101 protein-coding genes and 3 tRNA genes (1 of these 104 running past the window's edge) are annotated in these 115,343 nt (G+C 56.2%); 40 read left to right on the top strand and 64 right to left on the bottom strand.

Annotation, left to right across the window (positions count from 1 at the left end; all coding sequences use genetic code 11):
* From WFM49_RS14000 to WFM49_RS13930, 15 genes are all read right to left on the bottom strand, one after another.
* Positions 1-17, bottom strand: the 5' end (the start) of a protein-coding gene (locus tag WFM49_RS14000; RefSeq protein ID WP_009463812.1) for a Zn-ribbon domain-containing OB-fold protein. It extends 385 nt beyond the left edge of the window; only the first 17 of its 402 coding nucleotides appear in the window; the start codon lies at positions 15-17; the stop codon falls past the left edge of the window.
* Positions 17-1,198, bottom strand: a complete 1,182-nt coding sequence (locus WFM49_RS13995; protein WP_021447145.1) for a thiolase family protein — start codon at positions 1,196-1,198, stop codon at positions 17-19. The genes WFM49_RS14000 and WFM49_RS13995 overlap by 1 nt, the downstream gene beginning before the upstream one ends.
* Positions 1,199-1,202: 4 nt before the next feature.
* Positions 1,203-2,834 (bottom strand): AMP-binding protein, encoded by a 1,632-nt coding sequence (locus tag WFM49_RS13990; protein WP_336973837.1) that lies wholly within the window; start codon positions 2,832-2,834, stop codon positions 1,203-1,205.
* Between the two features lie 19 nt (positions 2,835-2,853).
* The gene (locus WFM49_RS13985) at positions 2,854-3,336 is read right to left on the bottom strand and encodes an aromatic-ring-hydroxylating dioxygenase subunit beta (protein WP_009463815.1); all 483 of its coding nucleotides are present in this window, start codon (positions 3,334-3,336) and stop codon (positions 2,854-2,856) included.
* A gap of 2 nt (positions 3,337-3,338) precedes the next feature.
* A complete protein-coding gene (locus WFM49_RS13980; protein WP_009463816.1) occupies positions 3,339-4,673 on the bottom strand; it encodes an aromatic ring-hydroxylating dioxygenase subunit alpha in 1,335 nt (444 codons plus the stop codon).
* Positions 4,674-4,696: 23 nt separating this feature from the next.
* Positions 4,697-5,665 carry a PDR/VanB family oxidoreductase gene (locus WFM49_RS13975; protein WP_115634869.1) on the bottom strand — a complete coding sequence of 323 codons (969 nt, stop codon included), beginning with the start codon at positions 5,663-5,665 and terminating at the stop codon, positions 4,697-4,699.
* A 330-nt stretch (positions 5,666-5,995) separates the two neighbouring features.
* A complete protein-coding gene (locus WFM49_RS13970) occupies positions 5,996-6,784 on the bottom strand; it encodes a cyclase family protein (protein ID WP_009463818.1) in 789 nt (262 codons plus the stop codon).
* 246 nt (positions 6,785-7,030) lie between these two features.
* On the bottom strand, positions 7,031-8,059 hold the full coding sequence (locus WFM49_RS13965) for a carbon-nitrogen hydrolase family protein (protein WP_009463819.1): 1,029 nt from the start codon (positions 8,057-8,059) through the stop codon (positions 7,031-7,033).
* A 15-nt stretch (positions 8,060-8,074) separates the two neighbouring features.
* Positions 8,075-8,998 (bottom strand): fumarylacetoacetate hydrolase family protein, encoded by a 924-nt coding sequence (locus tag WFM49_RS13960; protein ID WP_009463820.1) that lies wholly within the window; start codon positions 8,996-8,998, stop codon positions 8,075-8,077.
* A gap of 95 nt (positions 8,999-9,093) precedes the next feature.
* Positions 9,094-10,218 carry a cupin domain-containing protein gene (locus WFM49_RS13955; protein WP_009463821.1) on the bottom strand — a complete coding sequence of 375 codons (1,125 nt, stop codon included), beginning with the start codon at positions 10,216-10,218 and terminating at the stop codon, positions 9,094-9,096.
* Positions 10,219-10,239: 21 nt separating this feature from the next.
* Entirely contained in the window at positions 10,240-12,576 is a 2,337-nt protein-coding gene (locus WFM49_RS13950; RefSeq protein ID WP_250756398.1) for a bifunctional salicylyl-CoA 5-hydroxylase/oxidoreductase, read from the bottom strand.
* Between the two features lie 130 nt (positions 12,577-12,706).
* A complete protein-coding gene (locus tag WFM49_RS13945) occupies positions 12,707-13,150 on the bottom strand; it encodes an acyl-CoA thioesterase (protein WP_009463823.1) in 444 nt (147 codons plus the stop codon).
* A gap of 95 nt (positions 13,151-13,245) precedes the next feature.
* On the bottom strand, positions 13,246-13,761 hold the full coding sequence (locus tag WFM49_RS13940; protein WP_009463824.1) for a MarR family winged helix-turn-helix transcriptional regulator: 516 nt from the start codon (positions 13,759-13,761) through the stop codon (positions 13,246-13,248).
* 231 nt (positions 13,762-13,992) lie between these two features.
* Positions 13,993-15,498 carry an indolepyruvate oxidoreductase subunit beta family protein gene (locus tag WFM49_RS13935; protein WP_035269365.1) on the bottom strand — a complete coding sequence of 502 codons (1,506 nt, stop codon included), beginning with the start codon at positions 15,496-15,498 and terminating at the stop codon, positions 13,993-13,995.
* 23 nt (positions 15,499-15,521) lie between these two features.
* Entirely contained in the window at positions 15,522-17,732 is a 2,211-nt protein-coding gene (locus WFM49_RS13930) for a thiamine pyrophosphate-dependent enzyme (protein ID WP_009463826.1), read from the bottom strand.
* A 200-nt stretch (positions 17,733-17,932) separates the two neighbouring features.
* Here WFM49_RS13930 and WFM49_RS13925 point away from each other — a divergent pair, with 200 nt between their 5' ends.
* Positions 17,933-18,391, top strand: a complete 459-nt coding sequence (locus WFM49_RS13925; RefSeq protein WP_009463827.1) for a MarR family winged helix-turn-helix transcriptional regulator — start codon at positions 17,933-17,935, stop codon at positions 18,389-18,391.
* Positions 18,392-18,619: 228 nt separating this feature from the next.
* Here WFM49_RS13925 and WFM49_RS13920 read toward each other — a convergent pair whose 3' ends face one another.
* Both WFM49_RS13920 and WFM49_RS13915 read right to left on the bottom strand, forming a co-directional pair.
* A complete protein-coding gene (locus WFM49_RS13920) occupies positions 18,620-19,603 on the bottom strand; it encodes a Bug family tripartite tricarboxylate transporter substrate binding protein (RefSeq protein ID WP_336973823.1) in 984 nt (327 codons plus the stop codon).
* A gap of 62 nt (positions 19,604-19,665) precedes the next feature.
* Positions 19,666-21,261: a sulfatase-like hydrolase/transferase gene (locus WFM49_RS13915; RefSeq protein ID WP_009463829.1), complete on the bottom strand. Its 1,596-nt coding sequence runs from the start codon at positions 21,259-21,261 to the stop codon at positions 19,666-19,668.
* A 253-nt stretch (positions 21,262-21,514) separates the two neighbouring features.
* Between WFM49_RS13915 and WFM49_RS13910 the strand changes: the two genes are divergently transcribed.
* Positions 21,515-22,255, top strand: a complete 741-nt coding sequence (locus WFM49_RS13910) for an IclR family transcriptional regulator (RefSeq protein ID WP_035269374.1) — start codon at positions 21,515-21,517, stop codon at positions 22,253-22,255.
* A gap of 35 nt (positions 22,256-22,290) precedes the next feature.
* Here WFM49_RS13910 and WFM49_RS13905 read toward each other — a convergent pair whose 3' ends face one another.
* The gene (locus tag WFM49_RS13905) at positions 22,291-23,292 is read right to left on the bottom strand and encodes a 5'-nucleotidase (RefSeq protein ID WP_336973820.1); all 1,002 of its coding nucleotides are present in this window, start codon (positions 23,290-23,292) and stop codon (positions 22,291-22,293) included.
* Between the two features lie 127 nt (positions 23,293-23,419).
* Here WFM49_RS13905 and WFM49_RS13900 point away from each other — a divergent pair, with 127 nt between their 5' ends.
* From WFM49_RS13900 to WFM49_RS13890, 3 genes are all read left to right on the top strand, one after another.
* On the top strand, positions 23,420-24,121 hold the full coding sequence (locus WFM49_RS13900; protein ID WP_031232823.1) for a glutathione S-transferase: 702 nt from the start codon (positions 23,420-23,422) through the stop codon (positions 24,119-24,121).
* Positions 24,122-24,205: 84 nt separating this feature from the next.
* Positions 24,206-25,726, top strand: a complete 1,521-nt coding sequence (locus WFM49_RS13895) for an MFS transporter (protein ID WP_336973817.1) — start codon at positions 24,206-24,208, stop codon at positions 25,724-25,726.
* Positions 25,727-25,948: 222 nt separating this feature from the next.
* Positions 25,949-26,926, top strand: coding sequence for a tripartite tricarboxylate transporter substrate binding protein BugD (locus tag WFM49_RS13890; RefSeq protein WP_009463834.1), 978 nt, complete (start codon positions 25,949-25,951; stop codon positions 26,924-26,926).
* A 214-nt stretch (positions 26,927-27,140) separates the two neighbouring features.
* Here WFM49_RS13890 and WFM49_RS13885 read toward each other — a convergent pair whose 3' ends face one another.
* From WFM49_RS13885 to WFM49_RS13860, 6 genes are all read right to left on the bottom strand, one after another.
* Positions 27,141-28,391, bottom strand: a complete 1,251-nt coding sequence (locus WFM49_RS13885) for a CobW family GTP-binding protein (RefSeq protein ID WP_336973815.1) — start codon at positions 28,389-28,391, stop codon at positions 27,141-27,143.
* A 68-nt stretch (positions 28,392-28,459) separates the two neighbouring features.
* Positions 28,460-29,338: a phosphonopyruvate hydrolase gene (locus WFM49_RS13880; RefSeq protein ID WP_336973811.1), complete on the bottom strand. Its 879-nt coding sequence runs from the start codon at positions 29,336-29,338 to the stop codon at positions 28,460-28,462.
* A 20-nt stretch (positions 29,339-29,358) separates the two neighbouring features.
* Positions 29,359-30,585, bottom strand: coding sequence for a pyridoxal phosphate-dependent aminotransferase (locus tag WFM49_RS13875; RefSeq protein ID WP_239054942.1), 1,227 nt, complete (start codon positions 30,583-30,585; stop codon positions 29,359-29,361).
* Positions 30,582-32,240: an ABC transporter permease gene (locus tag WFM49_RS13870; RefSeq protein ID WP_336973808.1), complete on the bottom strand. Its 1,659-nt coding sequence runs from the start codon at positions 32,238-32,240 to the stop codon at positions 30,582-30,584. The genes WFM49_RS13875 and WFM49_RS13870 overlap by 4 nt, the downstream gene beginning before the upstream one ends.
* Positions 32,237-33,301: an ABC transporter ATP-binding protein gene (locus tag WFM49_RS13865; protein WP_021447151.1), complete on the bottom strand. Its 1,065-nt coding sequence runs from the start codon at positions 33,299-33,301 to the stop codon at positions 32,237-32,239. The genes WFM49_RS13870 and WFM49_RS13865 overlap by 4 nt, the downstream gene beginning before the upstream one ends.
* An 11-nt stretch (positions 33,302-33,312) precedes the next feature.
* Positions 33,313-34,296, bottom strand: a complete 984-nt coding sequence (locus WFM49_RS13860; protein ID WP_021447152.1) for an ABC transporter substrate-binding protein — start codon at positions 34,294-34,296, stop codon at positions 33,313-33,315.
* Positions 34,297-34,416: 120 nt separating this feature from the next.
* On the opposite strand from WFM49_RS13860, the gene WFM49_RS13855 reads away from it, so the two are divergent.
* Positions 34,417-35,298: a LysR family transcriptional regulator gene (locus WFM49_RS13855; RefSeq protein WP_009461478.1), complete on the top strand. Its 882-nt coding sequence runs from the start codon at positions 34,417-34,419 to the stop codon at positions 35,296-35,298.
* Positions 35,299-35,326: 28 nt separating this feature from the next.
* Here the strand turns inward: WFM49_RS13855 and WFM49_RS13850 are convergent, their stop codons facing one another.
* Positions 35,327-36,253, bottom strand: coding sequence for a DMT family transporter (locus tag WFM49_RS13850; protein WP_250756388.1), 927 nt, complete (start codon positions 36,251-36,253; stop codon positions 35,327-35,329).
* Between the two features lie 208 nt (positions 36,254-36,461).
* On the opposite strand from WFM49_RS13850, the gene WFM49_RS13845 reads away from it, so the two are divergent.
* From WFM49_RS13845 to WFM49_RS13835, 3 genes are read left to right on the top strand one after another with little or no spacing between them, the layout of a single operon-like run.
* Positions 36,462-37,190 (top strand): GntR family transcriptional regulator, encoded by a 729-nt coding sequence (locus tag WFM49_RS13845; RefSeq protein WP_009461474.1) that lies wholly within the window; start codon positions 36,462-36,464, stop codon positions 37,188-37,190.
* 49 nt (positions 37,191-37,239) lie between these two features.
* On the top strand, positions 37,240-38,208 hold the full coding sequence (locus WFM49_RS13840) for a Bug family tripartite tricarboxylate transporter substrate binding protein (RefSeq protein ID WP_009461472.1): 969 nt from the start codon (positions 37,240-37,242) through the stop codon (positions 38,206-38,208).
* A gap of 17 nt (positions 38,209-38,225) precedes the next feature.
* Entirely contained in the window at positions 38,226-38,981 is a 756-nt protein-coding gene (locus tag WFM49_RS13835; RefSeq protein ID WP_336973803.1) for an arylmalonate decarboxylase, read from the top strand.
* A gap of 389 nt (positions 38,982-39,370) precedes the next feature.
* Here WFM49_RS13835 and WFM49_RS13830 read toward each other — a convergent pair whose 3' ends face one another.
* The 11 genes from WFM49_RS13830 to WFM49_RS13780 form a co-directional block, all read right to left on the bottom strand.
* The gene (locus tag WFM49_RS13830) at positions 39,371-40,159 is read right to left on the bottom strand and encodes an enoyl-CoA hydratase/isomerase family protein (RefSeq protein WP_021447154.1); all 789 of its coding nucleotides are present in this window, start codon (positions 40,157-40,159) and stop codon (positions 39,371-39,373) included.
* A 27-nt stretch (positions 40,160-40,186) separates the two neighbouring features.
* Complete coding sequence (locus tag WFM49_RS13825) at positions 40,187-40,954, bottom strand: GntR family transcriptional regulator (protein ID WP_009461466.1); 768 nt, start codon at positions 40,952-40,954, stop codon at positions 40,187-40,189.
* Positions 40,955-40,966: 12 nt separating this feature from the next.
* Complete coding sequence (locus WFM49_RS13820) at positions 40,967-41,767, bottom strand: alpha/beta fold hydrolase (RefSeq protein WP_009461464.1); 801 nt, start codon at positions 41,765-41,767, stop codon at positions 40,967-40,969.
* 2 nt (positions 41,768-41,769) lie between these two features.
* Positions 41,770-42,141 carry a hypothetical protein gene (locus WFM49_RS13815; RefSeq protein ID WP_336973798.1) on the bottom strand — a complete coding sequence of 124 codons (372 nt, stop codon included), beginning with the start codon at positions 42,139-42,141 and terminating at the stop codon, positions 41,770-41,772.
* The gene (locus WFM49_RS13810) at positions 42,141-43,658 is read right to left on the bottom strand and encodes a class I adenylate-forming enzyme family protein (RefSeq protein ID WP_035269397.1); all 1,518 of its coding nucleotides are present in this window, start codon (positions 43,656-43,658) and stop codon (positions 42,141-42,143) included. The genes WFM49_RS13815 and WFM49_RS13810 overlap by 1 nt, the downstream gene beginning before the upstream one ends.
* Positions 43,651-45,258 carry an ATP-binding cassette domain-containing protein gene (locus WFM49_RS13805; RefSeq protein ID WP_336973795.1) on the bottom strand — a complete coding sequence of 536 codons (1,608 nt, stop codon included), beginning with the start codon at positions 45,256-45,258 and terminating at the stop codon, positions 43,651-43,653. Before WFM49_RS13805 ends, WFM49_RS13810 begins: the two co-directional genes overlap by 8 nt.
* Positions 45,255-46,235: a branched-chain amino acid ABC transporter permease gene (locus WFM49_RS13800; protein WP_021447157.1), complete on the bottom strand. Its 981-nt coding sequence runs from the start codon at positions 46,233-46,235 to the stop codon at positions 45,255-45,257. The genes WFM49_RS13805 and WFM49_RS13800 overlap by 4 nt, the downstream gene beginning before the upstream one ends.
* Positions 46,232-47,077 carry a branched-chain amino acid ABC transporter permease gene (locus WFM49_RS13795; protein ID WP_021447158.1) on the bottom strand — a complete coding sequence of 282 codons (846 nt, stop codon included), beginning with the start codon at positions 47,075-47,077 and terminating at the stop codon, positions 46,232-46,234. The genes WFM49_RS13800 and WFM49_RS13795 overlap by 4 nt, the downstream gene beginning before the upstream one ends.
* 79 nt (positions 47,078-47,156) lie before the next feature.
* On the bottom strand, positions 47,157-48,314 hold the full coding sequence (locus WFM49_RS13790; protein WP_009461449.1) for an ABC transporter substrate-binding protein: 1,158 nt from the start codon (positions 48,312-48,314) through the stop codon (positions 47,157-47,159).
* Between the two features lie 330 nt (positions 48,315-48,644).
* On the bottom strand, positions 48,645-49,727 hold the full coding sequence (locus tag WFM49_RS13785; protein ID WP_336973792.1) for a TRAP transporter substrate-binding protein: 1,083 nt from the start codon (positions 49,725-49,727) through the stop codon (positions 48,645-48,647).
* 74 nt (positions 49,728-49,801) lie between these two features.
* Positions 49,802-50,641, bottom strand: coding sequence for a class II aldolase/adducin family protein (locus WFM49_RS13780; protein ID WP_060186776.1), 840 nt, complete (start codon positions 50,639-50,641; stop codon positions 49,802-49,804).
* Between the two features lie 169 nt (positions 50,642-50,810).
* Here WFM49_RS13780 and WFM49_RS13775 point away from each other — a divergent pair, with 169 nt between their 5' ends.
* The 7 genes from WFM49_RS13775 to WFM49_RS13745 all read left to right on the top strand — a co-directional run bounded on the left by WFM49_RS13775 (position 50,811) and on the right by WFM49_RS13745 (position 58,728).
* Entirely contained in the window at positions 50,811-51,716 is a 906-nt protein-coding gene (locus WFM49_RS13775) for a LysR substrate-binding domain-containing protein (RefSeq protein ID WP_083055143.1), read from the top strand.
* 74 nt (positions 51,717-51,790) lie between these two features.
* Positions 51,791-52,852 carry a ketol-acid reductoisomerase gene (gene ilvC / locus WFM49_RS13770; RefSeq protein WP_336974045.1) on the top strand — a complete coding sequence of 354 codons (1,062 nt, stop codon included), beginning with the start codon at positions 51,791-51,793 and terminating at the stop codon, positions 52,850-52,852.
* Between the two features lie 34 nt (positions 52,853-52,886).
* Positions 52,887-54,392 (top strand): Rieske 2Fe-2S domain-containing protein, encoded by a 1,506-nt coding sequence (locus WFM49_RS13765; protein ID WP_250756382.1) that lies wholly within the window; start codon positions 52,887-52,889, stop codon positions 54,390-54,392.
* Between the two features lie 51 nt (positions 54,393-54,443).
* A complete protein-coding gene (locus WFM49_RS13760) occupies positions 54,444-55,454 on the top strand; it encodes a PDR/VanB family oxidoreductase (RefSeq protein ID WP_336973788.1) in 1,011 nt (336 codons plus the stop codon).
* 169 nt (positions 55,455-55,623) lie between these two features.
* The gene (locus WFM49_RS13755; RefSeq protein WP_060186779.1) at positions 55,624-56,217 is read left to right on the top strand and encodes a TRAP transporter small permease subunit; all 594 of its coding nucleotides are present in this window, start codon (positions 55,624-55,626) and stop codon (positions 56,215-56,217) included.
* On the top strand, positions 56,214-57,983 hold the full coding sequence (locus tag WFM49_RS13750) for a TRAP transporter large permease (RefSeq protein ID WP_336973786.1): 1,770 nt from the start codon (positions 56,214-56,216) through the stop codon (positions 57,981-57,983). Before WFM49_RS13755 ends, WFM49_RS13750 begins: the two co-directional genes overlap by 4 nt.
* A 70-nt stretch (positions 57,984-58,053) precedes the next feature.
* Positions 58,054-58,728: a GntR family transcriptional regulator gene (locus WFM49_RS13745; RefSeq protein WP_026483969.1), complete on the top strand. Its 675-nt coding sequence runs from the start codon at positions 58,054-58,056 to the stop codon at positions 58,726-58,728.
* A gap of 85 nt (positions 58,729-58,813) precedes the next feature.
* On the opposite strand, the gene WFM49_RS13740 is transcribed toward WFM49_RS13745, so the two are convergent.
* Genes WFM49_RS13740 through WFM49_RS13725 form a run of 4 tightly spaced genes read right to left on the bottom strand, consistent with a single transcriptional unit; the run spans position 58,814 to position 62,335 of the window.
* Positions 58,814-60,250, bottom strand: a complete 1,437-nt coding sequence (locus WFM49_RS13740; RefSeq protein ID WP_336973784.1) for an NAD(P)/FAD-dependent oxidoreductase — start codon at positions 60,248-60,250, stop codon at positions 58,814-58,816.
* On the bottom strand, positions 60,243-60,533 hold the full coding sequence (locus tag WFM49_RS13735; protein ID WP_080655528.1) for a (2Fe-2S)-binding protein: 291 nt from the start codon (positions 60,531-60,533) through the stop codon (positions 60,243-60,245). Before WFM49_RS13735 ends, WFM49_RS13740 begins: the two co-directional genes overlap by 8 nt.
* Entirely contained in the window at positions 60,526-61,755 is a 1,230-nt protein-coding gene (locus WFM49_RS13730) for an NAD(P)/FAD-dependent oxidoreductase (RefSeq protein ID WP_254002488.1), read from the bottom strand. Before WFM49_RS13730 ends, WFM49_RS13735 begins: the two co-directional genes overlap by 8 nt.
* Positions 61,756-61,798: 43 nt before the next feature.
* A complete protein-coding gene (locus tag WFM49_RS13725) occupies positions 61,799-62,335 on the bottom strand; it encodes a helix-turn-helix domain-containing protein (RefSeq protein WP_026483973.1) in 537 nt (178 codons plus the stop codon).
* Positions 62,336-62,695: 360 nt separating this feature from the next.
* On the opposite strand from WFM49_RS13725, the gene WFM49_RS13720 reads away from it, so the two are divergent.
* The 3 genes from WFM49_RS13720 to WFM49_RS13710 all read left to right on the top strand — a co-directional run bounded on the left by WFM49_RS13720 (position 62,696) and on the right by WFM49_RS13710 (position 65,927).
* Positions 62,696-63,610 carry a Rid family hydrolase gene (locus tag WFM49_RS13720; protein ID WP_336973777.1) on the top strand — a complete coding sequence of 305 codons (915 nt, stop codon included), beginning with the start codon at positions 62,696-62,698 and terminating at the stop codon, positions 63,608-63,610.
* A 43-nt stretch (positions 63,611-63,653) separates the two neighbouring features.
* Entirely contained in the window at positions 63,654-64,577 is a 924-nt protein-coding gene (locus WFM49_RS13715) for a dihydrodipicolinate synthase family protein (RefSeq protein WP_035269456.1), read from the top strand.
* A gap of 165 nt (positions 64,578-64,742) precedes the next feature.
* Positions 64,743-65,927, top strand: a complete 1,185-nt coding sequence (locus WFM49_RS13710; RefSeq protein WP_336973775.1) for a porin — start codon at positions 64,743-64,745, stop codon at positions 65,925-65,927.
* 246 nt (positions 65,928-66,173) lie between these two features.
* Here WFM49_RS13710 and WFM49_RS13705 read toward each other — a convergent pair whose 3' ends face one another.
* The 5 genes from WFM49_RS13705 to WFM49_RS13685 form a co-directional block, all read right to left on the bottom strand.
* A complete protein-coding gene (locus WFM49_RS13705) occupies positions 66,174-66,629 on the bottom strand; it encodes a GFA family protein (protein WP_336973773.1) in 456 nt (151 codons plus the stop codon).
* Positions 66,630-66,747: 118 nt separating this feature from the next.
* Entirely contained in the window at positions 66,748-67,578 is an 831-nt protein-coding gene (locus tag WFM49_RS13700; RefSeq protein ID WP_336973771.1) for an alpha/beta hydrolase, read from the bottom strand.
* A gap of 7 nt (positions 67,579-67,585) precedes the next feature.
* The gene (locus WFM49_RS13695) at positions 67,586-68,620 is read right to left on the bottom strand and encodes a TRAP transporter substrate-binding protein (protein WP_336973769.1); all 1,035 of its coding nucleotides are present in this window, start codon (positions 68,618-68,620) and stop codon (positions 67,586-67,588) included.
* Between the two features lie 39 nt (positions 68,621-68,659).
* The gene (locus WFM49_RS13690) at positions 68,660-69,949 is read right to left on the bottom strand and encodes a TRAP transporter large permease (protein ID WP_250756370.1); all 1,290 of its coding nucleotides are present in this window, start codon (positions 69,947-69,949) and stop codon (positions 68,660-68,662) included.
* The gene (locus WFM49_RS13685; RefSeq protein ID WP_045930463.1) at positions 69,949-70,431 is read right to left on the bottom strand and encodes a TRAP transporter small permease; all 483 of its coding nucleotides are present in this window, start codon (positions 70,429-70,431) and stop codon (positions 69,949-69,951) included. The genes WFM49_RS13690 and WFM49_RS13685 overlap by 1 nt, the downstream gene beginning before the upstream one ends.
* A gap of 478 nt (positions 70,432-70,909) precedes the next feature.
* Between WFM49_RS13685 and WFM49_RS13680 the strand changes: the two genes are divergently transcribed.
* Positions 70,910-71,377: a GNAT family N-acetyltransferase gene (locus tag WFM49_RS13680; protein ID WP_060186788.1), complete on the top strand. Its 468-nt coding sequence runs from the start codon at positions 70,910-70,912 to the stop codon at positions 71,375-71,377.
* 169 nt (positions 71,378-71,546) lie between these two features.
* Here WFM49_RS13680 and WFM49_RS13675 read toward each other — a convergent pair whose 3' ends face one another.
* The 4 genes from WFM49_RS13675 to dnaA form a co-directional block, all read right to left on the bottom strand.
* Positions 71,547-72,248: a pseudouridine synthase gene (locus WFM49_RS13675; RefSeq protein WP_250756368.1), complete on the bottom strand. Its 702-nt coding sequence runs from the start codon at positions 72,246-72,248 to the stop codon at positions 71,547-71,549.
* A gap of 439 nt (positions 72,249-72,687) precedes the next feature.
* Positions 72,688-75,141 carry a DNA topoisomerase (ATP-hydrolyzing) subunit B gene (gene gyrB, locus WFM49_RS13670; RefSeq protein ID WP_035269481.1) on the bottom strand — a complete coding sequence of 818 codons (2,454 nt, stop codon included), beginning with the start codon at positions 75,139-75,141 and terminating at the stop codon, positions 72,688-72,690.
* Positions 75,142-75,217: 76 nt separating this feature from the next.
* A complete protein-coding gene (dnaN, locus tag WFM49_RS13665) occupies positions 75,218-76,327 on the bottom strand; it encodes a DNA polymerase III subunit beta (RefSeq protein WP_009461439.1) in 1,110 nt (369 codons plus the stop codon).
* 2 nt (positions 76,328-76,329) lie between these two features.
* Positions 76,330-77,727 carry a chromosomal replication initiator protein DnaA gene (gene dnaA / locus WFM49_RS13660; RefSeq protein WP_336973762.1) on the bottom strand — a complete coding sequence of 466 codons (1,398 nt, stop codon included), beginning with the start codon at positions 77,725-77,727 and terminating at the stop codon, positions 76,330-76,332.
* A 224-nt stretch (positions 77,728-77,951) separates the two neighbouring features.
* On the opposite strand from dnaA, the gene rpmH reads away from it, so the two are divergent.
* The 6 genes from rpmH (at position 77,952) to WFM49_RS13630 (ending at position 82,804) form a co-directional block, all read left to right on the top strand.
* Entirely contained in the window at positions 77,952-78,086 is a 135-nt protein-coding gene (gene rpmH / locus WFM49_RS13655) for a 50S ribosomal protein L34 (protein ID WP_003800771.1), read from the top strand.
* A 69-nt stretch (positions 78,087-78,155) separates the two neighbouring features.
* On the top strand, positions 78,156-78,521 hold the full coding sequence (gene rnpA / locus WFM49_RS13650) for a ribonuclease P protein component (RefSeq protein ID WP_009461433.1): 366 nt from the start codon (positions 78,156-78,158) through the stop codon (positions 78,519-78,521).
* Positions 78,518-78,760, top strand: coding sequence for a membrane protein insertion efficiency factor YidD (yidD, locus tag WFM49_RS13645; RefSeq protein ID WP_035269485.1), 243 nt, complete (start codon positions 78,518-78,520; stop codon positions 78,758-78,760). The genes rnpA and yidD overlap by 4 nt, the downstream gene beginning before the upstream one ends.
* A 107-nt stretch (positions 78,761-78,867) precedes the next feature.
* Positions 78,868-80,535: a membrane protein insertase YidC gene (gene yidC, locus WFM49_RS13640; RefSeq protein ID WP_336973760.1), complete on the top strand. Its 1,668-nt coding sequence runs from the start codon at positions 78,868-78,870 to the stop codon at positions 80,533-80,535.
* Positions 80,536-80,867: 332 nt separating this feature from the next.
* Positions 80,868-82,310: a catalase gene (locus WFM49_RS13635; RefSeq protein ID WP_009461427.1), complete on the top strand. Its 1,443-nt coding sequence runs from the start codon at positions 80,868-80,870 to the stop codon at positions 82,308-82,310.
* A 104-nt stretch (positions 82,311-82,414) separates the two neighbouring features.
* Positions 82,415-82,804 (top strand): VOC family protein, encoded by a 390-nt coding sequence (locus WFM49_RS13630; RefSeq protein WP_009461425.1) that lies wholly within the window; start codon positions 82,415-82,417, stop codon positions 82,802-82,804.
* Between the two features lie 169 nt (positions 82,805-82,973).
* Here WFM49_RS13630 and WFM49_RS13625 read toward each other — a convergent pair whose 3' ends face one another.
* From WFM49_RS13625 to argE, 4 genes are read right to left on the bottom strand one after another with little or no spacing between them, the layout of a single operon-like run.
* On the bottom strand, positions 82,974-83,945 hold the full coding sequence (locus WFM49_RS13625; protein WP_254500147.1) for a tripartite tricarboxylate transporter substrate-binding protein: 972 nt from the start codon (positions 83,943-83,945) through the stop codon (positions 82,974-82,976).
* 30 nt (positions 83,946-83,975) lie between these two features.
* Positions 83,976-84,980 carry an ornithine cyclodeaminase family protein gene (locus tag WFM49_RS13620; protein WP_009461421.1) on the bottom strand — a complete coding sequence of 335 codons (1,005 nt, stop codon included), beginning with the start codon at positions 84,978-84,980 and terminating at the stop codon, positions 83,976-83,978.
* 2 nt (positions 84,981-84,982) lie between these two features.
* Positions 84,983-85,957, bottom strand: coding sequence for a threonine ammonia-lyase (locus tag WFM49_RS13615; protein ID WP_336973756.1), 975 nt, complete (start codon positions 85,955-85,957; stop codon positions 84,983-84,985).
* Positions 85,958-85,987: 30 nt separating this feature from the next.
* Entirely contained in the window at positions 85,988-87,184 is a 1,197-nt protein-coding gene (gene argE, locus WFM49_RS13610; protein ID WP_009461417.1) for an acetylornithine deacetylase, read from the bottom strand.
* Between the two features lie 109 nt (positions 87,185-87,293).
* Here argE and WFM49_RS13605 point away from each other — a divergent pair, with 109 nt between their 5' ends.
* The 4 genes from WFM49_RS13605 (at position 87,294) to WFM49_RS13590 (ending at position 91,078) form a co-directional block, all read left to right on the top strand.
* Positions 87,294-87,896 carry a helix-turn-helix domain-containing protein gene (locus WFM49_RS13605; RefSeq protein ID WP_022983402.1) on the top strand — a complete coding sequence of 201 codons (603 nt, stop codon included), beginning with the start codon at positions 87,294-87,296 and terminating at the stop codon, positions 87,894-87,896.
* Between the two features lie 252 nt (positions 87,897-88,148).
* On the top strand, positions 88,149-89,522 hold the full coding sequence (mnmE, locus tag WFM49_RS13600) for a tRNA uridine-5-carboxymethylaminomethyl(34) synthesis GTPase MnmE (protein ID WP_336973753.1): 1,374 nt from the start codon (positions 88,149-88,151) through the stop codon (positions 89,520-89,522).
* 101 nt (positions 89,523-89,623) lie between these two features.
* Positions 89,624-90,499 carry a DNA damage-inducible protein D gene (gene dinD / locus WFM49_RS13595; protein WP_009461412.1) on the top strand — a complete coding sequence of 292 codons (876 nt, stop codon included), beginning with the start codon at positions 89,624-89,626 and terminating at the stop codon, positions 90,497-90,499.
* A 189-nt stretch (positions 90,500-90,688) separates the two neighbouring features.
* On the top strand, positions 90,689-91,078 hold the full coding sequence (locus WFM49_RS13590; RefSeq protein WP_137431124.1) for a DUF6180 family protein: 390 nt from the start codon (positions 90,689-90,691) through the stop codon (positions 91,076-91,078).
* A 126-nt stretch (positions 91,079-91,204) separates the two neighbouring features.
* On the opposite strand, the gene WFM49_RS13585 is transcribed toward WFM49_RS13590, so the two are convergent.
* Positions 91,205-91,660 (bottom strand): hypothetical protein, encoded by a 456-nt coding sequence (locus tag WFM49_RS13585; RefSeq protein ID WP_035269536.1) that lies wholly within the window; start codon positions 91,658-91,660, stop codon positions 91,205-91,207.
* A gap of 247 nt (positions 91,661-91,907) precedes the next feature.
* Between WFM49_RS13585 and WFM49_RS13580 the strand changes: the two genes are divergently transcribed.
* Positions 91,908-95,210 (top strand): autotransporter outer membrane beta-barrel domain-containing protein, encoded by a 3,303-nt coding sequence (locus WFM49_RS13580; RefSeq protein WP_336973747.1) that lies wholly within the window; start codon positions 91,908-91,910, stop codon positions 95,208-95,210.
* A gap of 27 nt (positions 95,211-95,237) precedes the next feature.
* Here the strand turns inward: WFM49_RS13580 and WFM49_RS13575 are convergent, their stop codons facing one another.
* From WFM49_RS13575 to WFM49_RS13560, 4 genes are all read right to left on the bottom strand, one after another.
* The gene (locus tag WFM49_RS13575; protein WP_250756353.1) at positions 95,238-95,990 is read right to left on the bottom strand and encodes a DUF4880 domain-containing protein; all 753 of its coding nucleotides are present in this window, start codon (positions 95,988-95,990) and stop codon (positions 95,238-95,240) included.
* Positions 95,991-96,270: 280 nt separating this feature from the next.
* The gene (locus tag WFM49_RS13570) at positions 96,271-97,296 is read right to left on the bottom strand and encodes a hypothetical protein (RefSeq protein ID WP_250756352.1); all 1,026 of its coding nucleotides are present in this window, start codon (positions 97,294-97,296) and stop codon (positions 96,271-96,273) included.
* Between the two features lie 157 nt (positions 97,297-97,453).
* Positions 97,454-98,242 (bottom strand): PhzF family phenazine biosynthesis protein, encoded by a 789-nt coding sequence (locus WFM49_RS13565; RefSeq protein ID WP_250756351.1) that lies wholly within the window; start codon positions 98,240-98,242, stop codon positions 97,454-97,456.
* Positions 98,243-98,512: 270 nt separating this feature from the next.
* Positions 98,513-98,866: a MarR family transcriptional regulator gene (locus WFM49_RS13560; protein WP_021447165.1), complete on the bottom strand. Its 354-nt coding sequence runs from the start codon at positions 98,864-98,866 to the stop codon at positions 98,513-98,515.
* A gap of 562 nt (positions 98,867-99,428) precedes the next feature.
* Between WFM49_RS13560 and WFM49_RS13555 the strand changes: the two genes are divergently transcribed.
* The gene (locus WFM49_RS13555; RefSeq protein WP_009458318.1) at positions 99,429-100,346 is read left to right on the top strand and encodes a pyridoxal-phosphate dependent enzyme; all 918 of its coding nucleotides are present in this window, start codon (positions 99,429-99,431) and stop codon (positions 100,344-100,346) included.
* 217 nt (positions 100,347-100,563) lie between these two features.
* On the opposite strand, the gene WFM49_RS13550 is transcribed toward WFM49_RS13555, so the two are convergent.
* From WFM49_RS13550 to WFM49_RS13540, 3 genes are all read right to left on the bottom strand, one after another.
* Entirely contained in the window at positions 100,564-101,565 is a 1,002-nt protein-coding gene (locus tag WFM49_RS13550) for an Lnb N-terminal periplasmic domain-containing protein (RefSeq protein WP_336973743.1), read from the bottom strand.
* Between the two features lie 200 nt (positions 101,566-101,765).
* A complete protein-coding gene (gene asd, locus WFM49_RS13545; protein WP_250756347.1) occupies positions 101,766-102,614 on the bottom strand; it encodes an archaetidylserine decarboxylase in 849 nt (282 codons plus the stop codon).
* A 220-nt stretch (positions 102,615-102,834) separates the two neighbouring features.
* Positions 102,835-104,202, bottom strand: coding sequence for a diguanylate cyclase (locus WFM49_RS13540; protein ID WP_009458322.1), 1,368 nt, complete (start codon positions 104,200-104,202; stop codon positions 102,835-102,837).
* Between the two features lie 1,496 nt (positions 104,203-105,698).
* On the opposite strand from WFM49_RS13540, the gene WFM49_RS13535 reads away from it, so the two are divergent.
* On the top strand, positions 105,699-106,757 hold the full coding sequence (locus tag WFM49_RS13535) for a metallophosphoesterase (protein ID WP_336973739.1): 1,059 nt from the start codon (positions 105,699-105,701) through the stop codon (positions 106,755-106,757).
* A gap of 601 nt (positions 106,758-107,358) precedes the next feature.
* On the opposite strand, the gene WFM49_RS13530 is transcribed toward WFM49_RS13535, so the two are convergent.
* Both WFM49_RS13530 and WFM49_RS13525 read right to left on the bottom strand, forming a co-directional pair.
* On the bottom strand, positions 107,359-107,787 hold the full coding sequence (locus WFM49_RS13530; protein ID WP_128831706.1) for a hypothetical protein: 429 nt from the start codon (positions 107,785-107,787) through the stop codon (positions 107,359-107,361).
* Between the two features lie 138 nt (positions 107,788-107,925).
* Complete coding sequence (locus WFM49_RS13525; RefSeq protein ID WP_336973737.1) at positions 107,926-109,098, bottom strand: methionine aminotransferase; 1,173 nt, start codon at positions 109,096-109,098, stop codon at positions 107,926-107,928.
* An 888-nt stretch (positions 109,099-109,986) separates the two neighbouring features.
* Here WFM49_RS13525 and mnmG point away from each other — a divergent pair.
* From mnmG to WFM49_RS13505, 4 genes are read left to right on the top strand one after another with little or no spacing between them, the layout of a single operon-like run.
* Positions 109,987-111,903, top strand: a complete 1,917-nt coding sequence (gene mnmG, locus WFM49_RS13520; protein ID WP_336973735.1) for a tRNA uridine-5-carboxymethylaminomethyl(34) synthesis enzyme MnmG — start codon at positions 109,987-109,989, stop codon at positions 111,901-111,903.
* Positions 111,900-112,571 carry a 16S rRNA (guanine(527)-N(7))-methyltransferase RsmG gene (rsmG, locus tag WFM49_RS13515; RefSeq protein ID WP_137431130.1) on the top strand — a complete coding sequence of 224 codons (672 nt, stop codon included), beginning with the start codon at positions 111,900-111,902 and terminating at the stop codon, positions 112,569-112,571. The genes mnmG and rsmG overlap by 4 nt, the downstream gene beginning before the upstream one ends.
* A 2-nt stretch (positions 112,572-112,573) precedes the next feature.
* On the top strand, positions 112,574-113,389 hold the full coding sequence (locus tag WFM49_RS13510; RefSeq protein WP_021447168.1) for a ParA family protein: 816 nt from the start codon (positions 112,574-112,576) through the stop codon (positions 113,387-113,389).
* Positions 113,390-113,418: 29 nt separating this feature from the next.
* Positions 113,419-114,357: a ParB/RepB/Spo0J family partition protein gene (locus WFM49_RS13505; RefSeq protein ID WP_336973733.1), complete on the top strand. Its 939-nt coding sequence runs from the start codon at positions 113,419-113,421 to the stop codon at positions 114,355-114,357.
* On the opposite strand, the gene WFM49_RS13500 is transcribed toward WFM49_RS13505, so the two are convergent.
* A complete protein-coding gene (locus WFM49_RS13500; protein ID WP_336973731.1) occupies positions 114,354-114,632 on the bottom strand; it encodes a hypothetical protein in 279 nt (92 codons plus the stop codon). The two genes, WFM49_RS13505 and WFM49_RS13500, sit on opposite strands and share 4 nt — an antisense overlap.
* 327 nt (positions 114,633-114,959) lie before the next feature.
* Here WFM49_RS13500 and WFM49_RS13495 point away from each other — a divergent pair.
* The 3 genes from WFM49_RS13495 (at position 114,960) to WFM49_RS13485 (ending at position 115,288) form a co-directional block, all read left to right on the top strand.
* Positions 114,960-115,046: transfer RNA gene (locus tag WFM49_RS13495), tRNA-Tyr, on the top strand.
* Positions 115,047-115,102: 56 nt separating this feature from the next.
* Positions 115,103-115,176: transfer RNA gene (locus WFM49_RS13490), tRNA-Gly, on the top strand.
* A gap of 37 nt (positions 115,177-115,213) precedes the next feature.
* Positions 115,214-115,288: transfer RNA gene (locus tag WFM49_RS13485), tRNA-Thr, on the top strand.
* Positions 115,289-115,343 lie beyond the last annotated feature (55 nt).

The raw sequence follows: 115,343 nt of genomic DNA, 5'->3' as shown, positions 1-115,343 counted from the left end.
ATTTGGGTATCGCTCATCACTGCCCCCGTTCCAGCAAGGCCGCAGCAGTACAAATGCCGCGGTCGTAATTGATCATGCCAAAGCCGGACACCAGGCCGATGCGGGCATTGGCCACTTGCGTGTCGCCTGCGGTATCCGTCAATTGGCGCAAGGCCTGAACCAGACCCAGGTAGCCGCCTGCTGCACCGGCCTGGCCTACCGATAGCTGTCCGCCACTGGTATTGAAGGGAAAGCTGCCGTCCACCGTAAAAGTGTTCTTGCGGATGAACTCCGGGCCTTCGCCCTTGGCGCAGAATCCCAGGTCTTCAAACTGCAGGACGTTGATGACGGGGTAGTCATCGTAGGTTTCCATGAAATCCACGTCTGCCGGGGTGAGGCCCGCATGTTCGTAGAACGCATCCTTGTCCATGGCCCAGCCACCGCGATGCTGCACAGGGTCTTCAGGGAAAGCGTTGTGACGCTCGATGGTAGAACGGATACGGACATAAGGCAGGCCCAGTGCTTCGGCCTGTTCACGGCGCATGACCAGATAGCCTTCGGCTCCGGCACACGGCATCACGCAGTCAAACAAGTGGATGGGATCGGCAATGACGCGCGCCTCCATGTACTGTTCCAGCGTCAGCGGTTTTTTCATCAGGGCATGCGGGTTGCGCAGCGCATTATCGCGCTGGGCGACGCACAGCTTGCCGAAATCTTCACGCGTGGCACCGTAGTGACGCATGTAGTAGTCCGTCAGCAGCGCAAAGCTGGCGTTGGGGCCACCGGCACCGTATGGGTAGACGGCATCCTGCGAGAAACGCGAGAAGCCCGACACCGTGTTCTTGAAGGACTCACGGTGATTGGTATCGCCCGCAATACACGCCACGATGGACGCATCGCCACACTGCACGGCGCGGGCCGCACGACGCATGGCCACCACACCGCTGGCCCCACCCATGGGGATATGGTCCAGCCAGCGTGGGCTCATCTGAAAATGCTGCATCACGCCTACGGCAGTGTCCGAACCCAGCGTGAAGCTGGATACACACACACCATCGACGTCGGCTTTTTTCAGGCCGGACTGGGCCAGCAACTGGCCCAATGCCGCACCCAGCCACCAATGCGCGGTCTGCTCGGAATGGCGCTCGTAGGGGATGGTCACCGGGGCGACCAGCACCACATCGTCATAGCCCTGGCGGGCTGCTTGCGGCAAGGCCATGGGCTTAGGCCTCCTGACGTTTTTTCAGGTGATTCGTGTTCACGCAGGCCGGGTTTTCCAGCGCAGCCAGAGCAACCGTTTTCAGTTCACCGCGCTGGATCTTGTTGGTCGAAGTCAGCGGCAGGGCATCCACAAACAGAACGTAGCCGGGCACCTTGAAGTAGGCCAGCTGGGTCAGGCCCCACTGCACCATTTCCTGGGCAGCCTGTTCGCGCTGTTCCTGGGTTTCAATTGGGTTGTGCGGCACCACCAGCGCCATCACTTCGTCGCCACGGATGGCGTCGGGCACGGCGGCCACGGCAATGGAGCGCACCAGCGGGTGCTGCTGCATGATGTTTTCCACTTCCACGGCAGCGATGTTTTCGCCACTGCGACGGATCACGTTCTTTTTGCGGTCCACAAAGTGCAGATAGCCTTGTTCGTCGCGGCAAACAATATCGCCCGTGTGGAACCAGCCGCCTTCCCAGGCTTCGTCGGTTGCTGCCGGGTCTTTCCAGTAGCCGGAGAAAAAGCCGTAGCGAGGGTTGTCACCGGCCGAGCGCACCAGCAATTCGCCGTTTTCACCGGCTTGAGCGGGTTCGCCATCGTCCTTGCGCAACAGCACTTCCACCACGGGCATTTCCTTGCCAAAGCAGGAGGTGCCGATAAAGCGGGGCTCGTGATTGGCGATGATGCTGGCACCCGCGCCGGTTTCCGTCATGGCCCAGGCTTCCAGCAGGGGGAAACCAAAGCGTTCTTCAAAGATAGGATGCAGACCACGGTCCACACCAGCGCCAAAACCAAAGCGCACATTGTGTTGACGGTCTTTTTCGCTGGCCTCGGCCTTCATCAGAATGGCGGGCATCACACCCAGGTAATGCACCACGGTTGCGCCGGATTCGCGCACCGAATCCCACCAGCTGCGTGGGTGGAAACGGTCCAGGGAGATCAGACAACCACCGGTCTTGACCATGGCCATGGTCGAGCAGGCCATGGCATTCATGTGGAACAAGGGCAGCGGAGTCAGCATGCGCTCTTTGCCATGCTCCAGCGAAGCCAGACCACCAATGTCGCGGTACCACTCACCAGCGTAATGGAAGTACTGGTTGGACAGCATGCAGCCCTTGGGGCGGCCTGTGGTGCCGGAGGTGTACAACAGAGCACATTCACTGTGTTCGTCAGGAATGTCACAGGAGCGGGCGGCGGCGCGCTCTACCATAGGAGGCACATCGCCGTCGGCCATGATGGCAAAGGGCTGGCCTGCACGCTGAGCCGCTTCCACCAGATCCTGGTGACGGCTGGGCAGGGCAATGGCCATGATCATTTCCGAATGGCCGATCAGGTATTCCAGCTCGGCAGCGCGCAAATCAGGATTGATTGGCACAATCGACACGCCCAGGCTGTTCAGTGCGAACCAGTGCAGGAAGAACACGGGGCGGTTCTCCAGCAGGATGCCGACGCGGTGGCCGTGGCCGTAGCCAGCAGCGGCGTAGCCGGCGCGCAAGGCGTCGATACGCTCCAGCGCCTGACCATAAGTCAGCTCGCCCGCTTCAATACCGTAGATCTCGGCGGTCTCAGGCAGGGTACATACAAAGGGCTTGTCGCCCCATTTCTGGGCGGTGTCTCGAAAAGCCTGGTAGACCGTGGTGTTGGCCATCAAAAATTCTCCTGTCCTGTCACATAAACAACTGGATATTGCCGAAAGGCGCGTCGCAATTGAGCAGATCCACCCGTTTCAGACGGATCTTCAAGGCGTCGTCCTGGCGCACCAGGGTGTAGGTATTCCAACCCACATAGATATCTTGGTTGTCGCCACGCGTTTCCGTGTAATGGAAGGCGCAACGCACGGTGTACTCGCCTTTTTCCTCGTCCATGCTTTCCACAGTGGGTTGCTGGAGCAGGTGATGGCTGCGGCTCTTGGGCTGCTGGGAAAAGGTACGGCGGCCTGCCAGACGTTCCACACGGATACGCAGCAAAAGCTTGTCCTCGTGCATCAGGGACGCGTGCAAACGGGCGTCCTGCTGATCGTGCACCAACGGCATCCAGTAGTAGCCATCCTCGGTGAACAGGTCGAGCCATTGCTCGTAGCGCTGCTCATCCAGCAGGCGGGCTTCCGCATACACAAAATCGATAAGGGCCTGACGGCTGATTTCGCTCATGGTTATTCCTCTTCTTTCTTGGCCTGCTGCTCGGGCAGCATGAACTTCAACCAGGCGCGGAACTGGGCGCGCATCTGCATTTCGCTGGTGCCGTTGATCACCACGTTCTTTTGCTGATCTTCATCTTTTTCCACCAGACGGGCCAGGTTCATCCAGTCGCGACCACGCGACTGCAAACCGTGCTGGGCACGCTCGTACATTTCCAGGTCATCGTGACCGACCATGGAGGTCGGTGCGTTGATCAGGCGGTTGTACATCAGGGTGCGTTCCAGGAAGGTGTCGGGTGCACCCACCAGGCGGAAGGTCCAGGATTCCACCAGGGTTTTGTCAGCGGCCAGCGGCTTGAACAAACGCAAGGTCTGGATCGGGCCCTTGACCATGATGTTGGGGAAGTAGCAAGTGTTGTGACGCGTATCGCCCAAAATGGCTTTGGCGCGCTCCTCACCGTAGGCTTCGACCATCTGGTCCCAGTAACCCGGAATTTCGGAGTAATCAGCGTGAATGGAATTGCTCACGCCGGTATGGCCGTGACCGTTTTCCCACACGCGAATGCCCATGCCTTCGTAGAACTCGTAAGGCGACATGAAGGGGGCAAATAATTCAACGGCCATGGGCTTGGGCGTACCCGGAGGGGCCGCTTCCCAGGCTTTCACAGCGGTACCCGCCGAGGACTCGTGCGCCACCATAGGGTGACAGGTATCGGTCTGGTTATCGACCAGCATTTTCCAGTTGCACTGGTGCATGTAACGCATCACGCCACCGGCCACTTCCAGACGGCCTTCGGGGGAGCGATCCACCATATTGTCGATGGTGCTCAGAGACTCGCCAAAGAATTCCTCAAAGCCAATGCCTTCATCGGCCAGGCGACAGAACACGAAATCGCGGTACACCTTGACGTTCTGTACCGCGGCCATGCCCTTGCTGCCTTCGGTGCATTCAAAGCCGGTGTTCTCGTAGCCCTTCTTCAAAGGGATGGACAGCAGGGAGCCGTCCGTCTTGAACGTCCAGGCGTGGTAGGGGCAACGGAAGAATTTGCCCGTGTTGCCACAGGTCTCGCCCGCCACTTGCACACCTTTGTGCGGGCAACGGTTGTAGAGCACGCGGATGCTGTCATCGGTATGGCGCACCATGATGACCGATTCAGTACCGACCGTCGTGGTGTAGAAGTCGCCTTTATTGGGCACCTGGCTGGCATGGCCAACGTAGACCCAGGTATTGACGAACAACTGCTCCATCTCCAGTTCAAACAGCTCCTGGTTGATGTACAAATCCTTGTGGACCTCGGCCTCGCGTACCAATTCGCGGATGGCCTGGGGATTATCACGATACTTTTCCATCATGTTCTCCGTCGCCCTTGGGCTTATAGATCCAGCACCAGACGCGGGGTCTTGGCGCGGGAAATACAGATCTGGATGACCTTGTTGCTGGCTTTTTCCGAGTCGCTCAGGAAGTAGTCGCGGTGGTCAACCTCGCCTTCGATCACATCACAGGTACAGACGCCGCACTCGCCGCGCTTGCAGTCGATCATGGGGTCCAGGCCCTGCTCTTCCATCACGTCCACAATGGTCTTGTCCGCGGGAATTTGCAGGGTCACGCCGCTTTGGCGCAGTTCCACTTCAAACGGCTGGTCGCCTTCCTGGGGAGCAGCCGTCACAAACAGCTCGAAGTGCACATGGTCAGTAGGCCAGCCACGTTGCTTGCAGGCTTCGATCACGGCATCAATCATGCCTTTGGGGCCGCAGACGTAAATGTGCTGGTCTTTGGACAGACCGTCGAGCAGGGTATTCAGGCAGAAACGGCCTTCGCTGTCGTCCGCGTAGTGACGCAGAGCCGGGCCGGACAGGGCGCTCAGCTCATCCAGAAAGGCCAGTTGTTCCACGCTGCGACCGGCATAGTGCAGCTGATAAGGGCGGCCCTGGTGATGCAAGGCAGCGGCCATGCTGGCAATGGGGGTGATACCGATACCACCGGCAATCAGCACGGTTTCGGTTTCGCCTTCAGCGGCAGCATGCAAGGGGAAATCATTCTTGGGGCCAGCCACGCGCAGCGTATCGCCTACTTTCAGGCTGTGCATGAAGCGCGAACCACCCGAGCTGTTGTCTTCCAGGCGCACGCCCAGACGATAACAGGTCGGACCCTGTGCCGTGTCGGCGTCCAGCGAAATCAGGGAATAGCAGCGGTGATCGTTCAGATCAGGAATCTGTACCTGCAGGTGCGAACCCGGCGCAAACGCGGGCAGGGAACCGGCCTGGGCAGGCTCTAGCGTAAAACTGCGAATCAGCGGGGATGCGTTCTGGATGTCCCGGATAACGAGTTCAAAAGTATCCATCATGTGCCTACCATTGAGCATGACTACATCAATTACCCAGCCAAAAAGGCCAAGCCGTGGCATGATGTAGCGCCGCAGGGGGCAATGGGACGGTATCGCGTAACCTGAAAAAGGCTGCGTAAGGCTCGTCTACTGTCTCCGCTAAAACCGGCTGCCTGACACCAAGACTGGCTGTATGGCTGGATCTCTATTCATTCTTTTGTGAATTTATTTTATTGGTGAATAGTTTACGGATAAATATATACTGCCGAATATAATGGAAAACCACTAGGTGAGAAAACAGCAGAACCGCATGGTACACAGTTCTGCCACTTCCCCACCGTTTTCTACTTACTGAGCAACCAGTGCGACCACGCGCAATGGGCTGCCGGAACCGCCTTCAATCTTCAACGGGGCCGACATGATCAGTGCACCTTGAGGGGGCAGCTGATCCAGGTTGCACAGGCACTGCAGACCGTAACGGTTGGCACCGTGCATCAGGGTGTGGCAAGGGTAGCCAATAGGCCAGGAGTAGGATTGGCCAGCGTCGGTGTTGATGGTTTCAACGCCAAAACCGTGAACCTTGCGCTCGTGAATCATCCACTCTACCGCTTCCTGAGCTGGGCCAGGCGTGTGAGCACCGTCTTCACGCATGTTCAGGAAGGCTTCGGCGTCGTTCACGCGTTTGGACCAGTCGGTGCGAAACAGCACCCAGGCGCCTTCAGGGATACGGCCATGCTTGGCTTCCCAGTTCAACAGGAACTCGGAGGTCAAAATGAAGTCTTCGTTCTGGGCCACTTCAGCAGAAGCATCAACCACCACGGCAGGGCGCAGGAAGTTGTCGACTGGAATAGTGTCGACCGTGTTGTCTGGATGGTCCTTGCCGGAAATCCAGTGCGCAGGAGCGTCAAAGTGGGTACCAGTGTGTTCGCCACAGGTGAAGTTGTTCCAGTACCAGCCTGGGCCGTTTTCGTCGTATTGGCTGATGCGCTCAATCGAGAAACCGGCAGTCTGGCCAAATTGGGGGGGCAGTTGCAAGGCGGGGAAGCTGGGAGACAGAGTCTGGGTCAGATCCACAAAACGGACCTGCTTGCTGTCGATCGCCTGGATAAAGGCTGCCAATGGGTTCTTGTCGCTCATTTCATCTCCTACTTGGGTCTTATGTCGTCGTTATCGTTGCCTGCCCTGCATGGCGCAGGATAGGGACCAGCCGTTAAAACAGCCCGCTCCTTCAGGCCCGGCACCGCCTTCCTTACAAAGGCAGCTTGCATCTTGGACCGCTGCGGCAAAGCCACGGCGGTTTTTTTTGAGCAGGTCGCTTGAGCAAAGAGACCTGTCAAAAAACGGTCCCGATCCACACAGGGAAAGGGACCGTCTTGAACCTTCTTACGCTTCCTTGTCGTCCAGAACGGAGAACTCGGCAGGATTCAGGTCTGGCTGGGACGCTGCGTCGCCTTCGTAAAAGCGGGCAGGAGTCAAAGCCTTGCGGTTCACACGCAGGTCAAACACGTCAAAACGGTTGTAGTGACCAGTGATGTCGTGCATTTGACGCGGCTGGATGCAGCGCGACAGATCGATGTCGGCGTAGGCAATGCCTTCCTTGTCGATCAGTGCTTCGCCCTGAACGCGGCCATCGGGGCCAATAATGCCCGAGAACGCGCTGTTGGGACGAGCCAGCAGATCACGTGCTTCAGGATGGCTGGCCGACATGGCTTCGATGATTTCCTCGGAAACCGTCGAGCAAGCCACCACCGTAAACACCTTGCCTTCAAAGCAGTGAGCAGCAGCACGCAGGCGAATCGCTTCCGCCATGTCGTAGTCTTTCGGTGCCACGGGCAAGGCGATGTAGCTGGCAACGTGTACCAGTTCACCTTGCGACAACAGGCTGAAACGAGCCAGCGTGTTGGTGTTTTCACCGCAAGCCAAGGCACCCAGAGGGCCAATAGTGGTGTCATGCACGCGCATCGAGGACGCATCGCCGTTGGCCCAGGTCAGCTTTTCAGCCCAGGTGGGAACCAGTTTGCGGTGACGGCCCAGAATGCGACCGTCAGCGCCGATGGTGACCAGCGTGTTGTAAATGGTGCCGATGCCAACGGGACTGCGCTCGTTCACACCCAACACCACGTTGACCTTGCGCTGGCGACAAACCTGCGCAACCTTCTGGATCTCGGGACCGGGCACTTCGATGGCCGATTTGCACAGGCGCTCGAACCACGGGCTACCGTCGATCGGGTTCATCACCCAGCTCCAGTAGGGGTAACCGGAGACGAACACCTCGGGAAAGGCGATCAGCTCGGCACCGTTATCGGCCGCTTCGTTGATCAGGCGACATACTTTTTCAATAGTCGCATTCGTATCCAGGAACACGGGCGCTGCCTGAACGGCGGCGGCCTTGAACTGACGCAATTCCAGCATCATGCTCTCCTTTACTTAGTTTTGGGGGGTGACGTCCACGATGGGGTGGCGCAGTTCGCCAATGCCTTCAACCACAGCGTGCACTACGTCACCAGGCCACATCCACTCTTGAGGATCACGGCCAGCGCCCACGCCTTCTGGGGTACCGGTAGCGATGATGTCACCGGGTTCCAGCGTGATACCGGCACTGATGTCAGCGATCAGGTCGTTCACGTTGAACAGCATGTGCTTGGTGTTGGAGCTTTGCTTGGTCACACCGTTCAGAGTCAGGCTCAGGTTCAGGTTGTGCGGGTCGGTCAGCTCGTCAGCGGTCACGATCACGGGGCCGAAAGGAGCGTAGGTGTCCTGGCCTTTGGAGTAGATCCACTGACCGGCACGACGGCAGTCGCGGGCGCTCACGTCGATCATGACGGAGTAACCGAACACGTACTTCAGGGCGTCTTCTTTGGCCACGCGCTGAGCACGGGTGCCCATGATCACGGCCAGTTCCACTTCCCAGTCCATTTGCTGAGTGATGTTCTTGTTGTGCTCGATGGCATCGCCAGGGCCAACCACAGTGGTTGGTGGCTTGGAGAAAATCACGGGCTGCTTGGGCAGCTCTTTGGAGGTGTCCAGAGTACGGCTGGATTCGGCTACGTGTTCCACGTAGTTCAGGCCGATACCAAAGATGTTCTTGCGTGGGCGTGGGATAGGAGCCAACAGCTTGACGTTGGCCAGGGGCAGCGCCACACCGAAAGGCATATCGTCGGCGTAGGTTTCCAGCAAGCGAGCCGTGGAAGTCACAGCGGCTGGGCCCAGGTCGATGAAATCGAGCATATTGTCAGGCAGCATGTGGCCTGTGGCGTCGCCCAGGTAACCCAGGTCAACCACCAAATCACCCACAATGGCACCCAAGCGGCCAGCGGCAGCAACTTCACTACGGTACGTTACAAGACGCATTTCTATCTCCAGATTGGGCCATCTTGTGCAGATGGCTTGAATAAATCGGGTCGGCCCGCCTTGGCAGGCCGTCCAAATAAGTTAAACAAGTAGTCTTACAGCAGGACCTGATGGCCGCCGTTCTCTGCCAGCGCTTCTTCGCGGTACAGATTCAGGGCACGCATCACGGGCAGGTCATGGAACGAGAACAGGCAAGCGTCATCAGACGAGGAGCCGTTCACGTGCTCATGGAACATCCAGGATGGTACGCAGAAAATGTCGCGTTCGCGCCAGTCAAAGCGTTTGCCATTGATGATCGAATAACCTTCACCCTTGGCGCATTGGTAAATAATGCTGCCGGTGTGACGGTGGGCCTTGGTGTGTTCACCGGGGCGCAGCATCTGCATGCTGGCACCAATGGTGGCCATGACAGGGCCGCCGGTCAGCGGGTTGATGTAGTCCATGATGACGCCATCAAAGGGGCTGCCGTCCGTTACCTTGGCGTAGGCCGACAAGGCTTCGTAGGTGGGCTCCCACTCGTACTTGAGCAGGGGCGAGTACGGTTTTTGCCAGTCGTGCAAGGTGGGCTTCAGACCACGACCACCCCAGATACCCACCGCGTCGTTGACGGGGTGCGTAATGGCCTGGGTCAGATCCGGGTGAACCGCGTAGAAACCGGCTTCCAGGGCGTTGACCAGCGGAATGTCCAGACCGTCTTGCCAGATGCAAGGCAGGCCGTCAGCTTCCACACCGTGCTCGTGCCAGCAACCGTTAGGCGTCAGCACGAAGTCGTTGGCGCCCAAGGTCATCTTGTGGCCGTCCACGATGGTGTAGGCACCGCGGCCTTCCATGATGAAACGCAGGGCCGAGGAGGAGTGCGCATGTGCGGAAGCCGCTTCACCCGGTTTCATGACCTGCAAACCGGAGTACAGCCAGCCCACCGCCGCCGAGACTTCCTGGCGACCGGGGTTGTTCAGGTAAATCACACGACGACCGGCCTTTTCAGGGCTGACCAGATCCACCGAACGCAACACGTAATCGCGCAGGTCGCGGTAGCGCCACACCACAGGCACGGATTCGGACTTGGGCTCCCAGGGCTCGATCTTGTTGGCCACGGTCCACAGGGCACCGGCCTCAAACTGAGTCAAATCCTGGTAGTACTTCACCAGTTCGGGCGTGTCCTCAACATCTGCACGACCGAGCACGCTTTCGCGGTGGGTGTCAAAACGTTCTTCCGACATGATGCTGTCTCCTTTCGTGTTTTATGACTTGGCAGGGCCGTCCTGGGCCACTGGCGCACGTTTGATTTGGCGCTGCAACCAGTCCTTGCCCCATTCGTACTGAACGGGCCAGGCCAGGTCGGTGTAACCCAGCTCCGCAGCCTGACGTTGTGGCCAGTTCGCATCGGCCAGAAAGCCTCGCGACAGGGCGCACAGGTCAGCACGGCCTGCAGCAATAATGCTGTTGGCGTGATCCGCTTCCATGATCGAACCCACCGCCATGGTGGCGATACCGGCTTCGTTACGGATACGGTCGGAGAATGGCGTCTGGTACATGCGGCCGTAAATTGGCTGCTGCTCCAGCACCACTTCACCCGAGGACACGTCGATAAGATCGGCACCGGCTTGCTTGAACAGGCGGGCGATTTCCACCCCGTCGTCCGCCGTGTTGCCACCTTCGGCCCAGTCTGTTGCCGAGATACGCACCAGGATGGGCTTGTTCTCTGGCCAGACGGCACGGATAGCGGCAAACACTTCCAGCGGGTAAGCCATGCGATTTTCCAGACTACCACCAAATTCGTCACTACGCTGATTAGTCAGCGGCGAGATGAAGCTGGACAAGAGGTAACCGTGGGCGGCTTGCAATTCGATGCAGTCAAAGCCAGCCTGGTCAGCGCGCTTGGCGGCGGCCACAAAGGCGTCACGAATTTCGTCCATCTGGGCACGGGTGATCTCGGCAGGCACGGCAGTGACGCCAGCCTGGTAAGGCAGGGCGGAGGCCGACACCAAAGGCCAGTTGCCTTCAGCCAGCGGCTGATTGGCTTTTTCCCAACCCAGCTGCGTCGAACCGCGACGGCCAGCGTGGCCCAGTTGCACACCGATCTTGGCACCCTGTTCGTGGGCGAAAGCCACCACAGGTTTCCAGGCATTGGCCTGCTCATCGTTCCACAGACCGGTACAACCGGGAGTGACACGACCTTCAGGCGTCACGGCCGTCATTTCAGCCATGATCAGGCCAGCGCCACCCATGGCGCGGCTGCCGTAATGCACCTGGTGTGTAGCACCGGGCATACCGTCCTTGGCGCTGTACATCAGCGTGGGCGAGAGCACGACACGGTTCTTCAACTGCATATCGCGCAGCTTGAAGGGCGTGAACATGGGCGAGGGAGCCTTTTCACCGTCGGCCAGCTTCATGCCAGCTTCGGTCGCCATCCAGCGCTCGTATTTTTCCAGCCAGGCCGCGTCACGCATACGCATGTTCTCGTGCGAGATGCGCTGCGAACGGGTCAGCATGGAGTAGGTGAACTGCTCGGGCTTCATATTGGCGTAACGGGCCACGTTCTCGAACCATTCGGTCGAGTTGCGGGCGGCGTTCTGAATGCGCAATACGTCCACGCTACGAGCGGCTTCGTAATCTTTCAGGGCCTCTTCCATGGACTCATGGTCCATGTGCTGAGCCAGCGTAATGGCATCTTCCAGAGCCAGCTTGGTGCCGGAACCGATGGAGAAGTGAGCGGTGTGAGCGGCATCGCCCATCAGCACCACAGGAACCTTCTTGCCGGTGCCGTAATCTTGCCAGTGCACCCACTTGTTGCAGATAACGCGTGGGAAGCGGATCCAGATGGCCGAACCGCGCAGGTGAGTCGCGTTACTGATCAGCTTGTTGCCATCCAGATGGTCGGCAAACAGCTTCTCGCAGTAGGCAATGGCCTCTTCCTGCGACATTTCGCCAATACCGGCTTTCTGCCAGGTCTCTTCAGGCGTTTCCACGATGAACGTGGACAGGCCATCCTGGAAGCGGTAGGCGTGAGCCTGGAACCAGCCGTGTTCGGTTTCAACAAAAATGAAGTTGAAGGCGTCGAACACTTTTTCCGTACCCAGCCACACAAAGCGGCAGTTACGGGTGTCGATATCGGGCTGGTACACGTCTTCGTAGCGGGTACGAATGGCGCTGTTGATGCCGTCAGAAGCAATCAGGATATCGGCGTTGTACTTGCGGGCCAGTTCAGCTTCGTCCGTGACCACGGTCTCGAACACCAGCTTGACGCCCACTTCTTCACAGCGAGCCTGCAGGATGTTCAGCAATTTCTTGCGACCAATCCCGATAAAGCCATGACCGCTGGAGCGCACTGCGCTACCCTTGAAATGGCACTCAATGTCGTCCCAGTGGTTGAACGCGTCACCGATGGTCTGCGCGGACACAGGGTCAGCTTCACGCAGGTTTTCCATGGTCGCGTCCGAGAACACCACACCCCAGCCAAAGGTGTCGTACGGTCGGTTGCGCTCGACGACAAAAACCTCGTTCTGAGGGTTTTGCAACTTCATCAGCAAACCGAAATACAAGCCGGCTGGGCCTCCGCCAATACATACGATATTCATGATATGTCCGTATGGTCTGAATACATGCTTCTGAGCATAGTATATTTATTAATAAATATTATACAAGTCAACTATTTAAATCAAAAAAAATACCTGACCTGCACACTGCCTGCTACTACTTCAAACTAGATCAAGCCTTGCTGCTTTCTGGCTGGGCAATCACATACTCTTGCATGGGGTTGCGCAGGAAATCAGGGATAGGAATACCCAGGTGCGTCTCCAGCGAGGTGGTCACCACGGTCTGGCGCACTTGCATACGCAACACACCGTCTTTACCGATGCAGCGCAACAGCAGCGTCAAGGAGCTATTGCCAATGCGTTCCACACCCAGGCTCATCACCACATCATCACCCATACGGCTGATGGACTTGAACTCGGCTTCGATATGCACCGAGGGCATGCCCACCCGTTTGCTGGCGATCATGTTGTGAAAACCCTCGGGGGTCATGGAGTCGATCCATGCTTCCATCAGGTCGTTAAACATCACAAAGTACTGCGGATAAAAAACGATACCCGCTGGATCGCATTCCGAAAAACGGATGCGATGTTCTTGTTCGTACAGCTTGGAAACCATGTTGTAGACACCTTTTTAGCAAGTGTTTTGTGCGCCTGTTCGTGACGCTATCCGCATCCTGCCTGGCTTACAGGCCTGGCAGGATGCACCTTATGCTAGCCAGCAGCGCTTTGCAGATGGACCCGCAACAGGCCCAGATGCTGATGGATGTGCACGACCTCTTCCGTGCCCAGACCTTCAAACATTTCCGCAATCCAGTCGCTGTGGGCCTGGGCCATCGCCTCGAAACTGCTCTTGCCCTTGGGGGTGAGACGCAACACCCAAGCACGTCGGTCGGTGGGGCTGCTCTGGCGAGACACCATGCCCTCGCGGGCCAGCTCATCAGTCAGTCCGGTAATATTGCCGCCGGTTACCATCAGATAGCGCGACAATTCGCCCATCTTCAGGCCCTGCGGGTAACGATACAGCTGGGCCATATAGTCGAAACGGGCCAGCGAAATATCAAAATTCTGGCGCAAGCGGCGACGAATTTCGTCTTCGATCTGCTTGGTGCAGGTCAGCATGCGCAACCACAATTTCAGGCTGGCGGGGTCCTTGGGACCGACGCGGCCTTCAAAGCCGGCATCGGCCGGTTCTACCAAAAATTCGAGTGCTGCTTCGCTTTGATTCATATTTTTTTCCCCCAAGCTTTGGCTAATTCAGTTTGACCAACAGGCGGGATATTCTTGCTTGAACAAGTGGCCAAGTAGACACGGGATGTCTGGCTTTCAGGGCCTTGGTCGCAGTGCCAATCCGAATTTATATTCTACTATGAATATTTTAGAAATAAAGTATTTGGCGGGATAAAAACGCTTCCTCAAGGGTTTTCACCAAGGCCGCCCGAAAGCGGCCCGGTGTCGCCCTTACACCAGTGCGTACTGGCGCAGTGCAGCCTCCAGCTTGACGCCATGCTCGTCGGCCAAAGCCGCATCGCGCAAGGCTCCCAAAATGGCAGGTGACAGGGTGCTGGGGTTGCGCTCCAGAGCCGACATCACGGTCTGGTAGTTACGCAAGCCACGGGCATGGGTATCACCATACCCTTTGACCAAACGCTGGCACTGAGCAATTTCCAGAGCCAGGGCCGGATGAGCATCGGCAGCCTGTTCGATCTGCTTCAACCAGCCTTCAATACGCTGCTGCTCAGCCTGGTAGCGCAGCGTACGACGACGCCAGCGCTTGAAGCCCGAGAGCAGGTACAAAGGAATGAAGCCGCGCACCGAGCTGGTTTGAATCACGCGACCGGATTTGGTCTGCGATTTCACCAGCTTGTTGCCCCAGGTAGGACGCATCAACCAACGGCCAACGCTGGCAAACGGCAGGATTTCGCTGATTTCTTCCACACGGGGGTGCATGTATTCATTGATTGCCACGATCTGGCCGTCGGCAGCGCGCACTTCTTTATGCACACGGTCAAAACGGCTCGAGCGGGTTTTCAGTTCAGCCACGCGAATGGCGTCCTCGTAGGACATCCACAGCGCCAGGTAGCGGCCGGTTTCGCGGATCAGGGCCACATCGTCAGGGCGGGCAAACTGGCTGATCTTTTTCAGGCGGTCCAGGTACAGATTGGCGTAGGCCACGTCCTGGAAGTCCAGAACACGACGCACACCTTCCACCACGATAGGCTGGGCCTGCGCGGGTACTTCGGCACGGACGCGGTCAATCAGCTTGGCCACCGCAGGATCGCGAGGAGCCAGCGTCGCCATATCAACCGGCTTGTTTTCCGAATCGGCTTTACCTGCATCACCTTCCGCAACACGGGCGTAAGCGGCACCAAAAGCCTTCAAGCTGGGCTTGACGCCCACACCACCGCGCTCGATGGTCTGTTCAAACTGCGAACGGCTAAAGGGCAGCACGCCGGTGCTGGCCAATGCGCCAAACAGCACGGCGGAAATCACGCTGCCCGAATCCTCGGCCGCTTTTTCCATATTGAAGTACACAAAGCGCTTGGCAGCCTGGGTTGCGTGCGCAATCAGGGCGTTGTCGTCCACACGGCCATCGCCCATGGCCGATTTTTCGGCAATGGAATAGACACGGTGAGTCGAAGCGATCAGCGTGGTGCGGTCCTCTGTCACCAGGCCACGTTGTACGGCGCGACCGGCTTCCATCAGTTCGGAAGCCAGCACCACGTCCACGTCACCGGGCATGGGCATCAAGGCCAGCACAGGCTTTTTGCCATCCACGGCGGCCGAGTGCGGGAACAGTTCCACGTAGTAAATCGTGGCGCCGGTACGCTGGGCCACGCCCGGCACCGAGGTGGTCTGTGCAAAGTAGCCGTTTTGTTCGCCCAGGTTGACGATCCAGTCGGCCAACACGCCGCCGCCTTCGCCACCCATGGCCAAAATAGCAATCTTGATTGGTTTGATCTGCATGATAAAAATCTCTACGGGTGTGCTTAGAAGGCCAGACGTTCACGACGGGCAGCGTCACGACGCTGCAACCAGCCGATAAAGCTACGGCGGGTTTTTTCGCGGAACTTGTCCCAGCCAGTCGGGTTGCTGACTACTTGTGCACGGTAGAAAGACGGGCACAGAATCGCGGCGTGGGAAACCTCACCACACAGACCGCAACCCACACAACTGTTCATCACGTTCGCCACTGGGTCCTGACGCAGGGCGTCCGGATTGGGGCGGATCGACAACGACGGGCAACCGGACAAGCGGATGCAGGAGTGATCGCCGGTACACGTATCCGGATCCACACCAAAACGCTCGCGCACTACGCGTTCGCCCGCCGCCACGGCTTTACGCACCTGGCCTTTCTCGCGGCGCTGACGGTTCAACATACATTCGCTTTGCGCCACCAGCACCTTGGGACCTTTTTCCTTGGTCGTCAGGGCTTCACGCAGGGTTGCCGTCATGGTCTTCAAGTCGTAGGTACGACGTATCATACGCAGCCATTCCACACCCACGCCACGCGCGGCTTTCTCGATCAGGTGACCGGTACTGCGCGTTTCGTTCTTGGCCTTGGAGGACAGAATGTCCTGACCACCGGTAGCCGCGGTGTAGCTGTTGTCGATCACAATGGTCAGGTTGTCGCTGCGGTTGAACACGGCGTTGGCAATACCACTGGTCAAACCGTTGTGCCAGAAACCACCGTCACCCATGACCGAGATCGCACGCTTGTCCGAATCCACGTTCAAGGCAGCCGAGCCGGCGCCACCCAGGCCGTAACCCATGGTGGTGTTACCCAGGTTGAAGGGCGGCAGAATGGAAAACAGGTGACAGCCAATGTCAGCCGACACGTGGTGCTCGCCCAGCTCGCGCTCCACCAGCTTCAAAGCGGTAAAGATAGGACGCTCGGGACAGCCGGTACAAAACCCTGGCGGACGGGCGTGAACGTTCTCGTCCAGGCTGCCCAAGGGTTTGACTTCAGCCGCTTCCACTTCCACCAGGCTGGCTTGCTCAGCTTTGGGACGCTCCACGGTCTCGACTTTCATCGGGATCACGCGTGGTTTGCGGGCTGGCAGGGGCTCGATGCGCTCGTATTTTTCCATGAAGGCACGCAGGCCTTTCAACATGGTGGCGGTGTTATATTCACCGGCCAGAGGCAACAGATCCTTGCCGTGCAAGGTCACATCCACATTGTGACGGCGCACGATGTCGGAGATGTTCTGTTCAACAAAGTTGGGCTGACCTTCTTCCAGCACCAGCACCGCACGCTTGCCTTCACAGAAGCGGACGATTTCAGATTCGATCAGCGGGTAGGCCACGTTCATCACGTACATCGGCACTTTGGATTCGCCGAACACGTCGGCCATATCCAGGTGTTCCAGAGCACGGATCACGGTGTTGTAGCCACCGCCCTGAACGATCAGACCGACGTCATCGGCGCCATCAGCAAAGAATTCATTCAACTGACGCTCTTCGATGAACTTGACGGCATTAGGCCAGCGCTGTTCGATCTTTTCTTTTTCATGCAGGAAGCTGGCAGGCGGCAACACAATGCGATTGATGTCGCGTGTGGGCTGCTCCATGGCTTCTTTGATAGTGAACTTGGCGCGGCGGTTATCCGAGGCCACAAACTGACCATGCACGTGACAGGCGCGAATACGCAGCTGCAACATCACGGGGGTATTGGACGCTTCGGACAGATCAAAGCCGTCTTTAACTGCCTGCACGATACAGGGCAGGTTGGGACGGGGGTCCAGCATCCACATTTGCGATTTCATGGCAAAAGCGTGGCTGCGCTCCTGCATGATGGACGAGCCTTCACCGTAGTCTTCCCCCACAATGATCAGCGCACCGCCCTTGACCCCGCCGGAGGCCAGGTTGGCCAGCGCGTCCGAGGCCACGTTGGTACCCACGGTTGCTTTAAAAGTGATGGCGCCACGCAGCGGGTAGTTAACCGACGCAGCCAGCGTTGCCGCCGCCGTTGCCTCGCTGGCACTGTTTTCAAAACGGATTCCGTTCTCTTGCAGGATGTCCTGGGCATCGGCCAGCACGTCCATCAAGTGCGAGATAGGCGCACCCTGGTAACCGGCCACGTAGGACACGCCCGATTCCAGCAGGGCCTTGGTCACCGCCAGGATGCCTTCGCCACTGAATACGTCTCCATCACCCAGGCGCAGCTTTTTGACTTCTTCGACAAACGATCGCTCAGCCATTTTTCTTTCCTTACTTACCGCTCATTGTGAACATGGTATTTATTTTCATCGGAATATGTTTATATCTCAACATATCCATTCTCATGGTTTTCCCTAGTAAAGTAGCTAAATTATTTGCGACACGCGAGCGGACAGCTTGGTTATAGTGAGCCCTGTTGCTGCCTTGCGGCACCCATTAGCCTGTAATGACAATAAGCACCATGAGCCCCACCGAACACGACACCGTCTTTGTCGAAAACTACCTGCCCGCCTTGTTGGCCCAGGCAAGCCAGCTGATCTCTGCCGAATTCCATGAAGTGGTGCTAAGCAACGGTTTGTCCATTTCCGAATGGCGTGTGCTGTCCACCCTGTCCGGCGCGGGTGAAGTGAGCATCGGCCATCTGGCTCGTATTGCCACCACCAAGCAACCCACCGTCACACGCTTGCTCGATCGCCTGGAAAAGCAAGGTTTGCTGCGCCGCGTGGCCCACGATGTGGACCGTCGCATCACCTTGGTACGCATCACCGAAGAAGGCCAAACGCTGATCTCCGGCCTGATTGCCAAGGCTCGCCTGCACGAGCAGGAAGTGGTGCAGCGCCTGCAACCGCTGGATGTCGGCGCCCTCAAAACCACCTTGCGGCGTCTGATCTCCGAGCAGCACGACTACAACGATCAGTAAAACGCAGCCCGCCCGGCCACACTATCGGTTCTAACCCTGCATGGCGCGGGCTTGGCGTTCTGAACCTGGTCTGTAGCGACTCCCAGATTCAAGAGACACCACACAGGTCCCATCTGAACGGGGCGTGTGTGGTGTTTTTTTTATCCTTTCCAACCTTGAGGCTTCACAGAGCCATCACCGTCAGCAGCCAGGCTACTGATCAGATGTATGGCTCTGCCAGATAGCCCATTACTCAGGCTGGATACCCAGGGTCGGAATCAGCTCGGAATAGACCTTGGAGTCATTCTGCACGCGCTCCAGCGTCTGGGCCGGGGTGGTGAAGAACTGGGCCAGACCACGGCTCTTGAAGGCAGCCTGCATTTCGGGGGTCTTCAGGGCAGCATCCACCTTTTCCTGAATTTCTTTCACGGTGTCATCCGGCGTGGTGCCGGGGGCAAACAGCGCAAAAGTCGTCGTCGGAATGCTGTTGGCATGGCCACCTGCTTCCTGCACCGTCGGCACATTTGGCAGCAGTTCAGTACGCTTGTCAGCGCCTACCGCCAAGACTCGCACCTTGCCGCCATCTACGTGCTGGGATGCCAGAATGCCACCGACCAGCATGGCATCTGTCTCACCGCCCAGAATGGCGTTTGTCGCCGGGGCCATGCCCTTGTAGGGAATGTAGGTGAAGTTCACCCCTTCTTCTCGGGCTAGCAAGCCCATACCCAGGTGCGTGACGTGCCCACGGCCACCGGTGCCCACATTGGTATCACCATTGGCTTTCTTGGCCTGGGCGATGAATTCCTTGTAGTCCTTGGCCGGGAAATCATTACGCACCAGCAGGTACAGGTTCACGCCAGCGACTGTGGTGACCGGCTTCAGGTCCTTTTCCCATTTGTAGGGCAGGTTGCTGTAAAGCAGCGGGTTGGTCGATACCGCCAGGCTATCGACCATCAGCAGGGCCGAGCCGTCCCCCTTGGCTTTGGCGATATTGTCAGTACCGATAATGGCGTTGGCGCCCGGACGGTTTTCAATCACAAAGACCTTGCCGGTGGCCTTGTTCAGATGCACACCCAGATCGCGGGCCAGAATGTCAGGCTCGGTGCCGGGTGGGTAGGGGACCACAATACGCACCTGGTCCGTAGTCGGCCAGGCGGCTTGAGCCATCATCGGGGCCAAAGCACCCACACCTGCCAACCACAGGGCCAGCGTCGTATTTTTAAGCTGCTTCATTGTCCACTCCTTATCGTTATTGATTGCGGCCCGCCACCGACTGGTAGCCCCCCGCAGCGCATTTACCATCGTCCAATCAAGATATTCATCATGCGCTCATGCGCATTGGTACGATCCTCTACCGCAGCCCAGCTCTCGCTGGCACGCCCTTTCAGGGTGTCATGCCAGTCCAGCAGGCCTTCTTTCATCCGCCGACAAACCGCTGCATACGCCGGGTCTGCGCCCAGGTCGTGCAGCTCGTCAGGGTCTTGCTTCAAGTCGAATAATTGTGGCCGATAGCCTTGCCAATGTATGTATTTATAGTCGCTATCGCGCAGCATCAGGCCACGACATTCATCCACGCCACGGCCCAGAATCTGGCGGGCTTCCCGATAGGCGTAATCCAGGCTGGCCACGGTGTACTCACGTGCCCAGTCGGACTGGCCGTGCAACAAGGGAATCAGCGAACGGCCTTCCACCCGGTGCTCCTGGGCGGGCAGGTGCAAGGCATCCAGAATCGTAGGGGTGACATCCACGCACTCGACAAAAGCATCACTGCTTTGACCACGTGTGACATTCGCTGAAGTCCGTGGATCAACCACGATCAGCGGAACGCGTATGGCGTTTTCAAAGAAATACTCTTTCTCGCCCAGCCAATGGTCGCCCAGCAAATCGCCGTGATCGGAACTGAAAATAATCAGGGTGTCTTTCAGGCGGTCTTGCTGTTCCAGCATGTCCAGCAAACGGCCGACTTCATCATCGATCTGTTGAACCAGGCCCATATAGACAGGCTTGATCGTGCGCCAGACCTCGTCCTGGGCAAAGGACAGGGACTCTTCATGCTGCTGATAGGCCGCATGCACGGGGTGTGCATTCTGGCGCTCGTGCCCTGCACGCAGGGGCGTACAGGCGTCTTCCGCGCCAAAGCGATCGTGGTAGGGCGCTGGCGCTTTATAAGGCCAGTGCGGTTTGATGAAAGACAGATGCAAGGCCCAGGGCTCTTCGCCTTTGGCCGTGATGAAATCCATGGCCCGCTGGGTGAAGTAGGCGGTTTCAGAGTCCTGCGCCTGTACCCGTGCTGGCAGGCTGGCATTACGCATGTACCAACCGGAGGCAAACTGACCCTGGGCATCCTGGCTGCCAATCACATAGTCTTCCCAGGGACGCTCGCTGTCGTAACCCTGAGCCTGCAAATACTGGCGGTATTCGCTATCCGGGCCCATTTCAAAGTGACCGTCGTAGCGTTCAATCGCGGTAAAGCCGCCTTGCCAGAAGCGCTCGGCCGCCTCGGGCTGAACCTGGAAGCGTCGGGCATTGGCCCCGGCCGGGTCCGGCACGTGATGGGTCTTGCCCAGCAGATGGCAGTCTCGCCCGGACTGGGCCAGATAATCGCCCAGATACAGCTCGTCGATGGGGTGGGGAACGCGATTCCAGGTGACCCGGTGCGACAAGGGATAGCGGCCGGTGTAATACGAGGCCCGCGACGGGCCACAGACGGCAGAGTTCACATAGGCACGATCAAAGCGCACACCCATGGCGGCCAGACGATCCAGATTGGGGGTCTTTAATGCGCCCCCAGGGGCATAACAGGACAGGTGGTCTGCACGTAACTGGTCACACATGATGAACAGCACATTCTTGATCTCTAAAGACACCTGACTGGGCTGAGCCTGATCCATGTCCGCCTCAAAAAAACCGGGTCCGGGCCCGCGTAGAACCCGACGTCACAAAAGGAGTAGGCCATGTGTAAGCAAATGCTTAACAGACCCGCTTATGCCTCAGATTATTACCGCAGTCTGAGAATAATTTTCGAATAATCTGATGGTTTAGGTATAAACCAGTAGACTCGGCCAATGCCCGATGTTGCGCTCCACTGACACGCCGCAGCATGGTTAGAATAGAGAACCAACAACTCCGCTTCTACGAGGGCACATGAATAGTCTAAGACGCATGCTGCAAATTCTGGACTTGTACGGTGCAGACACTCCGGTTCTGGATGTGGAAACCATCTGCGCTCGCTTGAATTACCCTCCCGCGACAACCTATCGCTACCTGAAAGAGTTATGCACTAGCGGCCTGCTGATACGCAGTCCCGAAGGTTACGCGCCGGGGCCCCGGTTTATAGAAATGGATCTGCTGATCCGCGAATTTGATCCGCTGGTCAGCCGTTGCCGCCCCTTGCTACGTTCGCTGGTCGAGCAGACCGGACTGGACGTCCTGATCGGCCAGCAATATGGCGAACGCATATTGACCACCCATCAGGAAACCGGGCCGGAGCGTTTCGAGCTGCTGTTTGGCAGAGGGCGCACCATGGATATGTTCCGCAGCTCCACAGCCCGTATCGTCACGGCTTATCTGCCCACCCGCCATCTGCGCCGCTTGTACGAGAAAAACCAGGAAATTGATTATGTACAGCGCCTGGGCAAGGAATGGCCGGTGTTTTCCGCCCATATGCAGGAACTGCGCCGTGCGGGCTATTGCATCACCAAAGAGCAGATCAATCCGGGCATAGGCGGTATTTCCGCGCCTATTTTTGATGATGCCAAACGTATCTTCGGCAGCCTGACCTTGTTGGGTACGCTGGAACGCTTTGAGGCGATCAGCCCCGAAGCGCTAGCCAGCCTGATCCAGCCCGCTGCACGCGCCGTTAGCCGCGCCCTGGCCCAAGTCTGAGGACTGGGTGCCCCCAGGAACCAAGCCGCGCCTGATCAAGCATCAGTTCGCGGCTTTGTCCTGGCCTGTTTCCGCCCTTTCTTTTTCTCCGGCACCACCGCTTTGACCGGTGGGTGGTTAACCACCCCAAACGGAATATGCACGGACGGCAAAGTCTGCGCGGTGGGAATCAGGTGGGTGGTCTGGTCATCAAAGAAAATATGGGGCTGCAAGACCTCCAGCACCCGACGTTTTTCAATGCCACCCAGAAAGAAGGCCTCGTTCACTTCAATACCCCAGCTGCGGATGGTATTGATGACACGCTCGTGAGCCGGTGCATTGCGTGCCGTCACAATCGCAATCCGCAGACGCGGCACATAGCTGGCATCCTGCTCCTGACGCAATTGCTCCACTTCCTGAATGTGCGCCAATTTCAGCAAAAACGCCTGTAACAGGCCGGGATTATGCGGTTTTTGCACCAAACGCACTTCATGCTCGAAAAAGGCCGGCAAACCACCTTCCTGCTGATACACGCGCTCGGACTCATCGTCCGCGATCACCCCGTCAAAGTCGAAAGCTACGCGAATGGGCTGGTCGTCATAAGCATCCTCGTAAGAGGAATTCAGAACCTGACCTGCGGGATAGCCTTGCTGCACCGCCCGATGCACGTCTTCCTGATTAGCCGACAGGAACAGGCTGATGGACAGCGGCTGGATGTAAGGGCTGGGGTCGCCCCCTTGCAGAAACACCGCCCGCGTAATGTCCAGATCATGATGGCGAATGGAATTCATCACCCGCAAACCTGTATTGGGATCATTACGGGACAGCAGCACGACCTCGACCAAGGGATCGTCAGGCGATAAATCATTCAGGGCCAGCAAGCGCCGAATGAAGGAAAAAGCCACGCCCGGCTTCAGGGGCTCATGCTCGCGCGCCAGCTGGTAATCACGATACGCTGCCTCACCTTGCTCCAGAAAGACCTGATGGGACTGGCTCAGATCAAACAAAGCGCTGGAAGCCAGCCCAATCACCAGCCGTTTCTCCAGGTCATACGCCATGCACACCGCTCCCCAAATCCGCAAAAAAAACCAGCATACCAAAACGCTCAGCCGGCACTGGTACTACCCAAGCAGAACAAAGCCTACTAAAGTGCAAACACCATCACCTTCGTGAAAGCTTGCCGCCATGCAACCCTCAAAAAGCTATACCCTTGTTCTGGGCAATCCCCATTATTCGTCCTGGTCCTTGCGCCCCTGGTTATTAATGAGCCACTTGGGCATAGACTTTGACGCACGCTGGTTCAATTTTGGCCCCTCCTTCAGCACCCTGGCTTTCCATGAAATGGCACCGGCGGGCCAAGTACCTGTGCTACACACCAATGGGCAAATCATTTGGGACAGTCTGGCTATTGCCGAATACCTGGCCGAACAGCATCCCGGCGTCTGGCCCATAGACCCCATTGCCCGCGCCTGGGCGCGCAGCGCCAGTGCAGAAATGCACGCCAACTTTTCTTCCTTGCGAAATCTCTGCCCCTTTGCCGTCGCCCTGCGCGCCCACCACCATCAGCAGGACATGCGTCTGCAAGGCGAGCTGGAACGCCTGCAAACCATCTGGCAAGAAGGCTTGAGCCGTTTTGGCGGCCCTTTCCTGGCCGGAGAGCGCTTTAGCGCCGTCGATGCCTTTTACGCTCCCGTGGTATTTCGCCTGCAAACCTATGGTCTGAAACTGGACGAAACCTGTCAGGACTACATGAATCGCATACTGGAATTGCCTGCCATGCAGCGCTGGCACCAGATGGCCTGTCAGGACACCTGGCGCGACCCGGACCACGAAGCCGAAATTGTGCGTGTAGCTGATATACATCTGGATTTACGCCAGCCAGCCTAGTGTCAGCGAATTGCCATGTCAGTGCAGACACGAAAGAGTATCCTTGATGGTCCCGAATGATTTCGCTGTCAAGGATTGCGCCGTATGGGCGATACGTACTTTCGCACTACAAACTACCATTTCACCGATCTGGACCCTCAGGCACAGGCCGCTTATGTAGACTCGCTGGCTGGACAAGCCCGGGCCAACAGCGCCTGTTTACGCTTCGATGTATTGCGCAAAGACCAGGCCCCAGGACAATGGGTGCTGCATGAAAGCTGGCGAGACTCCCAAAGCTGCAAGGACTTTCACGCCAGCGCCCCCGCTCGGACCCTGCAAAAAGCACGGGTCGAACAGAACCTGAACCATCCAGCCCAGCAAAAGGCTGCTGACAAGCCTGCGGCTGCGCGCCCGGCGTGCAAGAAGAGCAAGTGGGACCCCTACGTGTGGATCAGTATCGCCATGTGTATCGGGGTGATGGGCACGGCCCTGGCCAGCCCGCTATACCCGCTGTATCAGGACCGCTGGGACCTGAACGCCAGTCACATTACCCAACTGTACGTGGCCTATATGGCCGCTGGTTTGACGGGCCTGCTGTTTCTGGGCCGCTTGAGCGACATGAAAGGCTTTATGCCCGTGCTGCGTACCGGCCTGATTCTGGTGACCAGCGGCGTAACCCTGTCCGCCTTTGCCTGGAATGTAGGCAGCTTTGTGTTCAGCCGCATCATGATCGGGATGGCCTCCAGCATGATTGTGACTTCAGCCTCCATCGGTCTGGGGCAATTTAACCGGGGCGGAGACGTGCAACGTGCTGCCGCTACCACCTCACTGATGCTGGCCTTTGGTTTTGGCCTGGGCCCGGTCGTAGGCGGCCTGATTGCACAGTGGGTGCCAAATCCACTGTTCTCCAGCTATATCCCCTCCATGGCCCTGGGTGTGCTGGCCATCTATGCCCTGTTTCAGATCAAACCCATTGCCAGCAAACAGCCGGTACCGCAAAAGACCAACTGGCGCACCTGGATGCCGCGCCTGACACTGCCCGCCACCCATCTGCGCCGCCCTTATCTGATTGGCTGTTTGTCCGCCTGTTGCGCCTTTGCCATGTTCAGCCTGTTCGCCTCTCTGGCCCCCAGCTTCATGGCACAAATGGTGCCTTGGCACGGCCCGGCCACCAGCGGCTTTTCCATCGGGATTATTCTGTTCCTGTCCTCGGGCTTCCAGCTGCTGATCCGCCGCTGGCCCGCCAAGCGCAGCGTCATTGTGGGTCTGCTGTCCTTTACCCTGGCCTGTATCGCCTTGCTGATCAATCTGTGGGCCAGTTCCTCGTTGTTATTCATCCTGTGCGTGCTGCTGACCGCCTTTGGCCACGGCCTGTGCATGTACGGCGGCATGTCCATCGTGCAGCGTGTCTCGCCCCCGCATCAGCGTGCCGGCCTGACGTCTACCTACCTGATCACCGGCTATCTGGGTGCCATCCTGCCTATTCTGGGTCTGGGCTGGCTGGCCGACCATTTGGGTCTGGACCAGGGCCTGATGATCTTCTGCAGTCTGATCGCCACCGCCGCACTGACTGTTTCCATCATCGCCTATCTGACGCCGGTACTGCATAAACCAGCCTCTGCCTGAGCAGGCACCTTGGCAAGCCACAACCTCTGGCTGTGGCTTGCTCGCCATGCGAGCCCCCGTATATTCCCCTAGTCCATTCACGCCCCTTACTAGGGTTAGACCTGAAAAAGAAACACGTCCACCCTCAGTAGAATAAAGCCACTCCTGCAACGCTTCGCAACACAGAGCGACCGGACCCAAGTATCTCCCAAAAGAATAAGTAATCCTTATCAAGGAGGCATTATGGCTGTTGCATTAAACAAGCTGTTTGTCAGTCTGGGCGCGGCCTTGGCCTGCTCGGTTACCGCACAGGCAGCCGGTTATCCGGACCACCCCATCAATATGGTGGTACCTTTTGCGGCGGGCGGTCCCACGGACAACGTGGCACGCGCTCTGGCCGAAGCCATGCGCCCAGTTCTGGGTGAAACCATTGTGGTGGAAAACAAAGGCGGGGCAGGTGGCTCCATTGGCACTTCCCAGGTCGCCCGCGCCAAGCCGGATGGCTACAACATACTGCTGATGCACATCGGCTTTTCCACCGCCCCTTCGCTATACAAAAAGCCCGGCTATGACGCCATCAACGGCATGTCTCCCATCGGCCTGGTCGTTGACGTTCCCATGACCATCATTGCCCGTGAGGACTTCCCACCCAACAACATTCAGGAGCTGGTGCAGTACCTGAAGGACAACCAGGACAAGGTTTCCCTGGCCAACGCCGGGATTGGCGCGGCCAGCCACCTGTGCGGCACCATGTTCACTGAGGCACTGGGTATTGAACTGCTGACCGTGCCCTACAAAGGCACCGCCCCGGCCATCGCGGATTTGATGGGCAAGCAGGTGGACATCATGTGTGACCAAACCACCAACACCACCCAGCAAATCAAATCCGGCAAGGTGAAGGTCTATGCTGTCACCAGCCGCGAGCGCGTCCCGACCTTCCCGGACGTGCCCACCATGCAGGAGTCTGGTTTCAAGGACTTTGAAGTAGGCATCTGGCACGGCATGTGGGCACCAAAAGATACACCCCAGCCTGTCGTGGATACCCTGGTAAAAGCGCTTCAAGCCGGCATGGCCGACAAGGACTTCCAAAGCCGCATGGCCACCCTGGGCGCAACGGTCATGGACAAAGAAGCCAACCCGGCTGCCTTGCAAGCCAAGGTGGAGCAACAAGTGCCCCAGTGGGCCGCATTGTTCAAGAAAGTGGGCGTAGAGCCCCAATAAACTCTGTTAGCCCAAAGGCTTTTGAAAAGGACGCTTAGGCGTCCTTTTTTTCGGCTTTGGGGTGCTGTCTGCCGCAGCGGTGGAAAGCCGGTTCGGATAACCAGGAGACAATGCTCCAGCAAGCTCCCGGCGACTCAGGAAAATCCGATCAAAAAAGGCTCGAAGTCAACGACTAGAGAAAATCCGGCCAAGAGAGGCTCGGACTCTGCGAGTATCAATCCGTCTTTCGAACCGCCGTATCCAAAGCCTGCAACCGCGCCCAAAGCTCCTGGAAATCCAGATCCTGTGTGATCACTACCATGCGCCCTTGTTGATCCGGCCAGGGCCACTGCGGCACGGCCTGCCAAGGATAGGACTGATGTTGCACGGCATGAATCACCTGCGGCTGGTCCATGCCCTGGACGGGCAGAACAGCTTTAAGGCGCAATAGGCGAGGGCCTGCCCACTGGCACAGATCCGACAACCAGGATTGCAGTTTGTCGGCGGGCAGAGCTTGGGGGAACAGGGCGCTTAACGAGTAGATGGAATCTCCATGGCGGGAAACATCAGGCAGGCCGACCGCGGACTCGTTGGAGCTTGCTCCATGCAAGTGAGCAGACTCAAGACTGCTGGGCTGACTGTTGCCGTTGCCGTTGCCGTTGCCGTTGCCGTTGCCGTTGCCGTTGCCGTTGCCGTTGCCGTTGCCGTTGCCGTTGCCGTTGCCAGCCAGGGTACACGTGCCGTGGCTATGGCTATGGCTATGGCTATGGCTATGGCTATGCACATGATCGTGATCGCCAGTATCTTGCCCCAATGCCTCGAACGCTTCCAAGCTCCAGGCCCGACCTTGTCCGGCTTGCTCGCCCAAGCCCAACAAACTGGGCGCAACGGGCTGCGCGGCCGACAAAATCTGCTGCTGCGCCAAAGGATTCAAACCGCACACGTATTCACGCAGCGCCGTTTCCGCCCCTGCATCCACCCGGTCGCGCTTGCTGAACAGCAGCAGGTCTGCCACGGCCACCTGCCGTCGCGCTTCGGCATGGCGCGCCAGCGTTTCCAGCCCATGCTCCAGATCCACCACCGTCACCACACCCGCCAGGCTGTACTTCCCGGTCAGTTGCGGATCGCTTAACAAGGTATGCAAGATAGGGGCAGGATTGGCCAGCCCGGTCGTTTCAATCAGAACCCGTCGGAACTGTCTCTGGCCTGCCCGCGAAAAACGCCAGGTAATGTCGCGCAAGGTCTGTACCAGATCGCGCCGTATGGTGCAGCACAAGCAACCACTACCCATAGCCTCGATCACATTTTCCTGGCTATGCGCCACCAGATGATGGTCCAGCGCCGTCTGCCCAAACTCATTGATGATGACCAGGGTGTCGGCCATCTGCGCTTCTCGCAAAGCGCGATTGATCAAAGTCGTTTTCCCGCTGCCCAGAAAACCGGTCAACAATGTGACCGGGATAGGGCCTTGTGCAGATTTGGGCATCGTATTCATCCGGCTAATGGCCCGCCGTCGGGCCATTAGCCATTATACGAAGCCCAATACTGTCCCTTCTAGCGCAGAAACCGAGCCTCGATCTGCCGCATATGGGCATCGCCTTGCAAGCCAATAATGGTTTTGACGGAAGGCAGGCCGGAATCCACATTCTGAATGCCGCCATCCTGACGAATTTGGGCAAACACCGCTTGCATGGCCCCTACAGCCGCACGAATCGCATGATTGCCGTAAATCACCACGCCCACTTTGCCCAGTTGTGCAATGTCCGCCTCGGTCAGTTGAGGGTAGGCTGTTGGCACCAGCACCAACGGCACCTTGCCGGTCCAGGCCTGAACAAAAGACAGAATCTGATCTGGCGTAGCTTGTTTGGAGTGAATCAGAATGGCATCTGCACCCGCCTGCTCGTAAGCCAGCCCCCGCGTCAGGGCCTCCTCCTGCCCCAGGCCAGCGATCAGGGCCTCGACCCGCGCAATAATCAAGAAATCAGGGTCACGGCGCGCAGCACAAGCCGCCTCAATCTTGCCCTGGAACTCTTCAATCCGTACCAGCTCCTGACGCCCGTCCGCTCGCAAGCTGGTGTCTTTAGGGAAGGTTTTATCCTCCATCACAATGGCACTGGCACCCGCCGCTTCATACAGCGGGATGATATAGCTAACATTGACCGCGTTGCCAAAGCCGGTATCAATGTCGGCAATCAAAGGAATATCCACGCTTGAGGCAATCGCCCGCATCATCTCCAGGTGAGTTCCCATCGACAGGATATTGGCATCGGGCACGGCATAACTGGCTGACAACTCAAAACCGCTACCCCAAATCGCTCCGAAACCGGCATCCTGCGCCAGCCGAGCAGACAGGGGGTTATGTGCGGCCATCGCCGTCATCAAACGCCCTTGGGAGAAGGCTTCTTTCAACACCTGATTCTTTTTGCTATTCACACTATTTCTCCGTAAGGGGATCAGCTCAGTCGAGCAATGGCTTGGGCAATGCGGCTCATCGCCTCCTCCAGCTCCTGATCGCTGGAGGCATAAGACACCCGGAAGTGACCGGGTAGTTCAAATGCCGACCCTGGTACCACAGCCACCCCTGCACTGCGCAGGAAGTACATGCACAGATCCTTGTCGGTACTGATCAACTGACCGGAAGGGTCTCGCAAACCCAATACGCCCTGACAGCTGGGAAACACGTAAAACGCGCCCATGGGAAGATCACACTCAATCCCCGGCATGGCATTGAGCGCCGCCACCACCTTGTCACGGCGTCGGCGAAACGCTTCCACAAACTCAGGCAGAAAATCCATGGGGCCATCCAGTGCAGCCACGGCCGCTGCCTGACTAATGGAGCTGGTATGAGAGGTCGCTTGCGACTGCACCAGATTCATGGCCTTGATCAAAGGCAGCGGACCAGCGGCGAACCCCACCCGCCAGCCGGTCATCGCGTAGGCCTTGGAGACACCATTGATGGTCAATGTGCGCGCTGCCATGTACGGGGACAAGGCGGCAGGCGTGGCAAAGGGTTCGTCGCTATAGCGGATTTTTTCGTATACATCATCAGCCATCACCCAGACATGCGGATGGCGCAACAGCACTTGCTCCAACGCTTCCAGTTCCTGACGTGAATACACGGCACCACTGGGATTGGATGGAGAATTGAGCATCAGCCATTTGGTACGGGGGGTGATGGCGCGTTCAAGCTGATCGGCTTGCAGCTTGAAACCGGCTTGTGCACTGCAACGCACAATGACCGGCTGGCCACCTGCCAACAAGACCATTTCAGGATAGGAAACCCAGGCAGGGGTAGGGATAATGACCTCATCCCCGTCCTGCACCGTGGCCTGCAAGGCGTTATACAAGGCTTGCTTGGCCCCGCAGCCCACCTGGATCTGATCGGGGCTGAAGTGCAGGCCATTGTCACGCTCGAACTTGCGCACCACGGCCTCACGCAGGGCCAGGGTGCCAGCGACCTCGGTATAGCGGGACTCATTACGATCAATTGCTTCTTTAGCCGCCTGACGCACATGCTCGGGGGTCGCAAAGTCCGGCTCGCCTTGACTGAGGGTAATCACAGACTGCCCCTGTTGCCGCATTTGATTGGCCAGACGCGTCATCTCTTTGGTGGCCGATGCCTTGGCTCCCAACACGCGCTGGGCTAGCGCGATCTCTTCCTGACATTGCACAGAGCTCATTGTGTCCATCCTACTTTTACTTTGAAAATGAAACGGGTCAGCAGCAACGGCAAAAATATCGCCATCAACAGCACCAGGCTATATGCACTGGCCTGTGCCAAACGCCCACTGTCCACCAATTGAAAAACCTCGATAGGCAGGGTGCTCATCCCGCCAAAATACAGAACCACCGTGGCGGATAATTCCGACAGAGTCGTGATCCACATCAACACCGTGGCGGCAATTACGGCAGGCCATACCACCGGCAAAACGACCTTCGCAAAGGTTGGCATCGGCGCTACGCCCAGGCTGATGGAAGCCTCTTCGATGGAGCTACGCAAGTTATGTAAAGGTCCCATGGCTGCACGCACACTGGTGGGCACCCGGCGTAAAAAGTAAGCCAGCGCCATAATGACCCAACTGCCGGTCAGCACCAGCCAGCCACTGTTAAACACATTAATCAAGGCAATGCCCAATACGGTGCCCGCAATCGTCAAGGGCAACATGACCAGCACATCCAGACCTGTACTTAGACCGGAAGGACGCTTTACGATCAGATAGGCGGCCACGATGGAAAATACGGCACCGGCACTGGTCGCTGCGGCGCCCAGCAACAAGGAGTTGTACAAAGGCCCGGGTGCCTGCACCAAAGCTTGCTGCATATGGCTCAAGGTAAAGCCGCCATACTTCAGCACCGGTCCAATAGAGGGCGTAAATGCGGTAACAATCACCACCATCACGGGTAGCACTGACAGCAAAATCAGGATCGATACCAAAGAGGCGCACACAGCGGCCTGCCAGGCACGCAAGGGCACGCGCTCCGGAGCTCGTCCAGACTCCATCTGGTAGGTGCGTCGGGCTACAACCCACTTTTGAATCAGCAGCAAGGCCAAACCCAGAAACACCAGCAAAGAAGCCATGGTGGTCTGCATTTGCGGGTTACCGCCCATTTCGCTGACAAATTCGTTATAAGTCTTGACCGCCAGCACGGGGGTACGGGCTCCCAAAATGGCCGGAACGCCAAAATCCCCAATAACGTGCATGAAGACCAGCACCGCTGCACCGCATAAAGCCGGCATCATCAAAGGAAAGGTCACCGTGCGCAAGGTGCGAGCCGGGGAGCTACCCAGACTAAGCCCCGCCTCTTCCAGGTTGCGGTCCATGGACTTCAACCCTACCAGCACAGCGACATAGGCGTACACGTAGTTGTTCAAGGTCATCACAAACACCAGACCCCACCACGAATACAAAGAAGGCAGCTCCAGGCCCAAAGGAGCCAGCACGCTATTGAGCACGCCTTGTTTACCCAGCACCACAATCCAGGCTGCTGCAACCACCACGTCCGGAATGACCAAGGTCAGCAAAGGCAAGACGCCCAGGCAAGTAGCCAAGGGGAAGGAAAAACGAGCCGCAGCCAGAGCCAAACCAGCGCCCAGCACCAGGCTAAACACGGTTACGGCCCCACCCAGCCACAAGGTGTTGAACAAACTCTCCCGATAAGCAGGCTCGGAGAAAAACTGCACGTAGCCGTGCAAACCAAACTGACCATCCTTGTTGAACAGGGAGCTGGTCAGCATGGACAGGACCGGCCATAGCAAAAAGTAGCCCAGCAAAGCCACTGCACCCAGGGCCAGCATCAGCCAGGTTGGATCGCGTCGCAAAGAACCCAGCATCATGTGCGCTCCACCAAGAGAGCCGATTCGGGAACGCGCAATACCACCGCATCGCCCCGGGCCCAACTCTGACTGACACCGGTATTCCAGACCACTGCCCTCAGGAAACCGAACTCCGTGCGCAATTGATAAGCCGTGCTGGGACCCCGGTAATCCACGCTCTCAATCCGCGCCGCAATGTCACCCTCGCCCAGCGGGCGCACAGCATCCACACTCAGAGTTTCAGGCCGCAAGGCCAACATCGTCCGCTCGGTAAAACGTCCGACAGACTGAATACGCACAATGCCCCCCGCCGTACGGAACCGGCGGCAGCCATCTGCAGCCTGGCCGAGCTCCTCCTGCAGCTCGATCAGATTGGCCCCTCCCACAAAATCAGCCACAAAACTGTTGTCAGGGCAGCGGTAGATCTGCTCGGGCGTCCCGACCTGGCGGACGCAGCCTCTATCCATGACGGCAATGTAATCAGACACGCTCAGCGCTTCTTCCTGATCATGCGTCACAAACACGGTAGTAATGCCGGCTTCCTGCTGCAGGTCCCGCAGCATCTCGCGCAGATCGGTGCGCAGCTTTGCATCCAGGGCAGACAAGGGCTCATCCAGCAAGAGCAGATCGGGCTTGATCACCAAAGCGCGTGCCATGGCCACTCGCTGTCGCTGCCCACCGGACAAGGCCGACGGCAAAGCATCTGCCTTGTCCTTCAAGCCCACGCGCGCCAGCATTTCCAACGCGGGGACACGAGCCTGGGAGCGAGACTGGCCACGCGCCAGCAAACCGTAGCTGACGTTATCCAGCACGCTGCGATCCGGAAACAGCGCGTAATCCTGAAACACCATGCCCACATTGCGTTTATGCACAGGCACTCGCGTCATGTCTGTTTGGCCGAACAGCACCTTGCCATGATCAGGGCGCACAAACCCGGCCAGCATGCGCAGCAAGGTCGTCTTGCCACAACCCGATGGCCCCAGCAGGGTAAACAAGGAGCCACTGGGGATGTCCAGATCCAAGCCGTGAAACAAAGTTTGCGAGCCGTAGCTTTGCTCAATACCTGATAGATGTATCTGCATACCAGTCCCGCCTAGCGTTGGGAAACCAGTGCACGCCAACGTGCCAGGAAGTCTTCACGATCCGCACCCATACGATCATCATCCAGCGCATGCACACGGATCTGATCCATGGCAGGCAAGCTTGTCAGCGTATTGACGGCAATATCGCTGCGCAAAGGGCGACGGAACGCGCTTTTGAACACCTCTTCCTGCGCAGGGCGGGAGGCAAGGAAGTCATACAGCTTGCGAGCGGATTCGGGATTACGCCCGCCCTTGATCAAGGCCATGCCTTCCGGCGACAGGAAAGTGCCCTCTTTGGGGTAGACCAGGTCAATCGTATCCAGACCACCGGCCACATATTGATAGGCGGCATATTCCATCGTTACCGCAACCGCGAACTCGCCATTGGCAACGCCCTCGTAGGCACCGGAGGTGGTTCCGACCACCACTGCATTGCGCACAACCTTCTCAAACACCTCCTGGCCCATCAAATCCTGCAGGCCATACAAGGCAACATAAGAAGAGCTGCTGCGCTCCGGATCTGGAATCACGATCTTGCCCTTCCAGGCCGGATCAGCCAGATCCGCCCAGCTGTCAGGCGCCTTGAGTTTGCCCAACTGCCGCTCGTTAAGCATCAACACCGTGACATGGGTATTGGTACCCAACCAACGTTGCTCAGCTCCCTGATACTGGGCACCTACAGCACTGGCCTCGGGCGACGAATAGGGCGCCAGGTACTCGGCATACTGCGACAAGGTGGAAAACCCACCGGACCAGAACAAATCGCCCAAGGGTTGCTCTGCTTCGGCCTTGATACGCTGCATCAAGGCACCGGAACCAGCCCGCACCACGGACACCGATATCTCGGGGTGAACCTGACGGAACTGCTCGATCACCGTGTTCACCACATCGATGTTATTGGAGGAGTACAACACCACTTCATCCGCCTTGGCAGCCCCCGTACCCAAGCAGGAAAGCATGAGCAAAGCGGATAGATAAGGGAAACGGTTTTGCATGATTATTTCCTGTAATTTCAATAAAATTGCATGAAAATCATGGTATTTATCTTAGATGACCGTTCTGTTACACCCTACTTCCACCCCCTGCTAACCGTGACCCTATCATGAGTTTTAATCATGCTTGAGAATGTTCCTCTGGTTCCCTTGCGCGTATTTGTCGCGGTGGGCCGACAAGGCAATTTCACCCGAGCGGCCCAAAGCCTGGGGATCACCCAAAGCGCAGTTAGCCGACATATCGCCACCTTGGAAAAAGTCAGCAAACAGGCTCTGTTCATTCGGCGCGGCCCCTATATTGAGCTGACGGCAGCCGGCCTGCAGCTGTATGACACGGTCAAAGATGCCATGGCTACCCTGGAGATGGCCATTCAGCAAATCACCCATCAACAGGATCAGCATGAAAGGCTGCGAGTCCGCACCTCCATGCCCAGCTTTTCAATGACGGTGCTGGTGCCCATGCTTGGCCAGTTCACCGCCCAGCACCATATGCAAATTGATCTGATCACCAATCTGTCGCCACCCCGTCCTAATGAAGAGTTTGATGTGTTGATCAGCCGTGACTTGAGCCTGCCCGACAGCGAAAGCTGGGAGCTCATACGCGAAGAGCTGGTATGCGTGGCAGCACCTGCCTTGATCCAGCAGCACAGCGGGCAGGCCTGGGAACACTGGCCTATGGTGACCGCGCGCTCACGACCGGACATGTTGGGTTTATGGGCTTTGGATCAGGGTATTGAGCCTTCGCGGCTACTGATGAGCGCCACCTACGATCACCTGTTTTTCGCGATTGCCGGGGCCATTGCCGGTTCCGGATTTCTGGTTGTGCCGCGTTTACTGGTGATGGATCATCTACGCGATGGCGTCCTGCGAGAATTCGGCCCTGGCCAGGTGGCCACGGGCGCAAGCTACATGGCCTATGTCAACGCACAATCACCACAGCAAAGTGAGGCCCGCCAGTTTTGCCGATGGTTAAAGAGCAGCTTGCGACAACGCATTGCGCCTTGAGACCGTTCGCATCATTTCGCTGCTTCAATCAGGCTCTGCGACGTCGCAGTTGACTGATCCAGCTATAGGCACTGACCAGGGTAATGCCCATCAACACCAGTAAAGCGCCCATCACAAAACGGGGTTCTATGGCCTCGCCCAGCAGGAAAGCGCCGAATAAAACACCGAACAAAGGGGTTGCGAAGGAAAACACCCCCAGGCGCGACGCCTGATAATTACGCAGCAACCAGAACCAGACCAGAAAACTCAAGAACGCCACCACCACAGACTGGAACACCAGGCTGGCGCCCAGCAAGCCGGACCAATTAATATCGGTTTGCCCGGTCACGACAGCGGCCACCATCAAAATCACAAAAGCGCTGAATAGCTGATACAGCAAGGCTTCCGAAGGCGGCACAGCAGACAGGCGCGTGCTGCGGATCAGTACGGTGGTAAAGCCCCACAAGGCTCCGGCAGCCAAGGCCATCAAGTCCCCGATCAACATGCGTCCCAGATCAGCCCCGTCCATGCTGGCCGGGCCCAAAAAGGTAATGGCGATACCCGCCACCGCCAGCCCGATCCCTACCCATTGCAAGCGGGCCAGACGCTCGGACGGCAAGAGAATATGCAGGCCCAAAGCCGCAAACACGGGCGCGGTATATAAAAACACCACCACGTGCGCTGCGGAGGTAAAACGCAGGCTCTCACCCAGCAGCAAATACTCCAGCGCAAACAGCAAACCGGCCATCAGCCCCGGCTTCCAGGCCCCTTCGGTGAAGGCAAGCTTGTGCGTGCGCACCAGAACCAGCAAAGCCACCAGCACACAGGCCACACCCGAGCGCAAACCGATCTGAAAAATAGGCGCCATGTCATTGGCCGTGGCCTTGAGCAAAATCTGCTGAAAGCTCCAGATCAGGCACAGGACCAGCATGGCGCCGCTGGCCAACGCATCCAGCGGTTTACGTTCTTCGCTCATGGTTTTTTTATCCGAAAAATAGCGTGCTTTCCCCTATGACCGAACAGGGGCAGAGGGGGGGGGCAAAAAATGATTATCCGTGAAATTTTCCCGAATCAAAACGGGGCAAAACTTTCTTTACCCTCGGATAAGCCTTAATTGATATATCAAAAACCCCTCCCTAGAATCATTTAAGCCTAAAAAACAGGAAAAGGCTTGGGAGACAGACATGACGCTTAGCAATACCGACCGGGTACGAATCGAACTGGAGCACCGCATTGCCAGCGGTGATCTGCCGCCGGGCAGCGCCATTGATGAATCCTTGCTGTGCACGTTTTTCCGGGTATCACGCACCCCGGTGCGCGAAGCCTTGCTGCAACTGGCGGCCACCGGGCAAGTGCGCATCGCCCCACGCGCCGGGATTTTTGTCACCCAGCACACCATTGAAGAACTGGAAGAAATGCTGGAAACCCTGGCCTTGCTGGAAGGTGCCTGTACGCAACTGGCGGCCTACCGCATCAGCAATGCCCAGATTCGCGAACTGGAGCGTTTGCAAAAGCGCGGTGCCAAGGCCCTGCAGGACAAAAGCCTGGCTGACTACGCCACGTACAACGCCGAATTGCACGCCCTGATTCACAGCATTGCCGGCAATACCTTCATGGTGCAGCAAATTGAACATCTGCGCCGTCTGACCAACCCTTACCGCCACCGCCATCTGGATCAGGAAAACCGCATGGAGCAGTCCTGGCATGAACATCAGGCACTGACCCAGGCCCTGGCCCAACGTGACGGCCCCAGCGCCATGCAGGCAGCGGCCAGCCATGTGCTGTCCGGGGCCGAATCCCTGCGTCGTGTCGCCCAAGCCCATCCCGAGAAATGGGAGTTCGACAAGCGCGAGCGCTATAGCTGGCTAAACGCCCAGCTCAACCCTTTAGCCGGGTTTTATATGCGGCACTGAATTAATAATTAGCTAAAAAAACTACCACTCATACCGAGGAGACTTTCTCATGTTTGCAAGCCGTTTCACACGGCGTGCGCTGGCTGCGCTCGCCCTGACATTAAGCCCTGTGGCCGCTTTACACGCTGCCGAACCCATTCGCCTGGTCGTGGGTTTTGCCCCCGGCGGCGGGGTCGACACCCTGGCCCGCGTCACCGCTCAGGCGCTAAGCAAGGAGCTGGACCGCACCGTGATTGTGGAAAACAAATCCGGCGCAGGCGGCACCATTTCTGCCGACTACGTATCCAAATCCCAGGCCGATGGCAACACGCTGCTGTTTGCCGATACCTCCTTGCTGGTCGCCCCATATATTTACCCGGCGCTGCGCTACGACTTGCAGCGTGACTTCGCCCCTATCGGTATGGTGGGCCAGTCTGATCTGGCGCTGGCCGTTCCGGGCGACAGCCCTGTCAAAACCGTGGCCGAATTGATCGAGGCCATCCGCAAGGCGCCCCCTCAAACAGAAACCTTCGCCTCGGTGGGCGTAGGCTCGGTGCACCATCTGGGTGGTGAACTGTTCGCCTTGCAGACCAAAACCGAACTGGTGCACGTTCCTTACCGCGGTGGCGCTCCCGCCAGTCAGGCTCTGGCCTCCGGTGAAGTGTCCATGTCCTTTGCCAGCCTGGCTTCCTCGATTGGCCTGGCCAACTCCGGCCGCATTCGTCTGCTGGCCACCTTGTCCGAGCGCCGCTTCCCCGGCATGCCCGATCTGCCCAGCGTCTCGGAAACCATTCCTGGCTATAGCGTGACACCGTCACTGTTCATGCTGGCCCCACAAAACGTGGACCCGGCCTTGATCGCCACCGTCAGCAAGGCCTTGGAAAACAGCATGCAGCAAAAGCAAGTACAGGATGCCTTTCTGGCCCAAGGTTCGGTAGCCGGTTATCAAGATGCCCAGGCCACCGAAAAATGGCTGGGTGAAGAAACAGAACGCTGGGCCAATGTCATCAAGACCGCCCAACTCGACTTTAAACAATGAAACAAGCAGCTACTGTTATGACGACTGACAACTCTGGCGCCCAGCGCCCCGTACTTGGCCTGATCGTGCCGCCAGCCGCCGGTCTGGTGCCTCCGGAAGGTCCGGAAATGTACCCGGAAATCGATTTCATCGCCCAAGGTCTGGCGCTCAGTTCGGTGGACAAGGAAGGCTATGACCAGGTTATTGACCAGGTGGTGGAAGCAGCCCAGAAACTGGCTGCCCGTGGCGCCCAGGCCGTGTCCTTGATGGGAACATCGCTGAGCTTTTACCGTGGCTCGGACTTTAACGAAGAGCTGGTGACACGTCTGCGCGAATCCACCGGCTTGCCATGCTCCACCATGAGCCATGCCATCTTGCGCGGTCTGCGTGTCAGCGGCATCGAACGGGTAGCGGTGGCCTCGTCCTATATTGATGACGTAAACCAGCGCCTGGTCCGATTTCTGGGCCAGAACCAGATCCAGGCCGTCTGCGCTTATGGACTAGGCGTTAACGACGTCACGGCCATGTCGAAAATCAGCACGCAGGAGCTGGTAGACCTGTGTCTGAAGACGTGGGACATCGCCCAAGAGCAGGCCCCCGGTCAGGCACAAGGTTTGCTGCTGTCTTGCGGAGGCCTGGTATCGCTGGAAGCCGTACGTCAGGTCGAGGACAAACTGGGCGTCACTGTCGTGTCCAGCTCGCCTGCTGGCTTCTGGGATCTGGTGGCGACAGCTGGCCTGGATTTATTTCCGCAAGGGATGGGACGACTGGCACAAGAGCGTCAAACCGCCTGATACCTCGATGTAGATAGCCCCTTGTCCGCAAACGCGGATAGGGGCACGTAACACGCTATTTGCGGACACTAACGCCAGGCAGATTGTGCCGCCCCACAGGCCGTCGTGACCTGTTTGGCATCAAAACAAGGCAAAGGGCTGTCTCACCAAGGCTCGGGCTGGGCCACGTCCAGCTTATGTTGCTCATCATACGTAGTCATGCCCCCCCAAAGGTTGGAGCAGTCTCCAACTTCTGGGTTGCAAGCCAAGCTGGGTGTGGGACTTATTGTTCAGACCTCTGCAACATCAAAAGCGATGCGCCCGCAGCGCACTCAAGCGCGGTCCGACAAAATACCTTCTCCCGCCCTGGTCGCCGGTCCGCTGACCGCCCCCAAGCAGAGCCGTTTTATCTAGGCTCGACCAGCGGACAAAAAACCCGCACGCGCCTGGGCTCCTTCTACACTGTCGCGACACACCAGCGCCTGATCGGCATCCATATAAATGCCCAGACGGTTCATGGCATTGGCGACCTGATTCACCGACTCCTTGGTCATGCGGATAATCGCCGCAGGCGACTCCGAAGCCCGCTTGGCCAAAGACTGTGCCACCGCCACGGCCTGACCAGGCTCGCAGACCTCATCCAGCAGGCCCCAGTCCAGCGCCTGTTCAGCACCGAAGCGTTCGGCCAGCAAGATGGCACGTTTGGTGCGAGCGGCACCCAGCATGTTCACCATGCGTGGAATGGCGCCCCAGCCCATGTTCAGGCCCACCTTGGCTTCAGGTAGATACAAAAAGGATGACTGCGATGCCACACGCCAATCACACGCCAGCGCCAGAGCAACCGAACCACCGACGGCGGCGCCTTCAATGGCGGCAATCGTCAACTGAGGCAGTTCCTCCCACAGGCGACACAAGCGTGCACCACGCTGGGCCACATCACGGCGTTCCAGCAAGCCTGCCTGCTCGTCGTTCCACTTTTGCGGGTCTTTCAGATCAATCCCGGCCGAGAAAATATCCTTGGCCCCGGTCAGCACCACGGTGTGAATCTCCAGCGACAAGGCCAGATCCTGCGCCACCTGCGTCAAGGCCAGCAAGGTGTCCTGATCAATAGCATTGCGGTTCACGCCGCGATCAAAGCGCACCAGCGCATGGTCGCCCGTCACCTTGACCGTCACACTGCGGCCATATTTGCGTTTCATGAATGTCTCCCCAAAGGTTCGGAAAAATCAGCTCTGCGAGCGGTGGCTCCCATCACTGCGCGACAGGCGCGTGACGTAGCGGAACTCATAAGGTGGGTAAAAGCTGACCGCCACTTCCATGACCTTGCCCGCCAGATTGCGGAAGGTACGGATAATCAGCAGCGCCGGGTCGGAGTCCTCGTAGCCCAGAAAGCGGGCAACATGCGGGGGAAAGCGCGAGGCGGAGATTTCCATCTCGATGGTTTCCACCACTTCGCCACAGTGCTCCTCCAACAGCGGATACACACCACCGGGCTGGGTGGAAATCAGGTCAGCCACCGCCTGGTATTCCTTGCGCAGATAAATATCTGTCCAAGAAATGCCGCGCTTGCTGCCCGGCACACTACGGTAGGTTTCCACCTTCACCCAATCTGCCGGCTCACCGTCCAGCGCGGTTTCAGGCGGCTGCTTATCCACACAAACCGCCTTTTTATGCACGTGCAAATCGGTAAATTCCAGATAGCGCTGCAACTGGTCCGTGGTGTCCAGCGCCAGGCCAAATTGCGGCTTGGGATGCTGGCGTATCACGGTGGTACCGGCACGGCGACGCCGCTCGATCAAACCCAGATCGGTCAGCTTGCGTATGGCTTCACGCGCCGTGTGCCGACCGACCCCGTACATCTCGCACAGCTCCATCTCGGTGGGCAGCTTGGAACCGACGGGGTAATGGCCCGAACGGATCAGCTCCAACAAGCGATCGCTCATGTTCTGATACAGGGTTGGCTTGGCGCTGGACTGGGATTCGGTGTTTGCCATACGGTTTTCAGCTTAAAGAGACAGGCGGCGCATCGCAGCCAGGGTGTCGCGGGTGAACTGCTCAGGACATTCACTTTGGGGAAAATGCCCGATGCCCGGCCATTCTATATATTCCACCGGAACTTTGCCTTCTCGCAGCAAGCGTTCGACCTCTCTGGCGGACTCTGGCGGCACGGACCAGTCCTCGCTGCCTTCCACGATCACCACCGGGCAGCGGATATCGTCCAGAATCTGTTCCATGCGAAAACCACCAAAAGCGCAGATATCCGCAAAGGCCACCGCCGGAATGCAACGACGGGCATCCGTCACCACTTCCAGCGCACGGGCCGGGTCGGACAGGGTGCCCATCAAGGTGCGAAAGGTCACTTCAAACCAGTCTCCCGGATTAATACGCGCCATCTCCAGAATGCGCGGGTTATAGCCGGAGGATTTCACTACGTTCACCGAAGCGCCATCGACCAGCACCAGGCCACGAATACGCTCGGGCGCCATGGCAGCGGCCTGGGCGACAACACCCCCGCCCATGGAGTGTCCCATCAAGACCGGATTCTGGATACCTGCCGCATCCAGAAATTGCAGCAGATACTGAGCGTTTTGCGGGGTGGCGGTATGAGGTCCACCCAATGGCATGCCGCTCTTGCCGTGACCGGGTAAATCCAGCGCATACACCGTGTAAAAGGGCGCAAAGTGGTCCAGCACATATTGCCAGGACAGACTGTCCTGACTGGCGCCGTGCACCATCACCAAGGCCGGACCGGAACCGGCCAGATCGTAATAGGCGCGGATACCATCCGCGGTTGTCACATAAGGCATGCTCAGACCTCCAGCTCGCCCGTCAGGCGGGTCAGGGCGTACAACAACATCCAGTTCTGCACGCAGGCGCGCAAATCGCCTCCCACAACCAGACGGTGCTGACGCACCAAGCGGTTAAATGGAAAGCCCTGGGCCAGATCCGCAAAAGCAGCACTATCGCCTTCCAGCCAGAACGGCACCTCGCGCGGGCCGGTGCCCGCCTGCACATCCTGTTCGGACACGGCCAGCCAACTATGCTCGCCGGTGTCGGTATTGCGCAGCGCCACGCAAACATCGGCCAGGACACTATGCTGCCGTACAAAATCATTGGCGCGGGCGCGCTTGGCCCAGGCAGCCAGCACGGCAGGGTCAAACAGAGATAAAGACGTCAGCATCAGACATACCTTTGTCGAAGAAGGAACTTCTGCACTTTGCCCGAAGAGGACTGGGGCAGGGAATCCACAATAAAGATGCGTTTGGGTACTTTAAAGCCGGACAGTTTTTCCCGACAAAACTCGCGCAGCACTTCCACATCCGGCTCACGGCCATTAGCGGGCACAATCGCGGCAACCAGCTCTTCGCCCCAATACTCGTGGGGCAGGCCAAAGGCGGCGGCCTCGCGCACATCGGTGTGGCTGGCCAGACAGTTTTCCACTTCCAGCGCGGCCACGTTCTCGCCACCTGTCTTGATCATATCTTTGCTGCGGCCCATGAAATAGGCAAAGCCTTCATCGTCCACCCGAATCAAATCGCCCGTGTGCAGCCAGCCATCGGCATCCAGCACCTGGGCAGTCAGCTCGGGCTGTCGCCAATAGCCTTTGAACACGGTCGGGCCACGCACCTGCATTTCGCCCGGCCCGCGCTGATCGGGCAGCACCTTGCCGTCGGCATCAACCAGTCGATACTGCACATGCCGCCACAGGTAACCGATGGAACCGGGATGCTCCAGAATCTCCTGCGTGTAGCGATTCTTGATGGTGGTGACACAGCTCTCCGTCATGCCAAAGCCCCAGCTGAATTCAGCATTGGGAAACACGGTGCGGATCAAATCCTGACGCCACTGGCCCAAAGGCGCAGCCGCAGTTTGCACAAACTGGGCACCGGGCAGGGACAGCTCTTTAAACTCAGGGTGATCGGTCAAGCCCACCCACATGGCCGACAACAGGAACACATGCGTAGGCTGGTACAGACGCAGTGCGTCCATGACGGCGTCGGCCTCAAAACGCGGAACCACATGCAAGCTGCCACCGGCATACAGAATGGGGCCATTCACCACCCCGAAGCCGCCAATGTGAAACAAGGGTGTCGCCAGCAAGGAGCGGCTGTTGGCATCAATGCCCAGCTCCATGATGTAGTTCACCGCATTGGCCGACAAATTGCCGTGTGTCAGCATGGCCCCCTTGGGGGCTGAGGTCGTACCCGAGGTGTACATGATGATGGCTACATCTTCATCCCCCACACGGCCAAAGCGGTGCTGCACCGGATCATCCGCACGGTGATCGGGCAAGGACTCAGGCAAATGCTCCAGCCACTGCACAGCACTGTTCAAACCACCTTCGGACTCGATCTGCTCGCGCAAGGGACGGTAGGCCGGGTCCACAATGCACACGGTAGGCTGGGCATCATCCAGCAAGTAACGCAGTTCGGCGGCGCCGTAACGGGTGTTCACCGGCACCAGAGAAAAACCGCCTACGGCCGTGGCATGCAGCAAGGCCAGATAATCGATGGAATTGGGCGTCATGATGGCCACCCGATCCCCCGGCTGTACGCCCAACCCTTTCAAATAAGCCGACAAGGCGCGCGCACGCGCGCAGAACTGGCCAAAGGACAAGGCCTGGCGCTCGTCCGAGACCGCTACCTTGTCGGGGTAGCGTTCGGCATTAAACATGGCGACCTGGTAAATATTAGGCATGATGCGAAGCCTCTGCGGCGTGGCCCAGATAGGCTGCTGCAATTTGTGGGTTATTCATGATGTCTTTGCTGTCGCCCGCCAGACTCAAGCGCCCGGTTTCCAGCACAACGGCGTGATTCGACAACTTCAGCGCCAGGCGAGCGTTCTGCTCCACCAGCACAATCGTGGTGCCGTCCTGGCTGATCTGACGAATCGCACGGGCCACTTCCAAGGTGACCGCCGGGGCCAGACCCAGGGAGGGTTCATCCAGCAAGAGCAGGCGGGGCCGGGACATCAGGGCTCGGCCAATCGCACACATTTGCTGCTCGCCGCCCGAGAGATGACGCCCCTGGCTTTGCTCGCGCTCCAACAGGCGCGGAAAGTAGCCATAAATACGCTCCAGATCCACCGTAATGTCGACCTGATCGCGACGCAGATAGGCCCCCATCAAGAGGTTCTCGCGTACCGTCAGTTCCGGGAACAGGCGACGGCCTTCAGGAGACAGGGCAATACCCAGATTCACACGGCGTTCTGCACTCAAGTTCTGGATAGGCTGGCCTTCCAGCAGGATTTCTCCCCCAGCAACCGGCACCAGACCGCTAATGGCTTTCATCAGGGTCGATTTACCCGCTCCATTGGCTCCGATCACGGCGCACACACTGGCTTCTTCCACCGCAAAACTGACCTTGTCCAAGGCCCGTACTGCGCCATAGGACACGCTCAAGTCCTTGATTTCCAGCATGGGCGCAGGCTTGCTGACCTTGGCAGCTCCCTGACCAGCTGTAGAGACCGAAGCCGAGTGTCCCGTCCCGTTTTGCGCTGCGCGGGCTTCCACTGCTGGCTCCAGCCCAGGCTCCTTGTCCAGATCCGCACCCAGATAGGCTTCAATCACCCGCGGGTCCTGACGCACTTGTGCGGTCGGGCCTTCGGCCAGCAAACGACCGTTAACCAGCACCACCAGCTTTTGGCACAGGCGCATCACCAGGCCCATATCGTGCTCGACCACCACCACATCAATGCCACTGGCGTGGATGCGTTCAATCAGGTCGGCCATAGCCACGGTTTCCACCGGGTTCAGGCCAGCAGCGGGCTCATCCATTAAAAGAAGGCGGGGCATGGCTGTCAGGGCCATACCCACACCCAAAATCTTCTGTAAGCCATAGGCCAGCGAATCGGCCTGCTCATCGGCTACAGACTCCAGGCCAATCAAGGCCAAGGCTTGTTCTGCCTGTCGCGCGGCCTCTTCGCGGCCACGGCGCACACCCCAAGGGTTGAACAGCGACCAGGGCGAAGGAAACTGACGGAACAGAGCCGCGCGATACAGGTTTTCAAATACCGTGTGGCCTGCAAATACATGCGTCATCTGGAAGGTACGCACCAGACCCTGGCGCGCCAAGGACGCGGCCGGGCGACCCGTAATCGCGGCACCATCCATGGTGACAGCACCCGCGCTGGGCTTGGTCGTACCGGCAATCAGATTGAACAGCGTGGTTTTACCGGCGCCGTTGGGGCCGATCAAGCCGGTAATCTGACCGGGAGCCGTGCTGAAGGACACCTCGTCCACCGCGCGGATCCCACCAAAATGTCGGCTAAGACCCTGAACATTCAATTGCACGCTCATGCTGCCTCCTTGCGCGCGCCGCGCCACTTACGCCACAGACCCGCCAAACCTTGCGGCATGAACAAGAGCAGCAAAATCAAAGTCAGGCCATAGATCAGGCGCTGATACTGCTGCAAGTCGCGCAGCAACTCGGGCAGGGGGATCAGGATTGCGGCCCCCACCACGGCACCAGCCAGGGCACCCACACCACCCAGCACATTCATGATGACGGCATTCACCGCTGTCCAGAAACCGAAGGAATCAGGCGAGATATAGCCTTGGTAGTGGGCATACAAGCTGCCTGTCCAGCCGGCAATCAGGGCGCTGAGGACAAACACACTGACCCGAAAGCGCAGCACATTCAAACCACCGGAACGCACCAATTGCTCGTTCTGATGCAAAGAGTCCGCCACCATGCCCCATTCGCGGCGGTACAAGGCCCGCAGCACGAAATACACCACCAAGGCAAAGCTGACCGTCACCAGATAAACGCCGTAACGCCCTTCAGGAATCGGCAAGCTGGCTTGCAGGGCCGGAATCTGGCCAAAGCCGTTATTGCCGCCAAACAGTTCGTGGAACTCGATAAAGCACAGCACCACGGCTTCGCCAAGGGCGAAGGTCAAGAGTGCGAAATGCACACCCTTGATACGCATAAAAATAGGGCCGGTGATCACAGCTAATGCTGCCGTCAGCACTCCGGCGCCCAAAAACGCGGCTGGAAAGGACCAGCCATAATCTCGACTCAAAATGGCCGAGGCATACGCCCCCAGCCCGAACAAGGCGCCATGCGCCAGCGAAAGCTGGCCGATGCGCAAAACCAGATTCATGCTCATGGCCAGGCAGGCGTACAGCGACACCATGATGGCCAGATGCAGGGCAAAGCGAGGCTGTCCGGCCCACACGGGCCAGCCCAGCAGCACCGCGACCACAACGGCATGCCAGACCCATTGCAGGGCGCCATCACGCGGATAGAAAGAAGCAGTTTTGATCGCGCTCATGACGATTTCCCCATCAAACCGCTGGGTTTGACCAGCAACACGGCCATCACGATCAGGAAGGACAACATGGTGGCCACGGTCGCGTTATAGAAGGTTGACGCCACGGCCTCGGTAACACTCAGAATCAGGGCGGCAACCACCGCACCGGGCAAGCTGCCCAGACCACCCAGAACCACAATAATGAAGGCTTTCACCACCACGGCTTCGCCCATATAGGGGTGCACGGTGTAGACCGGCGCCATCAGGGCACCCGACAAGCCGGCCAGGCCGCAGCTCAAGGCAAAGGTGAAGGCCATGATCTTCCAGGAACTGACGCCTTGCAGACGTGCCACTTCCCGATCCTGCGCCACCGCACGTATCGTCATGCCGATACGGGTGCGCTCGATCAGAAAATAGAAGGCGGCCAGCGCCAGCACACTCATGCCTACGATCAGCAATTGATCCTTGGCGAAAAAGGCTTGGCCAATTTGCCATGCACCTTCCACCGGACGGCGTACCGATTGCTCGTCCACCGAGAACAGCAGCGAGATCCCCGCCTGCAAGGTAATCGCCAAAGCCAGGGACATGATCATGCCGCCCATCTCGTCGCCGACAAAGCGACGGAACAGGCCGCGTTCAGCCAGTAAGCCCAGAAATCCCACCAGCACGGCAGCAGCCGCGATAGAGGGCAGGTAGGGCCAGCCAAACTGACCATAAAACACATACATGGCGTAAGCGCCCAGCATGTAGAACTCGCCGTGAGCGAAGTTCACCACCCGCAAGATGCCAAACACCAGCGTGAAACCCAGGGCAACCAGGGCGTACACGAACGTGGACATCAGGGCGATGATGGCGATTTGCATTGCGATCTGCATAATTGCTAACCGTATCAAGGTGCACTCCACCGCCGTGGCGGAGTGCGTACTGAAACAAAACCGGTAATTAGCGGGCGTCGAACTTGTTGATGACCTTGGCCTTGCCGCCCTCGATCACACCCAGGTAGGCCGGGGTGGCGATCTGGTGGTTCACGCCATAGACATCCTTTCCGCCCCACACAATCGCGCCTTGAATACCGTCAAAGCTGCTATTGGCTTCAATGCGGGCACGCACGGCATCGGTATCGTCCACGGTGCCAGCTTCGTTAATGGCCTTGAACAGCAGGCGGGTGGCATCGTAGAAGTAGAAAACGAAGTCATCCATGCTGTTGCTGTGGACCTTGGCGTAAGCCTGGCTCAGCTTCTGGTACGGTTCGCTGGACGGATCGGCAGACAAATACACCAAGGTTCCTTCCGCATTGTCCGCACCGGCAGACTTCACGGTTTCAGCCACGTTATTGCCACCAAACTTGGTGAACTGGCCTTTGAAGCCCATTTCACGTGCCTGACGTATCACGATCCCGGCCGGGCCAGGTGGCACGGTGTCCAGCTCGATGAAGTCCACGTTCTTGGCCAGAATGCTGGTCAGCAAGGTGCGGAAATCGTTTTGCGAGCGCTCGAAGAACTTGGTTTCAGCCACGTCGTAACCGGCGTCCTTGTATGCAGCGGTCTGGATCTTTTGCGTACTCCAGCCGGTTGCATCGTTAGGCGACAGGATCGCCAGACGCTTCAGCTCGGGGCGTTCCTGCTTCAACCAGCCGATCAGCTGACGGTTGTATTCGTACTGCGTAGGCAGCACGCGGAACATGTATTGCGTGTTTGCATCCAGCACTTCGGTCGAGTAGCTGTTGGACAGCATGATGACCTTGTTGCGCTCGGTAATCGGCTTCATGGCCATGACCGAGGCCGAGCCAATCGGGCCGATGATGTATTTCACTTCGTCCTGATCGATCAGACGGTTGGTGGCGGTTACTGCATCCGCTGCCTTGTAGTGGTCGTCGTAGGTCAGCACTTCAACCTTGTACTTCTTGTCGCCCACTTCCAGGCCACCGGCCTGATTGATTTCATCCACGGCGATTTTCACGCCACCATCAATAGCCAGCCCCCAGGGCGCGCCTGGACCTGTCATGCCTCCTACCACACCCAGCTTGAGCGTTTGAGCCTGCGCGCCCAGCGCGGCCACCATCCCTGCTGCTGCCAGTACACCCCGTATCCCGTTTTTCATGGACCTGCTCCTATTAATTGACCGGACATAATTGTTGTTTGATACGAACAATATAATAAGGAGCCGATACTTGTCTATGGAAATATGGATTGATAATGACCTTATAACCAGCGCCCACAGGGGAATACGCCTGAATTTAAGGGAAAACACCGACGCAGTCTGTCGGTTTATTTGTACGGACGTTAATCTATACATTTATATAAAAAAATCATGGCCTGGGCATGTATTCCGCTAAATAGTGGGGTTGAAACCACCTGCTCCCAGACACAAAAAAAAGCCGCTTTCCATAACAGAAAGCGGCCTCGAGGTCCGGCTACTCCTACCACTCATTCATAAAGACACGGTCTGCATGTACTGATCAAAGCGTGCTTCCGCGAAGCGGAACCACAGCAGCTCATCCTTTTGGAACGCACGGTAATCCGCATAAATCGTACGCCATTGCGGATTGCTTGCATTCAGTTCGGCATACAGTTCCTCACTCGCCTTGAATGAGGCATCCAGCACTTCCTTGGAGAAAGGCAAGACTTTGGCTCCCTGACCGACCAGTTCTTTCAGGGCACCTGGGTTACGGGCATCGTATTTGGCCTGCATATCCAGATGCGCATACGTGCTGGCTGCCGAGACAATATCTTTGTAGTGCTGCGACAAGCCGTCATACGCTTTCTTGTTGACCAGCAGATCCAGCCCTACTGAACCCTCCCACCAGCCTGGGTAATAGTAATAGGGCGCGACCTTGTGAAAGCCCAGTCGCAAATCGTCATACGGCCCCACCCACTCGGCGGCATCAATAACGCCTTTTTCCAGCGCCTGGTACACCTCGCCACCGGCGATGTTTTGCGGAATGCCACCCAGCTTCTCGATGACTTTACCGGGCAATCCACCAATCCGAATCTTCAGGCCCCGTATGTCTTCCGGGGTATTGATCTGCTTGCGAAACCAGCCACCCATCTGCACACCGCTGTTGCCACAGGGGAAGTTGACGATGTTGTAGTTAGCATAAAAATCACGTGTCAGCCTCAAGCCATTGCCGTGATACATCCAGGCCGTCAGCTGGCGAGAGTTCATGCCAAACGGAATGGCACAGCTCAAGGCAAACGCCTCATTCTTCCCAAAGAAATAGTAGGGCGCCGTGTGAGCCGCTTCCACCGAGTTCTGTTCCAGCGCATCGACTACACCCATGGCCGGCATCAACTCCCCACCCGCATGCACGGAGATATTGAACTTGCCATCGCTAAGCTCGCGCACTTTCTGCGCAAAGACTTCCCCACCGCCATAAATCGTATCCAGGTGCTTGGGAAAGCTCGATGCCAGTCGCCAGCGCAAATTCTCTTGCGCCTTGACGACCGCAGGGGCCATGCCACTGGCCACAATGCCGGCCAGGCCGGTCAGTTTCAGCATTGCTCGTCGTTCCACGCTTGTGTCTCCTCGTTTTATTTATGCAAAGTCAGCAGCTTGCCCCCAACGGATCAAGCTGCCTGCGGGACGAATCAATCAAACATATCGGGCTGGGTGCGCAACAGGTTTTCCCAGATCGGCTGAAAGTGCAGCCAGCCAATGTATTCGCTCCCTACGTGCTCACGGCTGTAACGGGCACGTTCGGGGGTCACCAGTGTTGGCGTCATGCCGGTTGCTGCAATCATCAATTGCTGCTGGCAGCAGCGTTCCAGCGCAATGAACCAGAAAGCGGCGGCTTCAATGCTGTGGCGGCTGGCCGTCAGCAAACCATGGTTCTGGTGAATGGCTGCCTTGACGCCCGCAAAGGCATTAGCCACTTTGTGACCAGCCTTGGTTTCCACGGCAACCTGACCCGCTTCTTCGCGAATGACAACATGGTCTTCAAAAAAGGCGGCGGCATCCTGCGTAATAGGCAGGATTTCCTGGCCCAGTGAGGCAAACGCAGTGCCATAAACCGTATGGGCATGGCACATGGCAACGATGTCGGGATGTGCTTCGTGAACCGCAGCATGCAGGACAAAGCCGGCACGGTTCACCGCGTAATCGCCTTCCACCACTTTGCCTTCGTGGTCCGCCAGAATCAGGTTCGAAACCTTCACATCGGCAAAGTGCACGGCCATGGGATTGGTCCAGTACAAGCTGGGATGCTCGGGATCACGGATGGTCAGGTGACCAGCAAAGCCATAGTCCAGACCATGCAGGGCAAAGGCACGGCAGGCGGCCACCAGGCGCTGCTTCAAATGCGTGCGCGCTTCTTCAAAAGACTCAAACTGGGGCTCTTCGGGATAGATCAGGCCCTGCTGCTCGGGCTGGTAAATGGACTTTCGGCCCGTCATGGCCAAAATTTCATTGATATCGGGTTTAGCGTTCATGGGAAGGTCTCCTTCGGGTTCGGCAAGATGTTGCGTTGCCCGCACGCCAGCCCATCCAGCGCAGCGTACGGGTGAAACGTAAAACCATGGTAGAGGTCGAAAACCATGAATGACAAACGAAGCTTTTTCAGCTATTGATTAAAAATATTCATCTGTTTAAGGCACCCTTATGCGAGCCATCCCTAATTTCGCCTGGCTACGAGCCTTTGAATCCGCTGCCCGTCTGGAGAGTTTCAGCCTGGCGGCCGATGAGCTGCACCTGACTCCTTCCGCGATCAGCCATCAGGTCAAAAGCCTGGAGACTCATCTGGGACGCAGCCTGTTCGTCCGTCACAACCGGCGTGTCAGCTTGAACAGCCAAGGCCAGGAGTTCTATCGGGAACTGACTCCCTTGCTGGACAAGCTGGCCCGGCTTTGCGAGGACACACAAGGCGAGAGCGGGGGTACGCACGCCTTGACCGTGCATTGCGCTCCCAGCCTGGCGGTGAAATGGCTGGGGCCCCGTCTACATGCTTTCATGCGGGATCATCCCGGCTTAGCCATCCATTTGCGCACGGATGCCACGCCGCCCGATCTGCACCAGTCCACCGACATTGACTGCGTGATCAGCTACGGACATGCCCCCAGCCACGACCCTAGGCTGGTGGTGGAGTCGCTGCATCCTGAACCCCTGTTGCCTTTATGCTCGCCCAAACTCTATGCCAGTCTGGCTCTGCATCAGCCCTGGTACCTGCATTTGCCCTTGATCGATTCCACCATCAGTCCGGTCAGCTGGGCTGACTGGTTTGGCAGCAATGGCATGGCCTCCTCCCCCGGTCCACGTCTGTCCTTTGACCGCGGTGCCATGGCAGTTGCAGCAGCGGTGGACCAGTTGGGTGTCTGCCTGGAAACACAACGCTTTGCCGAACGCGAACTGGACAATCGGGAACTGATCGTCTTGCCCGCCCCCAATGGTCGCAGCCTGCAACGCGAGATGCATTTTCTCTACTACCGCAATCACCGCGACACGCTTAAACGCGTTGAACACCTGCGTGAATGGCTGCTGCGCGAGGCCAGCCTGACCCCGATGCGCTAAGCAAAATTTCTGTCCTAGGGATTTCCCCCGACCTGCCAATTTTTCCTTGACACCTCGAATATCGCCCCACAATACTGAACTCTGTATACAGAACACAGAACTCACAAAAAGGAGGCAGTATGAAGGTGTTTTATGACAAGGACGGCGATCTGGCCCTGGTGCAGCAACGCCGGGTTGCCATCATCGGCTACGGCTCTCAAGGCCATGCTCACGCATTGAATCTGCGTGATTCTGGCGTGGAAGTGGTCGTGGGTTTGCGCCCCAACAGTGCCTCGCGTCAAAAGGCCGCCATTGCCCGTCTGGCTGTGGCAGACATCGCGTCTGCCGTTCAACAAGCCGATATCGTGATGATGCTGCTGCCTGACGAGGACATTGCCCGCGTCTACGAGCAGGAAGTCGCCCCCCATATCCGCCCCGGCGCCACGCTGGGCTTTGCCCACGGTTTCAACATCCATTACGGCCAGATCCAGCCCCGCGACGATCTGGACATCATCATGGTCGCCCCCAAGGCACCCGGCCACACGGTGCGCTCCACCTACGTGGAAGGCGGCGGGGTTCCCCACCTGATCGCCATTCATGCCGACCGTTCCGGTCAGGCTCGTGACTTGGCCTTGTCCTACGCCATCGCCAATGGCGGCGGACGCTCCGGCGTCATCGAAACCGATTTTCGTGAAGAAACCGAAACGGATTTGTTTGGCGAGCAGGCGGTGCTCTGTGGCGGCATGGTGGATCTGGTCAAGTGTGGATTCGAAACCTTGGTTGAGGCGGGCTATGCCGAAGAAATGGCCTATTTCGAATGCCTGCATGAACTGAAGCTGATTGTGGATCTGCTGTACGAGGGTGGCATCGCCAACCTGAACTACAGCATCTCCAACAATGCCGAGTTTGGCGAATACCAGGCCGGTCCACGCATCGTGACCGAAGACACACGCCAGGCCATGAAAGTCTTGCTGCGCGACATCCAGGACGGCACCTATGCCAAGAATTTCATCCTGGAAAGCCGTGCCGGCCAACCCTCCTTGAATGCCCATCGACGCCTGAACCAGCGCCACCGCCTTGAAATCGTCGGCGAGCAGCTGCGCGCCATGATGCCCTGGATCAGCGCCCAGGCGCTGGTCGACCGAAAAGTAGCCTGACCCTTTCCACCATTGATCTATACACGAGGACGACATGACCGAAAAGAAACTGATTCCCTACGGCGGCTATTACACCAACCGCATTCCTGATCACGACCCTGAGTTGACCGAAGTCGGTCCTGGTACGCCCATGGGCGAATACATGCGCCGCTTCTGGCATCCCGTCTGCATGGCAGCGGAACTGACCGACACCCCACGTTTCCTGAAAATACTGGGTGAAGAACTGGTCGCCTTTCGCGACAAGAGCGGTCAGATCGGCCTGCTGCACGCCCATTGCGCCCACCGTGGCGCTTCCCTGGAATACGGTGCCATCCAGGAAAAGGGCATTATGTGCTGCTATCACGGCATGGTGTTCGACGTAGACGGAACCTGTCTGCATGTCCCTTATCCGAAAGGCGAAGAGGCCGAGGGCGAAAAGTACGCCTGCTCCATCCGCCAGGGTGCTTACAAAGCCTTCGAGCGCCATGGCCTGATTTTTGCCTATATGGGCCCACCCGATGCCGAACCTCCCTTCCCCGAATGGGAAGAAAACTTCACCGTCATGCCTGGTGATGAACTGGTGGCTTTCAGCAACTTCCAGCACTGCAACTGGCTGCAAGTACAAGACAATGCCGCTGACAACTTCCACCCCACCGCACTGCACGCTGCCAAGAACGTGGTAGGCGGCAACTACCAGGGCACCACGTTTGATGAGGTGGGCGCAGCCTCCATGGAAGTAGCCCCCGACATGCAGTTCATCCCGGTACACAATGGCCGCAGCCTGGCCTGCGCGGGTGCGCGTCGTGCCAGCAAGGACAATCTGTTTATCCGTGTTCAGCACCAGGTCCTGCCCAATCTGAGCCTGCATGCCTACACGTCCGAAGACGGTGCCCAGCAAAAGTTTTTCAGCCGCTTTCACATCGTGCGCTGGACCGTCCCCGTGGACGACCAGAACAGCAAGATGATTGGCTGGCGCGTCATGGGCCCTGGCATTGATACACGCGGAGTGGGCAACAAGGATATGGTGGGCTACGAGACCATCGACTTTCTGGAAGGGCAGGTTGCGATGCGCCGTCCCGAGCGCTTTGGGCAATACAAGCTGGAAGATCTGCCACCCATCCCGTCCGACCACCGTGCCCGTCACAACTACAAGGAATGCCAGCAGGCACCGGGCGATTACGAGGCCATCATCAGCCAGCGCCCGATTGCGGTCCATGCCCTGGAGAACCCGACCAAGTTCGACGCCGGGCTGTACATGTTCCGCAAGATGTTGCGCGATGCCTTGCGTGGCTCCAACCCTGCCGCGACCCCCGAAGGCTTTGCCCAATGGCTGAAAGACTGTGGGGGTGCCCCCAACAGCTATTGCTCGGGCAATGTCCTGGCGATTCCCGAGTCCGAGGATTTGGCCCAGGAAGTCGCACGCCGCCGACATGCCACGCGCGAAATCGTGCGCATCCTGACCTCGGCCGACAATCTGAAAGGCTCGGAACGCGAGGCTTTCGTCAAACAGAGCATGCAGGAACTTCAACAATCGCTCAGCGCTGTTGCTGCTGAATCCTGATCGCCTGCCGCACCCGCTCCAAAGGGGCGGGTGCCCCATACGGAGAGCGCCATGAACGCCATTGCAGAACCCGCCACTCCCGTCCAGGCGGCTACCAACCCGGACGGGCTGCTGTCACTGCGGATCCGGCAAATCCGCTACGAAGCACAAGGCATCAATTCTTATGAACTCAGCTGTCCTCAGGGTGGCGAGTTGCCCGCCTTTGAGGCCGGTGCCCATATAGACGTACATATTCAACCCGGCCTGATCCGCCAATACTCGCTGTGCAACCCGCCTCATGAGCGTCATCGTTACGTCATTGCTGTCCTGCGCGATGCCAATGGACGAGGCGGCTCACGCACCTTGCACGACGCCTTGCAGGTCCAGCAGCAAGTCACCGTCAGCACGCCCCGAAATCATTTCCGACTGGACCCGAACGCACGCCGCTCCATCTTGCTGGCCGGGGGGATAGGCATCACCCCCATCAAGGCGATGGCCCACTTTCTGGAATCGCAGGGCCAGCCCTTTGAATTGCACTACTGCACTCGCAGCCACGACACGGCCGCCTTTGGCTCCGAACTGCTCACATGGCAAGAGCAAGGCCGCCTGCATCTGCATCTGGACAACGGCAATCCCGCACAAGGTCTGAACCTGCAGGACTTGCTTGCCAATGCAGCTGAAGGCACCCACGTGTATTACTGCGGCCCGGCCGGCTTCATGCAAGCCTGTGCCCAGGCCAGTTCGCACTGGCCTGCCGGTTCCGTGCATTGCGAACACTTCAAGGCGCCTGAACCTGCCCCGAATGCCAATACCCTGCCTCCCGGTGCCTTCGTGGCGCAGATTGCCAGTACCGGCCAGTGCATTGAGGTTGCTCCCGATCAATCCCTGAGCGATGCCTTGGCGCAAGCCGGTGTGCCGATTGCCACCTCCTGCGTATCGGGCCTGTGTGGCACATGCCGCATCAACTACCTGCAAGGCGATGTGGATCACCAGGACTACATCCTCAGTCCCGACGAGCAAAGCCACTGCCTGACCGCCTGCGTTTCACGCGCACGTTCGGGCGTACTGGTTCTGGACCTGTAAGGCCATCTCCTGGTCCTGGCTCCCGCCAGGGCACACCCCATTTACTTCGGGCACGCTCATGGCCCAAGGAGTCACCACAGCACCTGCTACAACGCGGCTTGCACACGGCCGCCATCAAACACTCCCCGGCAGCACAACGACGAACACAACAATATTCGCGGAGACAACAATGACTGCATTGAAAACCATGGTGGGGGGAATAGACCACCTGAACCGCTGTATCGGATTCATCATCAAATGGCTATTGCTGGCCACCACCATTCTGAGCGCCAGCAACGCCATCACTCGCAAGGCTTTTGACCTGAGCTCCAACGGCATGCTGGAAGCTCAGTGGTACCTGTATGCGGCTGTCTTTCTCTTGGGAGGAGGCTACGCATTTCTGCATAACAGCCATGTTCGTATCGACTTCGTTTCCACCCGCCTGGGGGCGCGGGGACGCAACCTGGTGGACATCGCCGGGATTGTTGTCGTCCTGATCCCGTTCTGTATTTTTGTCATCAACCTGAGCTGGGGATTTTTCACCGCCGCCTGGCATTCGGGTGAAATGTCCGGCAATGCCGGCGGGCTGGTGCGCTGGCCCGCCTACCTGCTGATTCCTGCCGGCTTTAGCCTGCTGTTGCTTCAGGGCTTGGCCGAGCTGGTCAAACGTATCCTGTTCCTGACAGGCAAAGGGCCGGACTGCATTGCTGAAGATAATGCCCAGGACACGCCTATTCATGTGCCAGCCGAAGCGCTATCGACCGCACAGGAGGGCGCACGATGATTGCCACCTTTATCACGGACTACTTCGTCCCCATCATGTTTCTGAGCCTGATTGTGCTCTTGCTGACCGGCTTTCCTGTAGCCTTCGGGCTGGCCGCCACCGGCCTGGTATTTGGCGTACTAGGCATTGCACTGGACCTGTTTCCGACCAATCTGTTCCAGGTTTTGCCGCTACGCATCTTTGGCATCATGCAAAACGAAACCATGCTGGCCATCCCCTTTTTCACCTTGATGGGCATCATTCTGGAACGCTCGGGCATGGCCGAAGACCTGCTTGAAACCATGGGTCAGCTCTTTGGTGCTGTCCGTGGTGGCCTGGCCGTTTCGGTTGTCCTGGTAGGGGCCCTTCTGGCCGCCTCCACCGGCGTCACATCGGCTGTGGTGATCTCCATGGGCCTGATCTCCTTGCCCGTCATGCTGCGCTACGGCTACAAACCGGAAATTGCTACGGGCGTCATCACCGCCTCAGGTGCTCTGGTACAGGCATTGCCGCCGTCTCTGGTCCTGATTGTGATGGCCGATCAATTGGGCCGCTCAGTCGGAGACATGTACGCAGCGGCACTGGGCCCCGGTCTCTTGCTGCTGGTGATCTACATTACATTCGTCATTGTTCTGGCCTTGATCCGTCCTTCCTGGATGCCAGCACTGCCAGAACAGGCCAGAAGTCAGGTGACAGCCACTGGTGCAAGCGGACGACGGTCGCTGGGCATGTTGGTCCTGCTGTGCGCCTTCATCGGGTTTACCTGGGCAGGCCTGCACAACGAAGTCATGGCCCAGGTCTTTTCCCAGCCGGCTCAGGCCCCCACGGATCAAGTGGCCATCACCGCCCTGGTTGTCGCCTCCCTGAGTGCGCTGCTGTTTGCGACGGTAAATCGCGTGACAGGATGGGGACTGCTCTCGCAACTGGCCGAACGCTTCGTCTTCGCCCTGATCCCGCCAGTCATCCTGATCTTTCTGGTCCTTGGCACCATATTCCTGGGAATTGCTACACCAACAGAAGGCGGTGCCATGGGTGCAATTGGCGCGCTGATACTGGCCTTGATACGCAAACGCCTGAACTGGTCCTTGCTCAATCAAGCTCTGGAAAATACCGCCAAGCTGGCTATTTTTGTGATGTTCATCCTGATCGGCTCCACCGTCTTCAGCTTCACATTCAGTGCCGCAGACGGCCACCTGTGGGTAGAGCACCTGTTTGATGCCATTCCCGGCGGCGAACTGGGTTTTGTCATTGCCGTCAGCGCCATCATCTTTGTGCTGGGCATGTTCCTGGACTTCTTCGAAATTGCGTTTATTGTGGTCCCGCTGTTAGCGCCCGTTGCCAACAGTCTGGGCATTGATCTGATCTGGTTCGGGATTGTCATTGCCCTGGTCCTGCAGACATCCTTTCTGACACCCCCGTTCGGTTTTGCCTTGTTGTATTTGCGCAGCGTGGCACCCCGATCCGACTATGTGGATTCCGTTAGCCAGCAAACTATTCCAAGGGTTCGTACCCAGCAGATCTGGAAAGGCTCAGCCTACTTCGTCGTACTACAATTGCTGGTGGTAGGAATCGTCATCGCCTATCCGCAACTGGTAACGGGAGGCTTGCACAAGACAGTCAGCCTGAGCGAAGAAGAAATCCTGCTCCAGCTGAACCGTCCCGCCCCCATGCTCAGCCTAGATGCGACACAGGCAGACGATCCGCTAAGCAACCCGTTCGAGGTACAAGCGACGTCAGACCAGGACCCCATGGCTGCGCTCTTGCAATCCATGCGGACCACGCCCTGATGTAAACCCAGGGCCGCAGCCAGGCTGCGGCCTTAACTTGTTTTTTGTTTGTAGCGGAGTTCCAGACCTCATGCATGCCAAGCTTTCCGGTAAGTTGCAGGCCCGTCCACACTATGTTGACGAGGTCTATCGCATCCTGCTCGATGCCATCAGCGACGGCTCTCTGGCCCCCGGCTCGCGCATCACTCAGGAAGACATTGCCGAGCAGCTCAACGTGTCCCGCTCGCCCGTGTTGCAGGCCATCCAGTTGCTGAAAAAAGATGGGCTGCTACAAGATGCCGAAGGGCGGGGCGTCATGGTGGCCCCACTGGATCTGGAACATATCGGGCACCTGTATCAAGTTCGTGGCGCATTGGAAGCATTGGCTACCAAACTGGCGGCCCGTCAAAGCGCCGTACTGGACCCGGACCTGATCCGTCTGGGCCGCAAGGTTGCTCGTGGTCATGACGTACGCGCCATGATCGAAGCCGACGAAGCCTTTCACAAAGCAATTTACGAAGCGTCGGGCAACCCCATGATCGCCGAGAGTGCGCAGGTTCATTGGGTACACCTGCGGCGTGTCATGGGGGCGGTACTGCAATCGGCAGAGCAGCGTCTGTCCATCTGGGACGAGCATGAAGAACTGGCTGCGGCCATAGCATCGGGCGACGAAGCAGGCGCCCTTGCCATCTGCGAGCGGCATATGCACAACGCCAGCGACAAGCTGCTGACCCGCCTGCAGGAAATACTGGAACAGCCAGTGTAAGAACAATACAAAACCAAGGACAGAGCGCCCCTGTAAAAAAGGGGCGTTCTTCATTGCACTGTACGTCCTGTGTTAGAAGCCCCTCTTACTCCATATGCGCCAACGCCGCGACCGGCACAGGCTTCACTGGCGCTTGAGCCTTGTAAATTCCCACTTGATCTATGCCCCGGCCCAAACGGCTGGCCAGCATCTGCGCCACGGTGTGTTGGCAGTAGCGCCCCTGGCACATGCCCATTCCGGTACGACAGGCCAATTTGATGCTATTGATGTCCGTGACATAAGGATGGGCGTCCAGAAACTGATTCACCTCCTGTGCCGTGACTTCCTCGCAGCGGCACACCACTGTATCCGGGGTGATTGCCTGGGCCAGTGCCTCCAGCTTGGGGGCAGACAAGGCAATAACGGTGTCGGTAAAACGACGATTACGACCCAGGCGCAGTTGCAGGTCAGCAATGGTTTTTGCTATCTCTGTCTCGGCAACTGGCTGCTGCAACTCCAGCACACATTGCCACGCGGCCAACTCACCTTGCAAATGGGCATTGAATGCCCCTGCAATGCCCGTTTGCTCCCCGGCAACCAGCACACCTGACTGAGTGCTGTGCAGCCTCTCGTCATGCTGCACCAGCCAGCCGCCAGCGGCACTGTCCCACCGCACGGCACAACCTGCCTGGCGCGCCAATTCAGTACTGGCGAGCAGGCCATAGCCCACAACCACCGTATCGGCCTCTACACGCCTTTGTGTACCCGCAATGGCGTGCCAGTTTTGATCCAATTTACATAGCGTGGCAGCCTGAACGGACTCGTCCCCATAGACACGCTCTATACCCGTTGCAAAGCGCAAAGGCACGCCATGACGACGCAGTTTCAACAAGATCGCCAGCAGTTGTTTAACCAGCCGGGACTGTCCGGGCAGGGCACGCGTAGCGCGCAGCATTTCCTTTATGGACGGCAAGCTGCGGGCGATGGCAACTTCGGCAATCTGTGCACCGGCATCCAGCAACAACTCAGCGACCAGAAGCAGCAGGGGATGGCCGCCCACCAACAGAAAACGCTGTCCCGGCAGCAGGCTTTGGCTCTTGATCATGGTTTGCACACCACCGGCGCTCAGCACGCCCGGCAAGGTCCAACCCGGAAAGGCCACGGGCAAGTCATAGGCCCCGGTCGCAATCAACACCCGGCGTGCTTTCAGCACGGAGGCGCCCTGTGGGCCAGCAGTGCCGATCTGACGCACATGCTCATCCTGCGGGTCGTCAAAAATCCCCCACACCAGGGTACTGAAATGCCACTGCACAGCCGTGGTGGCCCGTGCCCAGGCAAACAAGCTGTGTGAAAAAGGATAGGTGTGCATGGAGTCCGGGTCCGCTGCCGCAAACTCCTCGGGTGCCTGCCGGAATACCTGTCCGCCAAAGCGCGGCTGCTCGTCCAGCACGGCCACGCTTAAACCCTGTGAGCTGGCGACTCGAGCCGCAGACAGTCCTGCCGGACCTGCCCCCACAATCAATAAGTCCAGAATGTCAGACATCGTCGGCTACCTCGATCTGCATACCGCTACGCACCGTAGTCATGCAACTGCGCTGCCCCTGCACACCGTCAATGGTCACGATGCAGTCAAAGCACACGCCCATATTGCACACCGGACGACGTGGCGCACCACTGGCGGTGCGACGAAAAGCGCCGACTCCGGCCGCCAGCAAAACCGTCGCCACGGTTTCACCGAGATAACAGGCTGTCTCATGACCATTGATTGTCACCACGGCAGGCTCGAAGCGCTGGCGTTTGTGCAGCAAACGTTGTGCGTCAGGCAAAGGTCAAACTCCTAAAACGATCAGGATCGTAGGCAGAGATATCCAGGCTGGGCGGCTGGCCCAGCATCTGCGCTATCAGCAAGTGGGCGTAGGTCAAACCTAGGGTGAAGGCGGCTCCACCAGTAGCAATGAACAAACCGGGGCGGTGCGGCACTTGGCCCAGCAATGGCAGTTGGTCCGACACCAGAGAGGTCACCCCGGTCCAGGAGCGCAAGACAGGCAAGGTGGCCAGTTGGGGGACGACACTGCAGGCGGTCTGTACGCTGCGTTGCAAAGAATCCAGGTTCAGACTGGGTTTGCGTTCCAGATCCGCTATCCCCTTACGGTGATGCAGTGTGGAAGGCCAGCCGCCGCCAATTAGCACCGTGCCTTCAGCCGTTTGCTTCAAGGACAGACGTCGTCCCACGTGCTGGAACAGGTAATCCATAAAGGGCGCGGTGCGTGCGGTGGCGGTCATGGTCAGGGCAATCGGGCTGACAGGTAACTGCGAGCCGGTCATTTGCGCAATACGCCCGGACCAGACACCGGCCGCAATCAGAACCTGCTTGCTGCGACATTGCTCGCCACTGAGCACCTGGGCTTGCCAGTCAGAACCCACTCGCCTCAAGTCCACCACCTGGCATTGGCTGACGATCTGTGCTCCCAAGGCACGTGCGGCGGCGGCCAGGGCCAGACTGGCACGGCGCGGGTCGGCCTTGCCTTCGTCAGCACAAAAAGCCCCCATCAGCACGGAGTCCGACAAATAGGGCGCTTTGGCTTGTAAAGCGGCCCGGTCCAGTAGCTCGACCTTCAGGCCGGCCTGGTTTTCCAGACGGCTTTTTTGTTCCAGAACCTGGGCTTGCTGGGCCGTCTCTGCCAGCATGAAGCCGCCTTTCTGGCGCACACCCACAGATACACCCAACTGATCCTCCAAAGCCCGCCAGCGGGCAATGGCGTCCACATGCAAGGGCATGGCTTGCAAGGCGCGTTTGCTGGCCTCCAGCCCCGCCTCGATCATGCGGTATTCCATCTGGAAATGCAGGCTGCCCGCATTCTGGCTGGATGCCTGCAGGCCCAGCTCACCTTGTTCGATCAAGGTAACGGGCACTCCCGCCAGGCTCAAATAGTAGGCAGCGGCGCAGCCCAGCAGCCCGCCGCCAATGATCAGGACATCCGTCCGGGTGGGCAGGGTGCCAGGGGCACAGGCAGGTAGGGGGGAAAGAGAATCAGGCTTGGGGCTCATAGTGTAGTGATGCGGTACACCGTTCGCCCCGGATCAAGACAAATCAGGGGACGGGCGGGGTAATCGACATGATGATTTCCGCTTCCTCCGTTCCCCGGTTCAGGTAACGGTGGCTTTGGCGTGCATCAAAGCTGATGTTCTCACCAGCTTTGACGTCAAAACTTACCTTATCAATCTCTGCAGTAATGACACCCCGGACCACATAGACACTTTCCAGGGACGGGTGCGACATATCGTCCATGGACTGTTGACCGACTTCGTAAACAGCCCGGAACACTTCCATCTCGCCATTGCCCCGGGTGAGCCGTTCATAAACGACGCCCCCACGCGGGCCACGCAACAACATGCGTTCACCAGGGCGGCTGATCCATACCGACGGCCCCTTGCTGGTATCCATGAACAAGGAAGACATGGATTCCCCAAAGATCCCGCTGAGCTTGCGCAGGGTCGTCAAACTGGGTGTGGTGACACCGCGTTCTACCTGACTGAGCAGCGTGGGCGAGAGCTTGACCATCTGACCCAACTCCCGCAGGGACAGACCCTTGGCCACGCGCAGCTCATGAAGTCGTTTGCCTATCATTCTGAAGTCCTATGTTCGTGTAGTTATGTGTAGCCGAACTTCACGAATTATAGGGTAAGAGAGGCAGCCTAATGGTGTGCAAATGCATGTTCCGAAACTACACAAACCGTGCAGTTTCAGTGCTGAATTCTTCCAGACTTTACACGTGTGCACAAGCACTTTACACGTCACATCGATATAGACCTCACAGACACAAATCACAAGCCATTGTTTATAAACAATATTTTACCTAGGGAAAATACGTAGTCTGGTTTTTCAACAAAAAACTACAGGCCTAAAGTATTATTTAACCGTAAATTATGTGCAGTTTTATTGCACAATCTTGTATACAGCCCCCGTACGGGCATAAACGGAGACTTCATGACATCGCCTGTTTTGCCATTGGCTATTGAACAAATTGATCACGCCGCCTGGACCGTACCCGATCTGGATGCGGCCATTGCTTTTTATGAACGCCTGTTTGGTGCCCGCCAACTCTACCGTCTGGGGCCCATCAACAGTGCCGATCTGCCCCGTTCTGCTCAAGGCAAAGACTGGACCCACGCTCACCTGGACGTCCCCGATGCCAAGCTGGAACTGGCCTTTATGGTCCTGCCCAATGGCTTTCATATCGAGCTGTTTGCCTACGCACAACCTGCCAGCGACACCCAAAAGGCCCTGAAGTCCAATCATGTGGGTGCACATCACCTGGGTTTTCTGGTGGCCGATCTGGATCAGGCGGTGGCACGACTTGAACAGCACGGCTGCACAGTATTGGACCGCATCGCCTTTGATTCTGGCCCGACCGCCGGTGCTCAATTCCAGTACTTCACCGACCCCTGGGGCAATATTTTTGAGCTGGTCCAGCGCAGCCAACCACTGAACGCCCCCCAGGGCCGTGAATGCGTGAATCCGGCATCGCTCTACAACAGCACCAACTTCGGTTTTTCGCACGCTGTTGTGCAGGACAACAGCCGCACCGTGCATCTGGCCGGACAAGTCGCCTGGAATGGCGAAGGACAATTAGTAGGCGCGGGCGATCGCATCGCTCAAACCCGCCAGGCTTTACAGAACCTGAAAACCGTCCTGAAGGAAGCCGGTGCCAGCCCGCGCGATGTCGTGCGTTTGCGCACCTACCTGGTCGGCCATACACCTGAAGAGCTGGGCCCGATCTGCGCACTGATCAACGAGTTTTACGAGGGGGCCGAACCGGCTGCCAACACCTTGCTGGGAGTGGTCAATCTGGCGCTGCCAGACATGCTGGTCGAGATCGAAGCCACGGCACGTCTGCCCTGAGCCAGAGGCCTCCTCTTTTCTTCAACCCATACAAGTGACACACATGAGCAAGAAACACCGGGTGAACTGGAAGGGCTATATCCCAACCATCATCACCCCTTTTGATGAAGCACGACAGCTGGATGTACCGGCACTGCACAGCATGCTGGAATGGCTGCATGCCGAGGGCATGCACGGTCTGTTTGTAGGCGGCACCACCAGCGAATGGACCAGCCTGTCCAACCAGGAACGGGTAGAGCTGTTCCGCGCCAGTGCCGACGCCATGCGCGGCAAATTGCCTTTACTGGCAGGCTGTACCGGCTACACACCCGCCGAAGTGGTCGCTCTTGCTCAAGAGGCCCAGGCACTGGGCTATGAAGGGGTCGTGATTGCACCGCCCCCCTATGTACGCCCCAATGACAAGGAAATACTGGCCTTTTACCAGCAGATCGCCAAAGAAATCACCCTGCCTATCGTGATTTACAACTGGCCTGCCGGGACCGGAATCGATTTGTCGGTGGATTTGCTGGAGCAACTGAGCGATATCGATGGTGTCGTCGGCATCAAGCAATCCAGCCCCAGCATTGAACAGTTCATCAAGACGCTGTTCCGCCTGAAAGACAAGGTCCGTGTGTACGGCTTTCGCATGGACGAACACGGCCTGTCCCTGCTGCAAAGTGTGGATGGCGACGGCACGATTGGCGCAGGCGGCGTGTTGGGCCGTTATCAGCCCGATTTTTACAACCACATCTGGCGCGGCGATATAGACGCTGCCCGCGCCTGCGGCCAGAAAGACATACAGATTCTGCAACGCTGGTACACCCCTGAGCTGATCGGCCGCTACGGCTCCTCGCCCTCGGTGCTGAAAGTTGCATTCAAGATGCGCGGCGTACCCGTGCAGCCCTATGTACGCCGCCCCATTCTGGAGGTCGAGGACACCGAGATAGACGTCATACGCCAAACTTTGGTCGATCTTGAACTGATCTAAGACCCCTGCCGCGAGTACCGCCGGTACTCGCCCCACACCCCCTTCGCTGGTACACGGCGCAGGCACTTTGCCCTGCCTGCTTTGTTGCGCCTGTTTCTTGCTGCATCACTTGCGGTAGGGGGATTGCTGCACGCTTTTTTTATCTACCACGAAGGAGAAGAGGAATTGAAAACAAGAAATAAAACTGCTGTCGGTACGGCCCTGTTTTTACTGATGGCCAGCTCGGCAGCCCACGCATCCATCACCCTGTACGGGATTTTGGACACGGGTGTTGGCTACGACATGAACAAGGGTAATAGCAGCTACAGCCGGGACCGGACTGATGCCACCGAGTTCAAGACTTCGCGCCTGGGTCCTAATAGCGGTGTGCATTTTGGCAGCCGCTGGGGTATCCGCGGCACGGAAGATCTGGGCAACGGGCTGCAAGCCAAGTTTGTGCTGGAAAGCGGCTTTGATGTGCCTACCGGCAAGTCCATTCAGGGTGGTCGCCTGTTTGGCCGTCAGGCCACACTGGGTCTGGCTGGCGAGGACTGGGGTCAGGTGGATTTCGGTCTGAAGAACAATATGCCGACCGAATACTTCAGCATGGCTCACCCCTTGGGTGGCGGTGGCGGGATTGTGGGCTTTGGTTCGACCTTCAGCGTGGCCAACACGGTGCGTTACGACAACCAGATCCAATACCAATCGCCCACGTTGAACGGCTTTCAGTTCGGTATTGGCTATTCCTTCAACATCAACGGGCAGCAGCACTGGGATAGCGAGCGCCCGGATGGCACCAACAGCAAAGACAACAATATCCGTGCAGTGACCACCGGCCTGCGCTACAACAACGGTCCCTTGAGCGCCGCTCTGGTGTACGACCAACTGCACATCAATAAACAGTCTGCCAGCGGTGCACGTCCTGCTGCCGACTCCACCCGTGTCAGCGCCTGGGCGGGTGCGGCAAGCTACGACTTTGATGTGGTCAAAGTTTTCGCCGGTATCGGTCAAACCCGTGACGGTCTGTTTGCTACCCAGGTCTTTGGCCTGAGCAACGTCACCAACCCCTTGCCATCCTTTGCTGCGGTACCGGGCCTGCGGATCAACTCCTACTCCTTTGGGGTGACCACACCCCTGGCCGGTGGACGCTTCTCGCTGGGCTGGAACATGGCTGATCCACGCAACTTGCCAGAGAGCATTACCGGCCCCAATGCGCAGACCAAACGTCAGCATGTGTACTCGGTGGGTTATCAGTACGACCTGTCCAAGCGCACCATGGTGTACGTGTACGGCGGCTATGCACAGAACCTGACCTTCCTGCCAGACGCACGCGCCACACAGCTGTACGTAGCCTTTAACCACAAGTTCTAAAGCGGGACGCCCCTTCGGGGGCCACACCCTGACTCGCTGTACTGTTTTTCCGTAGATACGCGATTCTGTTCCGCGCTATCTGTTTTTATACGCCCCTGTACGTAAGTCGTCAGGGGCGTTTTTTTACCACCTGGCCGTCTCAAGACTCGGTGCCCCATGTAAAAGCGCCCCTCGAGGGGGCTGCAAGCCGAAGGTACAGCTTTGGGGTATTTCTTATTGGTCGCAGCACAAAGCAGGCACGCAACGTCAGTCGTCCTGCGCCTGGGGATTTGCCTGATAACGCAACCAGCCAGCAATCACACTGCCACCGCCCGGACGATCCTTGGGATGACTACGGCCTTCATTAACCGGTACTTCTTCAAAGTCGAAGGGGCTCATGCCCTCAATACAGGCTACGTTCACTCCATACTGCTCCGGGTTGGAACGGCGCTGATGGAAGGTATAAATCCCGCAATGCGAACAGAAATAATGCCGGGCCTGCCCGGTGTTGAACTGATAAAGCGTCAGTGCATCCTGCCCTTGCTCCACCTGAATATCGGCCAGGTTAGCCGACACCGCCACCGCGCCACGCATGCGGCAATAGGAGCAATTGCAACGGCGCGCCGAACGCAGACCATCTGTCAGCTTCACATTGAAACGAACGGCTCCGCAATGGCAGGCCGCTTTGTACACAGGGCGAGTATCAGGGGTGTTTTCAGTCATAAGTGGCTTTTAATCGCAATGAATGCAAGGCTGGAAATACCATGCTAAATCACAAACGCAAAAAAACCGGGCCAAAGGCCCGGTAAAAGTAGTTTGTCTAATAAAAGACAGAGATAACTCAGTTGCTTGCCAGCGCGACCAGACGCCCTGACAGTACGGATTCTTTATCAGCCAAGGCCGCAATTACGTTGTAGTGATTCGTTCCCGGCAAGCTGCGATACACCGTATCCCCCCCTTGTCCCGACCAGACCTTGGCCAGTTCCTGACTTTGACGATGAAATTCCGAGGTTTCGTCACCGCCTACCCAGGCCTCGAAAGGCTGCCCATTGGCAGGGGCAGGCCAGAACAAGGGGCTGGAGGCTCGGGCGGTATCGGCATTGAGCTGCAAGGCGTCATTGATGCCGATATGCGTCAGCGGTTCCAGGTCATACAAGCCGGACAAACCCAGGCCCGCCTGCAACATGTCGTGGGGCAGGTCCGGCGCAAAACCGGGCCAATCCGTAGCCAGCAAGCAAGCTGCCAAGTGGCCCCCTGCCGAGTGTCCTGCCATCACGATCGGACGCTTGAAACGTCGCCAGACCGTCGCGCAAGCCAGGCGCAGCTCATCAATGATCTGCGCCACGCTCGCCTGCGGGCACAAGGTATAGGTAGGCAATACCGTAATCAGGCCGTTATCCACGCTGCCTTGTGCCAGATGGCTGAAACGACGCTGATCCATGGACTGCCAATAGCCACCATGAATGAACATCAGCACCGCCGCATCCGGGCGCTCCACAGCCGGAAAGTGAATGTCCATGACATTACGCGTTTCCGGGCCGTAAGGCTGATTGGCTTCATGATGCGAACCAGCCCGAAACTGCTCGGCCAACCCCGACCACGAGGCCACAATCTCCTTGTGATCGGGCACATGCCAACTGGCGTTGTATTCACTTTCCAGATGCTGTGTCATGACGGGCTTAGTCCTTGGGAACGCCCAATTCAGCAGCCACGCGATCCAGCTCGGCACGGTAGAAGTTCAGCGCTTCCTGAGCCTCCACACCCTTGGCCTCGCTTAACCATTGCTGCTCAATCACCGCCAGCTTGGTCTTCATGGCTTCCAGCTGCTCGCCTTCAATACGGTGCACCTTGATGCCTTCAGCGCTCAAGCGATCAAAAGCCGCCATATTGTTCTTTTGCCAGATACCCGAGAAACGCTTGACCAGTACTTCACCCGACAAGGCATCAATCGCGGCACGGTCGGCCTCGCTGATACGCTGCCAGCTGCGCTCGTTAACCACCATGAACTGGCTGGAAGCGGAGAAGCCACCGGGCAGGACGAACAGATTCGGCATGAAGCGCGCCAGATTGAAGTCGATCACCGTGGTGTAGTTCTGGAACATGCCATCAATAATGCCGCGCGAAATCTGGTCATAGGCTTCGGTCAGCGTCGAGGAAATCGACACCAGACCCAGCAACTTGGCGATACGCTCCACCAGCACGCCGGGAATACGGATCTTGGTGCCATCCAGCTTGTCCAGGCTGTCTACCTTGGCAGCGGTCCACAACTGGTACGAGCCAGGAACCCACGCGCCCAGCAGCTTGGTGCCGGCGTGTTCGTTCTTGCCCATGAAGTACTTCTGATAAGTACGCCAGTAGGCCAGCGAATTCACCTGAGCGTTCTCGGCCGTCATGGGCAGCTCCACCATTTCCGTCAGCTTGAAACGCTCCGGGGTATAGGAGTGCACACCAATGGTCATGTCCGCCACACCATTACGCACCAGATCGTAGTGCGAAGCCGGGGTGCCCAGAGGCGGCAAAACCTGAATCTTCACCCGTCCTTCCGTTGCCTGTTCCACATCCTTGGCCCAAGGGTTCAACATCTCGGTCACCATGGGATGGGTGGGTGGCAACCAATTGGAAAAACGCAGCGTGACGTTCTGTGCCTGAACGCTGGTGCTGGCTGCCAGGGCGACTGCCGCTACCCCCACCCATTTGCTAACTTGCTTAATCATGCTTATTCCTTCGAGAAAATCAGATTCAATAAAAATGGCTTACATCAATGAGGGCAGAAACAAAGCAATGCCGGGAATGCCAATCAAGAGCGCCAGGCGCAGCAGATCAGCAAAGACAAAATAGATAACGCCGCGGTAAATGGTGCCCAGCGACATGGACGGCACCACTGAATTGAGCACAAAGACATTCATCCCCAAGGGCGGTGTGATCAGGCCCACTTCGATCAAGGTGACCACCAGAATGCCGAACCAGATCGGGTCCAGGCCCAGATTCGTGATCAATGGGAAGACAATGGGCAAAGTCAGCAGAAGCATGGACATGCCTTCCAACATGCAGCCCAGGACCAGGTACAGCACCACAATGCCCAGCAAAATGCCCCAGCCTGGCAAGTCCCATTGCTGGACCGCGTCGGACAACATGGCGGTAAAGCCGGCCACGTTCACAAAGGTGGTGAAGATCTGTGCCCCCACCATAATCACGAAGATGGCGGCACTGGTCATGGCGGTTTCACGCAGGGCACCCATCAAGCTCTGCCAGCAAAACTTGCGACGCCAGATCATGATGAGCAGCGCACCCACCGCACCAATACCGGCCGCTTCAGTCGGCGTGAACAAGTTGCCGTAAATCCCGCCGATGACCAGCAGGAACAACAGTAAAACGGCGCCGACACTTTTCAGGCCGCGAATGCGCTCCAGCCAGGAACTACGCTCTCCTGCCGTTGCCAGACCGGGAGTCATGCGAGTGGCCACCATCACCGCAACGATATACAACACCATGCCCAAAATACCGGGCAACACGGCTGCAATAAACAGCTTGCCAATATCCGTGCTGGTCAGCACGCCATAGACAATCAGGGGCACGCTGGGCGGGATCATGGCACCCAGGGTACCGGCCGAGGCAATAGCGCCGCCTGCCAGGGAATCGGCATAGCCATAGCGCTTCATGGAGGGATAGGCGACCCGAGCCATAGTGGCCGTCGTCGCAAAGCTGGAGCCGCATACGGCCGAGAACATACCGCCCGACAGCACCGTTGCAATGGCCAGACCGCCACGGCGATGGCCTACAAAGCGATAAGCCAGATCGAACAGATCTTTAGAGACATCCGCCCGTGTCACCAGATTGCCCATCAGGATGAACAGCGGGATGACGGACAAGTTGTAGTTATGAACCAGGCGATACGAGGTTTCCGCAGCCATATAGGCGGCCGGGCCCCAATCAACTACGTAAGCAAAGCCACCAATACCAACCAGAGCCATCGCCACCGCGATGGGTACTTCCAGGACCATGAGCACGATCAGGATGATCATGCCAGTGACAACGACAGTCATTATTTTTCCTCAGCGAGCTCGTCGCCGTCAGCACTGAACAGTGCGGCCAGCGTGGACAGGGCGCACATCACCGCTGCAAAGTAAGCAAAAGGCGCCAATGGCAGGTCTGCAAATACCGCGCGCGAATTGGTCTGCGCAAACTGTGTACCCAAGGCCCACAGGTGATAAGCCAGAAAGGCCATCAGCACACCTGTCGCCACGCGACTGCACCAACGCAACAGACCTTGCACCAGCACGTTCTTGCCCACCAGAGAGCGCAGCAAGGACACTTTGACGTGCTTGCCACTCAAGGTGACAAAGGGCAGGGCGGCAAACACCATCACCCCGACCAGCACCTCGGTTAATTCAAAAGCGCCAGACAGCGGCCGCACGAAGCTGCGCATCATGACATCGGCAAAGGCCACCGCCATCAAGGCCAGAATGGCCAGTGCGGACAGCCCGAACATCCAACTACAAACATGACGCAAGAAACGGGTCTGCATCAATCTCCTCCCCTCTATAGGCATTGCGTGTAAATTTCAGCGCCTCGTGTAAATTTCGTGCATTAAATGTACACAAAATTTGCCCAAAAACAGTGTGATATTACTTTAAACCTCTAGTTTTTTGAAAAAAATAAGCTTGGGGTTTTCCATTAAATATTTATAAAAAACCTGAATACACAAGGGTTTCAGAGCCTCATTATGAAACCCGGGCAAAGAGCTTTCAGGAAAAAGACGGTCGTAAAGTACGTGCACAAATACTTTACAAAAACAGGAGTAAATGTACAGAAGCGGCTTTCAGGACGAAAAGGTGTACAGAGAACGAAGCTGGACCCAAGCTTCAGGCTTGCATGAAAGCGGATTACCCCTTGTTATTGAAGGGATATTCTGAACAGAAGATTTGCCTCCTCCCCGTGCCCGGCCTACCATCAAGGCGCTTCTGTTTTCGCTTCCGCTTTATTACTGACCAAGAGCCCGAACCATGCCCACCCTACGTCCCGCCCAACTTGCCGACATTGGCACGATTGGAGATATGTACGCCGAGCTATTCGCCCACATGCATCATTTGCAGCCGCACTACTACCTGCAAGCACGGCAGGACGAGGGCTTTATCCAGTCCATGATCGAGTCGGACCAGGCAGCCTTGTTTGTGGCCGAGAAGGACGATCAGGCGCTGGGTTTTATTATTGTTCAGCAGCAAAAGACCCCACCGTACAACTGCATCACGCCGCATGACTTTGCCTATGTGATTGATCTTGTCGTGACGGAATCGGCACGAGGCATGGGACTGGGCAAACTGCTGATGCAGACCGCCCAGGAGTGGGCACAAGTGCGTGGACTGGACTACATCGAGCTGGGAGTCTTGAGCAATAATCGGGGCGCTATCGCGCTATATGAGCAACTAGGCTATGAACACAACACCAGCATCATGCGCAAGGCGCTGAAATAAGGCAGGACACCGCGCCACCAGACCCTTTGATGATTGAGCAGGTACAAAAAAGCGCTCAAACACATTCTGTTTGAGCGCTTTTTTTGACTGGTTTCCCAAAGTCAGGACATCAAAGCCTTGGCCTTGATACGCCTTTGACTTATCAAAGCCATACCCAAGGGCCAGGAGTTCAGCCTTCTTCTACAAACTGCTGCACCTCGGCGGGCGTTAAGTAGCGCGACTCGCCTGGCTCCAGGCTGTCGTCCAGGGACAGAGAGCCAATACGCTCGCGATGCAAGGTCTGAACCAGATTCCCCAGAGAAGCAAACATACGCTTCACCTGATGGTATTTCCCTTCCTGGATGGTTAGCCTTGCGGTACGTTCATCAATGCGTTCCAGCACGGCTGGCAGCGTCGGCTTGTCCTCGCCATTCAACAAGATACCGGCCTTGAACAGTTCTTCTGCATTATCAGGCAAAGGCTCTGCCAAGGTCGCGACGTAGACCTTATCGCATTGATGGCGGGGCGAGATAATACGATGCGTCCACTGGCCATCATCCGTAATCAAAATCAGCCCGGTGGTATCCACATCCAATCGACCGACGGTGTGCAAGCGCTCGCGCTTTTCTACATCGATCAGCATCATCACAGAAGGGTAAGCACTATTTTTTAGGCTGCACTCGTAACCAGCGGGCTTATTGAGCATGATGTAACGCAGGCCAATCAGGGCAAGCGGCTCATCATCCCAGCACACTACATCGCCCTCTTGTACAACGTAAGTGCCTTTGGTCACTACCTCGCCATTGACGGTGATTTCTCCGCTTTTAAGCACTTTACGCGCGTCTGAGCGACTCAGATCCGTGCTCTCACCAAGAAACTTGTCCAGTCGCATTCCATTTCCAAACAAAGAATTATTGAATAATTTACAGCGTCTTTACGATCGATCAAGAGGCCTTGCAAGGCCGACGCCAGTTGCCACCATCAGATCCCACGACCCTTCTTTTAGTTCGTTCTGAAGCAGGGTGTATCACTGCAAGTAGACCACATCAGCTTGATTCCGCGCCTTTCCATTCCTGGCGCGTGACGCCATTGCCACCAACCCACCAGGCAATTGATCAGTCCGTGTCTACTGACAAAAATTAATTGAGCCTGCCCAAAGACGCTGAATCTTTAAGACTCAGAGCTCATCAGTCATCACCAAAAAAATGAGCCCCAGCAGGAACGCCGGAGCCCATTTTTCTTATCCGCATCACTGCGAGGTTTTCCACAAATTTCTGAGATCAGTTTTCATCAAACCGAACAGCTTTCAGGAACTGTGAACACCGACAGCCTTAAATATCCAGGTTCCCCGCCTGCAAGGCATGGGACTCGATAAAGGCACGACGTGGCTCAACGTGATCACCCATCAGCGTGGTGAAGATCTGATCCGCATCGATAGCATCAGCAATCTGCACACGCAGCAAACGACGTACAGTGGGGTCCATGGTCGTTTCCCACAGCTGGCTGGGGTTCATCTCACCCAGACCTTTGTAGCGCTGCTTGCTAAGCCCGCGTTCGGCTTCGGTCAACAGCCATTGCATGACTTCACGGAAGTCATCCACGGCGGTTTCACGACGCTTCTCGCCTTCACCACGAGCCACCATGGCGCCATCACCGATCAGACCGGCAAAGGTCTCGCCAGCGCGGGCCAGAGTTTGGTGATCGCCACCACGCACGAAGTTGCGGTCAAACACCGTGACACGGATGTTGCCATGGTGCAGACGCTGCACCACCACACGCCAGGACTCGCTCCCTTCATCAAAGGCGGCAAAGACTTTGACGACGGTGGGGGCAGCTTCGTCGAACAGGGCCTTCTCCAAATCCTTAGCAGTTTGTTCGGCGGCTTCCTGCGAGTCCAAGTTCAACTTCACGCCTTCAGCCAATGCTGACAGGGCATCACCGTCCATATGACGCGACAGACGCTCAATCACGGCCTTGGCCTTCACGTAGCGATGAGCGTAGTCGGACAAGGCTTCGCCTGTGATGGGAGCTGCACCTTCAGCTGGCGTCAGCACTGCATCGCGCAGGGCCAGCTTCAACATGAATTCCGCTTCCTCGGCCTCGTCCTTCAGGTACATCTCTTCACGCCCAACCTTAACCTTGAACAAGGGCGGCTGCGCGATGTACACATAGCCACGCTCAATCAACTCGGGCATCTGACGGTACAGCAGTGTCAGCAGCAGGGTACGAATGTGAGCACCGTCCACGTCCGCGTCAGTCATGATGATGATGCGGTGGTAGCGCAGTTTGTCGATATCAAAGTCCGGACCGATGCTGGTACCCAGGGCGGTGATCAGGGTGGTGATCTGCTCGCTGGAAATCAGACGATCGAAACGGGCTTTTTCTACGTTCAGCACCTTGCCGCGCAACGGCAGAATGGCCTGGAATTTACGGTCCCGACCTTGCTTGGCCGAGCCGCCTGCGGAGTCACCCTCCACAATGTACAGTTCGCACAGGGCGGGATCTTTTTCCTGACAGTCGGCCAGCTTGCCGGGCAGGCCAGCGCCTTCCAGCACGCTCTTGCGACGGGTCATTTCGCGGGCTTTACGGGCCGCTTCACGGGCACGGGCTGCTTCCACGATCTTGCCGCACAAGGCCTTGGCGTCGTTCGGATTTTCCAACAGCCAAGTTTCCAGGGTGCGGGCCACGGCTTCTTCCACGGCGGGACGCACTTCGCTGGACACCAGCTTGTCTTTGGTCTGGCTGCTGAACTTGGGCTCGGGCACCTTCACCGACAGCACGCAGACCAGGCCTTCGCGCATGTCGTCACCGGAAGTGTCGACCTTGGCTTTCTTGGCCAGTTCGTTGTCGGCAATGTACTTGTTCAGCACGCGGGTCATGGCCGCACGCAGACCGGTCAGGTGGGAACCACCGTCGCGCTGGGGAATATTGTTGGTGAAACACAGCACGGTTTCGGCGTAGCTGTCGTTCCACTGCATGGCCACTTCAACCGATACTGGCGTACCGCCGGCATTGGACTCGGTTGCGACGCTGAACACGTTAGGGTGCAGCGGGGTCTTGTTGCGGTTGATGAAGTCCACAAAACCTTTGACGCCGCCCAGGAAGGCAAAGTCTTCTTCCTTGCCCTGAATCTCGTCAACCAGGCGAATCTTCACGCCATTGTTCAGGAAGGACAGCTCGCGCAGGCGCTTGGCCAGGATCTCGTGGTGGTATTCGATATTGCTGAAAATTTCCACGTCAGCCAGGTAACGCACGCAAGTACCCGTGCGGCCTTCTGCAGGACCGGTCACCGCCAGGGGAGCGGTGCGCTCGCCACGGCGGAACTCGACCTGGTGTTCATTGCCATTGCGCCAGATGGTCAGCAACAGCCATTCGGACAGGGCGTTCACACAAGACACACCCACACCGTGCAAACCGCCAGACACCTTGTAGGAATTCTGGTCGAATTTACCGCCGGCGTGCAGTTCGGTCATGACGATTTCAGCGGCGCTGCGCTGGTGTTCGTCGTCCTTGTGGATATCGGTTGGAATACCGCGGCCGTTATCGCACACCGAAATGCTGTTGTCGGAGTGGATGGTGACGACGATATCGTCGCAATGACCGGCCAAGGCCTCATCAATCGCGTTATCCACCACCTCGAAAACCATGTGGTGCAGGCCGGTGCCATCGGAGGTGTCCCCGATGTACATGCCTGGACGCTTGCGCACGGCCTCCAGGCCTTTGAGCATTTTGATGGAATCAGCGCCGTAATCGGCTGGCTGGGTGGTCGTGGTTTGATCGGTCATAGCATAAAACCTTGTAATAGCCTGTCTGCTTCAAGCGGGTATGGCCCGGCGGGCCATACCGGTCAAACATGCTGCATTAAATGCGCATCGGCATGACCACGTACTTGAAGTCTTCTTGCTCGGGCAGCGTCATCAACACAGAGGCGTTGGCATCGGGCTGCACAGACCAGCGGACCGTTTCGTCCTTGATGCTGGCCAACACATCGAGCAGGTAGCTGACGTTAAAGCCAACGTCCAGACTTTCGTGTTCATAATCAATATCCAGCTCTTCGACGGCTTCTTCCTGTTCAGCGTTGGAAGCGGAGATCTTGAGCTGGTTTTGCGACAGTTGCAGTCGCACGCCACGCAGTTTGTCGGTGGTCAGAATGGCAGCACGTTGCAAACTGCCTTGCAGCACTTCACGGCTGACATCGAAGTGGCGGGTGTAGTTGGAAGGAATCACACGAGCAAAGTCGGGGAATTTGCCTTCAACCAGTTTGGAGACCAACTCCACATCGCCAAAGCGGAAACGAATCTGACGGCTGGACACATCAATGTTGACCAGATCGTCGGTATCGCCCAGCAAACGCTGCATTTCCAGCACCGTCTTGCGCGGCACGATGATGTCGTGACGCTCCTGCACGCCGTCAATTGCGGTGGCATTATGAGCCAGACGGTGACCGTCCGTGGTAACCGTACGTACCAGGCCGGGTTCAAACACCAGCAACATACCATTCAGGTAGTAGCGAATGTCTTGCTGCGCCATGGCAAAGTGCACCGTATTGAACAGGTGCTTCAAAGTGCGCTGGGGCATGCTCAAGGACACGTCCCACTGCTCTGGCAGGTTCAGCACTGGAAAATCAGCGGCTTCCAGAGTCTGCAACTGAAAGCGGCTCTTGCCGGACTGGATGGTCAGCTTGCCGCTGTCCAGGCCCAGGCGCACATCGCCAAAGTCGGGCAGGGCTTTCAGAATGTCCAGCAGCTTGCGGGCCGCCACCGTGGTGGCTGCATTGTCCTCACCCACGCCAAAGTCGGCATTGGTGGTGATCTGCACTTCCAGGTCGGTTGCCAGGAAAGAGACATCAGAGCCGTTTTTACGCAGCAGGATGTTGGCCAGAATCGGCAAAGTATGGCGGCGCTCCACAATGCCAACTACTGTGGATAAGGGCTTTAGCAATGCGTCGCGAGTAGCTTGAACGAGTTGCATGGTCATCCTTTGAGAGTTTGTTCCAGTACGTGTAATGCGTGATTCAGTTCGGCTTGCTTGGTGCGTGCATCCGAGATTTTGCGCACCGCGTGCAGCACCGTAGTGTGGTCCCTACCACCGAAAAGATCGCCAATTTCCGGCAAACTCTTTTGGGTCAGTTCCTTGGCCAGATACATGGCCACCTGGCGCGGCATGGCGATATTGGCGGGGCGGCGCTTGGAGTACATATCCGCGACCTTGATTTTATAAAAATCGGCCACGGTTTTCTGAATATTTTCCACTGTGATCTGCCCATTGGAGACCGACAGCAAATCCTTCAGTGCATCCTTGCACACTTCCACCGTCAAGACATCGCGGCCATGGAAACGCGCGTAGGCCGAAACCTTGCGCAGCGCCCCTTCCAGCTCGCGCACGTTGCTGCGCAGATGCTTGGCAATGAAGAAAGCCACTTCTTCGGGCATGGCAATGCCTTCGGCCTGAGCCTTGCGCAACAAGATTGCCACGCGCATTTCCAGCTCGGGCGGCTCGATGGCCACGGTCAGGCCGGAGTCAAAGCGCGAGATCAGGCGGCTATCAATATTGGCCAGCTCTTTGGGATAGGTATCCGAGGTGATGATGATCTGCTTGCGCTGAGCCACCATCGCTTCAAAGGCGTAGAAAAACTCTTCCTGCGTACGGTTCTTGCCGGCGAAAAACTGAATATCGTCAATCAGCAGCAAGTCCAGCGAATGGTAGTAGCGCTTGAACTCGTCAAACGCCTTGCGCTGGTATGCCTTGACCACGTCCGACACGTATTGGTCGGCATGGACGTAACGTACCCGCACACCATTGCCATTGGCGACCAGCGCATTGCCGATCGCGTGAATCAGGTGGGTCTTGCCCAAACCCACACCGCCATACAGAAAGAGTGGGTTATAGGAGACACCGGGGTTCTCGGCCACCTGCAAGGCCGCTGCGCGTGCCAGCTGGTTGGCTTTACCCGTCACGAAGTTGTCGAAAGTCAGTTCGGCGTTCAGGCGCGAACGATCCTGTACCGCATCCACCACCGCCGTCATGGCCGGGTTGGCAACAGGAGGGGCCAGGTTTTCACCGGTGGGGCTGCCTGCAGGCGCAGGAGCGGCACGATCGGCCAGGGCGCGACGAGGCGCCGCGCTGGCCGAGGGCAGCTCGAACTGAACCGTTACGGGACATTCGTAGAAATCCGAAGCCAGTTCCTCTATGCGAGTGGCGAAATTCTTGCGGACCCAATCCAGTTTGAAACGATTAGGAGCAGAAACGCGCAACACCCCGGCTTCGCTGTCGAAGTCCAGGGGAACCAGTGGACGTATCCACGCACTTATTTGTTGGGGGGGAAGCTCCTGCTCCAATTTCTGAACGCAGGACTGCCAGAATTCATTCATCGGTCATCACTTCTGTAAACCTCGATTCTACCCTGAGCTGTGCCAAGTTATCCACAGGCTAACAAATTTAGTTGCGTAATATCGGGCTAAATAATTGACACAACAGAAAGAATTTGCTGAAATGACGGGCTTAACACGATTTTCTGTTGCCAGATCCCAAGCGTTTGCGCTGTCGGGGTGGAGATTTTCTGCGATTTCTGGCGGCTCATTTTTTTGGATACACCATGAAACGCACCTACCAACCCTCTGTTACCCGTCGCAAGCGTACCCACGGTTTTCGCGTTCGCATGAAAACTCGCGGTGGCCGCGCTGTTTTGAACGCACGTCGCGCTAAAGGTCGCAAACGTCTGGCTGTATAAGCCATGTCGGGATGCGGGGCCCAGGGTGATGGATCTATTATCTAAAGCCCGACTCCCACGATACGCATCATGCGTGCCTCCTTTCCAGCTACGGCTCGCTTACATAGCCCCACCGAATACGCACAGTCTCTTAAAGGGCAACGCGTAGGTCGCGGGGCTTTGTTCGTGGTCACTCGCTCTCGTGGCGAAGATCCACACCAGACCGAAGGCGCCCGTCTGGGACTGATCGTCCCCAAGCGCTTTGCCAACCGCGCCGTCACCCGCAACACCATCAAGCGTATCTTGCGTGAAACCTTCCGCCACAAACGTGAAGGCTTGCCCAATGCCGCCTATGTCTTCAGGCTGCACAGCAAGGTACCCCAGGTGTCGCTGACTGCCCTGAAGCAACTGGTTCGCACCGAGGCCGACACCTTGTTCTCCAAGGTACGGCCATGATGCGCAAACTGGCTTCGGCACCGATCCGCTTTTACCAGTTTTTTCTGAGTCCCTGGATCGGTAGAAACTGCCGCTTTACTCCCAGCTGCTCCAACTATGCCTTGCAGGCCATTGACATTCATGGCCCGCTCAAAGGGCTATGGCTTGGTGGTGTACGCATCTGCCGCTGCAATCCCTGGTGCAAGGGAGGGCATGATCCTGTGCCCGCTCGCACGCCCGAAGACCGCAACACTTTCTGAAATCGTCCTGGTCTGCGCCTTGTTTTTCAAGGCAACCCCCTGTTTGCTGACCAGCTACGTTAAACTGCTAAGCTTTTGCTCAGCTTTATAAATGTGATACAGGCGCTATGGATATCCGACGCACCATCCTATGGATGATCTTCTCCTTTGCACTGCTGCTGCTGTGGAACAACTGGCAGGAATACAACGGCAAACCATCGCTGTTCGCTTCCACCCCAGCCACCACACAAGCGCCAGCAGCCTCCGACGAACCTGCCGCAAACGGTGGTGTTCCCGCTGCTCAAGAGCCGACTGCGTCTGCTGCCTTGCCTTCGAGCAACAGCGCGGTGTCTGCCACAGCGCAAACTATCGACATCACGACAGACGTCTACAAGCTGGGCTTTAGCACCGAAGGTGCCCAGCTGATCAAGGCCGAGCTGTTGAAGTACGGTTCGCCCGAGAACCCCGAGCAGCCCATGGTGCTGCTGGATAACTCGCCCGCCTCCACCTACCTGGCCCAGTCCGGTATTGTGGGTGCCTCTGGCCAGAACCTGCCCAACCACCTGACCCCGTTCACTCTGGTCTCGAGCCAGCGCAGCATGACGGGCGATACGCTGGACGTGGTGTTTGAAGCGACTTCGGACGACGTGAAAGTCACCAAGACCTACACGCTGCACAAGGGTCGCTACGACATCCAGGTTCGTCACGACATCCAGAACAATACCGGCTCGGCCATTGACCCGCGCCTGTACCTGCAACTGACTCGCGACGGCAACAACCCACCCGACTCTTCCCGCCTGTACAGCACCTTTACCGGTCCTGTGGTTTACTCCAGCGGCGACAAGTTCCAGAAGATCACCTTCTCGGACATCGACAAGAACAAGGCCACCTACGCGCGCAGCGTGGATAACGGCTGGATCGGCATGGTGCAGCATTACTTTGCAACCGCCTGGGTTCCTGCCCAGGATCTGCAACGCACCAACGAAATCCTGAAGCTGGGCAACAATCTGTACGCAGTACGCACGCTGGAGTCGGTCGGTTCGATCGCCGCTGGCCAAAGCAAGGCTGTGGACGCCTCCCTGTGGGTAGGCCCGCAAGACCAGAAAGCCATGTCGCAACTGGCTACCGGTCTGGATCTGGTGGTGGACTACGGCTGGCTGACCATCATCTCCAAGCCGCTGTTCAAGCTGCTGACCTGGCTGCATTCCCTGCTGGGTAACTGGGGCTGGGCCATTGTGGCGCTGACCGTGCTGATCAAGCTGGTGTTCTTCCCGCTGTCGGCCGCCAGCTACCGCTCCATGGCCAAGATGAAGCAATTTGCGCCACGCATGCAAGCCCTGCGCGAGAAGTTCGGTGACGACAAGGCCAAGCTGAACGCCGCCATGATGGAGATGTACCGCACCGAGAAGATCAACCCGCTGGGTGGCTGTTTACCCATGCTGGTTCAGATCCCTGTGTTCATTGCGCTGTACTGGGTGCTGCTGGGCAGCGTCGAGATGCGCGGTGCACCCTGGATTCTGTGGATTCACGACTTGGCCGCACGCGACCCATGGATGATTCTGCCCGCCATCATGATGGGTACCATGTTCCTGCAGATCAAGCTGAACCCCACCCCGCCTGATCCAATGCAAGCCAAAGTCATGATGCTGATGCCTCTGGTCTTTGGTGGCATGATGTTCTTCTTCCCCGCCGGTCTGGTTCTGTACTGGTGCGTGAACAACATCCTGTCCATTGCCCAGCAGCGCTACATCATGGTGCAGATCGAAAAGAACAGCGCGAAAGCAGCCAACAGCTAATTCGCTCTGACACAAAAAACCTCGCTACGTTTAGCGGGGTTTTTTTTTGCCTGCTACCCATGCCAGATCACTCGGAACGATCCTGCCCCACCTCGCTAAAGGCCCGTATTTACAAACATTGATTAACTTTTCAGATTCTGCTCATAGAAAATTCATGCGCAGCGTTTCTACTTACCGCTATGATCGGGATGAAAACCGTCTTGATAGCAAAAAGCTATTTGTTCACTAAAATCATTTGATTTAACTATTTCGACCAAGGCAAGTAGACTGATCTCAACTTCTTAAAACGACCCGCCCCCCTCGGTTCGGGTCAGCTTCAACGGAGAAACACAATGAGCAACAAAACCCTGACAACCGCCGCTGGCCGCCCGGTTGAGGAGAACCAGAACTCCATGACGGCAGGCCCTCGTGGTCCCGTCCTGATGCAGGATTATTGGCTGCTGGAGAAGCTGGCTCACTTTGACCGAGAACGCATCCCGGAGCGTGTCGTACACGCCAAAGGCTCGGGCGCTTTCGGTACCTTTACCGTCACGCACGACATCACGAAGTACAGCATGGCCAAGGTCTTCAAGCCAGGCAGCAAGACACCCGTTTTCTTACGTTTTTCCACCGTAGCAGGTGAAGCAGGAGCCGCCGATGCAGAACGCGACGTTCGAGGATTTGCCCTCAAATTCTATACAGAAGACGGAAACTGGGACCTCGTGGGCAATAACACTCCTGTCTTCTTTATACGGGATCCACTGAAGTTCCCCGACTTCATCCACACACAGAAACGCGACCCGCGCAGCCACCTGCGCAACATGAGCGCCGCCTGGGATTTCTGGTCCTTGTCGCCCGAGTCCTTGCACCAGGTCACCATCTTGATGAGCGACCGCGGTTTGCCCTGTAACCTTCGTCAGCAGCACGGCTTCGGTTCGCACACATACAGCCTGATCAACGACAAGGGCGAGCGCCACTGGGTGAAGTTCCACTTCAAATCCCAGCAGGGCATTGCCAACTACACCAATGAAGAAGCCGCCAAAGTCGTGGGCCAGGACCGCGAGAGTTCGCAGCGCGATCTATACGAGAACATTGAAAAGGGCAACTTCCCACGCTGGGCTCTGCGCATTCAGATCATGACCGAAGAGCAGGCACGCACCTACCACATCAACCCCTTTGACGTGACCAAGGTCTGGCCACATGGCGACTTCCCGCTGATCGATGTGGGCATGCTGGAGTTGAACGAGAACCCCACCAACTACTTTGCCCAAGTGGAGCAAGCCGCCTTTACGCCTGCCAACCTGGTGCCCGGCATTGGTCACTCGCCCGACCGCATGCTGCAAGGTCGTATCTTCTCCTACGGCGACACCCAGCGTTACCGTCTGGGCGTGAACCACGGGCTGCTGCCAGTGAACGCACCGCGTTGCCCGTTCCACAGCTACCACCGCGATGGCGCCATGCGTACTGGCGACAATAACGGCGGCACGATCAACTACGAGCCCAACAGCCAGGGCGAATGGCAACAGGCTCCCCGTAGCGAACCGCCTCTGGCGCTGGACGGCCAGCCGGCAGATCACTGGGATCACCGCGTGGATGATGATTACTACTCGCAGCCCGGCAATCTGTTCCGCCTGTTCAACGACGAGGAAAAGCAGCGTCTGTTCAGCAATATTGCCGACGCCATGGCCGGTGTCCCCAAGGAAATCATCGAGCGTCAGCTGGGTCACTTCACCAAGGCAGATCCTGCCTACGGTGCAGGTGTCAAAGCAGAACTGACAAAACGCGGTCAACTTTAAACCCTGACCGGGCTGTTTAAACCATCAAAGAATCGGCTCCCCATCTACAATCGGGGAGCCGATTTTTTTTGCACTGGCCCTGCGTTTTCCTACCGAGCCCCACCATGAAATTTGGCTACACCATCATCTACGTTCCCGACGTCGGCCAGGCACTGGATTACTTCAACCGCGCATTTGGCTTGACCACCAAAATGCTGCATGAAACCGGCTTGTACGGCGAGCTGGAAACCGGCCAAACCACCTTGGCCTTTGCGGGGGAAATGCTGGCCTACATGAACTACCCAAAAGGCCATTTGTCACCGCACGCGTCAGAAGTGCCGCTGGGCATCGAAATTGCCCTGGTCTGCGATGATGTACCTGCCGCTCATGCCAAGGCGCTGGCAGAAGGGGGCACGGAACTGGCGCCGCCGCAGGACAAGCCTTGGGGACAGGTGGTGTCTTATGTGCAAACACCGGAGCGCATTGTGGTGGAGTTGTGTACGCCGGTTAATTAAGTTTGTGCTGGATTCGGGATATGCATTCCGTGCACCTCAAGCGCAATCTGACAGGGGCGTGTCCGGGTCTTGCTAACATCGACTTGTTCAGAGCGGTTAGAACACTACACGTAGAAGCAAAAACGCCCCACACTCAAACTTGCGGGGCGTTTTTCCACATCCTTGAGTTTTACTGCTGCAAATACCCCGACTCCTTGATGATGGGTCCCCAAGTGTCCAGGTCGTTCTGAACAATGCGCGATAGCTCCTGCGCATCGCCCGACTCGGGTCGGAAGCCGATGGGCACAATCGCGCTTTCAATGCGTGGCAGCTTGGCCACTTCATTGAAGGCGTCCTGGAACTGTTTGACCATCTCCGGCTCCATGCCCAGCGGGGCAAAAATCCCCATCCAGCCCGACGCTTTCAGGTCGCCATAGCCCATTTCTGCAAAGGTGGGCACGTCTTTCAAGATAGGCAGGCGTTCCGCGCCGGTAATCCCCAGCACCCGCACCGAACCGGCGGCAACGTGTTCGGTAATCATGCCCACCGCATCCACGCCAGCGGGTATATGGTCACCCAGCAGGTCGTTGATCAAAGGGGCACCCCCTTTATAAGGCACGGGGGACATCTGGATATCGTTCTTCTTGGCGATGCTGTAGCCAATGAACTGAGGGGCACTGCCGGGGGCGGGAATGCCATAGTGGCCGTACTTTTCCGGTTCTTTGCGCACCAGCTCCACGTACTCCTGCAAGGTATTGGCAGGCGTGGTTTTACCCACCACAAAGATATGTTCGAACTTGGCGATCACGGCTACCGGCGCAAAATCCTTTATTGGATCGTAGCTGACCGTTTTTACGGTCAGGGGCAGGGTGGTCATCATGTGATTATTGGCGACCAACAGCACCGAGCCATCGGTAGGCGAGCGCAAAAAGCCTTGAGCGGCAACCTGCCCGCCCGCGCCTGCGCGGTTATCCACCACCACATTCACACCCAGCTTTTCACGTAATTGCTCGGCATACACCCGCGCGACGGCATCCGCTGTTCCTCCGGCCGGATAACCTACGACCAAACGTATGGTGTCCGGCAACTTGCTGGCAACAGACATGCCTGTTGCCAAGGCCAACGCCGTTCCCAGCAACACCTGCGCCCATTTCTTTTTCATTACTTGTCTCCCTACCTCTTGATGACGCTATTAAAGTTCTACTACTCGTCCATTTCCTTGTGCGGCATGACGGCTTAACAAAGCGGCAGCCGTCAATACGTCCTCGAATGCCAAGCCCAAGGATTTAAAAATCGTGATTTCTTCATTGTTGATGCGGCCTGCGGATTGCCCCTCCAGAACGGCACCCAGCTCGTTCAACTCGGTATCCGCCGACAAGTAGCCCTGCTTGCACGCATTCAAGAACTCGCCCGACTCGTTACGAGTGGATTGCGCACGGTCCACAAACAAACGGCCTGCCGTCATGGTGGGGCCATCCAGTTCACTGCTGGCGGGTGTGCTGGAACCCATGGCAGTGATGTGCGTGCCAGGGCGCAGCCATTCGCGCTGCAAGACAGGCGTGGCAGAGCTGGTGGCCGTCAGTACCATATCCGATTGAGACACGGCTTCCTGGGCCGAGACTCCAGCTATCAAGGGGCAATCCAGATACGCCTGGGCTTCCTCAATAAAATGCTGAGCCGACTGTGCGGAGCGGGTAATCACAAATACGTTGCTCAAGCGACGCACTTGCGCCACGGCACGCAACTGCCACAAGGCCTGATGCCCGCCACCAAACAAGGTCAGCACACTGGCATCCGGGCGCGCCAGCATGTCGGTGGCCAGGCCACTGACCGCTGCGGTACGCAAGGCCGTCACGCTGCTGGCATCCAGAATGGCACGTGTTTCGCCGGTCAAGCCGCTCATCAAGAGCACGCAGCCTTGATGGGGGTCCTTACCCAGGCGCACATTGTCTGGAAACAGGGTGCCCATCTTGGCACCGTACAAAGGCTCGGGATAAATCTCCGGCATGTTGATGCAGGCAGGCATCATGCCCAGAAAGCCGCTGGACAAATGGCTGCGCACAATCGTACGCAAGGGCTGGTCAATACGCCCTTGCTGCATGGCGACAAAACCCTGGCGCATCAGATCAATCGCCGCCCCCATATCCAGCCCTTCATACACTTCCTGAGCTTTTGCTACATAAACGCTTAGCTGCATAATTAGCCTTGCGCCAGTGGCGTGGTGATATGGCGGATAAAGGTGTCGGTATCCGTATTGGAGCCGCAAAACAACACGCCCACTCGTTGCCCGACCAGGTGTTTGCGCAAGGGGAACATCAAGGCGGCTGTGGCTACAGCGCAAGCCGGTTCAGTAGCCATCTTGAATTCGTTGAACAGGAAGTGCATGCCAGCGCGGATCTGGTCGTCGTTGACGGTCACCAAAGTATCGATATTGTCCTGACACACACGGAAGCTGAACTCGTCAGTATGCGGAGCCATCAGACTATCTGCGATGGACTGCATGGCGCCGATCTTTTGCGGCTCGCCAGCCTGGCGGCTAAGCGCCATGACGTTTGCTCCCACAGGCTCGATGCCATAGACCACGCAATCAGGCTGCCACAGCTTGACGGCAGCCGACACACCGGCGGCCAAGCCACCGCCCCCAATGGGCACCAGCACCGCGTCCAGCTTGCCCGCTTGCTGCAACCATTCGTAGCCCAGCGTGGCGGTTCCCAGCACGGTGGGGTAGGTGCTGAACGGATGAATGAAGGTCTTCTGTTCGTTCTTCTCTATATGACGCACCAGTTCAAACGCCTGCTCGCCATTGTCAGCAAAGACGATCTCGGCCCCATATTCGCGGCACAGCGCTACGCGCGCCGGGCTGGCCGTCTTGATCATCACGGTCTTGGCTTTCACCCCCATTTGATGGGCGGCATAGGCCACGGCCACGGCGTGGTTACCTGCAGAAACGCAAGTCACCCCTTGCTGGCGTGCTTCTTCGGACAAGCTCAACAAGTTGTTGAAAGCACCGCGTACCTTGAACGTGCCCGAGGCCTGCAAATGCTCGAACTTGAAATTGACGGCGCTGTCCAGACGCCCGGTCTGGTAATCGAACACGGGCGTCTGGTGCACATAGGGACGCAGACGCTCATGCGCCTGCACCACATTTTCCTTGGTAACTTTTTCTGTTGTCATGGGTTTGCCTTGAAACCTGTTTGTCTATTTTTAAGAGGCTACGGCCTGGCTGCGAATCAGGGCCCGCAAGAACTGCTCGCACTGCTCCACTTGCGCCAGTTCTACGTATTCGTCAGGACGATGGGCCTGCTCGATATTGCCGGGACCACAAATAATCGAAGGGATACCGGCTTGCTGGAACAGACCTGCCTCGGTGCCATAGGCCACTTTGCGCACCGTGTCGTCCCGCGTCAGTTCACGCACCAGCTTGGTAATGGCTGCTTGTTCTTCAGGATTCAGGCCGGGAGCGCTGGCCAGTTTCTCCAGCTCCACCAAAGCATCCGGATGCTCGCGGCGCATGGCAGGCAGGACTTTCAGGTCAATGAACTCACGGATTTCCTGCAAGATAGGCTCAGGGTCCACGCCGGGCAGATTGCGGTATTCAAATTCAAACTCGCAAAGGTCAGGTACGGTATTCAAGGCGATACCGCCACGAATCATGCTGGTCTGCAAAGTGGTGAAGGGCACGTCAAAATCATGGTCATAAGGGCCCATGCTCTTGTAGTCGTCGGCCAGATCACGGATGGCGGTAATGATGCGGGCGGCATGCTCAATCGCGTTCACACCCTTGGGGGTCAGCGAGGAGTGCGCGGCATGACCGTGCACCCGGCAGCGATAGGCGTTAATGCCTTTATGCGCCACGATGGTGCGCATGCTGGTGGGTTCACCCACCACGCAACCTTCCGGTTTCACGCCACGGCGGACCAAGTCATCAATCATGACTGGCGCGCCCACACATCCCACTTCTTCGTCGTAGGAGTAGGCAAGGTGGATGGGTTTGGACAGCTTGGTCGCCAGCATTTCAGGAACCAATTGCAAGGTCACACCGACAAAGCCTTTCATGTCGCAAGTACCGCGGCCATACAGGCGGTCGTCGCGAATCTCGGCTTTGAAAGGGTCACTGCTCCAGTTCTGGCCATCGACAGGCACCACATCAGTATGGCCCGACAAAACAATGCCACCCGTACGCGTGCCATCGGCAGCCGGAATCGTAGCGAACAGATTGGCCTTGCGGCCGCTGGCGTCATGCGTCAGCACAGTTTCCAGCCCTTGCTGCTGCAAATAGGCCTGCACGTCATGAATCAGTTCCAGGTTGGATTCCCGGCTTGTCGTATCATAAGCAATCAGTTTTTGTATCCATTCCACCGAGGTAGAGGGATAAGCAGTAGGATCAAACAACGCAGTCATGCCTTCTTTCTCCCAGCGTAAAACGTGTAGTTCTATACAATAGGACAGAGTTTTCCTATAAGAAAATTAATATTATTTATAAGAAGATGGTTTTTTACTTCTTTAGGTTATGACAAAAGACTTAGCCAACACCGCCCCCAACTTATTGAGCAAAACAGCCATGGGGGCGCGCATACGTGATGAACGCAAACGACAGGGCCTGACCCTGCTGATGTTGGCACGCTTATCCAATGTGTCTTTGTCCACCCTGTCCAAGGCAGAGCGCGGCCTGATTGGCCTGAGCTACGAAAAATTTCTGGCCGTCAGCCGGGCCTTGAAGATGGATTTGTCCGACCTGTTCAAGACACCTCGCGATCAAAATGAATCCGGCATGGATATTCTGGTGGGACGGGCTTCACGTACCGTGACCTACCATGCGCATCGTTATGAATACGGCATGCTGGCATCGGAATGGATCAACAAGAAAATGACGCCCATGCACGGGCGTGTCCTGGCCGGTAAACCACGCGATGCCAGCGACTTCAGCCAGCACGAAGGCGAAGAATTTATTTTTGTGATCGAAGGGCAGTTGACCATGCAGTTTCAGGACGGGCGCCGCCACGTGCTGCAGGCGCGCGACAGCATCTACTTCAAAAGCAATCTGGGCCACTTGTACCTGTGCGAACACGGGGAAAGCGTGGAGATCTTGGTGGTTTGTGTGAACAATCATTAGGCTCAAGAGGCGTAGACAGCTAACTTTTGCCGCTGTGGTGACATACCCAAGAGCTTGTTTATTTGCTTTGGCCCCGGTTAGATAACCCAGATGCCTGCCTGATTGCCTGATTGCCTGATTCTCAAGACCCTGGGCCACAAGTAGATAAACACAAGCGTTTCAGATACCAACAAGGGCTAACGCTCCAAGTCCGAACCATCCACCTGCTCCATTACAATACGGCTCTGTTCTGCCTCTTTGATCGATCTGCCCATGTCCAGCTCTTCCCCTATTGTGGCTATTGCCACCGCCCCCGGCCGGGGTGGTATTGGTGTCATCCGTGTGTCCGGCAAGGAGCTTGATGCTCTGATCCAGACCCTGTTTGGCCGTACGCTGCAAGCGCGTCATGCGCACTTTTTGCCCTTCAAGGACGCACAAGACGAGGCAATCGACGAGGGCATCGCGCTGTTCTTTAAAGGCCCGCATTCTTATACCGGCGAAGATGTGCTGGAGCTGCAGGGCCACGGCGGCCCGGCTGTTCTGCGCCGCCTGCTGGATCGCTGCCTGGAAGCGGGTAAAGATCAGGGCCTGCGCCTGGCCGAGCCTGGCGAGTTCACCCAGCGCGCCTTCTTGAATGACAGACTGGACCTGGCCCAGGCCGAGGCCGTGGCCGACTTGATTGACGCTTCATCGGAAGCCGCGGCCCGCAGTGCCGTCGCGTCCCTATCCGGCGTGTTTTCCAACAACGTCAACGCCCTGGCCGACCGTATCATTCACCTGCGCATGCTGGTAGAAGCTACGCTGGATTTCCCCGAAGAAGAAATCGACTTCCTGGAAAAGTATCAGGCGGCGGCCACCCTGCAAGGCATACAGGACGAGCTGGAACGCATCCTGCAGCATTCGCGTCAAGGGGCGATCCTGCGCGAGGGCCTGCACGTTGTACTGGCAGGCCAGCCCAATGTGGGTAAATCCAGCCTGCTCAACGCCCTGGCCGGTGAAGATGTGGCCATCGTGACCGACATCGCCGGCACCACCCGCGACCGCGTCATGCAGCTGATCCACATCGATGGCATCCCGCTACATATCGTGGACACCGCTGGTCTGCGTGAAACCGAGGACACCGTAGAGCGCATCGGTATCGCCCGAACCTGGGACGAAATCGCCAAGGCGAACGTGATCGTGCACCTGCTCGATGCTCGCAACCCGCAAGACGAGCTCGATAGTGCCATTACCACTCGCCTGCCATCACACGTACCCGTGCTGCGCGTCTATAACAAGATAGACTTGCTGACAGCTGAGCAACAGGCGGCCTTGCCGGCACAAGAAAGCGGCGCCACCGTGCTGCCGATTTCTGCCCGTAAGGACATCGGTCTGGACACGCTGCGCCGCACCTTGCTGGATATCGCAGGCTGGAACCCCGGCAGTGAGTCCCCCTGGCTGGCACGAGAACGACACCTGCGGGCCTTGGAGCGCGCGGAGTACCACCTGGGCCTGGCTGCGGAACACGCCACACACAGCGATCAGGTATTGGATCTGTTTGCAGAAGAGCTCCGCCTGGCACATCTGGATCTGTGCTCGATTACCGGCGAGTTCAGCAGCGATGATTTGCTGGGGGAGATTTTCTCCAGTTTTTGTATTGGGAAGTGATGCAGGCCTGAACGTCCTCGGTGTCTCATCGCACTGGCCCCAGAACCAGACAAGGCTTTTGGCGACGTGATGGCAAGTGTCATACAACCCGGAGACATCAAGTGGAATCTCAAGACATTACGCAGCTAACAAACCAGTTCGACGGCTTGAGCCACACCATCCCAGAAGAGGGCGTGGAGTTCTGGTTCGCCCGCGACTTGATGGAGCCTTTAGGCTATGTGCGTTGGGAGAACTTCAAGACGGCGATCGACCGGGCGGTAGAGTCTTGTAAAACAACGGGTTACGAAGAAGGGGACCATTTTCGTGGCGTCACGAAAATGGTCCAGATTGGCAGCGGAGCAGATCGTTCGATAGAAGACATCATGCTCACCCGCTATGCCTGTTACCTCATCGCCCAGAACGGCGACCCACGCAAGCCGGCGATTGCCTTTGCTCAAAGCTACTTCGCCATCCAGACCCGCAAGCAGGAGCTGATTGAAGATCGCATGCGTCTGCAAGCCAGACTGGATGCCCGCGAACGCCTTCGCGAGTCCGAAAGGACACTATCGCAAAACCTCTATGAACATGGGGTAGACGACAAAGGCTTTGGCCGCATCCGATCAAAAGGGGATGCGGCGCTATTTGGTGGGCACACCACCCAGATGATGAAAGACCGCTACGGCATTATTCAAACCCGCCCCTTGGCTGACTTTCTGCCTACGCTAACCATTGCCGCCAAGAACCTCGCCACGGAAATGACGAATCACAACGTCACGCAAGAGCAGCTACATGGCGAGACGTCGATCACCCGCGAGCATGAACAGAACAACCGCAGCGTGCGCGATATGCTGGGTCAGCGCGGTATCCAGCCTGAGCAGCTCCCTGCCGAGGAAGATATTAAAAAGCTGGAACGTCGCGTCAAAACAGAAGAAAAGAAACTGCTGAAACAAACAGGGAAACTTCCAGCCCACAAGCAGAAAGACCAAGAGCCACACTAGCAGCTAAAGGAAGAAGGCCTGGAACCTTCTTCAAGCCGACTGCCGGATACTTGCCTACCCCTACTACTGCGAGCAGGCCCCCACCTCAGTAAAAACCCGAAATTCATCCCTGAATTAAGCCCTATCAAAACTCGTCCTCATCGATCAGGACTATGCTGGGTATTCCATCGTCTCCTGCGGGAGGACATCATGCACACACTCAACAAGTGGGTTTTGATGGCAGCTTTGCTTCATGGCGCTTGGGCAGCACAAGCTCAAGAATGGATGCCTCTGGAATTGGAGGCGGAACAGCGCTCCATCTCCCGTCTCAGCGTGGCCCAGTGCCTGGATACCGTTCAGCAAACCGCCGCGGGCGAAGGCTACCAGCAGCGCAATGACTCGGCAGCCAGCGAACAGTTAGGGGTTTATATTGGTGCGGCTCCCCTAGGGGGCGGATCGCTGGTGGTGTATTGCATTGATTTGAATCCATCGACTGCCTACATCATTCGCACCAAAGCACAGGTCACGGCGGATTTGATGTCTCCACATCAGCTCAACCACAAAATTACGCAGGCCTTGACGGTGGCAAACCAGCCCTGAGTATCAGTGACGGCAGCCCCAGACTGTCCCGAGTCAAAAAAGGGCGCAGTCACTGGTTCATACAGGCTTGCGCCCGAACAAACCACCCGCGCCCCCAAGGACTCCCGAAGCCAGTCGAACGGCTTCTTACTTCATCAACAAATCTGCCACTTCCATACGGCTATCTCCATCCAGCTCAATGTCGTCCATAACCTTGTTCAACATGGCGTGGGCACTGGACAGAGCACCGTTCAAACTGGTCAGCTCGCCTTGCACGCGCTCCAGCTCCTGTTTCTTTTCCGCTTCACTACCTTTGTCGCTGGCCTGGATACGCTGCAACTCCATCAGTTTTTGCTGAATTTGCTCTTTCAGGTCGCGGATACGTTTAAGTATGTCCTTGACTCCGTCAGGCAAAGAGCTGTCATCAATGTCCTTGTCGCGGCCTTTTTTCTGAGCTTGCTGACTGGTCAACGACAGATCTTTTCCCATGGGAGACAGGTGCACCTTGATACGTCCCGACGAGTCTATGGAACCAGACTCTTCCTGCTCGGGCACCACAGGGGGCGTCATGGCCGACGCGTTTAATGGTTCAGCCACGGGCATAGTTTGTTTATGTATTAAACCCTGTCCACTGATCTCTATGGTCATACTTTCCTCTCTTGTACACATCATCCCCTAGAGGGTTACGGCTGAAACCCGGTAGTTCTTTACCGTGATGTGTTCACCAAGTGTTGCGCCTTTTACTCAGCTGTTCGGCACAGCTCAGAAATAAGTAGCAAGAAAAGACACTTTTATTTACTTTTATACGAAAAGTGCCTCCTAACCATTGTCTTCTCTTTATCTGAACCCCATGGACTTCAAAATCAAAGCACTACTAGGCCACACTCTGTTGGCCTTGAGCTGGGCCGGCAGCGCTTATGCCTACGAGACAGAATTCATTCTGAACAAACAAGGTCAACAAGCCTTTGAGTTGCGGATCTATGGGCCGGATGATGGCGGTTACGATACGTCGGATCAATCCAATCCACGCGTTTCCCCCTGGAATATTGACGAGAATGGTCGGCTGAAAATTCGTGCCGCACTGGAGCGCTGGGCCGAAATCCTTGACCTGCCGGCGGGCTACACACCGGCTGTGATCAACTTGGGCACCATGAATGACAAGAACGCCAATGCCTATGGTGCCCAACTAAGTAACCCTGATCATCCCAACTTCGTCCTGTCGGCCTTGCAAGCACGCTTGCACGGAATCTTCCAGGGTGACCCAAACAACCCCGATGCGGTTATCAGCGTCGGAAAGCTGGATCTGGATACCGCCCCCGTCAATCCAAGCCAACTGCCCTTAACTGGCAAGGCGGACTACAACGCCGTGATTTTCCACGAGTTGGCGCATGCTTTGGGCATCAGCAATACAGTCACCGACAACCTGCCTGAAAACAGCTTTGATCCACCCGATCCCTTTTTCCTGAATGACCTTAGCCCCTGGGCCTTGGGCTTGCGCGATGACCAGGGTCGAGCCCCCAGCCCCGGACAGAAAATCCTGTGCTCGGTCTGCACCAACCCATATGATCCCGCCGCTTTTGACCTGCGCCAGGACAAGGGCTATTTCACCGGCGATCACGTACAGGAAGTCCTGAATGGCGCCATGCCGGGCATCCCCGTCAGCATCCTGAACGTTCATGACCAACCGCGATACGGAGTGGATCGCAACTACATGAGCCACACCGAGCTGCGCAACAGCTTGATGAGCCATCAGACCTATCGCAACTATGTGAATCTGATGGAAGCCGAGCTTGCCGCCCTGCAGGATATTGGGCTGAGCATTGATCGTCGCAACTTCTTTGGCTATTCGGTCTATGGGGACGGTGTCACCCTGAACAATACCAATGGCTACTTTGCCCGCAATGCAAACGGCACGGCCTACCTGCCCGGTCAATACAATATGGCCACGCAAGGCTTGGGGCTGCACATTTATGGCGAACGCAACATCATTACCCAGGCGGCGGATTTACTGACAGCCGGGCCAGGAGGCGTAGGCGTACGTGTGGATGGTAGCGAAAACACTCTCCTTATCCCCGAAGCCACGCGTATTCATGCCCAGGGCTGGTATGGCCGCGGCCTGCAATTCAGCTATGGTCGTCATCACAATATTGTTCAGCAAGGTGAGGTCCGGGCAGATGGCCAAGCTGGCATCGGAGCCCTGTTTGACTTCGGCCAGAACGCCATGGGTAGCGACGATGAGTATCACGGCTCCTGGCTAGTCGTAGTGGATGGCCAGCTACAAGCTGTACCGACCATTTTGCAAGGTGCCTTGATCAGCAATTACGATCTGTCCGGCACCTTGTCGGGCCAGAAAGCAGCCATCCATATCGCAGACAATGCCTGGGTGCAGAACATCAATATCTTGCAGGGCGCGCAAATTACTGGTGACATCACCTCGGACTACAACCGTCGCGACTCTGACCAGCAACTGCTCCTGACCCGCATCAGCTTCGGTCAAAAGGCCGATGAAAACGGTCGTGCCACCAAGGCGGCTGATCCTAACTTCCAGATGCGTTATGACGGCAATATCAAAGGTCAAAACAATCTGGCTGTTGTCATTGCCGGGGGCGCAACCTCTTTGAATGGACAACACGAGTTGTATGGCTTGCGAGTAGATCGGGGTGCCACCCTGTACGGCAATAGCGAATTCACGATCAACCCTGAATACAACTTCACCAATAACGGCACACTCAGCCCTGGAAATTCCTACGGGAACATGACGATCAAGGGCAACTTTGTCCAAGGTGCCGATGGCCGGATTCTGGTGGAGGCCTCGACCACGCAGAACGATCATATTGATGTGCAAGGTTTGGCGCAGCTGGATGGTGAACTGCACGTGGACTTGCAGCCAGACTGGTATCAGAACGGCTGGACACTGAATCAGGACAAGGTGTTCACTGCCAGCCAGACACAAGGGCAGTTTGCTGCGCTCAATGCCACGCTGGCATCCCCCACCCTGAATGTAGAAAGTACCGGCAATGGCTGGTCCGTCAGCCGTAATCAGGACGCTTATGCGCAATATGCTGCTTCACCCAATGCAGCCTCGGTAGGTACCAGCCTGGCCCAAGCCTCCTCGGGCAATCAGTCCCTGGCAGCGGTGTATCAGGCCATGGACTTTTCTCGGACTGATGGCAGCGATATTGGCCTGGCTTTGGACCAATTAAGTGCAGGATCTTACGCTGCCCAAACCGCTGCCGCCTTGCGTCGCGAACAACTGGTATCCGAACAATTGCGCCAAATCGACGGTATCAACAAGAGCGGCTGGCAAAGCTTCATCCAGACCTATGGGGGCCGCTACCACTGGCAACTGGGTAACAACGATGTTGACCACCGCAGCGAGACCTATGGGGTAATGCTGGGGGCGGAACACCGGGCTGAAGGCAGTGACTGGAGCCTGGGGGTGCATGGTAATGCCAACGAGCAGCGTGTCAACGTAGACGCCCCCTTCCAGGCCAAGAGCAAGCTGACCGGTCTGGGCCTGGGGGTGCATGCCCGCTACCGTGGCTACAGCCAGGAAGGCTGGAATGGCTTGGCCCAACTACGTGTGGGTATCGAACAGGGCAAGATGAACCGCAACATCAGCTTTGCGGGCTATCAAGCACGTCCCTCCTCGGATTGGACAGGGCATACCTTCTCGCTCGGTGTACAGACTGGCTACAACTGGACGCTGGGCGAGAACGGCAGCATCGGGCCGGTTCTGGCTCTGGATTACCTCCATTACCGGCGCCCTGGACTGGAAGAGAGTGGCGATGCCGCCAGCCGTCTGCGCCTGGACGCCAGCCGCCAAAATGCCTTGCAGGCTTCCATTGGCCTGGCCCTGCGTCAAAACTGGAATTTAAGCCAGGATCGCCAACTGCAAACGTCCTTATCGATTGCTTGGGAGCAGGCTTTGCTAAGCCGTAACCAGAACCAGGAGGCGGCCTTCGCCAGTGCCCAATCCGTGAGTTTTGATGGTCGTTACGCGCGGGTAGATAGCCATGCTTTGGCGCTGGGCACCAGCATCAGCTTGCAGCAATCCGAGCGTCTGCGTTTAGGTCTGTCGGCCAGTACCCGTTTATTAGGGGATAGCCGTGCCGATATAAACGGTAAATTATTCCTGAACTGGATGTTCTAAACGCTCTGAAACGTAAGAGGCCGACTGTTAGTCGGCCTCATTCGGAGATACAGGAGCGGGTTGAACCCGTTTCATTCCAGACCATCGATCCACATCAATATGTTGACCGGGAATCAAGACCCGAGTCTGTCGACGCCACCATGTCCCGCTAGATACTTCGACCGATCCAGTATCCACAGCAAATTTCATTTGATCGCTGTCCAGAAAAGCCGAAAACTGCCCCTTGTTACTGCGAGCCTGCGCAAAGCTGGAAAAGACCGTCACACTCTTTGGTGTGGGATCAGCCAGCAACAGCGTGACCTGTCCACGTAAAAGCTGCAGATTCAATCTGTCCTCGTATTCACGGATTTCAAGGGCTGAATCCGGGCCCAAGCGCAGCACGGCCCCATCAACAAACCGTTGCTCCAGCATTTGAGCCCCCGATACCAGGTGCTCTTCTCGCAATATCGGCTCGGGCCAGGAGAAAAACACGGTCAGCGCCAAGGCCAACACCAGTAAACCCGCCAGCAAACCACGGTGATAGGGCTTGAGCAACGCTGGCTTTTCCCCCGAGCCAGCCAATAAACGGCGTATCTCATGCTCGGGCGCATCCAGGCTGGCGTCACAAAAATAGCAAATATATCGATATGAACGTTCGTTTTCAGGATTGTCACGGCGCCAATCCTCAAATTCCCGTAATTCAGCTGCGGTAGCCTCGCCCGAGTTCAAGCGAGTAAACCAGTAAGCAGCCTGTGCGTGGGCCTGCGTATGCTCCAGCAGTTCCCCTTGATATGTCGTCATAGCGGCATCTAACCTTGTTCAGTTAAGCCAGCAATAGGGCGGTTTCAGTCCGACGGATTGTCCCTTCCGCTCAAGGCCAAAACCTTAAAAAACGAAACCAGCAGCCACCAACCCTCTAAATTCCACCTTTGAAAACGATACGTTTTTATTTTATACATTCGCTTCAAATGCTTACATTAACTCAAATTGACCCATTCCAAACAAATTCGCCTTATTTAATTACACTCACCACAGAAAAACTGCAGATTACAGGTAAAAAAAGCCGGAATCAGGTCGTTAACTAGTGAAAACCGTCCAAAACTTGGCCACTAAGCAGGTCATGAACCTGTTCTTTTCTTTGATCCGATTCGTCATCCGCAGGCAATACCATTCTCAATAAAAGTGGCCACTGCGGGTAAAAGCGATAGTTGGGCGTCGACACACGCGTACCGGCTGGATAACTAAATCCGCCGAATTGAAATTCTCGAGCCAATTGAGCATGCGAGAGATAAAGTAGATCTTTATTTTTATCGACTGAGAAATAAGCACGCTCCAAAGGCAGATTCCATGCCTGAACCTGTAAACCCTCTTCCTCTACACGTACCATCCAACGGTCCTGATCCCGCTCACCGTTGACATACAAAGTCCCATCCGGCCTTGCCTGAACCAAAGTGCCGGCAGGTAGATCCAGAACAAAATCCGGGGCTGTGTTCATATTGGAAGCCGCCGCATAGGGACTCCAGCCCCTGATCTGATTCCCTTTAGCCAAAAAGCAGCTGACAAAACGAAAACCGTGCTCTGCCATGGGATCTTTTTCCATTTCAAGCACTTGGTTGCCATCACATTGCCAGCCCTCCAATTCCGTATCGCCTGCCAGATGCAGCTTCCAGCTGGAGTTCTGCAAATCGGGCCGGAGGCGCTTGAAAGACAGGACTGGAGCATTGCCTACCATGACCGCCTCCGGGAAACGAGCCCAGGACACGCTGTCCGGGTCGCCCCACACACTCAACTCCAGCTCTGTTCCGGCTGGCATATCAATTCCGGCAAAACGGCCAGGCTCTTTTAAAACATGCTGCCGACTAGCCAGCTCCTGTGCCTGACGTTTATCGAACTGATAGACCTCCCATTGGAAATAACTGTAATAGAGCGCCAATACAAGCAAAGGAAGCAAAACAAGTACGCGTGGCCAGGGTTTTTTCTTAAAGTTTGCCCGGCTCTGTGGCTGTACTAAAAGCAAAACCACCCAGACCAGCACAATAATCAAGGCAAGCGGCCCGAGCGTAATAATCAGCAGAAACAGCAAAGAAAATGGAGCGACAGGAATCATAAGAGATCAAAAACCCATAAAAAGTCGCAATAAAGAAGGCCAAAAAAATGTACAGCCTGTCTTGCTGACTACTGCGCTGATCGGCCAAAAACAAGGGAAGGGCGTTACCAATACAGGCACGGCACCGCCATGCCCGTTTAAACCGCTTGGCATCGTCTCAGACGATCTGGATGTGTCCTTCCATATACAGGACGGCCTGGCCTTTCAAGAACACGCGGTCACCCGTTAAGGTGCAATCCAATACACCACCACGGGCAGAAGCCTGATACGCCAGCAAATGAGTTTTGCCCAGGATAGGAGCCCAGTACGGCAGCAAAGCACAATGGGCCGAGCCCGTAACCGGATCTTCCTCAATCCCGTGACCAGGAGCAAAAAAACGGCTGACAATATCAAACTGGCCCGAGCCCGGCGCTGTCACAATGCATCCGTCACAGCCACTGGCCAGCATGGCTGCCGCATCCACCTGCAGCTGTCGCACTTGCTCTTGCGTTTCCAATACAGCCAGATGGGTGAAGTCATTACGCCACAGTTGCGTAATCTTGGTGCCCAAGGCTTGCTCCAGCAAAGGATTGTCATCCACACGGTGAACCGGGCGCACAGGCAAATCCATGACATAGCTGTCTTGGTCACGACGCACCGTCAAAGCACCACTTAGCGTATGGAACACCACCTGGCTGTCCTGGGGACGCACATGCTGCAGCACAACGGCGGCGCTGGCCAATGTTGCGTGTCCACACAAGGGCACTTCTACCGTAGGGGTGAACCAGCGCAGGCGAAAGTCCTGGCCTTGTGGCACCAGAAAGGCGGTTTCGGCAAGATTGTTCTCCTGCGCAATCGACTGCATCAAGGCATCGTCAGGGAACTCGGGCAACAACACCACGGCGGCAGGATTGCCTGCAAACAAGGTGTCGGTAAAGGCATCAAGCTGATAGATGGGTAAGCGCATTCTGCCTCCAGGCATGGTATTCAAGGTGAGTCCCCAGTATAGAAAAATAGACTCTTTGAAGGCAGGTAAATCCGCGAAACAGGGGCATTGTTTTAATGCCGCCTATCTTTTCCGTTTTTTAAGCACCAGACACGCGAGCGCTTTTTGCAAACGCCTGTTTGCATTCCATTAGTTGGACCCGAGCGCTTCCCGCTTATTTACCTGATGCCAAACGCTTCTTTTTGCGGGTTCAGCAATTACATCGGGTGCAAGGCCGCGCCATTTGATCAATCAAACATTTGCCGCCTCTAAAAGACAGGCGGAAAGACGATCAAAATGCAGCAGGGCAGCCTGGCTCAAGTCCACTTGTTTGCGGCGAGTGTCCTCCGTATCACTAAGGACGATCCAGCCTTTCTCGCGCATGGATTTGAGGCGGGTATGAATAGTCGCGGGCGATCCCAGCCGTTCTACGGCCATGACATCGCGCACCGACAAACGCAAACAGTCTTTCGATGCCTTGGCAACCAGCACCAGGATCCGCTCTTCAAGAGGGTCCAGGCAAGGTAAGCAAGGCAGGGTATGCAGCGAATCGGCGAGCTGCAAAAAACGCATATAAATATCAGCAGGTCTGGTGGCAGTTTTCATAACAAAATCTTTATTCCTTTAAGAACCGCTACCACAGCGTCCTTTCTAGAAATAAGTTCTGGTTATTATTGTTTTTATTCCGCCCAGGCAAAGCAAAAAACAACACTGCTTTATGGCCCGAGTGATTGGAATGAGTTTCGGTGCTTATCATGCACTTAAAATTAAACGCTTAAGACCGGGCCTGAATTCCGTACGGAAAGGGGTCTTGAGTCGGGCGATTTATCTGGAATTTTATCAGATAAGCCCTTGATTTAGCTTGAACACTACAGTCCAGACGAAGCAAAATTGTAAGTAGGTGCAGACACGTAGTTAGTTAGTAAGCTGCCTCACATTAAACGCTAATAAAGGGACTTAGCGCAGAGAACAAGAACAGTTACAAAATCCAGGCCCGATGATATAAGCATCCTTTCCAAACAATTTTCCGCCCGCTTGTCCTGGTCGTCACAAAACCGTGCCCAGGATCTTTAGCCACACGTGTTTCAGACCGATAAAATGTGGTGAACAGCGCTCGGAGCGCCCAACGCGCCCCCTCAGATCACTATAAAATCTGGAACGATAAGAAATGATTCTTCACCTTGAGACACCGCTCATTTTTTCACACGCCTTGAGCGAGCAGCTTGGGAAACAAATCTGGTTAAAAATGGATGCGCTGCAACCTAGCGGATCATTCAAAATTCGCGGTATTGGCCACTTGTGTCAGCACCATGCCCAGCAAGGAAAGAAGCGCTTTATCATTTCTTCGGGAGGCAATGCCGGAATTGCCGTTGCCTATGCCGGACGCCGCCTGACCATGCCCACCCTTGTTGTCGTCCCCGAAACCACTAGCGAACACGCCAGACGCTTGATTCAACGGGAAAAAGCCGAGCTGCACGTAATCGGCAAGAACTGGCAGGAAGCTCATGAGTATGCGCTGACCCTGGTGCAAGAAGACGACGCCCTGATTCACCCATTTGATGACCCCTTACTTTGGGAAGGCCACGCCAGCCTGATCGCAGAAGTGGCCCAAATGGGCGTACAGCCGGATGCCGTCTTGCTGGCTGTAGGCGGAGGTGGCTTGCTATGCGGCATGGCCCAAGGCCTGCGGGAGCAGGGTTGGGACAAAACCCCGATTATTGCGGTAGAAACCCAGGGCACCGCCAGCCTGGGCGAGTCGGTAAGGCAGCGCCAGCACATCACACTTGGCGAAGTCAGTGGGGTTGCCACCTCCTTGGCTGCACCACGCGTCTGCGATCAGGCCTACGCCATTAGCCAATCTCATCCCACCACCTGCGTTCAGGTCAGCGATGCTCAGGCCGTCAGCGCATGCCTGCGCTTTCTGACCGATCATCGCGTTCTGGTGGAACCCGCATGTGGCGCGGCTTTGTCGACTCTCTACCTGGATCATGAGGCCCTGGCTCCGTACAGCAACATTCTGGTCGTTGTGTGTGGTGGCAACACCACGACGCTGGAGCAGTTGGTGCAGTGGCGGGCCACTCCTTAAGCTGTCCATGAACGGCCCTGACGCATTTGGCAAAAATAATTATTTTCTATCGCATCTGCAATCTGGAAAACAGGGTACAGGGATTAAAAAACCCCATCACATGATTTTCATATGATGGGGTTTTTATTTATTATTTTTATTCCTGATACGCTCTAATTTTCAGAGCGTATAAAGTAAAACATATGTTTCACGTGGAACAAAAGCGCCTAAAGCAGCCTTAAAAAGGCTTTACGAGAGGCAAATCCTGTCGAATCAAAGCAGAAAAATCCTGCCCCTCCTGCTGCGACAAGGCTCTCGGGTTGATGTAGCCCAGTTGCTTCAGTTCCTGGAAACTATGGCCTGGCGCCAAAGCATTCAGACCATACACATACTCGGCCAAATAGCCCGAAGCCAGCACACGCCAGTCCCACGGTATCCCGTCCACGATCCTGGAGACCATGTCGTAAACAATGGTGGTGCAATTAGCCGTCAAGGTGTTGTAGAAACGAGGAGTAGTCTGCAATTGCTGGCCCTGCTCCACATAAGACAAGAACAAGGCCTGCATGGCAGGTTTTGCCAATTCAACGCTGTACATATACACGTCTTCGCCGCGCGCATTGCTACGGGTACGCACAATGTCCTGCTCTGTTGCCGCAATCAAGCTCAACTCAAACTCTTTGAAAAAACCGCCTATCGCAGAAAATGCCTCGTGCTTTTCCTTGCGTATTTCTACCGAAAACACCACATGGCGGCCATCCTCAAACCCGAAAGACACCAGGGTATGAGCGATCACCGGGCCCATCCAGTACGAAAGGAACATATCTACCGATTTGAGCGTCTGCAGATCGTAGTCCTGGCTAATCCAATGCTCATCAAAATCGGTCTCGCTGCGCCAGTTAAAGTCACGCACATTGTGCAGAGTCACCACGGAACCATTTACCTCGCCGTAACTCATTCTGGCCACATCAGGCGCCCATTCCCGGTCGTTGCTGGGCGCAATACTGCTCCACCAGACTACCAGCACCAGAAAGCCCAACGCCTGGGGTGCAAAGAGCCAGTTCTTGCCCTCGCTCAAGGCATACAGGCTCAATCCAGCCACCGCTACCCAGCCAACCAATGCCAGCCAGCGCCCCAGACCTGCTGACAACTGAAACTGTAGTGCCAGCGCGCCCCAGGCCGCTACCGCCAAGACCAATAACAGGACCAAAATCTTGATCACTATCGCCCCCCACCTTTTCATACTCACTCCACAGACCTCTTGAATACAGATTACTTTTAAGCGCTGAACCGTCAAAAAAAGCCCCGCACAACGCCTTCGGCTTGCTGCCCCCCCAAAAAAGGGGGAATTTTTGCCGGAGGCGCCGAGCCTTTAGGCGACCCGACGACAAAAAAAAACCTGTGTCCACTTGAACACAGGTTTTATTCATTAGAAAACAGGGTTTAGCCCTGATAGCCCATCGCTTGACCTTGGCGGATTACGCCTTGCGGCTGCCAGCTCGGATCAAAACGATAGGCGCTTTCTTTGGGGAACAGCATCACCACCGTGGAACCCAGCAGAAATCGGCCCATTTCCTGCCCCTTTTGCAAGGCGATATTCTGACCTTCGTAGTTCCACTCGTGGATCTTGCCGTCACGCGAGGCATTTACCACACCATGCCAAACCGTGACCATACTGCCCACCACCGTCGCCCCCACCAGCACCAACACGAACGGGCCTTGCTCGGAGTCAAAAAAGCAGACCACACGTTCATTACGGGCAAACAGGCCGGGAACACCGCGCGCCGTCGTCGGATTGACCGAGAATAAATCGCCCGGTACATGAATCATGCGCTTGAGCACACCCGCACAAGGCATATGTACCCGGTGATAGTCGCTAGGACTCAAGTACAGGGTCGCAAACAGCCCATCCTGATAGCGGGCAGCCTCCTGAGCGTCTCCGCCTACCAAAGCCGTCGTCGAGTAACTATGCCCCTTCGCCTGGAACACCTCGGCACCCTGGATAGACCCCAACTGGCTGATGGCACCATCAACCGGGCTGACCAAGGCCGTCTCCGCGATAGGGCGGGCCCCCGGACGCAAGGCACGACCAAAAAACTCGTTAAAGGTGGCGTAGCTGGCTGGGTCGGAGTTTTCTGCCTCGCTCATGTCGACCTGATAACGGTCGATAAAACGCTTGATAGCCCAGGTCGTGCGCCCGCCCATGGGCTTGGAGGCCAAACCGCCTAGAAACTGGGTCAGAGCCTGTTTAGGGAGCAGGTACTGGGGAAGAACAGCCAAACGGGGATGCATAAAATCAGCTCGCAAACAAATCCTGCTTCAGCCTGGGGCCAAAGCGTTTATGCCATTCAATGTAATTGTGTTTCACGCGCCACATCCGGCCGGGGCCACCACTTCAAAGGCCGCGCAACTGTCAGGAATCAGGCACCAAACACTGGCAGGAACAAAACAATACGCACTTGTAGCACAGGTTGCCGCCATACGACATAAAAGGGCGGGCAAGCCCGTCCCATCAGACGTATACAACCCGGTCGCGGCCTTCTTCTTTGGCCTGATACAAGGCGCGATCAACCCGGCGCAGCGTACGCTCGTAATCCGGGTGACCGTCGTACAAGGCCACACCAATACTGGCGGTGATACTCATGCTTTCGCCATCCACAACCCGGAAGGTCTCCGCATGAATACGTAGACGCAAATTACGGGCGGCACGCATCGCACCATCCGCATCCACGTCGACCAAGACCAGAAGGAACTCTTCGCCCCCAAGGCGGAACACGTAGTCACCGGCACGCGCGCTATTGCTGAGCAGTTCAGCAAACTGACGCAGGATACGATCACCGGCATCATGGCCATGGGTATCATTAACCCGCTTGAAGAAGTCTATATCCACGGCCAGCAGCGCAAAACGCGATCCCCGCTGCTGGGCATAGCCCACTTCACGGCTAAGCACGACAGGCAGGTATTTACGGCTTAACAGGCGGGTCAGAACGTCCCGGCCCGACTCCAGCTCGTTTTGCTGCTCGAACAAGCGATCCAGGTGCAAACCAATGGCTCGGGTTCGATCACGCAGCTCATGCAAGCGTAGAACCTGTCCTTTCGCGTCCCCTTGCTCGAAAGCCGGCATCAGCTCGGTATCAATCAGGTTCATCAAGTCCAGGATCTCACGACTCTCTACCGTGCCCTGGAAGGCATGCGCGCCCTTGTGCTTGAACCAGATACCGAAGTCCGAATCTCCGATTCGCGGAGCAGGCGTCACACCATTGTTGACCGCCATCGCAAACATGAAGAGATTTTCCCAATCCAGCAGCGCGGCTCGCTGTCGACCACGCTCGGCCGCTACGTTCTGCACAATGGCAAACAGGCGATAGGACTCTTCGGCACGGGATTTACGCTCACGCGAATTGGCATAGGCATGGCTCATCAGCTCCATCGCCAGATCAATGAAGTTCTGAATGTAGCGATAGCACTCCCAGGCCTGCTCGGAACTAATAGTCGAAGATTCAAACAGGAAGCGGGCGTAACGCCCCTTGAGCAAGCGTGCACCACGCAGCACCAGGTGAACCGGCACCCCAACCCGAGCATGGACCTCGCCAACCTGATTTTGCAGCTTGACCTGATCTTGCATATCACTGTGCTCATCCACCGAAAACAGCTGTACCAACCAACTGCGCAAGGAGCGATGCAAACGCTTGTGTACCTGATCATGCGAGAGATACACCTGTGCGGCAGGGTGCTTGAGCATATGCGTATAAAAGTGGGTCGCAAGCTCGTCCTGATTATCTTGAGTGATAGTCAGCACATGAGCACGGACCGCCAGGGGCACTTTCTGGAGCAAGCCGTGCCAGTCCTGAGCGGCTTCTTCGATATTCGGTTGAGACATGAAGTACAGGGAGAGTAGCGAGACGATACTTAAGGATTAAACAGCCTTGGCGGCAATTGTTACATGAGGGGAGATTTCGCGCTATTTCTTATAGCGATACAAGCCACGGGCTAGCAGGAGAATACCCTTGCTGCCCACAAGGAAAAAACATACCCCTTGAAGATAAGTGGGTGATTCCACGGGCCAAGGCAGAATTACGTTGTCCATGTACTGGAGCAAGTGCCGGTTTCGCCTCACTTTGACAGCAGTTTGCGATTCAAACCCATGGCTTTGTCGACCTAAACGCCCCGAAAGTTCCACGGTGAGCAGATTGTCCTATCAAAGTCGATAGCTGACAAAACGAATTGCCCACTATCGCCAAAAAGCCACGTTTGGCATACGGACAGAGAACGATCAATAAAGCGTGCTAGTGCTTGGGCAGGGGAGGGAGTGCCGGGAAACAGGCACATAGGACTGGGTTTATATCCAATACTGAGCAAATACCCAGACTTCCATAAGACAGCCTGGCCGCCGCAGTCGGGTCGGGTCGGGTCGGGTCGGGTCGGGTCGGGTCGGGTCGGGTCGGCAGATAGGTTCCACCGCTAAACCCGATCATTCAATACTTATTACTCTGCTTGAAGTCATTTTTTATTAAAAATAAGCAAACTTTATCTAAAAAACTCGGGAAGGAATCAAGAAACACTTAAAGAAAGTGACTGGAGAATAGAGATAAACAGACTCAAATGATTGATTAGTTTCTGTTTTTTCTAAGGAAGCCCATTAATAAAAAAAGAGGCCATTCCAAATAAAAGATAGATGAATAAGGAGAAAGCAATCCAGACAAAAATTAAAAATTCGGATTGATAATTTTTTATTTTTTGAAAAAAGAAATAAAAACTGAAATAAAAACAAAACCACGATATTGAATTACAAAAACAGGGTTTTGTTTAGATCGAGAAAGCAAATAACAATCGTGATAATCAAATTTATCCACAGGGTTTGGATAACAAAGAAATCCACAATTTTATTAACAAAATAGATTAAACCAGAAATGGAAATATAAAATCTGGTGAAATCAGCGGTTAATAAGAAAGTGAATAATTTGTGGATATTATAAGGGCTTAATTCGCACTTCAACATGATGTTGGTGCAAACACCGACATCCGCTCATCCAGATGCTCCAGGCGGGCGAGATCCGGCCAGAAAATCGGTCAGGGACTGGGCAAAAAAAGCTATATTTGAGGCAGCTACTGGCTCTGGGCCCCTGTGGATAAGCTCCAAGAAGGCCTGCTGTGGACCTGCTGTGGATGAAAGGGGGATAAGTTGCCTGTCTGGCCAGGCCTCAAATCTTGTCCAGTTTCGGTCCACCGACTCCATCGGGGTGGTGCACAGGCAGAAGTAATCAATAAGTTGCTGAAATTAAAGGTTAATTTCTATCTATGCCACTTATCCACAGACACCCATTATCCATTACCAGTTATATATATAGTTATTATTAAATAAAGATCTCTTCACCCATGCCCAACTTTCTTGTACAGCCTTTACCTGCTGGTTCTTTAGACATCATCGGTGATGTACACGGAGAGCTCCAGGCCTTGCAACAACTGATCCAAAATTTGGGTTACCAGGAAGATGGCTCTCATCCAGAGAAACGTAGCCTGATATTTGTGGGAGATTATTGTGACCGAGGTCCTGATAGCCCTGCTGTAATTGAATACCTTAAGTACTTGATAAATAATAATAAAGCAAAAGGAATATTAGGTAATCATGAAATCAATCTACTGATAGACGATGCAAAAGATGGATCAGGTTGGTATTTTGATCAGCGATATCAATCAGATTTAAAGAATTACTCGCCATTTACGCGTGCAAAACCTCAAAATAGAGACAAAATCCGGAAGTTTTTAAGCTCACTACCCATTGCATTGGAAAGAAATGATCTGAGAATTGTGCATGCAGCCTGGAATAATCCTGCTATTGATGCAATTAGATCGGTTAAAAGCGAAGATTTTCTTGATTTTTTCTTTGAATGTGAGCGTAAAGCTGATACGTATGCAGAAAAAAAAGGAATTCTGAATAAATATCTAGCGGCAAAACAAGAATGGAAAGAAAAAATTGAAGACCCAAAGGCCTTGATGCCTTTGTTGCAGGCCTACATTGACTACGATTTGGTCAAAAATGACTTCAACCCCATCCGTTTGCTGACTTCCGGCACTGAAGGACCCGCAGATCGTCCGTTTTTTGCTGGCAACCGTTGGCGTTTTTCCGACCGAACTCCTTGGTGGAACAACTACCAGGACGATATTCCTGTCGTTTTTGGTCATTATTGGCGTCAGCTTTTTCCTCAACCAGCAGCGAAAATGTCTAAATATTCCTTATTATTCAAGGATATAGATCCATTTTCCTGGCATGGAGCAAAGAAAAACACATTTTGCGTGGATTTTTCCGTAGGAGCTCGTTGGCGCGATCGCCGCAAGGACCAGGCACCTGAAGGCTCCGCTTTTCACCTGGCCGCTTTGCGTTGGCCAGAGAAAATCATCATGACAGACACCGGATTTACCCAAGCAACCCGATAAATTCACTTTATATTCCGCTGTTACAATTTTCTTTGCTGTGGATAAGCTCTAGGAAGAGCATTGTGAACAGGGTGTGGATACATAAGGCATAAGTAGGTACTTCTTTGTGAAGTCTAAAAGTTGTACCTAAACCATCCACCGGTAAGCGTTAGATCTATCCCCGGAAAAAAAAGCGCTAAGCGCTTGTTTTAACGCTGCTAAAGACACTTGTTCGACTTATCAACAGGGCTCCATCCAATAATTCCAATAAAAGATTTAAGTGCTTGTTATATAAGATAAGTTCAACTCTCTGCAGGCCAGCTCCATGCCCTTTGCAAGCTAAAAGTTCTCGACTAAGATGCAGTCCATGAACAAAAATCACGATCTCGCTCAAAGCTGGCTTATGCGGCTTTTGCATACAGAAATATGAGCGGTAAAGGCTGAAAATTTATTTTCAGAACCATACAAGATCGACTTTGTCGTCTGTTCTCAGAGTTTTCTTTCAACATGAGAAAAACTCAAACAAAGGAACGGGGTGGCAAAAGAGGGGTGTTCTACCTGGACGACATGTTTGGCCAAGAGTTTGCTATGGCTGCAGGGATTGTTGCGCCTGGAGCTTGTACTAGGTCAATCTTGTTTGAATTTTTGACTTATCCACATTTTGTGGGTAAAGCGTTGGTTTGTGCTTGCTCGTATCTTGTGGTGCTCGAAGAGGCTTGGTGACCTGTGTATTTTCACAGTTGCAAAGTCTGTTCGAAGCTTGTGATATTGAAATAAGTCCTTGTTTTATATCTATATTTTTTGTGGTTTTAACTTTGAGGCCTGTTTTTTTGCAAGCAACATGAACTGAAACAGGAAGGCCTGCGAGCTGGCTGATTTTTACTTTTCTTAAAGGAAAAGAAGCGATAACTGGGCAAAAAATCAGGTTTACCCCCAAAGTTATCAACAGGACAGCGCTGGAAGGCTGTATTGCCTGTTTCACGTTTGGTGTTCTGTGGGGCACAAGATGTGGGTTTTGTGGTTTACGACAGATGGTTTGTGCTTCGGACAATGCTTGCTGTTTTACGTCGCCGTTGCAGGGCTTGTGTGACAGATTTAGGCAAGATTGCGACGACTGCACTTGTCCACAAAAATCAGGACACAAAAAAACCGCCTGACGGCGGTTTGATGAAGGTAGGGAAAAGAGCCTTTAGACCTTTTTCAGGCGTTCAATAGCCTGGTCCAGGGTGTTGAGCTGCTTGGCAAAGCAAAAACGCAGCAAACGATGGTTAGCCTGCTCAGAATTGGGATTCAGGTAGAAGGCAGACACGGGGATCGCGCCTACGCCATAGTTCTGGTTCAGATGCTTGGCAAAATCCAGCTCGGACAGCTCCGAAATGTGTTCGTAGCTGGCTAGCAAGAAGAAAGTCCCTTCACTGGGCATAGGAGTGAAACGGGTGTTCTGCAGACCTTGATGCAAATGATCGCGTTTTTCCTGGTAGAACGCGGGCAGACTCTCCCAGGTGGCTGGATCCTGCATATAGGTGGCTAAACCAGCCTGTAAGGGGCTAGGAACGGTAAAGACGGTGTATTGGTGGACCTTGCGAATTTCCGTGCTGAGACTGGCAGGAGCACAGCAGTAGCCTACTTTCCAACCTGTGGCGTGGAAGGTTTTGCCAAAGGAAGAAACGATTACTGCTCGTTCTGCCAGGAGAGGGCGGGTAGCAAGACTTAGATGCTCTTTCTGATCGAAGGTCAGGTGTTCATAGACCTCATCGGACAAGATGATCAAGGAAGGATGTTTTTCTACAATCTGCTCTAACGCGTCCAGATCCTTGGGCTGCAAGATGGTGCAGGTTGGGTTGTGTGGGAAATTGATCACCAGCATACGGGTCTTGCTGGTGATGGCTTGTTCCACACGGTCCCAGTCGACGCGGTAGTAAGGTACAGCCTCGCTAGGCGCTGTCATGGGGACAGCAACAGGGGTACCTCCGGCCAGCTCGATGGCGGGGATATACAGATCGTAGAAGGGCTCGATTACGACGACCTCATCGCCTGTGTGCACAAAGGCCTGGAAACTGGCCATTAAGGCCTCAGTAGCGCCACTGGTGACGGTGATTTCCGTATCCACGTTGTAAAGGCGGCCATACCGAGCCTGCGTCTTGCTTGCAATGGCGGCTCGCAGGGCAGGGTAACCAGCCATGGCAGGGTATTGGTTGATGCCATCCAGCATGGCCTGGTGCACAGCCTCAATCAGGGCTGGATCCGGATTGAAGTCTGGAAAGCCCTGTCCCAGGTTAATGGCCTTATGCTCCAGAGCCAGCTGGCTCATGGTTGTAAAGATGGTGGTGCCCACAGAAGGGAGCTTGGATGTGATCTGCATGGGTCTACTGATATGAATAATAAAAATGCACCCGCGCTTCAGATTTGAGTAAAAAGTTGGGTGGCGAAGTATCAGACAAATTCTTGTCGAAAATACCATAGATTCTGCGCGTATCTGTTGATCGTGGAACTGAGCACTCAGGATCGGTTTCTTACATTGATATAGCTATTGCCTATATAGGTTCCGAGCCAGGCTTCTCCTGCTGTTTTCCTTCCTCAGCTCTCGCGCTGCAGGTTCGTGTTGTAGCTGCGGGAGTTTTCTGGCTAGACCTGTGTCTTAACTTCGGCCTCTCGATTAAGTCCCAGGTTTTAAGCTAGGCGTTAAAGGTGCTGCTGTTGTTTCTTCAAAGTATCTGTCGTCTCAAGTAAATCCTGTTCTATCTGGGTAGCTGTCTTTTTGCGCATAGGACACTTTTTTCTTGTAGCCAAGGTAGTCGGATTACATAATCGACACCTTATATTCTCCGCAGGCCAGCGGAAATTTCCTTATCGCCACACTGTAGAACGGTGGATGTGGTCCTCGGGCAGTATTTCTTTTTATTGCTCTGTTATCCACAATTTTGCTGCCTGCTTGGGCTGCTTTTATCCACCTGTTGTGAGGTACTGGCTTAGATAGCCCCTTTTAGGGGATTTAAGAGTGATAAGCGCGCCTTTTATGGCTTCGCTCCGTGGGGAGTTCTGGCTGAAGAAAATCTTTGCAAGCGCTGCCTGTGCTTCCCAAGGTGGCCTGGGGATAAAAAAGCGTCCCTTTCTCCACAAAGTTATCCACAGTGGTATTTACGCAAAAAACTGTGTTCCACGTGGAACAGATATTGGTTCCATGTGTTTCACGTGGAACATACTCCGCTGGTAATCGTATAATTGATTTTTATTTTTTAGCTGTTCTGACATGATTTATCCCGAAGAGTTTGACGTTATTGTCATAGGCGGCGGACATGCTGGTACCGAAGCGGCTTTAGCGGCAGCTCGAACCGGCGTGTCTACCTTATTGTTAACCCATAATATGGATACCCTGGGGCAGATGTCCTGCAACCCTTCTATTGGGGGGATTGGGAAGGGGCATTTGGTCAAGGAAGTGGATGCGCTGGGCGGGGCAATGGCGTTGGCTACCGACCACGCCGGTATTCAATTCCGTACTCTGAATAGCTCCAAAGGCCCGGCCGTGCGCGCCACTCGTGCTCAGGCGGACCGTTCTTTGTACCGCAAGGCTATTCGCGAGGTTCTACAAAACCAAGCCAACCTGATGGTGTTCCAGCAATCAGTCGAAGACTTGATTGTGGAAGGAGATCGGGTTGTGGGTGCTGTGACCAAGATCGGCTTGGAATTCAAAGCCAAATCTGTGGTTCTGACAGCAGGAACTTTTTTGAATGGTCTGGTCCATGTAGGCCTGAATAATTATTCTGCGGGCCGGGCAGGGGATCCGCCGTCCATCAGCTTGGCGCATCGTTTGCGGGAACTGCAGTTACCGCAAGGGCGGTTGAAGACAGGAACCCCTCCGCGCATTGATGCCAACACCATCGATTTCTCCCGCCTGGAAGTCCAACCTGGCGACAGCGATCCGATTCCGGTGTTCTCTTATATGGGCGATGTTTCCATGCATCCTCAACAGATGCCGTGCTGGATTACGCATACCAACGAGCGTACCCACGACATCATCCGTTCCGGGCTGGATCGCTCGCCCATGTATAGCGACCAAGGCACTATCGAGGGCATTGGTCCGCGTTACTGCCCGTCTATCGAAGACAAGATTCATCGCTTTGCGGACAAGAGCAGCCATCAAGTGTTTTTGGAGCCTGAAGGCTTGAGCACGACCGAGATCTACCCTAATGGTGTCTCGACCAGCTTGCCTTTCGATATCCAGTTGGCTATGGTGCGCAGCCTGCCTGGTTTGGAAAATGCCCGCATCATGCGTCCAGGTTACGCGATTGAATACGATTATTTCGACCCTCGATCCCTGTACCCCACGCTGGAGACCAAACAGATTCGTGGCTTGTTCTTTGCCGGTCAGATCAATGGCACGACAGGTTATGAAGAAGCCGCCGCTCAGGGCTTGTTGGCCGGGGTGAACGCAGCGCGTTTGGCACAAGAGAAAGAGCAGTGGTATCCACGTCGCAACGAAGCCTATCTGGGTGTGTTGGTAGACGATTTGATTACCCGTGGGGTGACCGAGCCTTACCGTATGTTCACGTCTCGTGCCGAATACCGTTTGAGTCTGCGGGAGGATAATGCCGACCAGCGATTGACTGAAATTGGCCGGGAGTTGGGCCTGGTGGATGATGCCCGTTGGGATCATTTCAATCGTAAACGTGATGCGGTTGCACGTGAAATTGAACGCTTGAAAGGTACCTGGGTGAACCCCCGCAATTTGCCTGCCGAACAAGCAAATGCACTGTTAGGTAAAAATATCGAACGGGAATACTCCTTCTTCGATTTGCTCAAGCGGCCCGAAGTGGACTATGCCAAGTTGATGGCCGTGCTGAATGACCAAGGCATGCCTGTAGCAGGCCCAGGTCTGGAAGATCCGGTGCATGTGGAGCAGGTGGAAATTCAGGTGAAGTATGCGGGCTATGTGGCGCGTCAGCAGGATGAGGTGACTCGCCAGGCAGCACTGGAAGAGCAAGCCATTCCAGAGGACCTGGATTACGACGACATCAAGGGATTGTCGATTGAGGTGCGCCAACGCTTGAAGGCAGCCAAGCCTTTAACCATTGGCCAGGCCGGGCGTGTTCAAGGTGTGACACCTGCGGCGGTTTCTTTATTGTTGGTACACCTGAAGCGCAAGCAAAAGAACAAACAAACGGCATGAGCGATATTTTTTCAAAACGCCTGAATCAGGCCCTGCTGGATTTGGGTCTGGATCAGGACCCTGTCCTGGTACGCAAGCTACTGGATTATATAAATCAATTGCAGCGTTGGAACCGTACCTATAATCTGACCGCCCTGCGTGACCCAGATCAAATGCTGGTGCAACACATTTTTGATAGCCTGTCGATTGTCCGTCCGTTTCAGAACTATCTGGCCGGCAACAATACACAGACACAAGAATCGGTAAAGATTGTAGATGTAGGTTCAGGGGCAGGTTTGCCGGGAGTTGTTTTGGCAGCATCATGTTCCACGTGGAACATTAGCTGTATTGATGCTGTCGAGAAAAAAATGGCATTTGTTCGACAAATGGTTGGTGCTTTGGCTCTGCCCAATTTGTCGGCGATGCATGTGCGTGTAGAGCAGCTGGAACCCATGCAGGCAGATATTGTGGTTTCCCGAGCTTTTTCTTCGCTGCTTGATTTCGTAAATTTGGCAGGCAGGCATGTTCGTCCAGGTGGACGCATTGCGGCTATGAAGGGTAAAGAACCTGATCAAGAAATAGCGGCATTGCAATCTGAAAGTAACTGGCGGGTCGAACGAATAGAATCATTAACCGTACCGGAGCTAGAGGCACAGCGTTGTCTAGTGTGGTTGGTGCAGCAAGGATAATCATGAGTAAAAAAGACGATAAATCTCCCCGTGCCTATGTGTTTTGTATTGCGAACCAAAAGGGCGGGGTTGGCAAGACGACCACAGCAATTAATTTGGCAGCTGCTCTTGCTGTGCTGAAGAAAAAGGTTTTATTGATTGACCTGGATCCTCAGGGCAATGCCACCATGGGTAGTGGTATTGATAAAAACAGCCTGTCTGGTAATTTGTACCAAGTGCTGATTGGCGACGAAAGCATTGCTAACGTAAAGATACATTCAGAAACAGGTGGTTATGACGTCTTGCCTTCCAATAGGGAGCTGTCGGGCGCCGAAATCGACCTGATCCAGATGCAAGAGCGTGAGCAACAACTTAAACAGGCTCTGGCTCAGGTGTTGGACGATTACGATTTTGTGCTGATCGACTGCCCGCCTACCTTGTCCTTACTGACGTTAAATGGTTTGGCCAGTGCTCACGGGGTCATCATCCCCATGCAGTGCGAGTACTTTGCGCTGGAAGGGCTGTCGGATCTGGTCAATACGGTTAAACGGGTCTATCGCAATATCAACCCGGATTTGGAGTTGATTGGTTTGCTGCGGGTGATGTTTGATGGCCGCGTAACTTTGCAGCAGCAAGTCTCCAATCAGATCGAGACACACTTTGGCGATAAGGTGTTCAAGACGGTGGTGCCACGTAACGTACGTTTGGCTGAAGCGCCAAGCCACGGTATGCCAGGTATTGTGTATGACAAGAACTCCCGGGGTGCCAAGGCCTATATGGACTTTGGTAAAGAGCTGATCAAGCGCTTGAAGAAAGAATCCCGCAGCGACAAGGCATAAGGCACACAAGAATCAATAGGAATGTAAGCATGGCTACACGAAAACCAAAAGGTCTAGGTCGAGGCTTGGATGCCTTGCTCGGCGCAGACGCAGGCGCTATCGCAAGCATCGGGAAAAAGGGCGAAGCGACGGTGAGCGATGGCCCACCTTCCAACCTGCCCGTCAAACTGCTCAAGGCTGGGGTGTATCAGCCGCGTACTCGCATGGACGAGGGCGCCTTGAACGAGCTGGCCGAGTCCATTCGCGCACAAGGCGTGATGCAGCCTATTCTGGTACGTCCTCTGTCGGGTAAGGACAAGGGCAAATACGAAATCATCGCCGGTGAACGTCGTTTCCGTGCGTCGCAAATTGCTGGTCTGGAAGAAGTGCCCGTTCTGGTGCGCGAGGTAGGCGACGAGAACGCCGCCATCATGGCACTGATCGAGAACATCCAGCGTGAAGATCTGAATCCGCTGGAAGAGGCGCAAGGTGTGAAGCGTTTACTGGACGAGTTCGGTCTGACTCATGAGCAGGCCGCTCAGGCGATTGGCCGTTCGCGTTCGACTACCAGCAACCTGCTGCGTCTGATCAACCTGGCAGAGCCTGTGCAGATCATGCTGCTGGCCGGCGACATCGATATGGGTCACGCTCGTGCCTTGCTGGCTGTGGACGCTGCCCGTCAGATCATGTTGGCCAACGAGGTGATTGCCCGCCGTCTGTCGGTGCGTGAAACCGAGAAGCTGGTCGCCCGTGCTTTGCACGAGGATGACGAGCCTGCCAGCAAGCAGGCCCAGAGCAAGGCGAACCGCAATGGCGACGTACAGCGCTTTGAAAAGGTGCTGTCTGACCACTTGGGTACCAAGGTGACCTTGAAGGTCGGTGCCAAGGACAAGGGCCAGTTGCAGATTGCTTTCCATGGCTGGGAGCATTTGAATGCTTTGCTGGAAAAGCAGGGGCTGTCGTCTTTGTTGGAGCAAACGGACGATTAAGTCAGGCCCGCGCCACGCTGAAAGCGATGCAGTTGATGTAGAAAGCCGACCTGAGGTCGGCTTTTTCTTTGCCATGCCCCGTGTTCTGCTACTGAGCAGTATTTGGCTGAAAAAAGAAGCAGCTGGTGGGAGCTGAACTGGAACAACTTCTGGAATGATGGATTGCTCCTTCCTAAGTAAAGTTCATCAGCAATCCAAGCTTCTTTCTGAAGACAGTTCATGGCTGCATGGTTTTCAGATTGCTTGCTTGTGCCCCGGCCAGTAGAAAACAGCAAGAGGAACTCCAGGCAAGTCAGGGAACAGAGCAGGGAAGACGTCCGAGAGCTGGATTAAAAGCGAAAGATCCGGTTTCGTATCTTTTGCTTACAAAAACAAGCGCTGAAAACAGAAAAAAATCTATGTGTTTCCCCGTATTTCACCGTGATTTCCCAGTTTTGAAAGCATTCAAAAGCGGCATGTCTGACGCCTGAAAACAGTGACAAAACCAGTAAGAAAAGCACCCCAAATCCGGTTTTTTTAAAAAATTCATCGAATTATTCAGTTTTCTTCCCAAAAGGCTTGACGACCTCTTAAAACATGTCCATAATTCGATTTTCGCTTCGGGTGGGATGTCCGAGTGGTTAAAGGAGGCAGACTGTAAATCTGTTGGCCCTGCGCCTACGTTGGTTCGAATCCAACTCCCACCACCAGCACTTTTCTAGAGTCAGCCAGCAAGGCGACTTTAGGAGAGGGTGAAGAAAAGTCTGCGGGTGTAGCTCAATGGTAGAGCAGAAGCCTTCCAAGCTTAAGACGAGGGTTCGATCCCCTTCACCCGCTCCAGGTAAAAATCTTTAGCCACTCTCGGCTGAAGTTGAATGCCCATGTGGCTCAGTGGTAGAGCACTCCCTTGGTAAGGGAGAGGTCACGCGTTCGATCCGCGTCATGGGCACCACATCTCTCTTCTCTATATCGTTCTATCCCTTCAGGAGTCTGCCATGGCTAAAGGC

It is taken from the genome of Alcaligenes sp. PF14 (genome assembly GCF_037150615.1).
Taxonomy (GTDB): Bacteria; Pseudomonadota; Gammaproteobacteria; order Burkholderiales; family Burkholderiaceae_B; genus Alcaligenes; species Alcaligenes phenolicus.
This window is presented reverse-complemented; position numbering and strand designations above follow the sequence as displayed.

Coding starts and splice junctions, on each gene's coding strand:
- WFM49_RS13995 (WP_021447145.1), bottom strand. CDS start 1,198: ATGGCCTTGCCGCAAGCAGCCCGCCAGGGCTATGACGATGTGGTGCTG.
- WFM49_RS13990 (WP_336973837.1), bottom strand. CDS start 2,834: ATGGCCAACACCACGGTCTACCAGGCTTTTCGAGACACCGCCCAGAAA.
- WFM49_RS13985 (WP_009463815.1), bottom strand. CDS start 3,336: ATGAGCGAAATCAGCCGTCAGGCCCTTATCGATTTTGTGTATGCGGAA.
- WFM49_RS13980 (WP_009463816.1), bottom strand. CDS start 4,673: ATGGAAAAGTATCGTGATAATCCCCAGGCCATCCGCGAATTGGTACGC.
- WFM49_RS13975 (WP_115634869.1), bottom strand. CDS start 5,665: ATGGATACTTTTGAACTCGTTATCCGGGACATCCAGAACGCATCCCCG.
- WFM49_RS13970 (WP_009463818.1), bottom strand. CDS start 6,784: ATGAGCGACAAGAACCCATTGGCAGCCTTTATCCAGGCGATCGACAGC.
- WFM49_RS13965 (WP_009463819.1), bottom strand. CDS start 8,059: ATGCTGGAATTGCGTCAGTTCAAGGCCGCCGCCGTTCAGGCAGCGCCC.
- WFM49_RS13960 (WP_009463820.1), bottom strand. CDS start 8,998: ATGCGTCTTGTAACGTACCGTAGTGAAGTTGCTGCCGCTGGCCGCTTG.
- WFM49_RS13955 (WP_009463821.1), bottom strand. CDS start 10,218: ATGTCGGAAGAACGTTTTGACACCCACCGCGAAAGCGTGCTCGGTCGT.
- WFM49_RS13950 (WP_250756398.1), bottom strand. CDS start 12,576: ATGAATATCGTATGTATTGGCGGAGGCCCAGCCGGCTTGTATTTCGGT.
- WFM49_RS13945 (WP_009463823.1), bottom strand. CDS start 13,150: ATGGTTTCCAAGCTGTACGAACAAGAACATCGCATCCGTTTTTCGGAA.
- WFM49_RS13940 (WP_009463824.1), bottom strand. CDS start 13,761: ATGAATCAAAGCGAAGCAGCACTCGAATTTTTGGTAGAACCGGCCGAT.
- WFM49_RS13935 (WP_035269365.1), bottom strand. CDS start 15,498: ATGCAGATCAAACCAATCAAGATTGCTATTTTGGCCATGGGTGGCGAA.
- WFM49_RS13930 (WP_009463826.1), bottom strand. CDS start 17,732: ATGGCTGAGCGATCGTTTGTCGAAGAAGTCAAAAAGCTGCGCCTGGGT.
- WFM49_RS13925 (WP_009463827.1), top strand. CDS start 17,933: ATGAGCCCCACCGAACACGACACCGTCTTTGTCGAAAACTACCTGCCC.
- WFM49_RS13920 (WP_336973823.1), bottom strand. CDS start 19,603: ATGAAGCAGCTTAAAAATACGACGCTGGCCCTGTGGTTGGCAGGTGTG.
- WFM49_RS13915 (WP_009463829.1), bottom strand. CDS start 21,261: ATGGATCAGGCTCAGCCCAGTCAGGTGTCTTTAGAGATCAAGAATGTG.
- WFM49_RS13910 (WP_035269374.1), top strand. CDS start 21,515: ATGAATAGTCTAAGACGCATGCTGCAAATTCTGGACTTGTACGGTGCA.
- WFM49_RS13905 (WP_336973820.1), bottom strand. CDS start 23,292: ATGGCGTATGACCTGGAGAAACGGCTGGTGATTGGGCTGGCTTCCAGC.
- WFM49_RS13900 (WP_031232823.1), top strand. CDS start 23,420: ATGCAACCCTCAAAAAGCTATACCCTTGTTCTGGGCAATCCCCATTAT.
- WFM49_RS13895 (WP_336973817.1), top strand. CDS start 24,206: ATGGGCGATACGTACTTTCGCACTACAAACTACCATTTCACCGATCTG.
- WFM49_RS13890 (WP_009463834.1), top strand. CDS start 25,949: ATGGCTGTTGCATTAAACAAGCTGTTTGTCAGTCTGGGCGCGGCCTTG.
- WFM49_RS13885 (WP_336973815.1), bottom strand. CDS start 28,391: ATGCCCAAATCTGCACAAGGCCCTATCCCGGTCACATTGTTGACCGGT.
- WFM49_RS13875 (WP_239054942.1), bottom strand. CDS start 30,585: ATGAGCTCTGTGCAATGTCAGGAAGAGATCGCGCTAGCCCAGCGCGTG.
- WFM49_RS13870 (WP_336973808.1), bottom strand. CDS start 32,240: ATGATGCTGGGTTCTTTGCGACGCGATCCAACCTGGCTGATGCTGGCC.
- WFM49_RS13865 (WP_021447151.1), bottom strand. CDS start 33,301: ATGCAGATACATCTATCAGGTATTGAGCAAAGCTACGGCTCGCAAACT.
- WFM49_RS13860 (WP_021447152.1), bottom strand. CDS start 34,296: ATGCAAAACCGTTTCCCTTATCTATCCGCTTTGCTCATGCTTTCCTGC.
- WFM49_RS13855 (WP_009461478.1), top strand. CDS start 34,417: ATGCTTGAGAATGTTCCTCTGGTTCCCTTGCGCGTATTTGTCGCGGTG.
- WFM49_RS13850 (WP_250756388.1), bottom strand. CDS start 36,253: ATGAGCGAAGAACGTAAACCGCTGGATGCGTTGGCCAGCGGCGCCATG.
- WFM49_RS13845 (WP_009461474.1), top strand. CDS start 36,462: ATGACGCTTAGCAATACCGACCGGGTACGAATCGAACTGGAGCACCGC.
- WFM49_RS13840 (WP_009461472.1), top strand. CDS start 37,240: ATGTTTGCAAGCCGTTTCACACGGCGTGCGCTGGCTGCGCTCGCCCTG.
- WFM49_RS13835 (WP_336973803.1), top strand. CDS start 38,226: ATGACGACTGACAACTCTGGCGCCCAGCGCCCCGTACTTGGCCTGATC.
- WFM49_RS13830 (WP_021447154.1), bottom strand. CDS start 40,159: ATGAAACGCAAATATGGCCGCAGTGTGACGGTCAAGGTGACGGGCGAC.
- WFM49_RS13825 (WP_009461466.1), bottom strand. CDS start 40,954: ATGGCAAACACCGAATCCCAGTCCAGCGCCAAGCCAACCCTGTATCAG.
- WFM49_RS13820 (WP_009461464.1), bottom strand. CDS start 41,767: ATGCCTTATGTGACAACCGCGGATGGTATCCGCGCCTATTACGATCTG.
- WFM49_RS13815 (WP_336973798.1), bottom strand. CDS start 42,141: ATGCTGACGTCTTTATCTCTGTTTGACCCTGCCGTGCTGGCTGCCTGG.
- WFM49_RS13810 (WP_035269397.1), bottom strand. CDS start 43,658: ATGCCTAATATTTACCAGGTCGCCATGTTTAATGCCGAACGCTACCCC.
- WFM49_RS13805 (WP_336973795.1), bottom strand. CDS start 45,258: ATGAGCGTGCAATTGAATGTTCAGGGTCTTAGCCGACATTTTGGTGGG.
- WFM49_RS13800 (WP_021447157.1), bottom strand. CDS start 46,235: ATGAGCGCGATCAAAACTGCTTCTTTCTATCCGCGTGATGGCGCCCTG.
- WFM49_RS13795 (WP_021447158.1), bottom strand. CDS start 47,077: ATGCAAATCGCCATCATCGCCCTGATGTCCACGTTCGTGTACGCCCTG.
- WFM49_RS13790 (WP_009461449.1), bottom strand. CDS start 48,314: ATGAAAAACGGGATACGGGGTGTACTGGCAGCAGCAGGGATGGTGGCC.
- WFM49_RS13780 (WP_060186776.1), bottom strand. CDS start 50,641: ATGAACGCTAAACCCGATATCAATGAAATTTTGGCCATGACGGGCCGA.
- WFM49_RS13775 (WP_083055143.1), top strand. CDS start 50,811: ATGCGAGCCATCCCTAATTTCGCCTGGCTACGAGCCTTTGAATCCGCT.
- WFM49_RS13765 (WP_250756382.1), top strand. CDS start 52,887: ATGACCGAAAAGAAACTGATTCCCTACGGCGGCTATTACACCAACCGC.
- WFM49_RS13760 (WP_336973788.1), top strand. CDS start 54,444: ATGAACGCCATTGCAGAACCCGCCACTCCCGTCCAGGCGGCTACCAAC.
- WFM49_RS13755 (WP_060186779.1), top strand. CDS start 55,624: ATGACTGCATTGAAAACCATGGTGGGGGGAATAGACCACCTGAACCGC.
- WFM49_RS13750 (WP_336973786.1), top strand. CDS start 56,214: ATGATTGCCACCTTTATCACGGACTACTTCGTCCCCATCATGTTTCTG.
- WFM49_RS13745 (WP_026483969.1), top strand. CDS start 58,054: ATGCATGCCAAGCTTTCCGGTAAGTTGCAGGCCCGTCCACACTATGTT.
- WFM49_RS13740 (WP_336973784.1), bottom strand. CDS start 60,250: ATGTCTGACATTCTGGACTTATTGATTGTGGGGGCAGGTCCGGCAGGA.
- WFM49_RS13730 (WP_254002488.1), bottom strand. CDS start 61,755: ATGAGCCCCAAGCCTGATTCTCTTTCCCCCCTACCTGCCTGTGCCCCT.
- WFM49_RS13725 (WP_026483973.1), bottom strand. CDS start 62,335: ATGATAGGCAAACGACTTCATGAGCTGCGCGTGGCCAAGGGTCTGTCC.
- WFM49_RS13720 (WP_336973777.1), top strand. CDS start 62,696: ATGACATCGCCTGTTTTGCCATTGGCTATTGAACAAATTGATCACGCC.
- WFM49_RS13715 (WP_035269456.1), top strand. CDS start 63,654: ATGAGCAAGAAACACCGGGTGAACTGGAAGGGCTATATCCCAACCATC.
- WFM49_RS13705 (WP_336973773.1), bottom strand. CDS start 66,629: ATGACTGAAAACACCCCTGATACTCGCCCTGTGTACAAAGCGGCCTGC.
- WFM49_RS13700 (WP_336973771.1), bottom strand. CDS start 67,578: ATGACACAGCATCTGGAAAGTGAATACAACGCCAGTTGGCATGTGCCC.
- WFM49_RS13695 (WP_336973769.1), bottom strand. CDS start 68,620: ATGATTAAGCAAGTTAGCAAATGGGTGGGGGTAGCGGCAGTCGCCCTG.
- WFM49_RS13690 (WP_250756370.1), bottom strand. CDS start 69,949: ATGACTGTCGTTGTCACTGGCATGATCATCCTGATCGTGCTCATGGTC.
- WFM49_RS13685 (WP_045930463.1), bottom strand. CDS start 70,431: ATGCAGACCCGTTTCTTGCGTCATGTTTGTAGTTGGATGTTCGGGCTG.
- WFM49_RS13680 (WP_060186788.1), top strand. CDS start 70,910: ATGCCCACCCTACGTCCCGCCCAACTTGCCGACATTGGCACGATTGGA.
- WFM49_RS13675 (WP_250756368.1), bottom strand. CDS start 72,248: ATGCGACTGGACAAGTTTCTTGGTGAGAGCACGGATCTGAGTCGCTCA.
- gyrB (WP_035269481.1), bottom strand. CDS start 75,141: ATGACCGATCAAACCACGACCACCCAGCCAGCCGATTACGGCGCTGAT.
- dnaN (WP_009461439.1), bottom strand. CDS start 76,327: ATGCAACTCGTTCAAGCTACTCGCGACGCATTGCTAAAGCCCTTATCC.
- dnaA (WP_336973762.1), bottom strand. CDS start 77,727: ATGAATGAATTCTGGCAGTCCTGCGTTCAGAAATTGGAGCAGGAGCTT.
- rpmH (WP_003800771.1), top strand. CDS start 77,952: ATGAAACGCACCTACCAACCCTCTGTTACCCGTCGCAAGCGTACCCAC.
- rnpA (WP_009461433.1), top strand. CDS start 78,156: ATGCGTGCCTCCTTTCCAGCTACGGCTCGCTTACATAGCCCCACCGAA.
- yidD (WP_035269485.1), top strand. CDS start 78,518: ATGATGCGCAAACTGGCTTCGGCACCGATCCGCTTTTACCAGTTTTTT.
- yidC (WP_336973760.1), top strand. CDS start 78,868: ATGGATATCCGACGCACCATCCTATGGATGATCTTCTCCTTTGCACTG.
- WFM49_RS13635 (WP_009461427.1), top strand. CDS start 80,868: ATGAGCAACAAAACCCTGACAACCGCCGCTGGCCGCCCGGTTGAGGAG.
- WFM49_RS13630 (WP_009461425.1), top strand. CDS start 82,415: ATGAAATTTGGCTACACCATCATCTACGTTCCCGACGTCGGCCAGGCA.
- WFM49_RS13625 (WP_254500147.1), bottom strand. CDS start 83,945: ATGAAAAAGAAATGGGCGCAGGTGTTGCTGGGAACGGCGTTGGCCTTG.
- WFM49_RS13620 (WP_009461421.1), bottom strand. CDS start 84,980: ATGCAGCTAAGCGTTTATGTAGCAAAAGCTCAGGAAGTGTATGAAGGG.
- WFM49_RS13615 (WP_336973756.1), bottom strand. CDS start 85,957: ATGACAACAGAAAAAGTTACCAAGGAAAATGTGGTGCAGGCGCATGAG.
- argE (WP_009461417.1), bottom strand. CDS start 87,184: ATGACTGCGTTGTTTGATCCTACTGCTTATCCCTCTACCTCGGTGGAA.
- WFM49_RS13605 (WP_022983402.1), top strand. CDS start 87,294: ATGACAAAAGACTTAGCCAACACCGCCCCCAACTTATTGAGCAAAACA.
- mnmE (WP_336973753.1), top strand. CDS start 88,149: ATGTCCAGCTCTTCCCCTATTGTGGCTATTGCCACCGCCCCCGGCCGG.
- WFM49_RS13590 (WP_137431124.1), top strand. CDS start 90,689: ATGCACACACTCAACAAGTGGGTTTTGATGGCAGCTTTGCTTCATGGC.
- WFM49_RS13585 (WP_035269536.1), bottom strand. CDS start 91,660: ATGCCCGTGGCTGAACCATTAAACGCGTCGGCCATGACGCCCCCTGTG.
- WFM49_RS13580 (WP_336973747.1), top strand. CDS start 91,908: ATGGACTTCAAAATCAAAGCACTACTAGGCCACACTCTGTTGGCCTTG.
- WFM49_RS13575 (WP_250756353.1), bottom strand. CDS start 95,990: ATGACGACATATCAAGGGGAACTGCTGGAGCATACGCAGGCCCACGCA.
- WFM49_RS13570 (WP_250756352.1), bottom strand. CDS start 97,296: ATGATTCCTGTCGCTCCATTTTCTTTGCTGTTTCTGCTGATTATTACG.
- WFM49_RS13565 (WP_250756351.1), bottom strand. CDS start 98,242: ATGCGCTTACCCATCTATCAGCTTGATGCCTTTACCGACACCTTGTTT.
- WFM49_RS13560 (WP_021447165.1), bottom strand. CDS start 98,866: ATGAAAACTGCCACCAGACCTGCTGATATTTATATGCGTTTTTTGCAG.
- WFM49_RS13555 (WP_009458318.1), top strand. CDS start 99,429: ATGATTCTTCACCTTGAGACACCGCTCATTTTTTCACACGCCTTGAGC.
- WFM49_RS13550 (WP_336973743.1), bottom strand. CDS start 101,565: ATGAAAAGGTGGGGGGCGATAGTGATCAAGATTTTGGTCCTGTTATTG.
- asd (WP_250756347.1), bottom strand. CDS start 102,614: ATGCATCCCCGTTTGGCTGTTCTTCCCCAGTACCTGCTCCCTAAACAG.
- WFM49_RS13540 (WP_009458322.1), bottom strand. CDS start 104,202: ATGTCTCAACCGAATATCGAAGAAGCCGCTCAGGACTGGCACGGCTTG.
- WFM49_RS13535 (WP_336973739.1), top strand. CDS start 105,699: ATGCCCAACTTTCTTGTACAGCCTTTACCTGCTGGTTCTTTAGACATC.
- WFM49_RS13525 (WP_336973737.1), bottom strand. CDS start 109,098: ATGCAGATCACATCCAAGCTCCCTTCTGTGGGCACCACCATCTTTACA.
- mnmG (WP_336973735.1), top strand. CDS start 109,987: ATGATTTATCCCGAAGAGTTTGACGTTATTGTCATAGGCGGCGGACAT.
- rsmG (WP_137431130.1), top strand. CDS start 111,900: ATGAGCGATATTTTTTCAAAACGCCTGAATCAGGCCCTGCTGGATTTG.
- WFM49_RS13510 (WP_021447168.1), top strand. CDS start 112,574: ATGAGTAAAAAAGACGATAAATCTCCCCGTGCCTATGTGTTTTGTATT.
- WFM49_RS13505 (WP_336973733.1), top strand. CDS start 113,419: ATGGCTACACGAAAACCAAAAGGTCTAGGTCGAGGCTTGGATGCCTTG.